General features: G+C 63.1%; 107 protein-coding genes, 1 other RNA gene and 1 pseudogene (2 of these 109 running past the window's edge). 39 read left to right on the forward strand and 70 right to left on the reverse strand.

The features are described 5' to 3' along the window. Positions 1-226, reverse strand: the 5' portion of a protein-coding gene (locus A4C63_RS14475; RefSeq protein ID WP_063913250.1) for a PilZ domain-containing protein. 134 nt of this gene lie to the left of the window's left edge; only the first 226 of its 360 coding nucleotides appear in the window; the start codon lies at positions 224-226; the stop codon falls past the left edge of the window. A 123-nt stretch (positions 227-349) separates the two neighbouring features. Further along, positions 350-736 carry a hypothetical protein gene (locus tag A4C63_RS14480; RefSeq protein WP_063913251.1) on the reverse strand — a complete coding sequence of 129 codons (387 nt, stop codon included), beginning with the start codon at positions 734-736 and terminating at the stop codon, positions 350-352. 179 nt (positions 737-915) lie between these two features. On the opposite strand from A4C63_RS14480, the gene pyk reads away from it, so the two are divergent. Then, the gene (gene pyk, locus A4C63_RS14485; protein ID WP_063913252.1) at positions 916-2,370 is read left to right on the forward strand and encodes a pyruvate kinase; all 1,455 of its coding nucleotides are present in this window, start codon (positions 916-918) and stop codon (positions 2,368-2,370) included. A gap of 138 nt (positions 2,371-2,508) precedes the next feature. On the opposite strand, the gene A4C63_RS14490 is transcribed toward pyk, so the two are convergent. Continuing rightward, positions 2,509-3,429, reverse strand: coding sequence for an iron-sulfur-binding ferredoxin reductase (locus A4C63_RS14490; protein WP_063913253.1), 921 nt, complete (start codon positions 3,427-3,429; stop codon positions 2,509-2,511). A 277-nt stretch (positions 3,430-3,706) separates the two neighbouring features. Between A4C63_RS14490 and A4C63_RS14495 the strand changes: the two genes are divergently transcribed. Beyond that, the gene (locus tag A4C63_RS14495; RefSeq protein ID WP_063913254.1) at positions 3,707-5,230 is read left to right on the forward strand and encodes a fumarate hydratase; all 1,524 of its coding nucleotides are present in this window, start codon (positions 3,707-3,709) and stop codon (positions 5,228-5,230) included. A 119-nt stretch (positions 5,231-5,349) separates the two neighbouring features. On the opposite strand, the gene A4C63_RS14500 is transcribed toward A4C63_RS14495, so the two are convergent. Both A4C63_RS14500 and A4C63_RS14505 read right to left on the reverse strand, forming a co-directional pair. Then, positions 5,350-6,222 (reverse strand): carbon-nitrogen hydrolase family protein, encoded by an 873-nt coding sequence (locus A4C63_RS14500; protein ID WP_063913255.1) that lies wholly within the window; start codon positions 6,220-6,222, stop codon positions 5,350-5,352. After that, the gene (locus tag A4C63_RS14505) at positions 6,219-6,809 is read right to left on the reverse strand and encodes a GNAT family N-acetyltransferase (RefSeq protein WP_063913256.1); all 591 of its coding nucleotides are present in this window, start codon (positions 6,807-6,809) and stop codon (positions 6,219-6,221) included. Before A4C63_RS14505 ends, A4C63_RS14500 begins: the two co-directional genes overlap by 4 nt. Positions 6,810-6,924: 115 nt before the next feature. Here A4C63_RS14505 and A4C63_RS14510 point away from each other — a divergent pair, with 115 nt between their 5' ends. Further along, positions 6,925-7,323: a nuclear transport factor 2 family protein gene (locus A4C63_RS14510; RefSeq protein WP_025340507.1), complete on the forward strand. Its 399-nt coding sequence runs from the start codon at positions 6,925-6,927 to the stop codon at positions 7,321-7,323. 118 nt (positions 7,324-7,441) lie between these two features. Here the strand turns inward: A4C63_RS14510 and A4C63_RS14515 are convergent, their stop codons facing one another. From A4C63_RS14515 to A4C63_RS14540, 6 genes are all read right to left on the reverse strand, one after another. Then, positions 7,442-8,020: a DJ-1/PfpI family protein gene (locus A4C63_RS14515; protein ID WP_063913257.1), complete on the reverse strand. Its 579-nt coding sequence runs from the start codon at positions 8,018-8,020 to the stop codon at positions 7,442-7,444. Between the two features lie 51 nt (positions 8,021-8,071). Next, a complete protein-coding gene (locus A4C63_RS14520) occupies positions 8,072-9,229 on the reverse strand; it encodes a phosphatidylserine/phosphatidylglycerophosphate/cardiolipin synthase family protein (RefSeq protein WP_063913258.1) in 1,158 nt (385 codons plus the stop codon). Position 9,230: 1 nt separating this feature from the next. Further along, entirely contained in the window at positions 9,231-9,812 is a 582-nt protein-coding gene (locus A4C63_RS14525; protein WP_063913259.1) for a YceI family protein, read from the reverse strand. 44 nt (positions 9,813-9,856) lie between these two features. Continuing rightward, complete coding sequence (locus A4C63_RS14530; RefSeq protein ID WP_063913260.1) at positions 9,857-10,153, reverse strand: hypothetical protein; 297 nt, start codon at positions 10,151-10,153, stop codon at positions 9,857-9,859. After that, positions 10,150-11,232, reverse strand: coding sequence for a serine hydrolase (locus A4C63_RS14535; protein WP_063913261.1), 1,083 nt, complete (start codon positions 11,230-11,232; stop codon positions 10,150-10,152). Before A4C63_RS14535 ends, A4C63_RS14530 begins: the two co-directional genes overlap by 4 nt. A gap of 175 nt (positions 11,233-11,407) precedes the next feature. Beyond that, entirely contained in the window at positions 11,408-12,295 is an 888-nt protein-coding gene (locus tag A4C63_RS14540; RefSeq protein WP_063913262.1) for a hypothetical protein, read from the reverse strand. Positions 12,296-12,456: 161 nt separating this feature from the next. On the opposite strand from A4C63_RS14540, the gene olsB reads away from it, so the two are divergent. Further along, entirely contained in the window at positions 12,457-13,212 is a 756-nt protein-coding gene (olsB, locus tag A4C63_RS14545; RefSeq protein ID WP_063913263.1) for an L-ornithine N(alpha)-acyltransferase, read from the forward strand. Further along, the gene (locus A4C63_RS14550; RefSeq protein ID WP_063913264.1) at positions 13,212-14,000 is read left to right on the forward strand and encodes a lysophospholipid acyltransferase family protein; all 789 of its coding nucleotides are present in this window, start codon (positions 13,212-13,214) and stop codon (positions 13,998-14,000) included. The genes olsB and A4C63_RS14550 overlap by 1 nt, the downstream gene beginning before the upstream one ends. 122 nt (positions 14,001-14,122) lie before the next feature. Here A4C63_RS14550 and A4C63_RS14555 read toward each other — a convergent pair whose 3' ends face one another. Next, positions 14,123-14,707, reverse strand: a complete 585-nt coding sequence (locus tag A4C63_RS14555) for an ACP phosphodiesterase (protein ID WP_063913265.1) — start codon at positions 14,705-14,707, stop codon at positions 14,123-14,125. Positions 14,708-14,857: 150 nt separating this feature from the next. Between A4C63_RS14555 and A4C63_RS14560 the strand changes: the two genes are divergently transcribed. Both A4C63_RS14560 and A4C63_RS14565 read left to right on the forward strand, forming a co-directional pair. After that, positions 14,858-15,160, forward strand: a complete 303-nt coding sequence (locus tag A4C63_RS14560; protein ID WP_063913266.1) for a helix-turn-helix transcriptional regulator — start codon at positions 14,858-14,860, stop codon at positions 15,158-15,160. 17 nt (positions 15,161-15,177) lie between these two features. Further along, the gene (locus A4C63_RS14565; protein WP_025753943.1) at positions 15,178-16,227 is read left to right on the forward strand and encodes an alkene reductase; all 1,050 of its coding nucleotides are present in this window, start codon (positions 15,178-15,180) and stop codon (positions 16,225-16,227) included. A gap of 109 nt (positions 16,228-16,336) precedes the next feature. On the opposite strand, the gene A4C63_RS14570 is transcribed toward A4C63_RS14565, so the two are convergent. The 3 genes from A4C63_RS14570 to A4C63_RS14580 all read right to left on the reverse strand — a co-directional run bounded on the left by A4C63_RS14570 (position 16,337) and on the right by A4C63_RS14580 (position 19,229). Beyond that, entirely contained in the window at positions 16,337-17,206 is an 870-nt protein-coding gene (locus A4C63_RS14570; protein ID WP_063913267.1) for a hypothetical protein, read from the reverse strand. A gap of 87 nt (positions 17,207-17,293) precedes the next feature. Further along, the gene (locus A4C63_RS14575) at positions 17,294-18,289 is read right to left on the reverse strand and encodes an NAD(P)-dependent oxidoreductase (RefSeq protein ID WP_063913268.1); all 996 of its coding nucleotides are present in this window, start codon (positions 18,287-18,289) and stop codon (positions 17,294-17,296) included. A gap of 49 nt (positions 18,290-18,338) precedes the next feature. After that, entirely contained in the window at positions 18,339-19,229 is an 891-nt protein-coding gene (locus A4C63_RS14580; RefSeq protein ID WP_054573319.1) for a LysR family transcriptional regulator ArgP, read from the reverse strand. A gap of 102 nt (positions 19,230-19,331) precedes the next feature. On the opposite strand from A4C63_RS14580, the gene A4C63_RS14585 reads away from it, so the two are divergent. Then, positions 19,332-19,931, forward strand: coding sequence for a LysE/ArgO family amino acid transporter (locus tag A4C63_RS14585; protein ID WP_063913269.1), 600 nt, complete (start codon positions 19,332-19,334; stop codon positions 19,929-19,931). A 284-nt stretch (positions 19,932-20,215) separates the two neighbouring features. Then, the gene (locus tag A4C63_RS14590; protein ID WP_039612983.1) at positions 20,216-20,812 is read left to right on the forward strand and encodes a superoxide dismutase; all 597 of its coding nucleotides are present in this window, start codon (positions 20,216-20,218) and stop codon (positions 20,810-20,812) included. 118 nt (positions 20,813-20,930) lie between these two features. Here A4C63_RS14590 and A4C63_RS14595 read toward each other — a convergent pair whose 3' ends face one another. Then, a complete protein-coding gene (locus A4C63_RS14595) occupies positions 20,931-21,680 on the reverse strand; it encodes a hydroxypyruvate isomerase family protein (RefSeq protein ID WP_063913270.1) in 750 nt (249 codons plus the stop codon). 93 nt (positions 21,681-21,773) lie between these two features. On the opposite strand from A4C63_RS14595, the gene A4C63_RS14600 reads away from it, so the two are divergent. The 11 genes from A4C63_RS14600 to A4C63_RS14650 all read left to right on the forward strand — a co-directional run bounded on the left by A4C63_RS14600 (position 21,774) and on the right by A4C63_RS14650 (position 39,494). Next, a complete protein-coding gene (locus tag A4C63_RS14600) occupies positions 21,774-22,676 on the forward strand; it encodes a GntR family transcriptional regulator (protein ID WP_015271681.1) in 903 nt (300 codons plus the stop codon). Between the two features lie 212 nt (positions 22,677-22,888). After that, the gene (locus tag A4C63_RS14605; RefSeq protein ID WP_063913271.1) at positions 22,889-25,345 is read left to right on the forward strand and encodes a membrane-bound PQQ-dependent dehydrogenase, glucose/quinate/shikimate family; all 2,457 of its coding nucleotides are present in this window, start codon (positions 22,889-22,891) and stop codon (positions 25,343-25,345) included. A 190-nt stretch (positions 25,346-25,535) separates the two neighbouring features. Further along, complete coding sequence (locus A4C63_RS14610; RefSeq protein ID WP_063913272.1) at positions 25,536-26,273, forward strand: TSUP family transporter; 738 nt, start codon at positions 25,536-25,538, stop codon at positions 26,271-26,273. Positions 26,274-26,302: 29 nt separating this feature from the next. Further along, positions 26,303-27,271 carry a TauD/TfdA family dioxygenase gene (locus A4C63_RS14615; protein WP_063913273.1) on the forward strand — a complete coding sequence of 323 codons (969 nt, stop codon included), beginning with the start codon at positions 26,303-26,305 and terminating at the stop codon, positions 27,269-27,271. A gap of 424 nt (positions 27,272-27,695) precedes the next feature. Further along, on the forward strand, positions 27,696-29,750 hold the full coding sequence (locus A4C63_RS14620) for a bifunctional diguanylate cyclase/phosphodiesterase (protein ID WP_063913274.1): 2,055 nt from the start codon (positions 27,696-27,698) through the stop codon (positions 29,748-29,750). Positions 29,751-29,908: 158 nt separating this feature from the next. After that, the gene (locus tag A4C63_RS14625) at positions 29,909-31,246 is read left to right on the forward strand and encodes an imelysin family protein (protein WP_063913275.1); all 1,338 of its coding nucleotides are present in this window, start codon (positions 29,909-29,911) and stop codon (positions 31,244-31,246) included. 196 nt (positions 31,247-31,442) lie between these two features. Continuing rightward, positions 31,443-32,870: a di-heme oxidoredictase family protein gene (locus A4C63_RS14630; protein WP_063913276.1), complete on the forward strand. Its 1,428-nt coding sequence runs from the start codon at positions 31,443-31,445 to the stop codon at positions 32,868-32,870. Positions 32,871-32,890: 20 nt separating this feature from the next. Then, positions 32,891-33,955 carry an imelysin family protein gene (locus tag A4C63_RS14635; RefSeq protein WP_063913277.1) on the forward strand — a complete coding sequence of 355 codons (1,065 nt, stop codon included), beginning with the start codon at positions 32,891-32,893 and terminating at the stop codon, positions 33,953-33,955. Positions 33,956-33,957: 2 nt separating this feature from the next. Then, a complete protein-coding gene (locus tag A4C63_RS14640; RefSeq protein ID WP_063913278.1) occupies positions 33,958-35,055 on the forward strand; it encodes a DUF1513 domain-containing protein in 1,098 nt (365 codons plus the stop codon). A gap of 233 nt (positions 35,056-35,288) precedes the next feature. Further along, complete coding sequence (locus A4C63_RS14645) at positions 35,289-36,437, forward strand: efflux RND transporter periplasmic adaptor subunit (protein ID WP_063913279.1); 1,149 nt, start codon at positions 35,289-35,291, stop codon at positions 36,435-36,437. Between the two features lie 12 nt (positions 36,438-36,449). Further along, on the forward strand, positions 36,450-39,494 hold the full coding sequence (locus A4C63_RS14650) for a multidrug efflux RND transporter permease subunit (protein WP_063913280.1): 3,045 nt from the start codon (positions 36,450-36,452) through the stop codon (positions 39,492-39,494). A 293-nt stretch (positions 39,495-39,787) separates the two neighbouring features. Here A4C63_RS14650 and A4C63_RS14655 read toward each other — a convergent pair whose 3' ends face one another. From A4C63_RS14655 to colR, 5 genes are all read right to left on the reverse strand, one after another. After that, positions 39,788-40,021 (reverse strand): hypothetical protein, encoded by a 234-nt coding sequence (locus tag A4C63_RS14655; RefSeq protein ID WP_063913281.1) that lies wholly within the window; start codon positions 40,019-40,021, stop codon positions 39,788-39,790. Then, positions 40,018-40,719, reverse strand: a complete 702-nt coding sequence (locus A4C63_RS14660) for a lipopolysaccharide kinase InaA family protein (RefSeq protein ID WP_063913282.1) — start codon at positions 40,717-40,719, stop codon at positions 40,018-40,020. The genes A4C63_RS14655 and A4C63_RS14660 overlap by 4 nt, the downstream gene beginning before the upstream one ends. Positions 40,720-40,725: 6 nt before the next feature. Then, complete coding sequence (locus A4C63_RS14665; RefSeq protein ID WP_063913283.1) at positions 40,726-41,409, reverse strand: class I SAM-dependent methyltransferase; 684 nt, start codon at positions 41,407-41,409, stop codon at positions 40,726-40,728. A 110-nt stretch (positions 41,410-41,519) separates the two neighbouring features. After that, positions 41,520-42,827, reverse strand: a complete 1,308-nt coding sequence (locus A4C63_RS14670; protein WP_063913284.1) for a HAMP domain-containing sensor histidine kinase — start codon at positions 42,825-42,827, stop codon at positions 41,520-41,522. Next, on the reverse strand, positions 42,817-43,500 hold the full coding sequence (gene colR, locus A4C63_RS14675) for a two-component system response regulator ColR (RefSeq protein WP_063913285.1): 684 nt from the start codon (positions 43,498-43,500) through the stop codon (positions 42,817-42,819). Before colR ends, A4C63_RS14670 begins: the two co-directional genes overlap by 11 nt. A 183-nt stretch (positions 43,501-43,683) precedes the next feature. Here colR and A4C63_RS14680 point away from each other — a divergent pair, with 183 nt between their 5' ends. Then, a complete protein-coding gene (locus A4C63_RS14680) occupies positions 43,684-44,412 on the forward strand; it encodes a phosphatase PAP2 family protein (RefSeq protein ID WP_063913286.1) in 729 nt (242 codons plus the stop codon). Between the two features lie 202 nt (positions 44,413-44,614). Here A4C63_RS14680 and groL read toward each other — a convergent pair whose 3' ends face one another. The 5 genes from groL to A4C63_RS14705 form a co-directional block, all read right to left on the reverse strand. Continuing rightward, positions 44,615-46,255 (reverse strand): chaperonin GroEL, encoded by a 1,641-nt coding sequence (gene groL, locus A4C63_RS14685; protein WP_063913287.1) that lies wholly within the window; start codon positions 46,253-46,255, stop codon positions 44,615-44,617. 48 nt (positions 46,256-46,303) lie between these two features. Then, entirely contained in the window at positions 46,304-46,597 is a 294-nt protein-coding gene (locus tag A4C63_RS14690) for a co-chaperone GroES (protein WP_003260750.1), read from the reverse strand. A 334-nt stretch (positions 46,598-46,931) separates the two neighbouring features. Further along, positions 46,932-47,393: an FxsA family protein gene (locus tag A4C63_RS14695; protein WP_063913288.1), complete on the reverse strand. Its 462-nt coding sequence runs from the start codon at positions 47,391-47,393 to the stop codon at positions 46,932-46,934. Between the two features lie 67 nt (positions 47,394-47,460). Beyond that, positions 47,461-48,192 (reverse strand): HugZ family protein, encoded by a 732-nt coding sequence (locus A4C63_RS14700; protein ID WP_063913289.1) that lies wholly within the window; start codon positions 48,190-48,192, stop codon positions 47,461-47,463. Positions 48,193-48,281: 89 nt separating this feature from the next. Further along, a complete protein-coding gene (locus A4C63_RS14705; RefSeq protein ID WP_061552434.1) occupies positions 48,282-49,292 on the reverse strand; it encodes a DUF481 domain-containing protein in 1,011 nt (336 codons plus the stop codon). A 166-nt stretch (positions 49,293-49,458) separates the two neighbouring features. Here A4C63_RS14705 and A4C63_RS14710 point away from each other — a divergent pair, with 166 nt between their 5' ends. Together A4C63_RS14710 and A4C63_RS14715 are read left to right on the forward strand one after the other, a co-directional pair. Next, entirely contained in the window at positions 49,459-49,812 is a 354-nt protein-coding gene (locus A4C63_RS14710; protein ID WP_063913290.1) for an MGMT family protein, read from the forward strand. Between the two features lie 43 nt (positions 49,813-49,855). Beyond that, positions 49,856-51,403: an AmpG family muropeptide MFS transporter gene (locus A4C63_RS14715; protein WP_063913291.1), complete on the forward strand. Its 1,548-nt coding sequence runs from the start codon at positions 49,856-49,858 to the stop codon at positions 51,401-51,403. A 133-nt stretch (positions 51,404-51,536) separates the two neighbouring features. Here A4C63_RS14715 and A4C63_RS14720 read toward each other — a convergent pair whose 3' ends face one another. The 3 genes from A4C63_RS14720 to A4C63_RS14730 all read right to left on the reverse strand — a co-directional run bounded on the left by A4C63_RS14720 (position 51,537) and on the right by A4C63_RS14730 (position 54,339). Beyond that, the gene (locus A4C63_RS14720; protein WP_063913292.1) at positions 51,537-52,781 is read right to left on the reverse strand and encodes an MFS transporter; all 1,245 of its coding nucleotides are present in this window, start codon (positions 52,779-52,781) and stop codon (positions 51,537-51,539) included. Between the two features lie 116 nt (positions 52,782-52,897). Further along, the gene (locus A4C63_RS14725) at positions 52,898-53,740 is read right to left on the reverse strand and encodes a mechanosensitive ion channel family protein (RefSeq protein WP_063913293.1); all 843 of its coding nucleotides are present in this window, start codon (positions 53,738-53,740) and stop codon (positions 52,898-52,900) included. A gap of 113 nt (positions 53,741-53,853) precedes the next feature. Next, on the reverse strand, positions 53,854-54,339 hold the full coding sequence (locus A4C63_RS14730; RefSeq protein WP_013974099.1) for a YajQ family cyclic di-GMP-binding protein: 486 nt from the start codon (positions 54,337-54,339) through the stop codon (positions 53,854-53,856). Positions 54,340-54,439: 100 nt separating this feature from the next. Between A4C63_RS14730 and A4C63_RS14735 the strand changes: the two genes are divergently transcribed. From A4C63_RS14735 to A4C63_RS14745, 3 genes are read left to right on the forward strand one after another with little or no spacing between them, the layout of a single operon-like run. Then, entirely contained in the window at positions 54,440-55,357 is a 918-nt protein-coding gene (locus A4C63_RS14735) for a putative 2-dehydropantoate 2-reductase (protein WP_063913294.1), read from the forward strand. A gap of 38 nt (positions 55,358-55,395) precedes the next feature. Beyond that, positions 55,396-57,426 carry an ATP-binding protein gene (locus A4C63_RS14740; RefSeq protein ID WP_063913295.1) on the forward strand — a complete coding sequence of 677 codons (2,031 nt, stop codon included), beginning with the start codon at positions 55,396-55,398 and terminating at the stop codon, positions 57,424-57,426. A gap of 1 nt (position 57,427) precedes the next feature. Next, on the forward strand, positions 57,428-57,994 hold the full coding sequence (locus tag A4C63_RS14745; RefSeq protein WP_063913296.1) for a cob(I)yrinic acid a,c-diamide adenosyltransferase: 567 nt from the start codon (positions 57,428-57,430) through the stop codon (positions 57,992-57,994). Positions 57,995-58,133: 139 nt separating this feature from the next. Here the strand turns inward: A4C63_RS14745 and A4C63_RS14750 are convergent, their stop codons facing one another. From A4C63_RS14750 to secA, 4 genes are all read right to left on the reverse strand, one after another. Continuing rightward, entirely contained in the window at positions 58,134-59,078 is a 945-nt protein-coding gene (locus tag A4C63_RS14750) for a Nudix family hydrolase (protein ID WP_063913297.1), read from the reverse strand. Next, the gene (locus A4C63_RS14755; protein ID WP_063913298.1) at positions 59,075-59,707 is read right to left on the reverse strand and encodes a glutathione S-transferase family protein; all 633 of its coding nucleotides are present in this window, start codon (positions 59,705-59,707) and stop codon (positions 59,075-59,077) included. The genes A4C63_RS14750 and A4C63_RS14755 overlap by 4 nt, the downstream gene beginning before the upstream one ends. 144 nt (positions 59,708-59,851) lie before the next feature. Further along, positions 59,852-61,069 (reverse strand): bifunctional glutamate N-acetyltransferase/amino-acid acetyltransferase ArgJ, encoded by a 1,218-nt coding sequence (gene argJ / locus A4C63_RS14760; protein ID WP_063913299.1) that lies wholly within the window; start codon positions 61,067-61,069, stop codon positions 59,852-59,854. A gap of 196 nt (positions 61,070-61,265) precedes the next feature. Beyond that, positions 61,266-64,001: a preprotein translocase subunit SecA gene (secA, locus tag A4C63_RS14765; RefSeq protein ID WP_063913300.1), complete on the reverse strand. Its 2,736-nt coding sequence runs from the start codon at positions 63,999-64,001 to the stop codon at positions 61,266-61,268. Between the two features lie 380 nt (positions 64,002-64,381). Here secA and A4C63_RS14770 point away from each other — a divergent pair, with 380 nt between their 5' ends. Beyond that, complete coding sequence (locus A4C63_RS14770) at positions 64,382-64,837, forward strand: DUF721 domain-containing protein (protein WP_063913301.1); 456 nt, start codon at positions 64,382-64,384, stop codon at positions 64,835-64,837. Between the two features lie 190 nt (positions 64,838-65,027). Here the strand turns inward: A4C63_RS14770 and lpxC are convergent, their stop codons facing one another. The 18 genes from lpxC to rsmI form a co-directional block, all read right to left on the reverse strand. Next, positions 65,028-65,939, reverse strand: coding sequence for a UDP-3-O-acyl-N-acetylglucosamine deacetylase (gene lpxC, locus A4C63_RS14775; protein WP_063913302.1), 912 nt, complete (start codon positions 65,937-65,939; stop codon positions 65,028-65,030). A gap of 112 nt (positions 65,940-66,051) precedes the next feature. Next, positions 66,052-67,248: a cell division protein FtsZ gene (gene ftsZ / locus A4C63_RS14780; protein ID WP_063913303.1), complete on the reverse strand. Its 1,197-nt coding sequence runs from the start codon at positions 67,246-67,248 to the stop codon at positions 66,052-66,054. A gap of 55 nt (positions 67,249-67,303) precedes the next feature. Continuing rightward, entirely contained in the window at positions 67,304-68,560 is a 1,257-nt protein-coding gene (gene ftsA / locus A4C63_RS14785; RefSeq protein WP_051098537.1) for a cell division protein FtsA, read from the reverse strand. 14 nt (positions 68,561-68,574) lie between these two features. Then, positions 68,575-69,444, reverse strand: coding sequence for a cell division protein FtsQ/DivIB (locus A4C63_RS14790; RefSeq protein WP_012274056.1), 870 nt, complete (start codon positions 69,442-69,444; stop codon positions 68,575-68,577). 5 nt (positions 69,445-69,449) lie between these two features. After that, a complete protein-coding gene (locus tag A4C63_RS14795) occupies positions 69,450-70,406 on the reverse strand; it encodes a D-alanine--D-alanine ligase (protein ID WP_063913304.1) in 957 nt (318 codons plus the stop codon). Continuing rightward, positions 70,403-71,851: a UDP-N-acetylmuramate--L-alanine ligase gene (gene murC, locus A4C63_RS14800; protein WP_063913305.1), complete on the reverse strand. Its 1,449-nt coding sequence runs from the start codon at positions 71,849-71,851 to the stop codon at positions 70,403-70,405. Before murC ends, A4C63_RS14795 begins: the two co-directional genes overlap by 4 nt. Further along, positions 71,844-72,923 (reverse strand): undecaprenyldiphospho-muramoylpentapeptide beta-N-acetylglucosaminyltransferase, encoded by a 1,080-nt coding sequence (gene murG / locus A4C63_RS14805; RefSeq protein WP_063913306.1) that lies wholly within the window; start codon positions 72,921-72,923, stop codon positions 71,844-71,846. The genes murC and murG overlap by 8 nt, the downstream gene beginning before the upstream one ends. Further along, entirely contained in the window at positions 72,913-74,127 is a 1,215-nt protein-coding gene (gene ftsW, locus A4C63_RS14810; protein ID WP_063913307.1) for a putative lipid II flippase FtsW, read from the reverse strand. Before ftsW ends, murG begins: the two co-directional genes overlap by 11 nt. Further along, complete coding sequence (gene murD, locus A4C63_RS14815; protein ID WP_063913445.1) at positions 74,124-75,470, reverse strand: UDP-N-acetylmuramoyl-L-alanine--D-glutamate ligase; 1,347 nt, start codon at positions 75,468-75,470, stop codon at positions 74,124-74,126. Before murD ends, ftsW begins: the two co-directional genes overlap by 4 nt. A 6-nt stretch (positions 75,471-75,476) precedes the next feature. Continuing rightward, positions 75,477-76,559, reverse strand: a complete 1,083-nt coding sequence (mraY, locus tag A4C63_RS14820; protein WP_063913308.1) for a phospho-N-acetylmuramoyl-pentapeptide-transferase — start codon at positions 76,557-76,559, stop codon at positions 75,477-75,479. Beyond that, positions 76,559-77,926: a UDP-N-acetylmuramoyl-tripeptide--D-alanyl-D-alanine ligase gene (gene murF, locus A4C63_RS14825; RefSeq protein WP_063913309.1), complete on the reverse strand. Its 1,368-nt coding sequence runs from the start codon at positions 77,924-77,926 to the stop codon at positions 76,559-76,561. Before murF ends, mraY begins: the two co-directional genes overlap by 1 nt. Then, positions 77,919-79,409, reverse strand: coding sequence for a UDP-N-acetylmuramoyl-L-alanyl-D-glutamate--2,6-diaminopimelate ligase (gene murE, locus A4C63_RS14830; RefSeq protein WP_172827526.1), 1,491 nt, complete (start codon positions 79,407-79,409; stop codon positions 77,919-77,921). Before murE ends, murF begins: the two co-directional genes overlap by 8 nt. Beyond that, positions 79,406-81,148 carry a penicillin-binding protein 2 gene (locus A4C63_RS14835; protein WP_172827529.1) on the reverse strand — a complete coding sequence of 581 codons (1,743 nt, stop codon included), beginning with the start codon at positions 81,146-81,148 and terminating at the stop codon, positions 79,406-79,408. Before A4C63_RS14835 ends, murE begins: the two co-directional genes overlap by 4 nt. Next, positions 81,148-81,441, reverse strand: coding sequence for a cell division protein FtsL (gene ftsL / locus A4C63_RS14840; RefSeq protein ID WP_025340552.1), 294 nt, complete (start codon positions 81,439-81,441; stop codon positions 81,148-81,150). Before ftsL ends, A4C63_RS14835 begins: the two co-directional genes overlap by 1 nt. Continuing rightward, positions 81,438-82,385 carry a 16S rRNA (cytosine(1402)-N(4))-methyltransferase RsmH gene (rsmH, locus tag A4C63_RS14845; RefSeq protein WP_063913311.1) on the reverse strand — a complete coding sequence of 316 codons (948 nt, stop codon included), beginning with the start codon at positions 82,383-82,385 and terminating at the stop codon, positions 81,438-81,440. The genes ftsL and rsmH overlap by 4 nt, the downstream gene beginning before the upstream one ends. After that, entirely contained in the window at positions 82,382-82,837 is a 456-nt protein-coding gene (mraZ, locus tag A4C63_RS14850; protein WP_004575120.1) for a division/cell wall cluster transcriptional repressor MraZ, read from the reverse strand. Before mraZ ends, rsmH begins: the two co-directional genes overlap by 4 nt. 308 nt (positions 82,838-83,145) lie before the next feature. Beyond that, positions 83,146-83,505: RNase P RNA component class A (gene rnpB / locus A4C63_RS14855), an RNA gene on the reverse strand. Between the two features lie 67 nt (positions 83,506-83,572). Beyond that, positions 83,573-84,448, reverse strand: coding sequence for a 16S rRNA (cytidine(1402)-2'-O)-methyltransferase (gene rsmI, locus A4C63_RS14860; protein WP_063913312.1), 876 nt, complete (start codon positions 84,446-84,448; stop codon positions 83,573-83,575). Between the two features lie 186 nt (positions 84,449-84,634). On the opposite strand from rsmI, the gene A4C63_RS14865 reads away from it, so the two are divergent. The 5 genes from A4C63_RS14865 (at position 84,635) to A4C63_RS14885 (ending at position 88,458) form a co-directional block, all read left to right on the forward strand. Then, complete coding sequence (locus A4C63_RS14865; protein WP_063913313.1) at positions 84,635-86,452, forward strand: penicillin-binding protein activator; 1,818 nt, start codon at positions 84,635-84,637, stop codon at positions 86,450-86,452. After that, on the forward strand, positions 86,452-86,823 hold the full coding sequence (locus A4C63_RS14870) for a YraN family protein (protein ID WP_063913314.1): 372 nt from the start codon (positions 86,452-86,454) through the stop codon (positions 86,821-86,823). Before A4C63_RS14865 ends, A4C63_RS14870 begins: the two co-directional genes overlap by 1 nt. 86 nt (positions 86,824-86,909) lie before the next feature. Next, on the forward strand, positions 86,910-87,503 hold the full coding sequence (locus A4C63_RS14875) for a phosphoheptose isomerase (protein WP_012274070.1): 594 nt from the start codon (positions 86,910-86,912) through the stop codon (positions 87,501-87,503). Further along, a complete protein-coding gene (locus A4C63_RS14880; protein WP_063913315.1) occupies positions 87,500-88,078 on the forward strand; it encodes a BON domain-containing protein in 579 nt (192 codons plus the stop codon). The genes A4C63_RS14875 and A4C63_RS14880 overlap by 4 nt, the downstream gene beginning before the upstream one ends. 161 nt (positions 88,079-88,239) lie before the next feature. Continuing rightward, positions 88,240-88,458: a YgdI/YgdR family lipoprotein gene (locus A4C63_RS14885; RefSeq protein ID WP_063913316.1), complete on the forward strand. Its 219-nt coding sequence runs from the start codon at positions 88,240-88,242 to the stop codon at positions 88,456-88,458. Between the two features lie 51 nt (positions 88,459-88,509). Here A4C63_RS14885 and A4C63_RS14890 read toward each other — a convergent pair whose 3' ends face one another. The 7 genes from A4C63_RS14890 to rplM form a co-directional block, all read right to left on the reverse strand. After that, positions 88,510-88,935 (reverse strand): ClpXP protease specificity-enhancing factor, encoded by a 426-nt coding sequence (locus A4C63_RS14890; protein WP_063913317.1) that lies wholly within the window; start codon positions 88,933-88,935, stop codon positions 88,510-88,512. 10 nt (positions 88,936-88,945) lie between these two features. After that, entirely contained in the window at positions 88,946-89,569 is a 624-nt protein-coding gene (locus A4C63_RS14895; protein ID WP_063913318.1) for a glutathione S-transferase N-terminal domain-containing protein, read from the reverse strand. 117 nt (positions 89,570-89,686) lie between these two features. Next, positions 89,687-90,466: a cytochrome c1 gene (locus A4C63_RS14900; protein ID WP_063913319.1), complete on the reverse strand. Its 780-nt coding sequence runs from the start codon at positions 90,464-90,466 to the stop codon at positions 89,687-89,689. Next, positions 90,466-91,677 carry a cytochrome bc complex cytochrome b subunit gene (locus tag A4C63_RS14905; protein WP_025340560.1) on the reverse strand — a complete coding sequence of 404 codons (1,212 nt, stop codon included), beginning with the start codon at positions 91,675-91,677 and terminating at the stop codon, positions 90,466-90,468. The genes A4C63_RS14900 and A4C63_RS14905 overlap by 1 nt, the downstream gene beginning before the upstream one ends. Next, entirely contained in the window at positions 91,677-92,270 is a 594-nt protein-coding gene (gene petA, locus A4C63_RS14910; RefSeq protein ID WP_015271723.1) for a ubiquinol-cytochrome c reductase iron-sulfur subunit, read from the reverse strand. Before petA ends, A4C63_RS14905 begins: the two co-directional genes overlap by 1 nt. A 264-nt stretch (positions 92,271-92,534) precedes the next feature. After that, positions 92,535-92,927 carry a 30S ribosomal protein S9 gene (rpsI, locus tag A4C63_RS14915; RefSeq protein WP_003260797.1) on the reverse strand — a complete coding sequence of 131 codons (393 nt, stop codon included), beginning with the start codon at positions 92,925-92,927 and terminating at the stop codon, positions 92,535-92,537. Positions 92,928-92,941: 14 nt separating this feature from the next. Then, positions 92,942-93,370, reverse strand: coding sequence for a 50S ribosomal protein L13 (gene rplM, locus A4C63_RS14920; RefSeq protein ID WP_003260798.1), 429 nt, complete (start codon positions 93,368-93,370; stop codon positions 92,942-92,944). Positions 93,371-93,626: 256 nt separating this feature from the next. On the opposite strand from rplM, the gene A4C63_RS14925 reads away from it, so the two are divergent. Both A4C63_RS14925 and A4C63_RS14930 read left to right on the forward strand, forming a co-directional pair. Beyond that, positions 93,627-94,667, forward strand: a complete 1,041-nt coding sequence (locus A4C63_RS14925) for an NADP(H)-dependent aldo-keto reductase (RefSeq protein WP_063913320.1) — start codon at positions 93,627-93,629, stop codon at positions 94,665-94,667. 212 nt (positions 94,668-94,879) lie between these two features. Then, entirely contained in the window at positions 94,880-95,800 is a 921-nt protein-coding gene (locus A4C63_RS14930; protein ID WP_172827531.1) for a GlxA family transcriptional regulator, read from the forward strand. Between the two features lie 33 nt (positions 95,801-95,833). On the opposite strand, the gene zapE is transcribed toward A4C63_RS14930, so the two are convergent. The 3 genes from zapE to A4C63_RS14945 form a co-directional block, all read right to left on the reverse strand. After that, a complete protein-coding gene (zapE, locus tag A4C63_RS14935) occupies positions 95,834-96,928 on the reverse strand; it encodes a cell division protein ZapE (RefSeq protein WP_063913321.1) in 1,095 nt (364 codons plus the stop codon). Positions 96,929-97,092: 164 nt separating this feature from the next. Beyond that, on the reverse strand, positions 97,093-98,442 hold the full coding sequence (locus A4C63_RS14940; RefSeq protein WP_063913322.1) for a tryptophan--tRNA ligase: 1,350 nt from the start codon (positions 98,440-98,442) through the stop codon (positions 97,093-97,095). A gap of 25 nt (positions 98,443-98,467) precedes the next feature. Further along, a complete protein-coding gene (locus A4C63_RS14945; protein WP_015271727.1) occupies positions 98,468-99,103 on the reverse strand; it encodes an alpha/beta hydrolase in 636 nt (211 codons plus the stop codon). 135 nt (positions 99,104-99,238) lie between these two features. Here A4C63_RS14945 and A4C63_RS14950 point away from each other — a divergent pair, with 135 nt between their 5' ends. Continuing rightward, positions 99,239-99,676: a YhcB family protein gene (locus A4C63_RS14950; RefSeq protein ID WP_063913323.1), complete on the forward strand. Its 438-nt coding sequence runs from the start codon at positions 99,239-99,241 to the stop codon at positions 99,674-99,676. Positions 99,677-99,838: 162 nt separating this feature from the next. Here the strand turns inward: A4C63_RS14950 and A4C63_RS25735 are convergent. Continuing rightward, positions 99,839-99,976, reverse strand: a pseudogene (locus A4C63_RS25735) (PLP-dependent transferase); the annotation flags it as partial. A gap of 245 nt (positions 99,977-100,221) precedes the next feature. Here A4C63_RS25735 and A4C63_RS25740 point away from each other — a divergent pair. Together A4C63_RS25740 and A4C63_RS26340 are read left to right on the forward strand one after the other, a co-directional pair. Continuing rightward, positions 100,222-101,040, forward strand: a complete 819-nt coding sequence (locus tag A4C63_RS25740; protein ID WP_082888337.1) for a lipid II-degrading bacteriocin — start codon at positions 100,222-100,224, stop codon at positions 101,038-101,040. Between the two features lie 93 nt (positions 101,041-101,133). Continuing rightward, entirely contained in the window at positions 101,134-101,559 is a 426-nt protein-coding gene (locus A4C63_RS26340; protein WP_156510879.1) for a hypothetical protein, read from the forward strand. 198 nt (positions 101,560-101,757) lie between these two features. Here the strand turns inward: A4C63_RS26340 and A4C63_RS14955 are convergent, their stop codons facing one another. After that, a complete protein-coding gene (locus A4C63_RS14955; RefSeq protein ID WP_063913324.1) occupies positions 101,758-102,954 on the reverse strand; it encodes a methionine gamma-lyase in 1,197 nt (398 codons plus the stop codon). A 127-nt stretch (positions 102,955-103,081) separates the two neighbouring features. Between A4C63_RS14955 and A4C63_RS14960 the strand changes: the two genes are divergently transcribed. Continuing rightward, positions 103,082-103,561 (forward strand): Lrp/AsnC family transcriptional regulator, encoded by a 480-nt coding sequence (locus A4C63_RS14960; protein WP_063913325.1) that lies wholly within the window; start codon positions 103,082-103,084, stop codon positions 103,559-103,561. Positions 103,562-103,805: 244 nt separating this feature from the next. On the opposite strand, the gene cysN is transcribed toward A4C63_RS14960, so the two are convergent. The 3 genes from cysN to A4C63_RS14975 all read right to left on the reverse strand — a co-directional run bounded on the left by cysN (position 103,806) and on the right by A4C63_RS14975 (position 107,637). Continuing rightward, on the reverse strand, positions 103,806-105,707 hold the full coding sequence (cysN, locus tag A4C63_RS14965; protein WP_063913326.1) for a sulfate adenylyltransferase subunit CysN: 1,902 nt from the start codon (positions 105,705-105,707) through the stop codon (positions 103,806-103,808). Between the two features lie 15 nt (positions 105,708-105,722). Beyond that, on the reverse strand, positions 105,723-106,640 hold the full coding sequence (cysD, locus tag A4C63_RS14970; protein WP_013974136.1) for a sulfate adenylyltransferase subunit CysD: 918 nt from the start codon (positions 106,638-106,640) through the stop codon (positions 105,723-105,725). A 238-nt stretch (positions 106,641-106,878) separates the two neighbouring features. Then, complete coding sequence (locus A4C63_RS14975) at positions 106,879-107,637, reverse strand: Nif3-like dinuclear metal center hexameric protein (RefSeq protein ID WP_063913327.1); 759 nt, start codon at positions 107,635-107,637, stop codon at positions 106,879-106,881. A 167-nt stretch (positions 107,638-107,804) separates the two neighbouring features. Here A4C63_RS14975 and algW point away from each other — a divergent pair, with 167 nt between their 5' ends. After that, positions 107,805-108,965 carry a Do family serine endopeptidase AlgW gene (algW, locus tag A4C63_RS14980; RefSeq protein WP_063913328.1) on the forward strand — a complete coding sequence of 387 codons (1,161 nt, stop codon included), beginning with the start codon at positions 107,805-107,807 and terminating at the stop codon, positions 108,963-108,965. A 131-nt stretch (positions 108,966-109,096) separates the two neighbouring features. Here algW and A4C63_RS14985 read toward each other — a convergent pair whose 3' ends face one another. The 4 genes from A4C63_RS14985 to A4C63_RS15000 form a co-directional block, all read right to left on the reverse strand. Further along, complete coding sequence (locus A4C63_RS14985; RefSeq protein ID WP_003251792.1) at positions 109,097-109,861, reverse strand: amino acid ABC transporter ATP-binding protein; 765 nt, start codon at positions 109,859-109,861, stop codon at positions 109,097-109,099. Positions 109,862-109,871: 10 nt separating this feature from the next. Then, a complete protein-coding gene (locus A4C63_RS14990) occupies positions 109,872-110,969 on the reverse strand; it encodes an amino acid ABC transporter permease (protein ID WP_063913329.1) in 1,098 nt (365 codons plus the stop codon). Positions 110,970-110,979: 10 nt separating this feature from the next. Then, entirely contained in the window at positions 110,980-112,158 is a 1,179-nt protein-coding gene (locus A4C63_RS14995; RefSeq protein WP_063913330.1) for an amino acid ABC transporter permease, read from the reverse strand. Positions 112,159-112,225: 67 nt separating this feature from the next. Further along, positions 112,226-112,965, reverse strand: partial view of an amino acid ABC transporter substrate-binding protein gene (locus A4C63_RS15000; protein WP_013974141.1) — the 3' portion only. The gene runs 289 nt beyond the window's last position; 740 of the gene's 1,029 nt are visible here — the last part of the coding sequence; its start codon lies off the right edge, out of view — the gene reads right to left on this strand; it ends in the stop codon at positions 112,226-112,228.

A 112,965-nucleotide genomic window follows, 5' to 3' on the forward strand; every position in this document is an offset into this window, starting at 1 on the left:
ACAGGCAGCTGGCGGTGAGGTTGACGAACTGATGCCCGCCGCCGACCAGCGGCAGGCGCAATTGCAGCTCGTAGTCGGGCCCTACCAGTACAGGCAGCTGGCTGATCAGCATCAGCCCGTCTTCGGAGGCGTTGCCCAGCTGGCCGATCGACTGACCGGTAAAGCGGTTGAACACCTTGAGAACACAAGGCAGCTGATGGCGTTCGATGTGGCGCTTGTTGAACATGATCGCAAGTGCAGTCCGTATCCGATGCCAGGAATACGAGGAACTGGCGGTTGTTGTAACAGCTGAGTTACAGATTAGCGCAGCGCGCGCGGCAAATCCCGTGAAATAAATCACACCTTGGTGTTAACGCCAAGGTGCGGCAGTCACCGGGTGGGCCACGGCGGCTTCGGCGCCGCGCAAATGGCCGAGTTTCTCCAGGGTCTGCAGGCGTGCCTGGGCGCGATAGGCATACTCATTGCCCGGGTACTGCTGGATCAGGTACTGGTAGGTTTGCGCGGCATCCACGTACAACGCCTGGCGCTCCAGGCACTGGCCGCGCAGCAGTGACACTTCGGGGTGGATGAACGGGCGCGCACGGCTGGTGCGGTCGACCTGCGACAGCTCGAGCATGACCCGTGCGCAATCGCCACGGTCGTAGGCGCGGTAGGCGTTGTTCAGGTGGTGGTCCATGGACCAGCGGGTGCAGCCGACGGCGCTGGCCGCCAAGACTAAAACGATCAGGGCTCGCATGGGGGTCTCCTTTGATGCCAGTGTATCGGCCTTTGCCGGCAAATCTTCACACCCTTTTGCAAGGATACCCTGCCCGTTCAAATGCCACCCTGCCTTGGTCGCAGGTAGTGCAACGGAACAATGACTACAGCGCAATTGAGGAGTAGCCTTTCGCTGCGCTTCACTATAGGAGTCTGTGCATGAGCATCCGCCGTACCAAAATCGTCGCCACCCTTGGCCCCGCCAGCAACTCGCCGGAAGTGATCGAACAGCTGATCCTCGCCGGCCTGGACGTGGCACGCCTGAACTTCTCCCACGGCACTCCGGACGAGCACAAGGCCCGCGCGCGCCTGATCCGAGACATCGCCGCCAAGAACGGCCGCCATGTTGCACTGCTGGGCGACCTGCAGGGTCCGAAGATCCGCATCGCCAAGTTCGCCAACAAGCGCATCGAACTGAAGATCGGTGACAAGTTCACCTTCTCCACCGCCCACCCGCTGACCGAAGGCAACCAGGACATCGTCGGTATCGACTACCCCGACCTGGTCAAGGACTGCGGCGTTGGTGACGAATTGCTGCTCGACGATGGCCGCGTGGTCATGCGCGTCGAGACCGCCACCGCAGACGCCCTGCACTGCGTGGTGATCATCGGTGGCCCGCTGTCGGACCACAAAGGCATCAACCGTAAAGGTGGCGGCCTGACCGCACCGGCCCTGACCGAGAAAGACAAGGCCGACATCAAGCTGGCCGCGGAAATGGACCTGGACTACCTGGCCGTGTCCTTCCCGCGTGACGCCAGCGACATGGAATACGCGCGCAAGCTGCGTGACGAAGCCGGCGGCAGCGCCTGGCTGGTGGCCAAGATCGAACGCGCCGAAGCCGTTGCCGACGACGAGACCCTCGACAAGCTGATCGCCGCTTCCGACGCCGTGATGGTTGCCCGAGGCGACCTGGGCGTGGAAATCGGCGACGCCGAGCTGATCGCCATCCAGAAGAAGATCATCCAGCACGCCCGCCGCAACAACAAGGCGGTGATCGTGGCGACCCAGATGATGGAGTCGATGATCCAGAACCCGATGCCGACCCGCGCCGAAGTGTCCGACGTGGCCAACGCCGTGCTGGACAACACCGACGCGGTGATGCTGTCGGCTGAAAGTGCCGCCGGTGCCTACCCGATCGAAGCCGTCCAGGCCATGGCCCGCATCTGCCTGGGTGCCGAAAAGCACCCGACCAGCCAGAAGTCCAGCCACCGCCTGCACACCACCTTCGAGCGCTGCGACGAGAGCATCGCCCTGGCGGCCATGTACACCGCCAACCACTTCCCGGGCGTGAAGGCGATCATCGCCCTGACCGAGAGTGGCTACACCCCGCTGATCATGTCGCGCCTGCGCTCGCACGTGCCGATCTTCGCCCTGTCGCCGCACCGCGCCACCCAGGCGCGCGCCTCGATGTTCCGCGGCGTGTACCCGATCGCCTTCGACCCGGCCTCGCTGCCGGCCGACAAGGTGAGTCAGGCAGCGGTCGACGAACTGCTCAAGCGTGGCCTGGTGGAGCAAGGTGACTGGGTGATCCTGACCAAAGGTGACAGCTACCACACCATCGGTGGCACCAATGGCATGAAGATCCTGCATGTCGGTGATCCGCTGGTCGGTTGATCCCGCCAAGGGGCCGCACCATGGCCCCGTTCGCGGGCACGCCCGCTCCCACAGGGTTAGCAACAAGCCTGAGGCTAGCGCTGTACCTGTGGGAGCGGGCGTGCCCGCGAATGGGCCGGCCCGCTCAACACAAATGCCTCAGGCATGCTCGACAAACACATCAGCAAACACCTGCCCCCGCGGCACCCCGGCAATGAACAGCCGTCGGGCAAACCGCTCGACACTCCCCGGCGCCCCGCACACCAGCGCCACCGTCTGCCGCGTTGAAGGCCGCAACCCGGCCAACGCTTCATCCAGCTGCTCCACCAGTACCAATTCGACATTCACATTCGCCATTTCCCGCAACGGCTCTGCCAAGTAATGCCCGGTGCTGTCCCGCGCCACATGCAGTACCCGAATCTCGCCACGGTGCCCCTGCCGCACTGCCTCGCGCAAGATGCCCCACAGCGGAGCAAGCCCCGTTCCGGCAGCCAGCAGCCAGAGCGGCCGATCCTGCCAGTCCGAGTCGTAATGCAAAGCCCCGCCCCTGAATTCACCCAGGCGCAGCACATCCCCCACCTGCAGGCCACGAACCTTGTCACAAAAAGCACCTGGGCGCTGGCAATCGATGTGAAACTCCAGAAAGTCATCTTCCCCCGGCAGGCTGGCCAGGGAATACGGCCGCGCTACCGACCCCTTCCACAACACCACATGCTGCCCCGCCTGGTAACGCACCGCACGCTCGGGCCGCAGCCGCACGCGCAACACATCGCCAAACCAGTCCAGGGCACAGACCTGAGCCGGCACACCATCCTGTTGCGGGTCGAACAACGCTACATGCAGGTCCTCGACCACACGGCACTGGCAGGCCAGACGCCAGCCCAAGGCATGCTTGTCCAGCGCCATGGCCTCAGGCAGCGCATCCAGCGGTTGCCCGGCCAGGCAGTGCACCAGGCAGGCATGGCAGCTGCCGGCGCGGCAGCTGTAAGGCACATTGAGCCCGGCCTCGTTCAAGGCATCGAGCAGGTTGCTGCCGGTCGGCACCGCCCAGCGGCGCTCGCCCACGCAAAGTTCGGGCATGTTCAGCTATCTCTTCCAGCTCTTGAGTTTCTGGGGCCGCAGGGCTGCCCCCTCCAAGCATCCTATCTCTACAGCAAGCCAGCAAGAACAATGCCTGCCCCCTGCCGACCATGGTCCAGACCACTCGCAGGTGTTTCGCACGGTGAGGCACGCTATACTGCCGCGCCCTTTTGCGTCGGCCATGCTGCCGGCGCGCCTTTGCAAGGCGTTTCGACACGCTGGTCGGCACCGTCGAGCGTCTATATGAATGTTCCCGTCTTTAAGAGGAGCGCGCTGCATGACCGTGATCAAGCAAGACGACCTGATTCAGAGCGTCGCCGACGCCCTGCAATTCATCTCGTACTACCACCCCGTCGATTTCATCCAGGCCATGCACGAGGCCTATCTGCGTGAAGAGTCGCCTGCTGCGCGCGACTCCATCGCCCAGATCCTGATCAACTCGCGCATGTGCGCCACCGGCCACCGCCCGATCTGCCAGGACACCGGTATCGTCACCGTGTTCGTGCGTGTGGGCATGGACGTGCGTTGGGACGGCGCCACCCTGAGCGTCGACGACATGATCAACGAAGGTGTGCGTCGCGCCTACAACCTGCCTGAAAACGTCCTGCGCGCTTCGATCCTGGCCGACCCGGCCGGTGCCCGCAAGAACACCAAGGACAACACCCCGGCAGTGATCCACTACTCCATCGTCCCCGGCGACAAGGTCGAGGTCGATGTCGCAGCCAAGGGCGGCGGCTCGGAGAACAAGTCGAAGATGGCCATGCTCAACCCGTCCGACTCGATCGTCGACTGGGTACTGAAGACCGTCCCGACCATGGGCGCTGGCTGGTGCCCGCCTGGCATGCTCGGCATCGGCATCGGCGGTACCGCCGAGAAGGCCGCAGTGATGGCCAAGGAAGTGTTGATGGAGTCCATCGACATCCACGAACTGAAAGCCCGTGGCCCGCAGAACCGCCTGGAAGAAATCCGCCTGGAGCTGTTCGAGAAGGTCAACCAGCTGGGCATCGGCGCCCAGGGCCTGGGCGGCCTGACCACCGTGCTCGACGTCAAGATCATGGACTACCCGACCCACGCCGCTTCGCTGCCGGTGTGCATGATCCCCAACTGCGCTGCCACCCGCCACGCCCACTTCGTGCTCGATGGCTCCGGCCCGGCCGAGCTGGAAGCGCCGTCGCTGGACGCCTACCCGGAAATCGTCTGGGAAGCCGGCCCGAGCGCCCGTCGCGTCAACCTCGACGCCATCACCCCGGAAGAAGTCGCCAGCTGGAAGCCGGGCGAAACCATCCTGCTCAACGGCAAGATGCTGACCGGCCGCGATGCCGCGCACAAGCGCATGGTCGAAATGCTCAACCGTGGCGAAGAGCTGCCGGTGGACCTGAAAGGCCGCTTCATCTACTACGTCGGCCCGGTCGACCCGGTCGGTGACGAAGTGGTAGGCCCAGCCGGCCCGACCACCGCTACCCGCATGGACAAATTCACCCGCCAGATCCTCGAACAGACCGGCCTGCTGGGCATGATCGGCAAGTCCGAGCGCGGCCCTGCCGCCATCGAAGCGATCAAGGACAACAAGGCCGTGTACCTGATGGCCGTCGGCGGCGCTGCCTACCTGGTGGCCCAGGCCATCCGCAAGTCGAAGGTCCTGGCCTTCGCCGAACTGGGCATGGAAGCGATCTACGAGTTCGAGGTCAAGGACATGCCGGTGACCGTCGCCGTGGACAGCAACGGTGAGTCGGTACACATCACTGGCCCAGCCCTTTGGCAGAACAAGATTGCCCAGAGCCTGGCAGTCGAAGTGAAGTAAGCCTGATGTAACCGTGTCGCCTTCTTCGCGGGTAAACCCGCTCCCACAGGGACAGCGCAAGCCTGGGGCTACGCGCTACCTGTGGGAGCGGGTTCACCCGCGAAGAGGCCGCCCCTGTTCTACACAATTCGTTCGAACTGCTCCGGCCAATCCCTGCGGGTAAACACCTGCCCTTCCCGCCTCACCCGCCGTACTTCCTCAAGGTCCACCTCACAGACCAGCCACTGACTAGTGGCAGGGCTCAATTCCTCACTCAAGGCCACCACCCCATCCCCCGGCATCCCGTGATCCGGCGGTACGAACAACCCTGCCCGGCCGATATTCTCGTCCAGCGCCGGCGACCAGGGCGCCAGCCCGACCGTAGGGCTCTGCAACACCGCAAGCTGGTTCTCCAACGCCCGCGCCTGCGCGCCAATGCGCACCCGGTGGTAACCCGCCTCGGTGTCGGTACAGCTCGGCGCCAGGATAAGGTCGGCACCAGCCTCGGCCAGGCGCCGGGCCAGCATCGGGAATTCGTTGTCGTAGCAGATCAGGATCCCCAGGCGCCCCAGTTCGGTTTCAAACACCTGCAGCCCCTGGCCCGCGGCTATGTCCCACTGCTCCCGCTCGAAACGGGTCATCATCAGCTTGTCCTGGTAGCCCAGTACACCCTTGGGGCCGAACAGCCAGGCACGGTTGCGGTAGCGCCCATCACTGTCCAGCACCGGTACGCTGCCCGGTTGCAGGTAGATCCCCCAGCGCCGGGCAATGCTCTCGCACAGCGCCTTCCATGGCTCGATCAGCGGCTGGATGCCGGCGATGGAAGCCTTCAGGTCACCTCGCTGCTCGACACTCAGCTGCCCGCTGAGCACCAGCCCGGCGTACTCCGGCAACAGCAGCAGGCGGGCCCCAGCTTCCACCGCCTCGGCGCACAGGCCTTGCAGGTGGTCGGCGTAGGCCTCCCAGGTTTCATGCAGCTCGATGGCATACTGGCAGGCCGCCAGGCGAATCATATCGGCAGTTCCTTGAGCCAGAACGACATCAGCTTGTCGGAGCTTTCCTGCTCGTCCAGGTCACGCCAGGCGTAGCTGGTGCGCAGCGACGGGTCGTGCAGGAAGCCGCGGTTTCGCCAGAAGCCGTGCAACGGTTTGTAGTCCACTGGCCGCCGCGGATGCACCCCTGGCCGCTCGACCGCGCAGAACGCGCAGTAATCGAACTCGGCCAGCTTGTGCGCGTAGGACTCGCGCTCGATGAAAAAGCGCACCCCCAGGCCCTGGCCACGGTATTCGGGCAGTACCACCGATTCACCGAAGTAGTACACGCTGGCCGGGTCACGCCCCTGGGCCAGGAACGGCTGCTGGAACTCGGGGGCGACATCCACCAGCGGCAGGCCGGTGGAGGCGCCGACCACCTTGCCGTCGTCCAGCGCCAGCACCACCAGGCTGCGCCCGGAGCGCGCATAGGTGGCCAGGTACTCGGCCTCGTACTCCGGGGTGCCGTCATAAAGGTAGGGAAACTCGCGGAACACGGTAAGGCGCAGGCGAGCGAGGTCATCGATGTAAGGCGCGATAGCGGCGCCGTGCAACAGGCGTATTTCCATGCTTGGCGGTCGTTTTGTCGATGTGGATGACGCGCTCGGCTAAGCCGGGCTTGAGGGGAAACCCTATCATCCGGAGCAACGACCCGCCTTTTCCCTCCACGACAGGTATTGTTCCATGACCGCTACCGAACTGGTAAATGCTTACTACGCCGCCTTCAACGCTGGAGACATGCCCGCCTTTCTCGCCCTGCTCAGCGAGGATGTGATCCACGACATCAACCAGGGCGAGCGGCAGATGGGCAAGGCCCGGTTTGCAGCGTTCATGGACAAGATGAACCGCTGCTACCGCGAGCGCCTGGCCGATATCGTGGTAATGCAGAACGCCGACGGCAGCCGCGCGGCGGCGGAGTTCACCGTGCATGGGGAATATCTGGCCGATGACGAAGGGTTGCCGGCGGCCAACGGGCAGACCTATGTGCTGCCGGCGGGGGCGTTCTTCTATATCCACTGCGGGAAGATTGCCCGGGTGACCAACTACTACAACCTCAATGACTGGGTCGAGCAGGTGGCCTGATCAGGGTGTATTGCCTGTACTGGCCTCTTCGCGGGCACGCCCGCTCCCACAGGGATCCCACACAACTTCAGAGCAGTGAGGTAAATGTGGGAGCGGGCATGCCCGCGAAGAGGCCCTGTCAGACAATACGGGTACCAAGCACCTTGAGGAAGGCAGCCAGCCACGCCGGATGCGCCGGCCATGCCGGTGCCGTCACCAGGTTGCCGTCCACATGCGCCTGGTCCACCGCGATATCGATGAATGTCCCACCCGCCAGGCGCACTTCCGGCGCACACGCCGGGTACGCACTGCATTCACGCCCTTCCAGCACACCGGCCGCTGCCAGCAACTGGGCACCATGGCATACCGCCGCGATCGGCTTGCCGGCCTGGTCGAACGCGCGCACCAGCTCCAGCACCTTTTCATCCAGACGCAGGTACTCTGGCGCACGGCCCCCCGGGATCAACAACGCGTCGTAACTCTCGGCCCGCACCCGCACAAAGTCATAATTCAAGGCAAAGTTGTGCCCCGGCTTTTCGCTGTAGGTCTGTTCGCCCTCAAAATCATGAATCGCGGTACGCACTGTCTGCCCCGCGACCTTTTCCGGGCATACCGCATGCACCGTGTGCCCGACCATGCTCAGCGCCTGGAACGGCACCATGACCTCGTAGTCTTCGACGTAGTCACCAACCAGCATGAGAATTTTCTTCGCCGTCATCGCACCCACTCCTTCGATTACCTTGAGACAGTCACTGCACGATAGCCGGTCTCAGTCGCGACGGTCGAGCAAGTTGACCACCAACCGGTCCAGCCACCCCCACAACCGCTGCTTCACCCGGCGCCACAGCGGCCGGGCATGCCAATGGCCGAGGTCGACCACCTCGCTCAAGGCGAAATCACGCTCGAAGCTGGCCTGCACGGCCGCCGTCAGCGGCGGGTCGAGTGCTTCGATATTGGCCTCGAGGTTGAAGCGCAGGTTCCAGTGATCGAAGTTGCATGAGCCGATACTGACCCAGTCGTCGATCAGCACCATTTTCAGGTGCAGGAAACACGGTTGATACTCGTAGATGCGCACCCCGGCGCGCAGCAAACGGGGGTAATAGCGGTGCCCGGCGTAACGTACCGAGGGGTGATCAGTGCGCGGACCGGTCAGCAGCAGCCGCACATCGACCCCCTTGCCGGCAGCCCGGCGCAGCGAGCGGCGCACGCTCCAGGTCGGCAGGAAGTAAGGTGTGGCCAGCCACACTCGCTGCTTGCCGCTGTTGATCGCCCGCACCAGCGAATGCAGGATGTCCTGGTGCTGGCGGGCGTCGGCATAGGCTACCCGGCCCATGCCCTGCCCCTGCGCAGGCACCTTGGGCAGGCGTGGCAGGCCAAAGCCCTCGGCGGGGCGCCAGGCGGTGCGACGGTTGTTGGCGTGCCACTGGCGGTCGAACAGCAACTGCCAGTCGTTCACCACCGGCCCCTGCATCTGCACCATCACCTCGTGCCATTCACTGGTCGCCTCGCCCGGCGTCCAGAACTCGTCGGTGACGCCCGTGCCGCCCACCACGGCCCAGCGCTCATCCACCAGCAGCAGCTTGCGGTGATCGCGGTACAGGTTGCGCAGGCCGCGCTTCCAGCGCAGGCGGTTGTACCAGCGCAGGTACACACCCGCCTCCAGCAGGCGCTGACGCAGCTTGCTGTTGAAAGCCAGCGAGCCATAGTCGTCGAACAGGCAGCGCACCCGCACGCCGCGTCGGGCGGCCTGCTCCAACGCTTCGACCACCGCATCCGCGCAGTCACCGGCCTCGACCAGGTACAGCTCCAGGTCGACCTGGATTTCGGCGCGCATGATCGCCAGGAGCATGCGCGGAAAAAACTCGGGGCCGTCGATCAAAAGTTCGAACTGGTTGCCATCCCGCCAGGGGAAGACCGGCCCCGACATGTCAGCGGGCGGTGAAGATCAGCACCGCACTAACCGGCACCGTCGGGTTGATGGACTTGAGCCCGGCGAACTTGCGCAGGCGTTGCAGCCCTGGCAGCAGGCCGAAATCCTCGGCGCGCAGCACCAGGGGCTCAAGGGTCACCACCTGGAAGCGTCGCTCGTCCAGGCGGGTGGCCAGCAGCAAGGCGTTGTAGCTGTGCGACTGGCCATGCAGGGTCACCGTCAGCGGCAGGCGCAGTTCGATCTGGGCACCGTTGGCCAGGTCGTTGATCGGCCGCAGGTCCAGTTGCGCCTGCACCTTGGCTTCGGCAAAACGCTCGACCTCGAACAGGTCCTCGCGCATGCGTTCGTCACGCAGCGGAACGCCACTGCTCACCGAGTCCATCTCGATGCTCAGCCCGGCAACGCCCTTGCGGTCCACCGTGCCATGCAGCACCAGAAAGCGGTGCACTTCGGCGGTGTTACCGTTCTTGCCGGTAATGAACGAAAGGCGCGAGGACTCGCCATCGAGGTGCCAGTTGGCGTGGGCGGGCAGGCAAAAAGCCAGCAACAAGGCGGGCAGCAGGCGGGGCAGCTTGAACATGACAGATCTCGTGAAACCAGGCCGCCAACCTTACCCGCCCGCCTTCACGGCAGCAAGCGGCAGCCCTCGCGTGGGCCTTGCCAGGCGGCCTGATTGCGTCGGCCCAGGCCTTCGGCGGTGACCTGCCGCTGTTGGCTGTTTTCCTCCAGCAGGCTCAGCGGCAGCCATTGCTTCACGTAGCCTTGGCAATATGCCGGTTCGAAACCCATGACGAAGCGGCACGAGCAGTATTCCTTGGCCGAGTAGGCCGAAAGGATACCGGGGAAGTCCGCCAGGGCCTGGCGCTCGTGCCAGGCCCAGTACACCAGCCCCAGCAATACCAGCAGCACTACCCGCTTCATGCCCCCTTCCCGGCCAGCGCCACCAGTATTAGCTTGAGCATCTCGTCGTGCTGGTAGCTGTCGTCGCGGTCATCGGCGTATCGCACGATCACCAGCTTTTGCGCGGGTAGCACGTACAGCGCCTGGCCCCAGTGGCCAAGGGCTGCGTAGGTGTCGGCAGGCGCACTCGGCCAAGGCCGTGCAGCGCCGGCCAGCGGCTGGTTGAGCCACCAGTGTCCGCCGGGGTTGGCCTCGCCGGGCACTGCTTCGGCCGCGGCGAACGGCGTGCGGTTGAAGGCCACCCAGGGCCTGGGCAGCAATTGCCGATCCTGCCAGCGCCCCTCGCGCTGCATCAGCAGGCCGATGCGTGCCAGGTCGCGAGCGCTGAGGTACAGGTAGGACGAGCCCACGTAGGTACCCGCCCTGTCACGCTCCCATACCGCGCTGTCGATCCCTAACGGGGTGAACAGCGCATGCCAGGGGTAGTCGGGGTACTGACTGGCATCGAGCATGCCGCGCAGCGCGGCGGCCAGCAGGTTGCTGTCGCCACTGGAGTAGAGAAACCGCTGGCCCGGGCTGGCCACCGTGTCCCGCGCTGCCGTATAGGCCGCCATGTCCTCGCGGCCACGGGTATACAGCATGGCCACCACCGAGGACTTGAGTGGGGCGTACTCGTAGTCCTCCTGCCAGTCCAGGCCGCTGGCCCAATGCAGCAGGTCGGCCATGCGCACGCCGGGATGGGCCTGCATGGCCGGGTAGAAGCGGGTGACCGGGTCCTGCAGCTGGAAGCGGCCTTCGCCCTGGGCTACCCCCAGCAGCGTGGCAAGCACGCTCTTGCTGATCGACCAGGTGAGGTGGGCGGTGGCGGCGCTGGTCGGGGGGGCGTAGCGTTCGTGGAGGATGCGCCCGTCGCGGATGATCAGCAGCGCGTCGGTGCGGATGCCGCTGCGTTCGGCAGTGGCGCGTGCGGGGAAGGCGTAGGCGTCGACGGCTTGCCAGTCGAGGGGGGCAGGGTCGTTGTGCCAGTCAGGGTCAGGCCAGACCTCAGCCTTGGCAGGGGCCATGGCCATACAAAAAAACAGCAGCAGACCTTTCAGCATCCCAGTACAGGCTCGCGTTATTTGGGGCTGCCTTGCAGCCCTTCGCGGGCCCGCCCGCTCCCACAGGGATCGCACCATTCATGGAGTCAGCGACATACCTGTGGGAGCGGGCAAGCCCGCGAAGGGCCGCACAGCGGCCCCAGGAATCATCGGATCACACCAACCTATCAGGCATTCATGACAATCCCGCAGCAGCCCACGCCTTGTTCAGCCGCTTCTCCCGCGCCGCCGCCGCCAGCGCCATCACCCCTTGGTCACGCTGCCAGATCTGCGCCCAATGCGCCGCCCCCGCCGCCAACGCGGCATCGATTTCCCCCCGCAGCGCCTGGAACTGCGCAAACAACCCGCCCAGCAACAAATGGCAGCCAACGCTGTCGGCACACTGCCGGCTACCCTCGGCACACCCGGCCAGCAGCCCAAGCAACTGCAGGCGCAGGGCCTGCGGCCAGGCGCACTCCTGCCCAACGCCATACAGCCAGGCCGTCAACGCCGTAAGCACATACAAGTCCTCCAGCGAACGGAACGGCTTCACATAGGCATCCCAACCATCACCGGCCAGCAACTCGCACGCAGCCTGCTCCAGCACCAGCCGCCCATGGCCCACCTCTGGCATCAGCGGCAGGGTGGGCAGCGCTTCCAGCGTCACCCCTGGCTCCCCGGGGTAGACCACCGCCAGGTTCAACTGCGGCGCCGCCCCCGTCGCCTCGCTGCGCGCCGCCACCAGCAGCCATTCCGCCTCCAGGCCCGCAGTGACGAAGTCCTTGCTGCCGGTCAGCCGCAAGCCGTCCAGGCGCGTGCGCATGTCCGCCGGCCGCACGCTGCGCCGTTCTGTGGCACACAGGGCACCGAGGCTGGGTGGGGCACTGGGCCACAGCACGCGCAAGGCGGCCTGGTAGCCGACCAGGAAAGCCAGGCCCGGGGTGGCCATTGCGCGCCCACCGAGCACCGCCAGTTCGAACGGGGCAACCGGGCCAAGGCGCTCGAGCAGCGCTGCATAGGTTTCGCCCAGGGTGCCCGCCAGCGCTTGGCGAAGCGGGTCGTTGAGTCGTTGCAACCAGGCCATCGGTCGGCTCCTTGCTGAGGGGCTTTCTGTTAAGACTCAGGGGGGTGTCACGCAAGCATCACCAAAGATTCACAGGGGTGACACCCCGTCTACCTAGGCTGACTTTGCACAACAAAGCCGACCGGCCGCAACCCTTCATGGCTGGCTTATGGAGACTCGTAATGACTCGGATCGCTCACGCTGGCGACAACAGCACCGAACGCCGTCTGCAAGCCGAACGCCTGGTTGGCGCCGCGGCCCTGCAAGAAGCCCAGGCCCTGCGCTACAAAGTGTTCAGCGCCGAATTCAAGGCCAGGCTAAATGGTGCCGAGCAAGGCCTGGACATGGACGACTACGACGTGCACTGCCGCCACATTGGCGTACGCGACCTGAGCACCGGCGAGTTGGTTGCCACCACCCGCCTGCTCGACCATCAGGCCGCCAGCAGCCTGGGCCGCTTCTATAGCGAAGAAGAATTCAGCCTGCACGGCCTGTTGCAGCTGCAGGGCCCGATCCTGGAGTTGGGCCGCACCTGCGTAGCCCCCGACTACCGCAACGGTGGCACCATCGCCGTGCTCTGGGGCGAACTGGCCGAAGTGCTCAACGAAGGCCGCTACAGCTACCTGATGGGCTGCGCCAGCATCCCCATGCAAGATGGCGGGGTACAGGCCCACGCGGTGATGCAGCGCCTGCGTGACCGCTACCTGTGCACCGAGCACCTGCGTGCCGAGCCGAAGAACCCGTTGCCCAAACTGGCCCTGCCAAACAACGTCATTGCCGAAATGCCACCGCTGCTCAAGGCGTACATGCGCCTGGGCGCGAAGATCTGCGGCGAGCCGTGCTGGGACGAAGACTTCCAGGTGGCCGACGTGTTCATCCTGCTCAAGCGCGACGAGCTGTGCCCGCGCTACGCCCGCCACTTCAAGGCAGCGGTCTGATGCCGAAGCTGCGGGTACTGGCCCGCCTGACTCGACTGCTGCTGGTACTGCTGCTGGGCATGCTGATGGCCAGCGTGATCGCCCTGGGCGAACGCCTGGGGTTCAAGGCGCCCATCGAGCGCCGCCAGCGCTGGACCTGCCTGTTCATGAAGCGCCTGGTCGCGGCCCTGCCCTTCGATGTGCGGGTGGTCGGTGAGCTGCCGCAGCGGCCGATGCTGTGGGTCAGCAACCATGTGTCCTGGACCGATATCCCCCTGCTCGGCATGCTGCTGCCGCTGTCGTTCCTGTCCAAGGCCGAGGTGCGCCACTGGCCGGTGGCCGGCTGGCTGGCGGAAAAGGCCGGCACCCTGTTCATCCGCCGTGGCGGGGGCGACAGCCAGCGCCTGCGTGAACAGATCGCCGGGCAACTGGGCCTGGCCCGGCCGCTGCTGATCTTCCCGGAAGGCACCACCACCAACGGCCGCAACCTGCGCACCTTCCATGGCCGTCTGCTGGCAGGCGCCATCGACCGCGGCGTGGCGGTGCAGCCGGTCGCCATCCAGTACCTGCGCGATGGCCAGATCGACCCGATTGCGCCGTTCATTGGTGATGATGACCTGGTGTCGCACCTGATGCGCCTGTTCGCCCAGCCGCGGGGGGAGGTTTGCATTCAGCTGCTGCAGCCGATCGGCAGTGTGGGCAAGGAGCGAGCGGTGCTGGCGTTGCAGGCGCAGCAGGCGATTCACCTGGCATTGTTCGGGGTTGAAGACGTTGAGCTGGCGCCACGGCGGCAGGCGCGGGCAGCCTGAATTCTTGCACTGCCAGTACCGGCCTCTTCGCGGGTAAACCCGCTCCCACAGGGATAGTGTGATCCCGAAGATAGCGCTGTACCTGTGGGAGCGGGTTCACCCGCGAAGAAGCTGGCACAGGACTAACAGCCAGACAACCGGCCAGCCGCGGCAAACACCTGCAACTGCGGATAAAACGCCCTGAAGTCCTCCAGCAATGGCTCATACAGCCGCTCCAGCTCCCCCATCACCCCAACCATCCCCTCCGGCCGCGACAAGCGCCGGGCAATGCCGTTGAACACCTGCTCCAGCGTGGCAAAATCCCCATACGCCCCCAGCCAGTCATCCGCCGCCATGAACGGCGCAATCCGCGCCAGCCGCCCCGGTAACTCGGGCTCCGCCAGCAACACCCGATAAAAGTCCCCGGTGAACTGCTCCAACGGTTGCTCGGCATAATCCCGCCAATGCCGCGCCAGGCAATGGTCGAAAAACACATCCAGAACAATGCCGGCAAAACGCCGCCGTTCCCGTGGGAAACGCGCCAGTGCCGCCAGCACCAACGGGTGCTGGTCGGTATAGCTGTCGATATGCCGATGCAGCCGGATGGCCGCCTCCAGCGCAGGTGGGAAGCGCCCTTCCAGCGAGCCCTTGACGAAGTCGCCATACAGGCTGCCAAGCAGTTGTTGCGGCGCCGGGCCGCCGAGGTGCAGGTGTGCGAGGTAGTTCATGAGCGCAGTCTAACACCGCCGGCCAGTATATCGTTATAACGCGATATAGCGATTCGCACTCAACTCAGAACCTCTTGGTATTTGTATATCGGGAAACCACGATTTACATTTCGCCCTATCGCGATATACCGCTACAACGAGCCTCAACCCATGCCTCTCGATCTCGACGAAATCATAAAAGCGCTGGCCCACCCGGTCAGGCGAGAAATCCTCAGCTGGCTGAAGGACCCGGCGACGCAATTTCCCGACCAGTACCACAGCACCGAGAACGGTGTGTGTGCCGGACAGATCGACCAACGCTGCGGCCTGTCGCAGTCGACCGTCTCCGCCCACCTGGCCACCCTGCAGCGCGCCGGGCTGATCAGCAGCCAGAAGATCGGCCAATGGCACTTCTTCAAACGTAACGAAACCACCATCCAGGCGTTTCTCGAACAACTGCGCCAAGCACTCTGAACAGGCAGGTAACCGTCATGACCACGCTTTTCGATCCGATCACCCTGGGCGACCTGCAACTGCCCAACCGCATCATCATGGCCCCGCTCACCCGCTGCCGGGCTGACGAAGGCCGCGTGCCCAATGCGCTGATGGCCGAGTACTACGTGCAGCGCGCCAGTGCCGGGCTGATTCTCAGCGAGGCGACTTCGGTCAGCGCCATGGGCGTCGGCTACCCGGATACCCCCGGTATCTGGAACGACGAGCAGGTGCGTGGCTGGAACAATGTGACCAAGGCCGTGCATGCCGCCGGCGGGCGCATCTTCCTGCAGCTGTGGCACGTTGGCCGCATCTCCCACCCCAGCTACCTGAACGGCGAGCTGCCGGTGGCCCCCAGCGCGATCCAGCCCAAGGGCCATGTAAGCCTGGTGCGCCCGCTCAGCGACTACCCCACCCCGCGCGCGCTGGAAACCGAAGAAATAATCGACATCGTCGAGGCCTACCGCAGCGGTGCCGAGAATGCCAAGGCTGCCGGTTTCGATGGCGTGGAGATCCACGGTGCCAACGGTTATTTGCTCGACCAGTTCCTGCAGAGCAGCACCAACCAGCGTACCGACCGCTACGGCGGCTCGCTGGAAAACCGTGCGCGCCTGCTGCTGGAAGTGACCGATGCGGCCATCGAGGTGTGGGGCGCAAACCGCGTGGGCGTGCACCTGGCGCCGCGTGCCGATGCCCATGACATGGGCGATGCCGACCGTGCCGAAACCTTTACCTACGTAGCCCGTGAGCTGGGCAAGCGGGGCATCGCCTTCATCTGCTCGCGGGAACGGGAAGCCGATGACAGCATCGGCCCGCTGATCAAAGAGGCGTTCGGTGGCCCGTACATCGTCAATGAGCGGTTTGACAAGGCCAGCGCCAATGCGGCCCTGGCCAGTGGCAAGGCCGATGCAGTGGCGTTTGGCGTGCCGTTCATCGCCAACCCTGACCTGCCGGCGCGGCTGGCGGCGGATGCGCCGCTGAACGAGGCGCGGCCGGAGACCTTCTATGGCAGGGGGCCGGTGGGGTATATCGATTATCCGCGGCTGTGATTGAGGGCCATTCGCGGGCACGCCCGCTCCCACAGGGACAGCGGCAAGCTTGAAGATTGTGCTGACCACTGTGGGAGCGGGCGTGCCCGCGAAGAAGGCTCAGTTGATCTCAGGGCCGGGCATTGATCTGCTGCTGCAGGTTCTGGATCTGGCTCTGCAAGGTATTCAGGTTGCGGGTCGTCTGCGCCCGGAACGCATCGAACTCCTGCACCGAAGCACCACCCGCCGACGACGCAGCCGGGCGGTTGTCGATCTGGCTCTTGAGCACCAGGATGTCCTGCTCCAGGTCCTGGATGGCCGCGCTCGGGTTACCCTGCTTCTTCAGCGCCGCCACTTCGCTGCCCAGGCTCTTGAGCTGCCCATCCAGCTTGGCGCCATCCACCTGCGCGGCCTTCAGCGCAGCAACCTGTTCGTTCAGGCCCTTGAACTGGGTATCCAGCTTGCCACCATCGACCTGACCAGAGCGCAACGCGGCCAGTTCGCCATTCACCAGCTTCAACTGCGCCTGCAACTGGCTTTGCAGCTCGGTCACGGCCTTCTGCTGTTCACGGGTATCGGCCAGCACCTGCTCCAGGCGCTTGCCCAGATCGCCGGTTTGCCCGGCCACCCCCTTCTGCAACTGGCGCAGCTGCAGCTTCAGCGCCTCGCTGTTGGTAGTGGCGCCGGATTCGCTGGCCGCCACCTTGCCGCTGATTGCCTGCAGGCGCCCGGCCGCCTCTTCGCTGATGCGGGCAAAGCTTTCCTGGGTCGCCACCAGCTGCTGCTCCATCAGCGAGATCTGCTGGAAGCTCCACCAGCCAAGGCCCGCCAAGGCGATGAACGAGGCCCCGAGCAATGCCCACAGCGGTGCCGTGCTGGCACCGCGAGCGGCTTTCTGACGGCTGCGCACCACGTGCGCCGGCATCAGTTCGTCATCGTCATGGGTGCCGGCCCGCAGGGTAGGCACGTCATCGTAGTCATCGTGAGCATGGTTACGCATGGATACATTCAACCGCGGTAGTCGCAAAGAGGCACGAGTATAAACCGCCAGCGCGGCGTGTTGATGTCCATTGTCGGCCCGGCGGTTTCACTGCCCCGGCGGCTGGTGCTTCCACCAGGCACAGAACTCATCCAGCGCCGTCCACAGGCTGACCTTGGGCTGGTAGTCCAGGTACTGCCGGGCGCGGCTGATATCCAGGGTGAAATCGCGGCTCATCACCTGCATCCCCAGGCGCGACAGGGTCGGTTGCGGGCGCCCTGGCCACAACATGCAGGCCGCCTCGTTCAGCGCGGCCAGGCTGTAGGCCAGGCCGTAGGAGCGGTAACGGGTAACTTGCGGCAGCTGCATCTGGCGCATCACGTAGTTGACCACGTCCCATAGCGGCAACGGCTGGCCGTTGCTGATGTTGTAGGCCTGGCCCAGCGCCCGGTCGTCGGCGAGCAGGGCGCTGAGCAGCGCTTCGTTGAGGTTGTGCACGCTGGTGAAATCGACTTTGTTCAGGCCGTTGCCGATGATCGCCACACGCCCCTTGCGCTGCATCTGCATCAGCCGCGGGAAGATACTGGCATCGCCGGCGCCGGTGACGAAGCGTGGACGCAGCGCCAGCACCTCGAGGCCGAACTCCTGGGCACCGAACACTTTCTGCTCGGCCATGTACTTGGTCTGCCCATAGTGGTCGTGGAAGCGGCGAGGCACCTGGTCTTCACGGATATCCAGGCGCGAGCGGCCATTGAAGTAGATCGACGGCGATGACAGGTGCACCAGGCGTCGTACGTGCTCCTTCAAACAACCCTCGACCACGTTTTCGGTGACCACCACATTGCCTTGGTAGAAGTCCTGGTAGCGCCCCCAGTTGCCCACCGCGCCAGCGCAGTGCACCACGGCCTCGACGCCCTGGCACAGACGGCGGGCCAGTTCGGCATCACCCAGGTCGCCGGGGATGAACTGGGCGCCGCGCTTGACCAGGTGCTCGACCCCTTCGGCTCGACGGCCGCTGACCCGCACGTCCAGGCCCTGCTCCAGGGCAACGCGCGCAAAGCGCCCGCCAATGAAGCCACTCGCGCCGGTGACCAGAATTCGCATGTAAGACTCCGTCTTGCCAGATTTCAGATGCAACTGACGCCAGCCGTGGCTACAAGGGCACCAGCCATTGCCGTGCGGTGTGCCGCAGGTGGTCGGTCAGTTGCGCGAGCAGTTGCCCGCCATTGCGCCAATGATGCCAGTACAGCGGCACATCGATGGGGGTATCGCTGCAGATTTCCACCAACTGGCCGCTGGCCAGTTGCTCGCGGGCCTGCAGTTCGGGCACCAGGCCCCAGCCCAGGCCGGCTTCGGTCATGCGCAGGAAGCCTTCGGACGACGGGCACAAGTGGTGCAGGAACCCGTCCTCGATGCCCAGCGATGCCAGGTAGCGGTGCTGCAGGAAGTCGTCCGGGCCGTACACGATCGCCGGGGTACGGGCCAGGCGGCTGGCAGCGAAGCCCTGCGGAAAATGCCGCGCCATGAACCCGGGGCTGGCCAGCGCCCGGTAGCGCATGGCGCCCAGTGGCAGGCTGCGCGCCCCGGCCACCGGCCGCTCGCTGCCACACAGGCAGGCCGCCACTTCGCCCGCACGCATGCGTTTCAGGCCCACTTCCTGGTCCTCCACCACCAGGTCGGTCAGCACGTTCTGCTGTGCGCAGAAATTGCCCACTGCGCCGGCCCACCAGGTGGCCAGGCTGTCGGCGTTGAGGGCGATGCGCAGGCGCTCCGGCATGCCCTCCTCGTCCAGCGCCGGCACCTGGCGCTGCAGGTCGCGTTCAAGCAGGCGCACCTGCTGCACATGGTTGAGCAACTGGCGGCCGACTTCGGTCGGGCTTGGCGGTGTGGCTCGCACCAGCACCGGCTGGCCGACCCGCGCCTCAAGCAGTTTGATGCGCTGGGAGATGGCCGACTGCGACAACCCAAGCACCTGCGCCGCGCGTTCGAAACCACCCTGTTCGATCACCGCGGCGAGGGCGGCCAGCAGCTTGTAGTCGAACATCGATTTTCCTAATGACTGATCAGCTCTATTTGTTTTTCTTATACAGCGTGGTTCATCACAATGGCCAGCATCTTTTAGCAATTCTTTTTTGGAGAGCACGCCATGTGGCAAAGCTATCTCAACGGTATGCTCGTGGCCTTCGGCCTGATCATGGCCATCGGTGCACAGAACGCCTTCGTCCTCGCCCAGAGCTTGCGCCGCGAGCATCACCTGCCGGTGGCGGCCCTGTGCATCGTCTGTGACGCCATCCTGGTGGCCGCCGGAGTGTTCGGCCTGGCCACCGTGCTGGCGCACAACCCGACCTTGCTGGCGATCGCCCGCTGGGGCGGCGCGGTGTTCCTGCTCTGGTACGGCGCCAAGGCTTTGCGCAGCGCCTGCTCCAAGCAGAGCCTGCAGCACCAGCAAGGCCAGGGTGCGCGCTCACGCCGCGCGGTATTGCTCAGTGCCCTGGCGGTGACCCTGCTGAACCCGCACGTGTACCTCGACACGGTGTTGCTGATCGGCTCGCTGGGCGCCCAGCAGGCTGCGCCTGGTGCCTACGTGGCCGGCGCCGCCAGTGCCTCGCTGCTGTGGTTCTCGACCCTGGCAATCGGCGCGGCCTGGCTGGCACCGTGGCTGGCCCGGCCAGCGACCTGGCGCATGCTCGACCTGATGGTGGCTGTGATGATGTTCGCGGTGGCGGCGCAGTTGATCGTCAATTGAATTCTGCGCCTGTCATAACATTTTCATCGCCTGGCAGATCGAGCGCCGCGCGGGCGGCGCTCGATCTGCCAGGCGCCACAAGGGGTAAGCCGAACACCACCGGTCGGCACGTACCAACCGCTCTGGAACCTCTATTCCCTATCTTTGTTGCGTGGTTATGCGCCGGGCCCGGTGCTATGATCCAGCCCTTGCGTCGCAAAGAGTACAAACTCGCCGACGCTCATCGGGCCGCCCGTGATCGGCCTTGCGCAAACCGCAAACAGACCTGAATCAGGAGATCCACCATGGCTTTTGAATTGCCGCCGCTGCCGTACGCCCACGATGCCCTGCAGCCGCACATCTCCAAGGAAACCCTGGAGTATCACCACGACAAGCACCACAACACCTATGTCGTGAACCTGAACAACCTGGTCCCAGGCACCGAATTCGAAGGCAAGACCCTGGAAGAGATCGTCAAGACCTCTTCGGGCGGCATCTTCAACAACGCCGCTCAAGTCTGGAACCACACCTTCTACTGGAACTGCCTGGCACCAAACGCCGGTGGCCAGCCGACCGGTGCCCTGGCTGACGCCATCAACGCCGCTTTCGGTTCCTTCGACAAGTTCAAGGAAGAGTTCACCAAGACTTCGGTTGGCACCTTCGGTTCCGGCTGGGGCTGGCTGGTGAAGAAGGCTGACGGTTCCCTGGCCCTGGCCAGCACCATCGGCGCCGGCTGCCCGCTGACCAGCGGCGACACCCCGCTGCTGACCTGCGACGTCTGGGAACACGCCTACTACATCGACTACCGCAACCTGCGTCCCAAGTACGTCGAGGCGTTCTGGAACCTGGTCAACTGGGCCTTCGTTGCCGAACAGTTCGAAGGCAAGACCTTCAAGGCCTGAGTCATTCAGTCTTGAGACAGAACCCCGGCGCCACGCCGGGGCTCTTCGAAAATCCGATGCCAGTCCTCTGGTATCGGATTTTTTTTCGGGGCATGCGAGCGGCCAGAACGCCGTATTTTCAGGAAACGTACCGATCAAGCCAGCCAAGGCTATCTACAGTGGCACCCGTAGGCCGATACTCACATCCAACCCACCCCGCATACCCGCGCTGCTCCAGCGCCGCCAACAACCCTGCAACATCCATCTGCCCCGTCCCCGGCTGATGCCGCCCCGGGCAGTCGGCCACCTGCACATGCACCGTCCGTTCAAAGAACTGCGCCAGCACATCGGCAGCATTTCCGGTCAGCAACTGTGCATGATAAAGATCAAGGATCAGCCCCATACCGGGATGCGCCTCCAGTACCTGCTGCGCCTTGCCGAAGTCGGACATGTAATACCCCGGCATTGCCTGCGTGCAGATCACCTCGATCAATGGCCGCAGCCCCTGGTCTTCAAAGTACTTCACGGCATAGTCCAGGTTGCTCGCATACACCTTGTCGGCGCCATCCTCGTGGGTTACCCCGGACATCAGGTGCACATCCGCACACGCCAGTGCGCGGGCATAGCTGACGGCCTGGCGTAACCCGTCACGGAACTCGGGCTCCTTGCCCGCCACCGCGGCAATGCCCTTGGAAACGCCAGCCGGCGCAGCGAACTGGACCAATGTCACCCCATATTGCGCCAGTTGATCAGCCAACAAACTCGCATCGAATTCATAGGGCGACGGAAATTCCACCGCACGAAATCCGGCGGCGGCAGCGGCTTCGATACGCTGCAGAAAAGGCAGTTCATTGAACTGGAAGCCGAGATGAGCATTGAATTTGAGCATGCGTATAGATCCATCCGTGTGTGGTATTTTCCTGCCCCCAGTCCGACCCGAATCTGCTGGATCGACTGAAGATAACCATTCGGAATACAGCCTGTGATAAAGAAAGATCTCGCCCTGCAGTTGGCCCCTCGCGTCATCGAGATGATCCGCGCCCGGTCGATGAAGGCCGGCGAGCCATTGCGCGAGCAGACCTTCGCCCAAGCCTTCGATGTCTCCCGCTCCCCCATTCGCAGGGTATTTGCCCTGCTCGCCGAGTGGAACATCGCGGTGCAGGAGCCCAATCGCGGCTACTTTCTGAAACAGGACGCCGGGCAGATCCAGGAAACCACTGTACCGCCCACCTGCGACCCATTCGAAGACTTCTACCTGCGCGTGGTGGACGACATCCTCAGCGGGGAAGTCCCCGCCGAATTCTTTGAGGCCCAATTACTGCGACGCTACTCCGTGCCCCGCGGGCAACTGCTCAAGGTCCTCAACCGGCTGGCCAGCGAAGCCATGGTAGAGCGCAAGCCCGGGCAAGGCTGGAGCCTTAACGAATTCGTACACAACGCCCAGACCCACATCCAGAGCTACCGCTTCCGCATGGCCATCGAGCCGGCCGCACTGCGCGAGCCAGGCTACAAGGTCAACCAGGCCGCATTTGCCAAAGCCCGGGAGCAACAGCAGGCCATGCTCGACGGCGAAATTCACCAGCTGTCACGTGCCCAACTGTTCGAAATTGGCGCCCAGTTTCACGAAATGATCGTGCAATGCTCGGGCAATCTCTTCTTCATAGATGCCATACGCCGGCAAAACCAGCTCAGACGCTTCATGAGCTACAAAGCCAACGTCGACCGCAGTCGCCTGATGACGCAATGCCTGGAGCACCTGCACCTGCTCGACTTGATCGAGTCCGGTCGGCGTGAAGAAGCCGCTCAGTTTCTCTGGAAACATCTGGACGAAGTCGGCCGGCTCAAGACCCGTCAGGATGCCTTGCTGGAAAGCCAGCAGGCGTAACCCCTTCCCCCGCCTACCTTTCATTACCCGCGCGTTCCGATCAGGGAAGGCAGCTTAGACATTGCCTCCTTTTCACGCAAGATACAAAACCACCCTGAGATTCAGCAGCAGGAGTAATTTTCGCGCCACTTATTGTATTTCATTGCAAGAATAAGCAATTATGCGCGCCGCTCGGACGCACTGTGGCACCGAATCACACAGGGATGATTGCAATGAAACAAGGAACGTTGGCTAACGGGACGGGGGTCTCCAGCCTGCTGTTCGGGGTGTACACGATTCTGCTGGCTCTGCTTGGCCTTACGCTGGCCTGTCAGGGAAGCACGCTGGTCAGTGCCGGCGGCTCGCCTTACTACGCAATGATGGGTACCGCATTGCTGCTATCAGCCGCACTCATGGGCCTGAAGAAGTCGCTCGGCATCTATCTCTACGGTGCAGCATCCCTGGCCACCTACGGCTGGGCAATCTGGGAATCCGGCTACAACGGCTGGGCCTATATCCCACGTCTGGCATGGCTGGCACTTCTCAGTGTGATCTTTCTGGCCTTCTGGCCTCTTGTCCGGCGCGACTTTGCCAAAGTCAACAAGGCACTGTATTTCAGCATCATGGGGGGGCTGCCGCTGCTGATGGCGGCCACCATCCTTACACCGCTGTTCTTCCCCAACACCGTTCACCTGGCCGACTCGCCCGCTATCACCGCGCATACACAGCAACCCTTCAGCCGCAGTACGGTGACCTCACCGGACGCCAATGTCGCCGCGTCCCACGACAAGACCAACTGGACCGCCTATGCCGGCTCCAACCTCGGCAACCACTATTCCGCTGCGACGCAGATTACCCCAAGCAACGTTTCCGGCCTGGTCAAGGCCTGGGAGTATCATCATGGCGATGTGAAACAGCCTGGCGAAAAAACCAAGTATCTGAACGAGGCCACGCCAATCAAGGTCGGCGACTCGCTGTATACCTGCACGCCCAAGCAAATCATCATTTCGTTGAGCGCCACTACCGGCAAAGAGAACTGGCGCTACGACTCGAAAGTCGACCCGGACTATTTCGCCAACGGTGGTGCCTATTGCCGTGGTGTCTCGTACTACGAAGTACCCAATGCCAGTGGCCTATGCGCCAAACGCATCATCTGGGGCACCAACGACATCCGCCTGGGTGCAGTTGATGCGCTCACCGGGCAGGCCTGCCCAGATTTCGGCACGGCAGGCTTTGCCGACCTCAAGGATGGCCTGGGCACGTTCCGCAAAGGCTCCACCGGCATCACTTCTGCACCATTGGTAATCCGCGGTGTGGTCATTACCGGTGGCCGGGTGCTTGACTCGGATGTGCGCCCGGCGCCGTCAGGTGTGGTTCGTGCCTACGACGCAGTCAGCGGCAAACAGAAGTGGGCCTGGGACCTCGGTCGCCCCGACAGCACTGCCCCTGCCGACGCCGATGAAACCTATACGCTCAGCACGCCCAACTCATGGGCGCCGATTTCCGCCGACGACGAACTGGGGCTGGTCTACATCACCACCGGCAATGCTGCAGGCGACTTCTATGGCGGTACCCGTACCGAACAGGAAGACAAGTTCAGCTCTTCACTGGTGGCCCTGGATGCGCTCACCGGCAAGGTCAAATGGCATTTCCAGACCGTCCATCACGACCTCTGGGACTACGACCTGAGCCCACAACCGGCGCTGATCGATTTCCCCACGGCCAGCGGCCCACGCCCGGCGGTCATCCAAGCCACCAAATCAGGCCAGTTGTTCGTCCTCGACCGCGCCACCGGTGAACCGCTGGTCGATGTCGTGCAGGCTGCCGTCCCGCAAGGCACAGCCCCTGGGGACTACACCGCGGCCACGCAGCCGCTGTCACCGGGCATGCCGAGCACCATGGGCCGCCCATCGAAAACCCCGGAAGTGCTGAACGAAGCCAATGCCTGGGGCCTGACGCCGTTCGATCAGTTGCAATGCCGCATCGAGTTTCGCCAGGCGCGTTACGAAGGGATCTTTACGCCACCGGTGGTCGGCCAGCAAAGCCTGATCTTCCCCGGCCATCACGGCGGCCTGAACTGGGGCGGGGTGATGGTGGACCTGCAACGAGGCCTGCTGATCATCAACAACCAGCGGCTGCCGTACATGCAGGGGCTGGTTCCACGGGAGCAGCTCGATGCGATCAATGCCAAGTCGTTCCAGGAGTCGCCGGGCAATAACCAGGGGTTCCGCGTCCAGGCCGGTCTGCCGTTCGGGGCAATCAAGGACCCATGGATGTCAGCGCTCGAACAGCCGTGCATCGCGCCACCCTGGGGGTTCATCTCCGCTATCGACCTGCGCACACGTGAAGTGCGCTGGAGCCGCCCGTTCGGCACCGGCTATGACAGTGGGCCCTTGGGCATCGCCTCGAAACTGCGCTTCGAAATCGGCACACCGAGCGACGCCACTGGCGTGGCTACAGCAGGAGGCGTGACGTTCATTGGCGCTGCCATCGACCGTTTCATGCGCGCCTACAACAGCGAAAGTGGTGAATTGCTGTGGGAGGAGCGCCTACCGGCCGGCAACCAGGCTTCGCCCCTGACCTACATGAGCGAAGGGCGGCAGTACGTTGTTGCCGTGGTCGGCGGGCATGACCGGATTCCGACCAAGCTGGGTGACAGCATCATTGCCTGGGCGCTACCGGAAAAATAGCGCGCCCGCTGCATAAAGGCGCTGCTCGGCACTGAAAGCCAGGCGCTGACATACCCGCTATCAACCAATCATCGACAGCCGATGGCGCGCCGTGCGCCGTCGGGTGGCTGCGTGCGCGCCACAAACAGCAACGAGCAACTGCGGTACAGAAGTGCCCGCTTGAATTCATGTCAATCAGACAGGAGTGACAATGTTTGAACTATCCGCTGGCCTATATGTTTTGGTGGGCGTCAGCTTTCTAACTTCTTTGATGACTGCCGCTATCGGCGTAGGCGGCGGAATTGGCCTATTGGCAGTCATGCCGCAGTTCCTGCCCATTTCTGCCGTTGTGCCGGTGCATGGCCTGATTCAGATGGTCAGCAACGGCAGCCGCTTCGCCTTCGATTACAAGCACGCAAAAATCGAGATTCTCCCGCGTTATCTCATCGGCTGCCTTTCAGGGGCAGCCATCGGTTACTTCTTCATTGGGCATTTCCCGGAAAAGTACCTGTCGTTGATTCTCGGCATCTTCATCCTGGCGATTACCTGGACCAAGCTGGTCGCCTCGCTAGGCTTTGTCCTGAAAAACTTTGCCATCGTTGGCTTCCTGCAAACGTTTCTATCACTGTTCGTTGCCGTCACCGGGCTTATTTCCCAGCCGATCCTGATGAGGATGAACATCAACAAGGATCAGGTCATCGTCACCCACGCCATGCAGATGAGTGTATTGCACGGCCTGAAAGTAGCTGCCTTTGTCTTTGCCGGCTTTGCCTTCATGGACTATGCCCAGTTGATCATCATCATGATCACCGCCTCCACCGCCGGTTCCTACCTGGGCGGCTTTCTTCGAAATCGAATATCGCAACCTGTTGGCGCCATCCTGCTTAAAGCCGGGGTGACGTTCTTCGGTTTGAAAATGATTGTGGACCACTTTATTCAAAACGTCTGAGCTTCATCCATTCAAACAAGGAGTTTGAAATGATCGCGCGTAAAAAGTTTGATTCCAAGGACACCCAGGGGATCTCGACTTTTCTTCATGAACATGGATATTGCGTAATCAAGCCCGAGGACGATTCGCTCGAGGCCTTTCGCGCGGTGGCAGGCCGGTTCGGCCTGATCCAGTTCCATACCAAATCCGACAAGACTGGCGTGGTCGGCGGCGGCGATCCGATCAACAAGGACTGGCAAGCGTTCAGGGACGACTACCACGGCGAACTGTCGAGCGACTTCTATCCCCATACGGATGGCTCGTTCCTCAATGGCATGGCGTATATCGATGGGGTTGCCAAGAAGATTACCCCGCCCAAATATGTCATTCTGCAGTGCGTTTCCAAACCGCAGTTTGGCGGCGACAACTTCCTGGTGGATGGGCAGCGCATTTATAATGACCTGCTGGTGAATCACCCCGACATCCTGAAGATCCTGATGACCAGTGGCAGTGTCACCTACTGCCGTGATGACCTGCTGTCGATCGATTGTTCTGTCTTCGAAAAGGTCAACGAGAACAAACTTCGTATTCGCTACCGCTATGACAGCACTGCATTCAGTCCGGAATGGGCCAGCTCCGCCTTCCAGTATATCCAGGATAAATATTCAACCAACCCGGACTACATCACCAACATTAGCCTGGAACCCGGCGAAATTCTGGTCATGGACAACTTGCGAGTACTGCATGCACGCCACCAGTTCACTGACGGCAACATGAAAAGAAAAGTCCGTCGTCTATGGATTGCCGATGACACCAGCATGGTATTCAAGAATATCCTCAACCAGTCGCCGGTGCGCCGGGCCATGTTGCCGTTCCAGAAATACAATATTGCCGCCGCCGAGAATGCGCCTGCATTCATTGATTACAGTTGCGGGATTCGGTTTCAGTCGGACCTATTCCTGACCCCACCCTGTGCCGAACTTGAACAAAGGCTGGCCAGCAGTGCCAATCGCCAATAACCCTCCCCCCGCAACACTGTAACTGCACAATATGCTTTCATTCACAGTGCCTGCCTGATGGCGGATGCTGTGCTCGTCTGCATGCGTACACAGGTGGTTGCCTTTCATCGCAGGGAACCGTCCGCTTCTCCAGCGGCGAGCAAATCCCGGTTCGCTCCCACAGGCTTTACTCTGTTCGAGGAATGTGCCATGCCTGTGGGGGCCGGCTTGCCCGCGAAGTGGCCTGCACATTTTTCACCTGCGCCCCACCTGCAAAGTGCTTGCTCAACCCGCATACCACGCTAACATCAAACCTTTGGAAGGTTGATACAGCGCATTCAAGTTGCGGGGTCAGGCAACCGATACACTGCTCATGCTCGGCCGGTAGTGTATCGTCATCGTTGATGGCAAAATGATGCCATGCGCATGGATTAAGGAAACCCCATTGAAGCTGGAATTGCGGAACAGCTTGTCGGTCAAGTTGCTCAGGGTCGTGCTGCTGTCGGCGCTGGCGGTCGGTGTCGTGCTCAGCTGTGCGCAAATCGTCTACGACACCTACAAGACCCGCCAGGCCGTGAACAACGATGCCCAGCGCATTCTCGACATGTTCCGCGACCCCTCGACCCAGGCGGTATACAGCCTCGACCGCGAAATGGGCATGCAGGTGATGGAAGGCCTGTTCCAGGACGAATCGGTACGAATGGCGTCCATCGGCCACCCCAACGAAACCATGTTGGCCGAAAAGTCCCGCCCGCTGCAGGATATGTCCATGCGCTGGCTGACCGACCTGATCCTCGGCCAGGAACGTACCTACACCACACAACTGGTCGGCCGCGGCCCCTACAGCGAATACTACGGCGACCTGAGCATCACCCTCGACACCTCGTCCTACGGCGAAGACTTTCTGATCAACGCCGTGATCATCTTCATTTCCGGCGTGCTGCGGGCCCTGGCCATGGGCCTAGTGCTGTATCTGGTCTACCACTGGCTGTTGACCAAACCGCTGTCGAAGATCATCGAGCACCTCACCCAGATCAACCCCGACCGCCCCAGCCAGCACCAGCTGCCGCTGCTCAAGGGCCACGAGAAGAACGAGCTGGGCCTGTGGGTGAACACCGCCAACCAGTTGCTGGCCTCGATCGAGCGCAACACCCACCTGCGCCACGAGGCAGAAAACAGCCTGCAGCGCATGGCTCAGTACGACTTCCTCACTGGCCTGCCCAACCGCCAGCAGCTGCAGCAGCAACTGGACAAGATCCTCGTCGACGGCGGCCGCCTGCAACACCGTGTGGCGGTGCTATGCGTAGGCCTGGACGACTTCAAGGGTATCAACGAGCAGTTCAGCTACCAGGTCGGCGACCAGCTGCTGCTGGCCCTGGCCGACCGCCTGCGCGCCCACAGCGGCCGCCTGGGCGCCCTGGCACGGCTGGGCGGTGACCAGTTCGCCCTGGTGCAGGCCAATATCGAGCAGCCCTACGAGGCGGCCGAACTGGCGCAGAGCATCCTCGACGACCTGGAAGTGCCGTTCGACCTCGACCACCACCAGCAGATCCGCCTGCGCGCCACCATCGGCATCACCCTGTTCCCGGAAGACGGCGACAGCACCGAGAAGCTGCTGCAGAAAGCCGAACAGACCATGACCCTGGCCAAGGCCCGTTCGCGCAACCGCTACCAGTTCTACATCGCCAGCGTCGACAGCGAGATGCGCCGCCGTCGCGAGCTGGAAAAGGACCTGCGCGAAGCCCAGGCGCGCAACCAGCTGTACCTGGTGTACCAGCCACAGATCAGCTACCGCGACCACAGCGTGGTCGGTGTCGAGGCACTGCTGCGCTGGCAGCACCCGGAGCTGGGCATGGTGCCGCCGGACCAGTTCATCCCCCTTGCCGAACAGAACGGCAGCATCATCAGCATCGGCGAATGGGTGCTCGACCAGGCCTGCCGGCAGCTGCGCGAATGGCACGACATGGGCTTCAGCGACCTGCGCATGGCAGTCAACCTGTCCACCGTGCAGCTGCACCACAACGAACTGCCACGGGTGGTCAACAACCTGCTGCAGGCCTACCGCCTGCCACCACGCAGCCTGGAGCTGGAAGTCACCGAGACCGGCCTGATGGAAGACATCAGCACCGCCGCCCAGCACCTGCTGAGCCTGCGCCGCTCCGGAGCACTGATTGCCATCGACGACTTCGGCACCGGCTACTCGTCGCTCAGTTACCTGAAATCGCTGCCGCTGGACAAGATCAAGATCGACAAGAGCTTCGTCCAGGACCTGCTGGACGACGATGACGACGCCACCATCGTTCGCGCCATCATCCAGCTGGGCAAGAGCCTGGGCATGCAGGTAATCGCTGAAGGCGTGGAAACCGCCGAACAGGAAACCTACATCGTCGCCCAAGGCTGCCACGAAGGCCAGGGCTACCACTACAGCAAGCCGCTGTCGGCCCGTGAGCTGACCAACTTCCTCAAGCAGGCGCAGCGCAACCAGGTTTCGATGTTCTGAGCCGCCTGCCCGGTTACAGGCCGTGACTGGCATTTACACGAATTGCACGCCCGCCCCCTTTACAGCAAATGCAAATCTTTCGCATGATGTTGTAGTTTCGCGTGCCACGGCGCACGGTCCACCCCTTGGTCCAACCACACGATGCAGGAAAACCAATAATGATTCGAATGCCTCTGGCCTCCGCCAGTCTGCTGGCCATTGCCATCGCTCTCGCCGGTTGCGGTGAAGGCAAGGACGACAAGGCCGCTGCGCCGCAAGCCCAGGCACCTGCTGCCGCCAGCAGCACCGCTGCAGCGCCCGGGGCTGTCGACGAAGCTGCCGGCAAAGCCGTGGTCAAGCATTACGCCGAGATGGTCTACACCGTCTACAGCGACTCGCTGAGCACCGCCAAGGCCCTGCAGACCGCGGTCGACGCGTTCCTGGCCAAGCCCAACGACGAAACCCTGAAGGCCGCCAAGGAAGCCTGGTTCGCCTCGCGCGTTCCGTACCTGCAGACCGAAGCCTTCCGCTTTGGCAACACCATCATCGACGACTGGGAAGGCCAAGTGAACGCCTGGCCGCTGGACGAAGGCCTGATCGACTACGTCGACAAGAGCTACGAGCACGCCCTGGGCAACCCGGCGGCCAGCGCCAACATCATCGCCAACACCGAGATCCAGGTGGGCGAAGAGAAGGTCGACGTCAAGGACATCACCCCCGAGAAGCTGGCCAGCCTGAACGAGCTGGGCGGCTCCGAAGCCAACGTTGCCACCGGCTACCACGCCATCGAGTTCCTGCTCTGGGGCCAGGACCTGAACGGCACCGGCCCAGGCGCTGGCAACCGCCCTGCGTCGGACTACCTGGAAGGCAAGGGTGCCACCGGCGGCCACAACGACCGCCGCCGCGCCTACCTGAAAGCAGCCACCGACCTGCTGGTCAAGGACCTCGAAGAGATGGTCGGCAACTGGGCACCGAACGTCGCCGACAACTACCGTGCCAAGCTGGAAGCCGAGCCGGTCAACGACGGCCTGCGCAAAATGCTGTTCGGCATGGGCAGCCTGTCGCTGGGCGAACTGGCTGGCGAGCGTATGAAGGTTTCGCTGGAAGCCAACTCGCCGGAAGACGAACAGGACTGCTTCAGCGACAACACCCACTACTCGCACTTCTACGACGCCAAAGGCATCCGCAACGTCTACCTGGGCGAGTACACCCGCCCAGACGGCACCAAGGTGACCGGCCCGAGCCTGTCGTCGCTGGTGGCCAAGGTCGACCCGGCCGCCGACGCCACCCTCAAGGCTGACCTGGAAGCCACCGAAGCCAAGATCCAGGTAATCGTCGACCACGCCCTCAAGGGCGAGCACTACGATCAGCTGATCGCGGCCGACAACACTGCCGGCAACCAGATCGTACGCGACGCCATTGCCGCCCTGGTCAAGCAGACCGGTGCGATCGAGCAGGCCGCGGGCAAGCTGGGCATTGCCAACCTGAACCCGGATACCGCGGATCACGAGTTCTGATCCTGCTGTAGCGGTTCTGAAAAAGGCGGCCTTCGGGTCGCCTTTTTTGCTTACCGGCGATAGGGCCCGACCAGGCAACCACAATCCATGGCCAACTGACAGCGATTTCATTCAGCAATTGCAAATTGCTCTTATTCAAACTCCCCCACCCTGCTAAGCTTGCACGCCGGTTTTTCGCTCACGCCCAGGATTTTCGATGTCCTTGTCGCCGTCCCGACTCTCCCCCCTGCTGCTGGCCTTTGCCCTCGCCGCCTGTGACGACGCCCCGCGTTTCACCCAGGCCGAGCCCGGCGAAGCGCTGTCGGGCGGCAACGCCACCGTGCAGCGCACTGACCGTAATGCCTATTCCCTGCCCTCGGCCAACCTCTCGCCCGAGCGGCGCCTGGACTTCGCCGTCGGCAACAGTTTCTTCCGCAACCCCTGGGTGATCGCCCCGTCCACCACCACCGCACGTGACGGCCTGGGCCCGCTGTTCAACACCAATGCCTGCCAGAACTGCCACGTACGTGACGGCCGCGGCCACCCGCCAGAGCCGGGCGACAGCAATGCCGTATCGATGCTGGTACGCCTGTCGATCCCCGACCAACCCTACCTGGCCAAAGTGGTCGAGCGCCTCGGCGTGGTGCCGGAGCCGGTCTATGGCACCCAGCTGCAGGACATGGCCATTCCCGGCGTGACGCCGGAAGGCAAGGTGCGGGTGAGCTACACCAGCGAAACGGTGTCGTTCAAGGACGGCCACCAGGTCGAGCTGCGCAAGCCGGCCCTGCAGATCACCCAGCTTGGCTATGGCGTGATGCACCCCGACACGCGCTTTTCGGCGCGGGTGGCGCCGCCAATGATCGGCCTGGGCCTGCTCGAAGCCATCCCCGAAGCCGACCTGCTGGCCAACGAAGACCCCGACGACCGCAACCGCGACGGCATCCGCGGCCGAGCCAACCGGGTGTGGGACGACGCCCAGGGCAAGACCGTGGTCGGCCGCTTCGGCTGGAAGGCCGGGCAGCCCAACGTCAACCAGCAGAATGTGCACGCCTTTGCCGGCGACATGGGCCTGACCACCACCCTGCAGCCCAACGACGACTGCACCCCGGCGCAGGCTGACTGCCTGGCCGCGCCCAACGGCAACGGTGCCGATGGCGAGAAGGAAGTCAGCGACAACATCCTGCGCCTGGTCACCTTCTACACCCGCAACCTGGCCGTACCAGCCCGCCGCGACGTGGGCTCGCCGCAGGTGCTGGCGGGCAAGAACCTGTTCTACCAGGCCGGCTGCCAGGGCTGCCATACGCCGCAGTTCACCACTGCCGCCAATGCCGCCGAGCCGGAGCTGGCCAACCAGCTGATCCGCCCCTACAGCGACCTGCTGCTGCATGATATGGGCCCAGGCCTGGCCGACGAGCGCACTGAATTCGCCGCCAACGGCCAGGACTGGCGTACCCCGCCACTGTGGGGCGTCGGCCTGAGCGAAACGGTCAGTGGGCACAGCCAGTTCCTGCACGACGGCCGCGCCCGCAACCTGCTCGAAGCCGTGCTCTGGCACGGTGGCGAGGCCGAGGCGGCACGCAATTTCGTACTCACTTTCAATGCCGAGCAGCGTGCCGCGTTGCTGGCGTTCCTGAACTCACTTTAAAAAGCGCATAGGAGCCGGGCATGTTCCGACCCAAACTGTTGTTCACCAGCCTCGCCGCACTCGCCCTCGGCGCCTGCTCGCCGCAGGACCCGCAAGCCGTGACCTCCGCTGCCATCGCCAAGCAGGTGATCCTGCCTACCTACAGCCGTTGGGTCGAAGCCGACCGCACGCTGGCCGCCAGTGCCCTGGCCTACTGCGAAGGCAAGGAAACCCTGGACAAGGCCCGTGCCGCCTTCCTCAACGCGCAAAAGGCCTGGGCCGAGCTGCAACCGCTGCTGGTCGGCCCGCTGGCCGAAGGCAACCGTGCCTGGCAGGTGCAGTTCTGGCCCGACAAGAAGAACCTGGTCGGCCGCCAGGTCGAGCAGCTGGTCAACGCCGACCAGCCGGTCGATGCCGCGGCCCTGGGCAAGGCCAGCGTGGTGGTACGTGGCCTGTCGGCCTACGAGTACATCCTGTTCGACAGCAAGCCGGACATCGCCACTGCCGAGCAGAAAGCCCGCTACTGTCCGCTGCTGGTGGCCATCGGTGAACACCAGAAGGCCCTGGCCGAAGAGATCCTCAAGGGCTGGAACAGCACCGACGGCATGCTCTCGCAGATGACCAAGTTCCCCAACCAACGCTACGCCGATTCCCACGAGGCCATCGCCGACCTGCTGCGCGCCCAGGTCACCGCCCTGGACAGCCTGAAGAAAAAGCTCGGTGCACCGATGGGCCGCCAGAGCAAGGGTATCCCGCAGCCACTGCAGGCCGAAGCCTGGCGCAGCCACAGCTCGCTCAAGAGCCTGGAGGCCAGCCTCAAGGCCGCCGAAGCGGTCTGGGTCGGGGTCGACAACCAGGGCCTGCGCGGCTTGCTGTCCAGCGATCAGAAAGCCCTGGCGGACAAGATCGACGCCGCCTACGCTGCCTCACTCAAACTGCTGGCCGACAACCAGAAGACCCTGGGCGAGCTGCTGGCCGACGACGCCGGCCAGCAAACCCTGAACCAGATCTACGACAGCCTCAATGCCGTCCACCGTCTGCACGAAGGCGACCTGGCCAAGGCGTTGAACATCCAGCTGGGCTTCAATGCCAACGACGGTGACTGATCATGCTGCGACGCCAGGCCCTCAAACTCGGTAGCGTATTGCTCAGCGCCCTCACCCTGGGCGGCTGGAGCCTGTTCCGCAACAAAGGCAGCGAGCCCCTGCTGCTGTCGGCGCGTGACGACGGCGACGGCAAGCACTATGCGGTCGGGTTCCGCCTGGATGGCACCCAGGTGTTCAGCACCCAGGTCGCCCAACGTTGCCATGCCATCATCCATCACCCGGACCTGCCGATCGCCCTGTTCGTCGCCCGCCGTCCCGGCACCGAAAGCTACCTGGTCGACCTGCGCGACGGGCGCCTGCTGCAGACCGTCACCTCGCAGCCGAACCGGCACTTCTACGGCCACGCGGTCATCCATAAAAGTGGCGAATGGCTGTATGCCACCGAGAACGACACCACCGACCCGGGGCGTGGCGTACTCGGTGTGTACCGCTTCGAAGGCGAGCGCCTGGTGCACAGCGGCGAGATTCCGACCCACGGCATCGGCCCACACGAAGTGGCCTGGCTGCCGGACGGCGAAACGCTGATCGTGGCCAACGGCGGTATCCGCACCGAAGCCGAAAGCCGGGTGGAGATGAACCTCGACGCCATGGAACCGAGCCTGGTGCTGATGCAGCGCGACGGTACCCTGCTGAGCAAGGAAACCCTGGCCCAGCAGATGAACAGCGTGCGCCACCTGGCGGTGGGCAGCGATGGCACCATCGCCGCCTGCCAACAGTTCATGGGCGATGCCGATGAAACCGCCGAACTGTTGGCAATCAAGCGCCCGGGCGAGCCGTTCAAGGCCTTCCCGGTGCCGGAGCGGCAGTTGCAGGCCATGGCCCAGTACACCGCCAGCGTGGCTATCCACAGCGAGCTGCGGCTGGTAGCGCTGACCGCGCCACGGGCCAACCGCCTGTTCATCTGGGACCTGGACAGCGGCGCGGTACGGCTGGATGCGCCAATGCCCGATTGTGCGGGGGTGGGCGCGGTGCAGGACGGTTTTGTCGTCACCTCCGGGCAGGGCCGTTGCCGGTTCTATGATTGCCGCAAGGCCGAGCTGGTCGGGCAGCCGATGAACCTGCCGTCCGGTTTCTGGGACAACCACCTGCATCTCGTCTGATTTTTCTGCTGCCTTCACCGGCCTCTTCGCGGGCACGCCCGCTCCCACAGGGACCGCGCAACCCACTGACTGCGCGGTTCCTGTGGGAGCGGGCGAGCCCGCGAAGGGGCCGGCCCAGGCATTCCACTCCCCTTCCCCCCAAAAACAGTCAATACTTCCCCCATTCACACGTGGGCAGGATCGCCCGTTGTCGTGTCCAAGCGAATAACAACCGCATCCAAGGAACCGGACCTATGCTGCGCCGCCGCATGCTCATCATGTTGGCCGTGGTTCTGTTGATCGTGCTGGCCCTGGGGGGCTACAAAGCCTTTTCGATCTACCAGCAGATCCAGATGTTCACTGCCCCCAAGCCGCCCATCACCGTGGCGGCCGCCTTGGCCGAACAGCGCCCGTGGCAAGAGCGCCTGCCCGCCGTCGGCAGCCTCAAGGCGCTACAGGGCGTGGAGCTGAGCCTGGAGGTGGAAGGCATCGTCAAAGCCCTGCACTTCGACTCGGGCCAGCAGGTAAAGGCCGGGCAGCTGCTCCTGCAGCTCAATGACGACCAGGAAACCGCCCTGCTCGGCACTGCCCAGGCCGACCTGGGCCTGGCCAAGGTCGATTTCGGCCGTGGCAGCCAGCTGGTCGGCGACTCGGCCATCTCCCGCGGCGAGTTCGACCGCCTCACCGCCCAGTACCGGCGCAACCAGGCGGTGGTCGACCAGCTCAAGGCATCGAAGACCAAGAAGAGCATCAGCGCCCCGTTCAGCGGCACCATCGGCATTCGCCAGGTGGACGTCGGCGACTACCTGGCCGCCGGCACGGTGATCGCCACCCTGCAAGACACATCAAGCCTCTACGTCGACTTCAACGTACCGGAACAGGCCTTGCCACACCTGAGCCTGGGCCAGCAGGTGCTGGTGCAGGTGGCCGCCTACCCGGGCCAGACCTTCTCCGCCAGCCTCAGTGCCATCAACCCCAAGGTCGAGGAAACCACGCGCAACCTGCTGGTGCGCGCAACCATGGCCAACCCGGACGGCAAACTGCTGCCGGGCATGTTCGCCAGCCTGCTGATCCTGCTGCCCAACCCGCAGCCACAAGTGGTAGTGCCGGAAAGCGCCATCACCTACACCCTGTATGGCAACTCGGTGTACGTCGCCACGCCGAAGAAGGACAAGGACGGCAAGCCGGAAAACGACGACAAGGGTCAGCCGCAGCTCACCGCCGAGCAGCGCACGGTGCAGACCGGCGAACGCCGTGACGGCGTGGTGGTGGTCAGCAAGGGCCTGCAGGCCGGGGAACAGGTGGTCACCGCTGGCCAACTGAAGCTCACCCCCGGCGCCGCAATCCGCATTGGCCAGGACAAAGCCCTCAAGCCCGCACAGGGCGCGCCGGGCAAGGACTGACAGGAGGCTGGCATGGCGTTCACCGACCCGTTCATCCGCCGCCCGGTGCTGGCCAGCGTGGTCAGCCTGTTGATCCTGCTACTGGGCTTCCAGGCCTGGAACAAGCTGCAGATCCGCCAGTACCCGCAAATGGAAAACGCCCTGATCACGGTGACCACCGCCTACCCCGGTGCCAACGCCGAGACCATCCAGGGCTATATCACCCAGCCGCTGCAGCAAAGCCTGGCCAGCGCCGAAGGCATCGACTACATGACCTCGGTGAGCCGGCAGAACTTCTCGATCATTTCCATCTACGCACGCATCGGCGCTGACAGTGACCGGTTGTTCACCGAGCTGCTGGCCAAGGCCAACGAAGTGCGCAACAAGCTGCCCCAGGACTCGGAAGACCCGGTACTGAGCAAGGAAGCCGCCGATGCCTCGGCGCTGATGTACATCAGTTTCTACAGCAAGGAGATGAGCAACCCGCAAATCACCGACTACCTGTCGCGGGTGATCCAGCCCAAGCTGGCCACCCTGCCGGGCATGGCCGAAGCGGAGATCCTCGGCAACCAGGTGTTCGCCATGCGCATCTGGATCGACCCGGTGAAACTGGCAGGCTTCGGCCTGTCGGCCACCGACGTGACCAATGCCGTACGCCGCTACAACTTCCTCTCCGCGGCCGGTGAGGTAAAGGGCGAATACGTGGTCACCAGCATCAACGCCAGCACCGAATTGAAGTCGGCCGAGGCGTTCGCCGCGCTACCGGTCAAGACCAGTGGCGATAGCCGCGTGTTGCTGGGCGATGTGGCGCGGGTCGAGATGGGTGCAGAAAACTACGACACGGTCAGCTCATTCGATGGTACCCCATCGGTGTACATCGGCATCAAGGCCACACCAGCCGCCAACCCGCTGGACGTCATCAAGGAAGTGCGGCGCATCATGCCCGAGCTGGAAAGCCAGCTGCCCTCGGCGCTGAAGGTATCGATCGCCTACGACGCCACGCTGTTCATCCAGGCCTCCATCGACGAAGTGATCAAGACCCTCGGCGAAGCGGTACTGATCGTCATCGTGGTGGTGTTCCTGTTCCTCGGTGCCCTGCGCTCGGTGCTGATCCCGGTGGTGACCATCCCGCTGTCGATGATCGGCGTACTGTTCTTCATGCAGATGATGGGCTACTCGCTAAACCTGCTGACCCTGCTGGCCATGGTGCTGGCCATCGGCCTGGTGGTGGACGATGCGATTGTCGTGGTGGAGAACATCCACCGGCACATGGAAGAAGGCAAGTCGCCGTTCGACGCCGCCCTCGAGGGTGCCCGCGAAATCGCCATGCCGGTGGTGTCGATGACCATCACCCTGGCGGCGGTGTATGCACCGATCGGCTTCCTTACCGGGCTCACCGGCGCCCTGTTCAAGGAGTTTGCCCTGACCTTGGCCGGTGCGGTGATCATCTCCGGTATCGTTGCCCTTACCCTGTCGCCGATGATGTGTGCCCTGCTGCTGCGCCAGGAGCAGAACCCCAGCGGCCTGGCCCACCGCCTGGATGTGCTGTTCGAACGCCTGAAGGTGCGCTACCAGCGCCTGCTGCACGCTACCCTCGACAGCCGGCCGGTGGTGCTGGTGTTCGCCGTGATCATCCTGTGCCTGATCCCCGTGCTGTTGAAGTTCACCCAGAATGAACTGGCGCCCAACGAGGACCAGGGGGTGATCTTCATGATGAGCAGCTCGCCACAGCCGGCCAACCTTGATTACCTCAACGCCTACACTGACGAATTCACCCCGCTGTTCAAGGCTTTCCCGGAGTATTACTCGTCGTTCCAGATCAACGGTTTCAATGGCGTGCAGACCGGTATCGGCGGCTTCCTGCTCAAGCCCTGGAACGAGCGCGAGCGCACGCAGATGGAGCTACTGCCGCTGGTGCAGAGCAAGCTTGAGGAAATCAGCGGCCTGCAGATCTTCGGCTTCAACCTGCCGTCGCTGCCCGGCACCGGCGAGGGCCTGCCATTCCAGTTCGTGATCAACAGCGCTGGCGACTACCCGGCACTGCTGGATGTGGCTCAGCGCATCAAGGCCCGCGCCCAGGAATCCGGCAAGTTTGCCTTCCTCGACATCGACCTGGCCTTCGACAAACCTGAGGTGGTGGTGGACATCGACCGGGCCAAGGCGGCGCAGATGGGGGTGTCGATGGACACCTTGGGCGGCACCCTGGCGACCTTGCTGGGCGAGGCGGAAATCAACCGCTTCACCCTCGAAGGCCGCAGCTACAAGGTGATTGCCCAGGTCGAGCGGCCGTACCGCGATAACCCCGGCTGGCTGAACAACTACTACGTGAAGAACGACCAGGGCCAGCTGCTGCCGCTATCCACCCTGATCACCCTCACCGACCGCGCCCGCCCGCGCCAGCTCAACCAGTTCCAGCAGCTGAACTCGGCGATCATCCAGGGCGTGCCCACCGTCAGCCTGGGCGAGGCGCTGCAGACCGTGCAGGGCATCGCCCGCGAAGAGGCTCCGGAAGGTTTCGCCTTCGACTATGCCGGCGTGGCCCGCCAGTACGTGCAGGAAGGCAGCGCACTGTGGGTGACCTTCGGCCTGGCGCTGGCGATCATCTTCCTGGTGCTGGCGGCGCAGTTCGAAAGCTTCCGTGACCCGCTGGTGATTCTGGTGACGGTGCCGTTGTCGATCTGTGGCGCGCTGCTGCCGCTGTTTCTCGGCGTATCAAGCATGAACATCTACACCCAGGTCGGGCTGGTGACGCTGATCGGGCTGATCAGCAAACACGGCATCCTCATTGTCGAGTTTGCCAACCAGTTGCGAGAGGAACGCGGCCTGAGCGTGCGCGAAGCGATCGAGGAAGCCGCGGCGATTCGCCTGCGACCAGTGCTGATGACCACGGCGGCGATGGTGTTCGGCATGGTGCCGCTGATCCTGGCGACCGGGGCGGGGGCGGTCAGCCGCTTTGACATCGGCACGGTGATTGCCACCGGTATGTCGATTGGCACGCTGTTTACCCTGTTTGTGTTGCCTTGTATCTACACCTTGCTGGCGCACAAGGCGAAAGCCAGGGAACCCGCTGTAGCCTGATCCGGCCTCTTCGCGGGCTCGCCCGCTCCCACCTGGCCAGCATCGACCTTCAGGTTTGCGCAGGACCGGTAGGAGCAGCCTTGTGCTGCGAAGGGGCCATTACTACCGAAGAAGCTCTGGTGTCTTGCTGGCCTCTTCGCAGCACAAGGCTGCTCCTACAAATACTGCACAGGGCTTGAACCTTGCGCGTTCCCTGTGGGAGCGGGCAAGCCCGCGAAGAGGCCGGCAAGGCAGATGCAAAAATGCCAGAGGCCCCGCAATCGCGGGGCCTCTGGCATCCATCTACACCGGGTTCAACCGAACGGCCGCAACCCCTGGCGCATGCCGAACAGGAATAGCAGCAGGTCCTGATCCGGCGCGACCTCGGCCTGTTGCTGCGGTTTCACTTCCCGCGGCAACGCGCACTGGTCAGCCGTCTCGGCCTTGCTGAACACTGTCGGCCTCGGCTCTTCCCAGGCGGCCACCGCCACGGTGGTCACCGCCAGGCCAGCTACCAGGAACAAAGCTCGAGCTATTTCTAGTTTCATTGCCCTAACCCTTTGACAGCGCTGCCAAACGCCATCTGGTAAAAGTAGAGCAGGGTTTGCCATTCTGCGTCATTGATCGACGAATGGCGGCGCAGCTGGCGCAGGTCATTGCCCGCCGCACGCTGGCAGCTGATACGTCGCCGACACTTTTCCAGGTCCAGCAGCGCGACTTCGACCCGGGCCTGCTCACCCTCGCCAATTACCTTGATGAACACGTGCTTGCCATACAGGCAGCCGTGCTGCCAGTGCCCCAGGTGCATCCGCGCCAGGTTGTCCGCCAGGTCCTTGAGCATGCGCTCATGCACCACCTGCGGGTAACGCTCGCGGGCACCTTCGGCATGCCAGGTGTCGAGCTCGACGAAACCGTCGAGTGCTTCGCTCACCAGCAGCGCACGCCACTGGTGGTCGGCATCACGCTCGGCGCCACAGAAGACGATGCGCGGTACGCGCACGCCCAGTTGCTCGAAGCTGTTCAGCGCATCGAGTTCACGCAATACGGTTGGCCGACCGAAAGGGTGCAGCAGGCTCCGGTAGATATGCCCGACCTGGCGCTTGGCATACAGCAGCTTGCCATTGCCATCGTTGAGTCGTTGCACACCACTCTCGCCACCACGGCGCTGGTTAGGCTCCTCGACCCACTCGCCCTGCTGGCGCCAGTAAAAATCGAACCGCGACTCCCCTTTCTGGGCTACAGCCATCAAACACTACCCCTTACGCAATACATAGACCCGCCACATGGCATAGAACGGCAGGAAGTCGAGGCGTTCCTGGATTCTGAAGCCGGCGGCTCGGAATTCTTCTTCGACCGTGTCGGCCGGTAACACAAAACGGTTCTGGTAATTGTCCTGGTCGCCCTTCCTGGCGCTGCGGCGCTTTTCCAGTTTTTTCCGCCGCCAGGCCTTGAAGTTACCATCCACCCACAAAGACAGGATCACACTATCACGGCTAACACGTTGAAATTCCGAAAGAATGGTCTTTCTGTGCGCCGCTTCGCCAATGTGGTGGAACAGGCGCATGCAGAAGATGCTGTCCACCGAGTTGTCCGGCAAGTCGATGGCAAACGCCGAAGTCTGCAAAGGGCGTACCCGTGCGACCACCTCTGGCGCTTGCGCGGTACAGGCTGTCTCGATCATCGCCTCGGAGTTGTCGGCGCCGATGATCACCCGGTTGGGCTTTTCTGCCAGCAACGGCCAGAAGCGGCCGGCACCGCATGGCAGGTCGAGGACCAGGCCAGGCTCACCCGCCAATGCCAAGGCGCGACGCGCCAACTGCTCATCTCGCTTGTGGGAAAGGCGACGCGCCAGGCCATCCTGGTGCTTGAGAAAGTACTCGCGCGCATGTTCTTTGTCGTACTTCTCGGAAAATTCAAGCTTGATGGGGCTACGCATTGGGCATCTCCTGACTCCATTCCGCCCACATTAGGTAAGCAAGCGTAGGAATCAGGTCATGCCGATGTGAAAAAAATGTTGAGCCCCGCATGACCTGTTACAACAGATTACTAGACCAAAGCCTCCGGGTCGCCCTTGGCCGCGGTGTTGCTCAGGTCCACCCTGAAACGGCAGCCGTGCGGCAAGGTCGATGTCAGGGTGACTTTCCAGCCCTGGTCGTCACAGATCCGCTGTACCAGCGACAGGCCCAGGCCCAGGCCCTCGCCGCGCCGCTCATCGCCGCGCACGAACGGCCGGAACATCGCCTCGCGCTGTTCTTCCGGGATACCCACGCCACTGTCCTCCACGCTGAAACCGTTGGCTTCCAGGCTCAGGCGGATGTAGCCGCTGTCGGTGTAGTGCGCGGCATTGCGTAGCAGGTTGCCCATCACCGACTGCAGGAAGGTGGCGTTGTACAGCACCGGGCTGGCACTGACGCGGCCATCGAAATACAAGGCCAGGCCCTTCTGCTCGATGGTGTCGCGCCAGACCCCGACGAGTTCGTCAGCCACTTCCCGCAGGGTGGCCCGCGACGCCACCGCGCCCTCGTCGCGCTGGGCCCGGGCCAGCATCAGAAAGGTCTTGACCAGTTCGCGCATTTCTTCCGTGGCGCGCGCCACGCGCTCCACCTGGCTGCGCGAACGGGCGTCCAGCGTCGGGTTCTCCATCAGCAGTTCGCACGAAGTGGCCAGCACCATCAAGGGCGTACGCAGTTCGTGGCTGACGTCGCTGGTGAACAACCGTTCGCGGGTCAGCGCATCGCGCAGGCGACCCAGGGTATCGTCGAAAGCTACCGCCAGCTGGCCGACTTCGTCCGCGGCATAGTCCGGCGCCAGCGGTGGTGCCAGGCCCAGCAACTGGTCGCGGTGACGTACCTGGCGCGCCAGGCGGATCACCGGCGCCATCACCCGGCGCGCCACCAGCCAGCCGAGGATGACCGCCAGCACCAGGCTGAGCACGAAGCCCACCACCACCACCGCGAACAGCACGCGCTCGCGCTCTTCGAAGTCGCTCTGGTCCTGCAGCAGCACATAGCGGCGGCCATCGACGATCTCGACCATGGCGTGGTACGACAGCTGGTCGCGGAATACTTCGTGGAAGCCGCGGTCGAGGTGGCGCAGGTCCTTGGGCAGCTCGAAGTCGTCACGCCCGCCGCTGAAATAGAATAACTGGTCGGGGCGTGGCCGGTGGCTCCAGTCGCTGACACTGTCCATGCGCAGCAGGCGCTGCAGGTCACCGCCCAGCACCGAGGAAATCAACCGTTCTTCGACCAGGTGCACCGTGCCGACGATGCCGAAGGCGAAGGCCCCGGCCACCAGCGCGCTCATCAGGGCAAAGGCGATGATGATGCGCTGGGCAAGGCTTTGCTTAAACTCCATCACGGCCCTCGGCGAGGCGATAGCCGACGCCATGGACGGTATGCAGCAACGGTTTTTCGAACGGTTTGTCGATCACCTGGCGCAGCTGGTGCACATGGCTGCGCAGGCTGTCGCTGTCGGGGCAGTCATCGCCCCACAGGGCTTCCTCCAGCACTTCGCGGCGCAATACGTGCGGGCTTTTCTGCATCAGCACCGCCAGCAGCTTGAGGCCGACCGGGTTGAGCTTGAGCAAGCGGCCCTGGCGGCTGACTTCGAGGGTGTCGAGGTCATAGCTGAGGTCGGCCACCTGCAGGGTGCGGCGCCCGCCACCCTGGGCTCGGCGCAGCACCGCTTCGATGCGGGCTGCCAGCTCCGACAGGGCGAAGGGCTTGAGCAGGTAGTCGTCGGCACCGGAGCGGAAGCCTTGCAGGCGGTCGTCCAGTTGGTCGCGGGCGGTGAGCATGATAACCGGCGTGTCACGGCGGGCGTCTTCGCGCAGGCGCTTGCACAGGGTATAGCCGTCGATGCCGGGCAGCATGATGTCGAGCACGATCAGGTCGTAGTGCTCGGTGGCAGCCAGGTGCAGGCCGGACAGGCCATCCTGGGCGCAGTCGACGGTGTAGCCTTTCATGCCCAGGTAATCGGCCAGGTTGGCCAGGATATCGCGGTTGTCTTCAACCAAAAGAATGCGCATCGGTTTCTCCTGTGCGGCGCTTCTCGCTGTGGTGCGCGGCAGGCGCAGCTTAAGGCCTATGCCTGCAGGGTGCCAGCCCCAGGGATAATTCACCGCACTTGACGGTTTTTTCACTGATCCTTCACGGACACAGGATAGCGGGCGGCCGACAATGCCCGATCTTTTTCGCGCTCTGGAGCCGTCATGCAGCAACCTACCCGCCCTCGCCCGATCAATTTCTGGCTGTACCTTGGGCTACCCTTGGCGACCGCGCTGGGCTTGATCCTGCTGGAACTGACCTCGGTCGACATGGACATTGCCAACCTGTTCTTCGACCCTGCTGCCGGGCAGTTCATCGGCCGCCACAGCTATTTGCTGGAGAACATCCTGCATGACCGGGTCAAGCAAGTGGTGATCCTGCTGGGCGTGCTGTCGCTACTGACCTTTGCCTCCAGCTTCTTCGTGAAGCGCCTGTTCGGCTGGCGCCGTGAGCTGGGCTGCCTGGTGCTGGCGCTGGGCCTGTCCACGGCGTTTGTCACGCCGCTGAAGAAGGTGACCCAGGTGCAATGCCCGTGGAGCCTGACCCAGTTTGGCGGGGAGGAAACCTACAGCAAGCTGCTGGAGCCTCGGCCGGCGACCGACAAGCCCGGGCTGTGCTGGCCGGGCGGGCATGCCGCGACCGGGTTCTGCCTGTTTGGCTTGTTCTTCATGTTGCGTGATCGCAAGCCGCGGCTGGCGCGGGTCGCGTTGGCGGTGGCCTTCGTGGCCGGGTCGGTGCTTTCACTGGGGCGGATGATGCAGGGGGCACACTTCCTTTCGCATAACGTGTGGACGGCAGTGTTCTGCTGGTTGATCGGGTTGGGGTCGTATTACCTGGTTCTGTATCGTCGGGGAATGGCTGAGGTACCTGCCGCTGAGCGTAGCGTGGCCTGACCCAGGGGCCGCATTGCGGCCCTTTCGCCGGGAGATGGGCTCAAGGCTACCAGGTGCCTGCCTTGAGTTTTGAGGTGGTGCGTAAATCGAGCGCCCCCCGCGCGGCGCTCGATCTCCCAGGCGCCACACAACCCACGACAATAAAAAAAGCCCCGGTTCTCGCGAACCGGGGCTTTTTTATGATGCAGGGGGTAAGGCTGGCTTACATCATGCCGCCCATGCCACCCATGCCGCCCATGTCAGGCATGCCAGCAGCTGGCTTGTCTTCCGGCAGGTCAGCAACCATGGCTTCGGTGGTGATCATCAGACCGCCGATCGAAGCAGCAGCTTGCAGCGCCGAACGGGTGACCTTGGCTGGGTCCAGGATGCCCATCTCGATCATGTCGCCGTATTCGCCGGTAGCAGCGTTGTAACCGAAGTTACCCGAACCTTGCTTGACCTTGTCAGCAACCACGCTTGGCTCGTCGCCGGCGTTGGCAGTGATCTGGCGCAGCGGCGCTTCAACGGCGCGACGCAGCAGGGCGATACCGACGTTCTGGTCTTCGTTGTCGCCTTTGAGGTTGGCAATGGCAGCCAGGGAGCGAACCAGGGCCACACCACCGCCAGGCACCACGCCTTCTTCAACGGCTGCACGGGTAGCGTGCAGGGCGTCTTCAACGCGGGCTTTCTTCTCTTTCATTTCAACTTCGGTGCCGGCACCAACCTTGATCACGGCAACACCGCCAGCCAGCTTGGCCAGACGCTCTTGCAGCTTCTCACGGTCGTAGTCCGAGGAAGTTTCTTCGATCTGGGCACGGATCTGCTTGACGCGTGCTTCGATCTCGCCGTCGGCGCCAGCGCCGTCGATGATGGTGGTGTTTTCCTTGGACAGGATGACGCGCTTGGCGTTACCCAGGTGCTCCAGGGTAGCGGTTTCCAGGGACAGGCCGATTTCTTCGGAGATGACCTGGCCGCCAGTCAGGACGGCGATGTCCTGCAGCATGGCCTTGCGACGGTCGCCGAAGCCCGGAGCCTTGACCGCAGCAACCTTGACGATGCCGCGCATGTTGTTGACTACCAGGGTAGCCAGGGCTTCGCCTTCAACGTCTTCGGCAACGATCAGCAGTGGGCGGCCGGCCTTGGCAACGGCTTCCAGAACTGGCAGCAGCTCACGGATGTTGGAGATCTTCTTGTCGACCAGCAGCAGCAGCGGGCCTTCCAGCTCGGCAACCATGGTGTCCGGCTTGTTGACGAAGTACGGCGACAGGTAGCCACGGTCGAACTGCATGCCTTCTACGACCGACAGTTCGTTTTCCAGGCCCGAGCCTTCTTCAACGGTGATCACGCCTTCTTTACCGACTTTTTCCATGGCTTCGGCGATGATTTCACCGATGGAGTTGTCGGAGTTGGCGGAGATGGTACCTACCTGGGCGATGGCCTTGGAGTCGGCGCATGGCTTGGACAGGTTCTTCAGCTCGGCGACAACGGCAGCGGTGGCCTTGTCGATGCCGCGCTTCAGGTCCATCGGGTTCATGCCGGCAGCGACGGCTTTCAGGCCTTCGTTGACGATGGCCTGAGCCAGAACGGTAGCGGTGGTGGTGCCGTCACCGGCAGCGTCGTTGGCCTTGGAAGCAACTTCCTTGACCAGCTGGGCGCCCATGTTTTCGAAAGCGTCTTTCAGCTCGATTTCTTTGGCGACGGAAACGCCGTCCTTGGTAATGGTCGGCGCGCCGAAGCTCTTGGCCAACACTACGTTGCGGCCTTTCGGGCCCAGGGTAGCTTTTACCGCGTCAGCCAGAACGTTGACACCAACCAGCATTTTCTTACGAGCGGAATCGCCGAATTTTACGTCTTTAGCAGCCATGATCGTTTAATCCTTGGAATTCTTTGGAGTAACGGGAAGTCGGGAAAATCAGCCTTCGATAACGGCGAGAATTTCGTTCTCGGCCATGACCAGCAGGTCTTCGCCATCGACTTTCACGGTGTTGCTGCCCGAGTAAGGGCCGAAAACCACTTTGTCACCCACTTTCACGGCCAGCGCACGCACTTCGCCGTTGTCCAGGATGCGACCGGTGCCGACGGCGACAACTTCGCCGCGGTTTGGTTTTTCAGCGGCCGAACCTGGCAGGACGATACCGCCAGCGGTTTTCGATTCTTCTTCGCTGCGACGGATGACTACGCGGTCATGCAGAGGACGAAGCTTCATTGTCGATCTCTCCCAAATAGTGGTTTTCATCGGCCGGTGTCGACACCGGCGGGTTGATGCTGTCCGGCGTTGCCGGGGGTGGCCCGCAATGGGCGAACCACCTGAGTTATGCCTGGTGTTGCCACCAGAAACCTTGCGGTGACCACTACATGAGGCCGCCATATTCAATTACAAGGCTTGTTTCAGAAAATTTTTCATTAGCGTCTTTGGCCCTGTAAAAAGCTGGGGCCGCTTCGCGCCCCTTTCGCGACACAAGGCCGCTCCCACAGGAGGTATGCGTCCCCTGCTGGAGCGGCCTTGTGTCGCGGAAGGGGCGCGAAGCGGCCCCCGGTTGTTACTTGTCGCGGCGCTCGTACTCGCCTTCGATCACGTTCGGACGGTGCCCACCATCACGCGGCTGTGCCTGGAACGGGTCGTCCTGGAAGGCGCGCTGGCGCATGGCCTGGGCCTCGGCACGCTCGCGCATCTTGCGCGCGGCCAGGTGACGGGTGAATGGCAGCAGGCACAGCAGGCCCAGCACATCGCTGATGAAACCTGGCAGCAACAGCAGGCCACCACCAACGGCCAGCATCATGCCCTGGAACATGTCCTCGGCGGGCAGTTCGCCACGCTGCAGGCTTTCACGGGCGCGCAATGCGGTGGCCAGCCCGGCCACCCGCATCACCAGCACACCCAGGGCGGAGCCGGCGATGATCAGCAGCAGCGCCGGGAAAAAACCGATGGCGGCACTGACCTTCACGAAGACGAACAGCTCCAGCACGGGAAACAGGAGAAACAACAGTAGAAAAGCACGCATCAAAGCATTCCTCGTTGGAAGAGAACCTTCCTGTAAGACCAGCAGATGGATGCGTGCGCTCGGCTTTTCAACCCTCGACTTCCGTCGCAACCGGCCACTGGTCGGCGCGAGCCAGTAAAACCAGGGCTTCGCGGACTTGTGTCGGTGTGTTGCAAGTACTGGGGAAAGGTAACCAGTGCACCGCCTGACCGATACGCAGGTGCATGCCTTCGCTGTCCACCCCGACCATTTGCGCCGGCGCATGGCGTGGCAAATCAGTCAGCTCCACATAATGGGCGATGGCATTGGCGTGGTCATTGTTCATATGCTCGACCATGCTCGCCTCGGCCTTGCCGGCGAACGGGTTGGCCAGGGTCACCTGGTCGAGCCAGTGGATCGCGCCAAAGCCGCCGATGTAACGGTGGCGCACCGGCTGCAGCACCCAGAAGTCGAAGTCGTGGGCCTTGTGGTAGTTGGCCGCGTCCGGGAAATAGCGATAGTAGCGCTCGGCGGCGGCCTCGATGGCAGCCTCCTCCACCAGCTTGTGCGCCTCGGCCATCACCGTCAGGCGCCCCACGGCCTGTACGTCCTCGGCTTCGCGCTCACCCACCAACAGCGAGCACTTGGGGTCTTTCTGCAGGTTGTGGGTGTGCTGGGCGATGCGGCTGATCAGGATCAGCGGGTTGCCCTGGGCATCCAGGCAGTACGGCACGACCGAGCCGAAGGGGTAGCCGGGCATCGACTTGGAATGGGTGGAGAGCACGCCGCGGTACTCCTTGAGCAGCAGTTCCCGGGCGGGACGGATGGCGTTGGTACTCACTTGGGGGCGGCTCCTGGCGGACTGGATGGGGACAAGATAAGCATTATCAGGTCCAGTGCCAATGGGGCTGCTGCGCAGCCCCCGGCGGTTTACCAGGTAACGCCGAAGCCTGCGGTATAGCGGGTCTTGTCCAGGTCACTCTCTCGGGTACCGGTGATGATGTCCTTCTCCGCCTTGAGATTGAGCGAGGCCCACTCGGTGACTTTGTAGCGCAGGCCAACCTCGGCATCCAGCGCGTAGTCGGCCACGCCACCCAGTGGCTTGGCGAACTCGCCGTTGGTGAACAGCTGTACGTTCTTGCCAATCAGGTAGCGGGTGTAGTCCCACTTCACCGCCGCGGAATAGAAGTTGTCCTTGGCACCATCCTGGTATTCGAAGTCGGTGCGGTTGATCAGCGAACCCAGCGAGAACGCGCCCAGTTCGTCGTCCCAGAACTGGTAACCCGGGCCGGTACCCACGGTGCGCTGGCGGGCCAGGTCTTCGATGCGGTCGCGCTTGTACTCCATGCGCCCCTGCCAGAACCACTTCTCGGTGAGGAAGCGGTCCAGGGCGTACTCGGCACTCCAGTTGTCGGTGGTGGTGACGTCGTCCTTGGTCTCGCGGTTGTATTCGCCTTCGGCATTGTGCCGCCAGCGGCCGTGGCGGGCGCTGGTCTTGAAACCGACGTCGTAGTCGTCGGTATCGTTCTCGGCGCGCTTGTAGTCCAGCGCAACATCGACGTTGCCCTTCCACACGAAGTCCTCGACCAGCGGCTTGGGCTTCATGATCTGCTCGATGCTGGCCAGCTCCACGGTCTTCGGCGCCTCGCCATTGGCCAAGGTCACCTTGCCGGGCTCGGCGGCCTTCAGCGACTTGGCTCGCTCACCGCTGTAGGCGTCCTGCTTGACCAGCATCTCCTGGTCGCTCTCCAGGGTCTGGACCTCTTTCCAGTCCAGGGCGATGGAACCGCCATAGGGGGTTTCCAGCAGCAGCTTGCCGCCATCGAAGACTTTGATCTTGCCGCTGAGCCGGTCACCGTTCTTCATCCACACGGTGTCGGCGAACACCGGGGAGGCGCACAGGGAAACAGCAAGCAGGCACAACAAGGATCTAGAATACATAAGCGGGCTATTGTTTGCGGACTACGGGTTCGATTTGACGAAAAAAGCCGGGCATTATCCAGATAACGACGACCAGAGCAAGGACAGACCGGGAGCATGCCGTTGAGTTCAACTCTCATTTGCCAGACCGCCGGTCCGGTTTCATCTGCAGCCCAGGGGTGGCCTGATGTCTGATGGATATGAGCATGCCCTCGACGCCGCCGAGGGCCGACGGACGGCGCTGTATTCGGTACTCGGCCAAATACCGGCCGGCAAGGTGGTCAGCTATGGCCAGCTGGCCGAGTTGGCGGGGCTTGGGCGGGCGGCACGCTGGGTCGGGCGCACCCTTGGGCAACTGCCCGCGGACACCCGTCTGCCGTGGCACCGGGTGCTCGGCGCAGGCGGCCGGCTGAGCCTGGCACTGGGTACCCCGTCGGGGGATGAACAACGGGCGCGGCTGCGTGCGGAGGGTGTAAATGTAACCAACAATCGTGTGGATATGACGCGCCATGGCTGGCGCCCGATGGAGCACAGCGGTTAGAGTGCGCGCTTTGTTTTCGCAAACTTGAGGCAGATGTTGGCCCATGCCCCGTAAAACCTGGCGCGCTGCGCTTGCTGCCTATGCCAGCCCGTCAACCTTGGTACTTTTGCTGCTCGGCTTCGCCGCCGGTCTGCCCTACATGCTGGTGTTCTCCACCCTTTCGGTGTGGTTGCGCGAAGCGGGCGTGGCCCGCGAGACCATTGGTTACGCCAGCCTGATCGGCCTGGCCTACGCCTTCAAGTGGGTGTGGTCGCCGCTGCTCGACCAATGGCGCCTGCCGCTGCTCGGCAGCCTGGGGCGCCGGCGTTCGTGGCTGCTGCTGTCGCAGGCGCTGGTGGTGATCGGGCTGGTCGGCATGAGCCTGTGCGACCCGCAGCAGCACCTGTCATGGCTGATCGCCCTGGCGGTGCTGGTGGCCTTCGCTTCGGCCACCCAGGACATCGCCGTCGATGCCTACCGCCTGGAAATCGCCGACGACCAGCGCCAGGCCGCACTCGCCGCCAGCTACATGGCCGGCTACCGGGTGGCGGCCCTGCTGGCCACGGCTGGCGCACTGTTCTTCGCCGAGTGGTTCGGCTCCACCGGTTTCAGCTACCTGCACAAGGCCTGGGCCGGCACCTACGTCATGTTCGCGGTAATGATGCTGCCCGCCGTATTCACCACCCTGATCATGCGCGAGCCACCCGTGCCCATGCGTACCCAGCTGTCGGCAGCGCGCTATGGGCTGGTGCACCAGCTGGCCTCGGTGTTCGTGCTGATCATCCTGCTGGTGTCGGTACCGGCCAGCTTCACCCAGATGTTCAATACCGGCTGGTCCAGCGTCATCTCTGGTGATGCCACGCCACTGGACCTGCTACTGGAAGACCGCGCCTTCCTGCGCCTGATCCTTTACGTGCTGCTGACCTGGGCGTGCCTGTCGAGCCTGGGCCGTCGCGGCCTGGCCCCGGTGCTGACCCCGGTCAACGACTTCATCGCCCGCTACCGCTGGCAGGCCTTGCTGTTGCTCGGCCTGATCGCCACCTATCGCATGTCGGACACGGTCATGGGCGTGATGGCCAACGTGTTCTACATCGACATGGGCTTCACCAAGGACCAGATCGCCAGCGTCAGCAAGATCTTCGGCCTGATCATGACCTTGGTCGGCGCCGGGGTTGGCGGCCTGCTGATCGTGCGCTTCGGCATCATGCCGATCCTGTTCATCGGTGGCGCAGCTTCGGCCGCCACCAACATCCTGTTCCTGATGCTGGCCGACATGGGCCCGAACCTGCAAATGCTGGTGGTAACCATCTCGCTGGACAACTTCAGCTCCGGCCTGGCCACCTCGGCTTTCGTCGCTTACCTGTCGAGCCTGACCAACCTGAAGTTCTCGGCTACCCAGTACGCGTTGCTCAGCTCGATCATGCTGCTGTTGCCGAGGCTGATCGGGGGGTATTCAGGAGTCATGGTGGAGAAGTTCGGTTACCACGACTTCTTCCTGATCACTGCCCTGCTGGGCGTGCCGACCCTGATCCTGATTGCCCTGCAGTGGCGCCAGGAAGCCGGGCCGGGCAAGCCGGTGGCTGAGGAAGGTTCGGCGGTCGAGCGGCCCTGACAGATTTGTATTGCCTGTACTGGCCTCTTCGCGGGCTTGCCCGCTCCCACAGGTACAGCACTGCCCTTGAGAGCTGTGCAGTCCCTGTGGGAGCGGGCAAGCCCGCGAAGAGGCCGGTACAGGTAATCAACGATTACTGAGCAACAGCCCCTTCCCCAGGCCGTCCACCCACAACAAACCACAGCGGCCAAAGCGCCAAGGCCCCCGCCACACCCGCCGCCAGGGCAAAGTGCAGCAAGCTGGCCCCGGCACCAATCATCGCCAGCACCGCCCCACCCAGCCCCAGCAGGGCAATGGTGATCATCCCCAGCATGGCCGAGACCAGGCCTTTGCTCTGCTCGCTGGCGAACAGCGTCATGCGATACAGCACCGCGTTGGCCACGCCCAACCCCAGCGCGTACAGCGACATGCCCGCCACCACGCTGGTCACGCTCGGCCAGTACCAGGTCGCCAGTACCATCAGGCACAGGCCGGCCAGGTAAGGCCACAACGCACCACGCACCAGCGCCGGCAGCGGATAGCGGTCGGCGATGCGGTTGATGATCAGGTTGCCAAGGATCAGCCCGCCAAACACCGGCAACTGCCACAAGGCGTACGCCATGGTGCTCAACCCCTCGTCGTGGATCAGCAACACCGGTGACAGGCCGATCCAGCCAATCAGCGGCAAACCGACCAGGCCAAGGGCCGCGCTACCAGCGACAAAGCGGCGGTTGGCCAGCAACTGGCCGTAACCGGCCAGCAGCGGCAGCAGGTGGATCGGCGTGAACGCCAGGCGCGAGCCGTCACGGCGCTCCACGCCCAAAGTTTCCGGCATCAGCCGGTACAGCAGCAGCCAGGCCACGACCGCGCCGATGGCAAAGGCCACGAACAGCCAGCGCCAGTCCAGCCACTGCAGCAGCAAGGTACCCACCAGCGGCCCGAGCAGTGGCGAGAGCAAGGCGATATTGGCCAGCAGGGCCATCATGCGCACGGCGTCCGCTTCACTGAAGGCTTCGTTCAGGGCCGGATAGCTGACCGTGACCACAAAGCCCAGGCCGATACCCTGCAGCAGGCGCAGCAAGTTGAACAGGCCTATGTCGTGGACCCAGAAGGTGGCCAGGCAGGCCACGCCGAAGAACGCGCAGCCGGTCAGCAACAACGGGCGCCGGCCATAGCGGTCGGCCAGCGGACCGATCAGCCATTGCAGCACCACGCCGCCCAGCAGGTACAGGTTGAGGGCGTGGGGAATGTATTCGGGGCTGGCGTTCAGGTCGCCGACCACCACCGGCATGGCCGGCATGACGGCGTCGCTGGCCAGGTAGGTGAGCAGCTCGAACAGGGCCAGGGTCAGGCCGAACAGCAAGGCGCGCAGGGGGGTGATGTACAGCAGTGGTTTCATGATGGCGTATCGGGTGTGGCAGGTGGGGTCAGGCTATATGCCAGAAATCCCGGGGTATTGCTGTGAACAAGTGTAAAAAAGCCGGGGCCGCTTTGTGCCCCGGCTTCAGCGCGGTATTACTGCGCTGCAGTCTCCTGCACCACGCGAATCACCCGCTGCGGGAACGGAATATCGATCCCTTCGGCCTTCAACCGGTCACGCGCATGCTCGTTGAGCATGAACATCACATCCCAGTAATCGGCGGTCTTGGTCCACAAGCGCAACGACACGGTGATCGAGCTGTCGCCCAGGGTCGCGACCACCGCCTGCGGCGCCGGGTCGGGCAGCACACGCGGGTCCTGCGCCAGCTCCAGCAACACGTTGCGGGCCTTCTGCAGGTCGGCCTCATAGTCCACGCCCACGTCGAACACCACCTTGCGCGTCGGCTGGCGGTTGGTGTTGGTGATGATGCCGTTGGACAGGCTGCCGTTGGGCATGATCACAGTCTTGTTGTCACCGGTACGCACAACGGTGTGGAAGATCTGGATGCTGTCGACGGTACCGGCCACGCCTTGCGCCTCGATCCAGTCACCGATGCGGAACGGGCGGAACAGCAGGATCAGCACGCCACCGGCGAAGTTTGCCAGGCTGCCCTGCAACGCCAGACCGATGGCCAGCGTGGCACCACCAATCGCGGCCACGAACGAAGTGGTCTCAATGCCGATCATCGAGGCAACGCTGATCGCCAGCATGACCTTGAGGATTATGTTGGCCAGGGTGCGGATGAAGCCCTGCAGTGCCGGGTCTTGTACGCGCAAACCCACCAGCCTGGCGAGTCGATCACTGACCACGTTGGTAAGCCACCAGCCGATCGCCAAGGTCAGCAGTGCCAGCAGCAGGCGGCTGCCGTATTCCATGATCAAGGGGACCCAGGTCTGCGATTGGCGGACCAGCTGATCGACTTCAGCGCTCAAATCCATATTCATCTCCTGATGCCGAGCGGCATGTACACGTATAGCAGGCCGCCGTCGGTTCGGCGGCCATGGCCCCCATGGACATCATTACGCCATCGGGGTTCCGGACAACCCTGCGATCAGTCGCGGAAGTTGTTGAACTGCAGCGGCATGTCGAATTCCTTGGTACGCAGCAGGGCAATGGCTTCCTGCAGGTCGTCACGCTTTTTACCGGTAACGCGTACCTGCTCGCCCTGGATGGCGGCCTGCACTTTCAGCTTGGCATCCTTGATGGTGGCGACGATCTTCTTCGCCAGGTCCTTGTCGATGCCTTCGCGGAACTTGGCTTCCTGTTTCTTTTCCTTGCCCGAGGCGTACGGGTCCTTGGTTTCCAGGCACTTCACATCGATCTTGCGCTTGACCAGCGCCAGGCGCAGGATTTCCAGCATCGCTTCGAGCTGGAACTCTTCCTCGGCGGTGAGCATCACGGTCTGCTCTTTGTCCTTGAACTCGAAGGTACCCTTGCCCTTGAGGTCGTAGCGGCGGTCCAGGTCCTTGATGGCGTTGTCGACCGCGTTCTGCACTTCGTGCTTGTCCAGTTCCGATACCACGTCGAACGAAGGCATGGTTGTTCTCCCAAAATAAAAGCGCGCTCAGGCTGAAGATGGAGCGCGCTGGGTTTGACGGTTAAAATGCGGGCTCATTATAACGGGTTGCGAAACGCATATGAGCAGCACCTGGCATATTCTCGGCGCCGGCAGCCTGGGCAGCCTATGGGCTTGCCGCCTGGCGCGCGCGGGCAAGGCAGTGCGCCTGATCCTGCGTGACGGGCAACGGCTGCAGGCCTACCAGCAAGCCGGCGGCCTGACCCTGGTCGAACAGGACCAGCCACGCCACTACGCCATCCCCGCCGAAACCGCGCAGGCACACGGCCCGATCCACCGTCTGCTGGTGGCCTGCAAGGCCTACGACGCCGCCGCGGCGGTTGCCGGCGTGGCACCGCGTCTGGCCGAGGGCGCCGAAGTGCTGCTGTTGCAGAACGGCCTGGGCAGCCAGGACGAAGTCGCCGACCTGGTGCCGCGCGCACGCTGCATCTTCGCCTCCAGTACCGAAGGGGCGTTCCGCGAGGGTGACTGGCAGGTACGCTTTGCCGGCCACGGCTTCAACTGGTTGGGTGACCCACGCAACCCGACGATCCCGGCCTGGTTCGATGACCTGCACCAGGCTGGCATCCCCGCCGAGTGGACGCTGGATATCCTCACTCGTCTGTGGCGCAAGCTGGCGCTCAACTGCGCCATCAACCCACTGACCGTACTGCACGACTGCCAGAACGGCGGGCTGCTGGGGCACCTGGGCGAAGTGGATGCCCTGTGCGGCGAGCTGGCTCAACTGCTGCGCCGCTGTGGCCAACCAGAAGCGGCAGACGGGCTGGACGAAGAAGTACAGCGGGTGATCCTCGCCACCGCGGCCAACTACTCTTCCATGTACCAGGATGTACGCGCTGGCCGGCGCACCGAGGTGCACTACCTGCTTGGCCACGCCTGCCGCGCCGCTGGCCGTCATGGCCTGCAACTGCCAGAGCTGGAACACCTGCGGCAGCGCCTGGTCGATAACCTGCGCGTGCGTGGTTTGCCCTGCGACTGACGCGGCCCTTTCAACCGGATACGGACATTGCCTAGCCCATGACCTTGCGCCAACGCCTGGAAAACCTCCCGGTCGGGCAGAAGCTGCTGGCGGCCCTGCTGGTGTTGCTGGTGACCATCCTGCTGGTGGCCAACCTCACCTTCATCAGCGCCGCCTACTGGATCACCCAGGAAAGCATGGCACCGCAGGCGCTGCACACCATCGGCCGGCTAGTGGCCAACCCGCAGCTGGCGGCCCGCGCTGGCGACACCCCGGACACCGCCAGCGCCCTGCTCAAGGAACTGGACAGCTACACGCCGCTGCGCGCCGCCGCCGTGTACGGTGGCGATGGCCGCATACTGGCGCAGTTGCAGCACGGCGAGCCGCTGGCCCTGCCCAAGCGTTTTCGCGACATCGACGGCTGGCGCCTGATGGAGTTTCGCAGCACCCAGCTGATCCGCATGCCACGTGACGCCAACCCGCCAGCGCACCTGCTGCTGGTGGCCAGCAGCGAATTGCCCACAGCCTTCTACACCGGCACCCTCAGCGCCAGCCTGGGCATCCTGGTGTTCAGCATCCTGCTGTGGATCGTCATTGCCCGGCAAATCAAACGCCTGATCACCCAGCCGATCAACCAGCTCGAAGAGCTCAGCCGCCAGGTCACCCGCGAAGAGAGCTATGCCCTGCGCGCCCAGCGCGGCAACGACGACGAAATCGGCAGCCTGGCCGAAGCGTTCAACACCATGCTCTCGCGCATCGAAGCCCGCGAACAGCAGCTCAAGCGCACCCGCGACGAGTTCCAGGAGGCCTATGACCAGGCCCAGGGCCTGGCCGAGGAAACCCGCCACACCAACCGCAAGCTGGAGCTGGAAGTCCAGGTGCGCAGCAAGATCGAGAAAAAACTCACCGGCTTCCAGAACTACCTCAACAGCATCATCGACTCGATGCCCTCGGCGCTGATCGCCCTCGACGAACAGCTCTACGTGACCCAGTGGAACCACGAAGCCACGGTGCTTTCCGGCACGCCACTGGACGAAGCGCTGAATCAGCCGATCTTCATTGCCTTCGAACCGCTCAAGCCGTTCCTGCCGCAGTTGAAGGAAACCGTGGAGAAACACCGCGTTGCGAAGATCGAGCGGGTCACCTGGCCCAAGGGCGACGACCTGCGCCACTACGCCCTGACCTTCTACCCGCTGACCGGTGGCGGCGGCCGTGGCGTGGTCATCCGCATCGACGACATCACCCAGCGCCTGTCGCTGGAAGAAATGATGGTGCAATCGGAAAAGATGCTTTCGGTCGGCGGCCTGGCCGCCGGCATGGCCCACGAGATCAACAACCCGCTAGGCGCGATTCTGCATAACGTGCAGAACATCCGCCGGCGCCTTTCACCAGAGCTGCCGCGCAACCAGGAGCAGGCCGAGGAACTGGGCATCGACCTGCCCACGGTCAACCGCTACCTGGAGAGCCGCGAAGTGCCGCAATTGCTCGACGGCATCCAGCAGGCCGGAGCCCGGGCGGCGAAGATCGTCACCCACATGCTCAGTTTCAGCCGACGCAGCAATCGCCAGCTGGCGCCGTGCGACCTGCCGGCGCTGATCGACCAGGCGGTGGAGATTGCCAGCAACGACTTCGACCTGGCCATCGGCTTCGACTTCAAGGGCCAGGCCATCGTGCGCCAGTTCGACCCCGAACTGGGGCCCGTGCCGTGCACCGCCAACGAATTGGAGCAGGTGCTGCTCAACCTTCTGAAAAACGCCGCCCAGGCCATCCACCAGCGGCCGCAGCCGAGCGAGCCCGGGCGCATCATCCTGCGTACCCGCTTGAACCCGCCATGGGCGGAAATCCAGGTCGAGGACAACGGCGTCGGCATGCCCGAGGGGGTGCGCAAGCGCACTTTCGAGCCGTTCTTCACCACCAAGGAAATCGGCCAGGGCACCGGCCTGGGCCTGTCGGTCTCTTACTTCATCATCACCAACAACCACAAGGGGCAGATGGAAGTGCAGTCCACGCCCGGCCAGGGCACCTGCTTCACCCTGCGCCTGCCCCTCGGCCAGCCGGCAACGGCGGCGCCGGCCAAAACGGAGAAGTGAAATGGGCTACCGCCTGTCGAAGATCTACACCCGCACTGGCGACAAAGGCGAAACAGGCCTGGGCGACGGACGCCGGGTGCCCAAGGACCACCCACGGATCGAGGCCATTGGCGAGGTGGACAGCCTGAACAGCCAGTTGGGTTTGCTACTGGCGGGGCTGGCCGAACAAGGGCTGGATGAAGTGAGCGCGGTGTTGGCGCCGTGTCAGCACCGCTTGTTCGACCTGGGTGGTGAGCTGGCGATGCCCAGTTATCAGGCGTTGGACCTGGCGGAGGTGGAACGGCTGGAGGCGGCCATCGATGTGTGGAACGAAGAGCTGGGGCCGTTGAAGAACTTCATTTTGCCCAGTGGTTCGGCGCTGGTGGCACAGGCACATGTGTGCCGGAGCCTGGCGCGCAGTGCGGAGCGGCGGTGTCAACAGTTGAATGCGCTGGAGCCGTTGGCGGGGGTTGGGCTGGCGTATATCAACCGGCTTTCGGACCTGCTGTTTGTGGCGGCGCGGATCATTGGGCGGCGGCAGGGGGTGGCAGAGGTTTTGTGGCAGCCTGCACCAAAGCCGGAGGTTTGAGATTGCCGGGGCTGCTGTGCAGCCCTTCGCGGGCTTGCCCGCTCCCACAGGTACGGCACAGGTTTCAGGGCTTGTGAGTTCCCTGTGGGAGCGGGCGAGCCCGCGAATGGGCCGCAAAGCGGCCCGAATTACAGGCGACTCAGATCTCGGGCCAGAACGCCCGGATCCCGGCAACACCCTGCGCCCCCGCTTCCCAGGCCTGCTCGCGCTCGCCCGGCCCAACCCCACCCAGCAGGTAGACCGGCTTGTTGAAGCCGGCGATCAACCGCTGCGCCTCATCCCACCCCAACGGCACCGCCTCGGGGTGAGTCTGAGTCGCCTGGACAGGCGACAGGGTGACAAAGTCCACGCCCATCTGCTCCGCCAACGCCAGCTCTTCGGCACTGTGACAGGACGCCGCCAGCCAGCGATCCTTGGGGAACGGCCGGCCGTTGGCGGCATACTTGCGCAGTTGTGCAGCCGTCAGGTGCCAACCCGCGGCAGGAAAGTCACCCAGCCACTCCAGCGGCCCCTTGAGCATCAGCTGCGCCTTGCCCGCGCACAGGCCGACCGCATCCACCGCCACATCGCGGTACTTGGGGTCGTACATGTCCGGGGCACGCAACTGGATCAGGCGAATGCCGCTGGCCACCGCCTTCTGGATGCCCTTGAGCATCTGCGGCACTTCCAGGCCATCGGGGGTGATCAGGTACTGGTCCGGCAGGCGCGCGGCCGCAACGATCGGTTTATTGGCCTCGGGGAATTCGTACTGAGGCAAATCGCGTGGGGCAACCCATTCCAGTGGCTGGCCCTCGGCGCCATGCGGCTCGCCAGTGAACGCCTCGACTTCGCGCACGTCCAGCAGCACCTGCTTGTCCGGGTAGTCGTGGCTGACCTTGATCAGCGCGCGCGAACGGCTCACCTCGATGCCCAGCTCCTCGCGCAGCTCGCGGGCCAACGCCGCCTCGACACCTTCACCCTCTTCCACCTTGCCGCCCGGGAATTCCCACAGGCCGCCCTGGTGCTGGGTATCGGCACGGCGTGCGATCAGAATGCGGCCGTCAGTACCGCGAATGACGGCGGCTACAACATGAATCCGTTTCACCCTTCACGCTCCGCCAGGCCAGCCTGCTGCCAGGCCTGGAAGGCCGGCCACTGGTAAATGGTTTCGATATAGGCAGCCGCCTGCGCAGGCACTTCCACGCGGTAGGTGCGCAGGCGCACCGCCACCGGGGCGAAGAAGGCATCGGCCAGGCTCGGCTTGCCAAACAGGAACGGGCCACTGTCCTTGGCTACCAGCCGGCATTCGGACCACAGTGCAACGATACGGTCGATATCGATTTGTACATCCAGCGGTACGCTGTCCAGCGCCTGGTCGCGCGACAGGTCGAACGGCATGGCGCCGCGCAGGGCGAAGAAGCCGCTGTGCATCTGCGCGCAGGCCGAACGGGCCTGGGCACGGGCCGCCACGTCTGCAGGCCACAGCTGGGCGTCGGGGTGGCGTTCGTTGAGGTATTCGGCAATGGCCAGCGAGTCGGCGATCACACCGTGCTCGGTCTTGAGCAGCGGTACCTTGCCGGTGGCAGAGAAGGCGAGGATGCGCTGACGGGTGTCAGGCTGGTTGAGTTTGATCAGGGTTTCTTCGTAAGGCACACCAGCCAGCTCGAGAGCCAGGGCGCCACGCAGCGACCAGGAGGAATACAGCTTGTCGCCGATGATCAGGTGATAGCTCATGGTTCGGCTCCATCGTTTGGGAATTTTGGGGCTGCTCTGCAGCCCTTTCGCGACCCAAGGCCGCTCCCACATGGGGCGGTGTACGCAGATCCTTGTGGGAGCGGCCTTGTGTCGCGAAAGGGCCGCAACGCGGCCCCAATTGCATCAGGTCCGGTACTCGGCGTTGATCTTCACGTACTCGTGGGACAGGTCGGTGGTCCAGATGGTTTCGCTGCACTGGCCACGGCCCAACTCGATACGGATGGTGATCTCTTCCTGGGCCATTACCTTGGCACCCTGGTCTTCGGTGTAGCTCGGGCTGCGGCCGCCTTTGCTGGCAATGCACACGCTGTCCAGGTACACATCGATCAGGCTCACATCCAGCTCTGGTACGCCGGCACGGCCAACGGCAGCGAGGATGCGGCCCCAGTTCGGGTCGGAAGCGAACAGCGCGGTCTTGATCAGTGGCGAGTGGGCCACGGCATAGCCGACGTCCAGGCACTCCTGGTGGTTGCCACCGCCGTTGACCTGCACGGTCACGAACTTGGTAGCGCCTTCGCCGTCACGGACGATGGCCTGGGCCACTTCCATGCACACTTCGAACACCGCCTTCTTCAGCGCTTCGAACAGTGCGCCGCTGGCTTCGGTGACTTCCGGCAGGTTGGCCTTGCCGGTGGCGATCAACATGCAGCAATCGTTGGTCGAGGTGTCGCCATCGATGGTGATACGGTTGAACGACTTGTTGGCGCCGTCCAGCATCAGGTCCTTGAGCACCTTTGGTGCTACCTTGGCGTCGGTGGCGATGTAGCCGAGCATGGTGGCCATGTTCGGGCGGATCATGCCTGCACCCTTACTGATGCCGGTGACGGTAACGGTCACGCCATCGTGCTGGAACTGGCGGCTGGCCCCCTTGGGCAGGGTGTCGGTGGTCATGATGCCGGTGGCAGCTTCGGCCCAATGGTTTTCCGACAGGTTGTCGAGGGCGGCCTGCAGCGCGCCTTCGATCTTCTCGACCGGCAGCGGCTCGCCGATTACGCCGGTGGAGAACGGCAGTACCGACTCGGCCGGTACACCGGCCAGTTCGGCCAGCTTGGCGCACGTACGTTCGGCGGCGGCCAGGCCTGGCGCGCCGGTGCCGGCGTTGGCGTTACCGGTGTTGGTCAGCAGGTAGCGCACAGTGCCCTGTACACGCTGCTTGGACAGGATCACCGGCGCCGCGCAGAAGGCGTTGAGGGTGAACACGCCAGCCACGCTGGAGCCTTCGGCACAGCGCATGACCACCACATCCTTGCGCCCCGGGCGCTTGATGCCGGCAGAAGCGATGCCGAGTTCAAAACCCGGAACCGGGTGCAGGGTGGGCAAAGGACCAAGACCAACAGCCATTAGAGCGCTCCTAGAAAATACGGTGAACAGGTGATGGAAGAGCGGGGCCGCTTCGCGCCCCATTCGCGGCACAAGGCCGCTCCTACAAGGACATCGCAACCATTGGGGCGGGCGCGGTCCCTGTAGGAGCGGCCTTGTGCCGCGAATGGGCCGCAAAGCGGCCCCGGATGTTTCAGGTTACAACAGCCTGGTCAGATCACTCGATCTGCCCGTGGCAATGCTTGAACTTCTTGCCCGAGCCACACCAGCACGGCTCGTTGCGGCCCAGCTTTTGTTCGTTGCGCACCGGTGCCGAGGCGACGGCCACTTCGGCGCCCTCCTCGCTCAGTTGCTCGCTTTCCAGGCCCGGAGCGGCGGCATGCTGGAACTGCATGCGGCTGGCCAGTTCCTCGGCCTCGCGGCGCAGGCGGGCTTCCTCTTCGACCGGGTCTTCGCGGCGTACCTGAACGTGCGACAGCACACGGATGGTGTCGCGCTTGATCGACTCGAGCAGCTCCTGGAACAGGCTGAAGGATTCGCGCTTGTACTCCTGCTTCGGGTTCTTCTGCGCATAACCACGCAGGTGAATACCGTGACGCAGGTGGTCCATGGTCGACAGGTGGTCTTTCCACAGGTCGTCCAGCACGCGCAGCAGGATCTGCTTCTCGAAGGTACGCAGGGCTTCGATACCGGCCTGGTCTTCCTTCTCGGTGTACGCGCTGGTGATTTCGTTCAGCAGCTTCTCGCGCAGGGTCTCTTCGTAGAGGTGATCGTCCTCGTCGAGCCACTGCTGGATCGGCAGCTTCATGGCGAAATCGCTGGCCAGCGAAGCTTCCAGGCCGGCCACATCCCACTGCTCGGGCAGCGACTGCGGCGGAATGTGCTGGCTGATGGTAGCGTCCAGTACTTCCTTGCGGAATTCGACGATGGTGTCGCCGATGTTCTCGGCGGCGAGCAGGCTGTTGCGCATGTGATAGATCACCTTGCGCTGCTCGTTGGCCACGTCGTCGTATTCCAGCAACTGCTTGCGGATGTCGAAGTTGCGGCCTTCGACCTTGCGCTGGGCCTTCTCGATGGCGTTGGTGACCATGCGATGCTCGATGGCCTCGCCCGACTGCATGCCCAGCGCCTTCATGAAGTTCTTCACCCGATCAGAGGCGAAGATACGCATCAGGCTGTCTTCCAGCGACAGGTAGAAGCGGCTGGAACCCGGGTCGCCCTGACGGCCGGAACGGCCACGCAGCTGGTTGTCGATACGGCGCGATTCGTGGCGCTCGGAAGCGATCACGTGCAGGCCACCCGACTCGATCACTTGCTGGTGGCGTTTCTGCCAGTCGGCCTTGATCTGGGCAATCTGCTCGGCGGTGGGGTTTTCCAGGGCGGCCACTTCGGCTTCCCAGTTACCGCCCAGCAGGATGTCGGTACCACGACCGGCCATGTTGGTGGCGATGGTCAGGGCACCTGGCGCACCGGCTTGCGCGATGATCTCGGCTTCCTTCTCGTGGTACTTGGCGTTGAGCACCTTGTGGTCGATACCTTCCTTCTTCAGGAGGTTGGACATGTGCTCGGAGGTTTCGATGGTCGCAGTACCCACCAGCACCGGGCGACCCTGAGTCATGCTTTCCTTGATGTCGGCGATGATCGCGGCGTATTTCTCGTCGGCGGTCAGATACACCAGGTCGTTGAAGTCCTTACGCGCCAGCGGCTTGTTCGGCGGAATGACCATCACGTTGAGGGCGTAGATCTGGGCGAACTCGAACGCTTCGGTATCGGCGGTACCGGTCATGCCGGACAGCTTGGTGTACAGGCGGAAGTAGTTCTGGAAGGTGGTCGAAGCCAGGGTCTGGCTCTCGGCCTGGATGTTCAGGTTTTCTTTCGCTTCGATGGCCTGGTGCAGGCCTTCGGACAGGCGACGGCCGGGCATGGTACGGCCGGTGTGTTCGTCGATCAGCAGTACCTGGCCGTCCTGGACAATGTACTCGACGTTACGGTGGAACAGCTTGTGCGCGCGCAGGCCGGCGTAGACGTGGGTCAGCAGGCTCAGGTTGTGCGCCGAGTACAGGCTCTCGCCCTCGGCCAGCAGGCCCGACTGGGTGAGCATTTCCTCGATGTACTGGTGACCGGCTTCGTTCAGCTCGACCTGGCGGCTCTTCTCGTCGATGGTGAAGTGGCCTTCCTGGGTGACCTGGCCTTCCACTTCCTCGATGTGCTGCTTCAGGCGCGGGATCAGGCGGTTGATCTCGATGTACAGCTTGGAGCTGTCCTCGGCCTGGCCGGAGATGATCAGCGGGGTACGCGCTTCGTCGATGAGGATGGAGTCGACTTCGTCGATCACGGCGAAGTTCAGTTCACGCTGGAACTTCTCCTCCTGGCTGAACGCCATGTTGTCGCGCAGGTAGTCGAACCCGAATTCGTTGTTGGTGCCGTAGGTGATGTCGGACGCGTAGGCGGCGCGTTTTTCTTCCGGCGGCTGGAAGGCCGAGACGATGCCGACCGACAGGCCGAGGAACTCGTACAGCGGGCGCATCCAGTTGGCGTCGCGGCGGGCCAGGTAGTCGTTGACGGTGACCACGTGCACGCCCTTGCCGGACAGTGCGTTGAGGTACACGGCCAGGGTACCGACCAAGGTCTTGCCTTCACCGGTACGCATTTCTGCGATCATGCCCTCGTGCAGGGTCATGCCACCGATCAGCTGCACGTCGAAGTGGCGCATGCCCATCACGCGCTTGCCGGCCTCACGGGCCACGGCGAAGGCTTCAGGCAGCAACTGGTCCAGTGTCTCGCCTTTGGCCAGGCGTTCCTTGAACTCTGCGGTCTTGCCCCGCAGTTGCTCGTCGGAGAGGGCCACCATCTTCTCTTCGAGAGCATTGACGATGTTCACCGTCTTGAGCATGCGTTTGACTTCACGCTCGTTCTTGCTTCCAAAAAGTTTCTTTAACAAAGGCGCAAACATATCGGCAGGATCTTCCACACGTAGGGATGGAGGGCGGCCCCATGAGTCGCCCGTGCAGCCCTGAGGCCGCATGCGAACGAGCATTCTACCCGGAAACGATGGTGAGGAAAGTGGTGGATTGCCACGATGCTTGTACAGCGTTTTGGCGGGGGCTTGTTTTAGATAGGGGCATTTTCCCTGAGTTCAAGGTTCGGGAAGATGAAACGTATCGAGAATGAGTCTTGTCCTTGGTTGCCTGTGCCGGCCTCTTCGCGGGCTTGCCCGCTCCCACAGGTCACAAGTGTTGCGTAATAACGGTGGGAGCGGGCAAGCCCGCGAAGAGGCCGGTACAGGCTATAGAGGTGTTAAACTGCTGATCTTGTAACCTCATGCACATACCCATGGCCTACAAACCCTCCCCCGCCCAGCCGCCCTCCGCCCTGCTCCGCCAGGTGCGCCCGCTGCGCCTGCTGCTGAACCAGGCCGAACGCCTGGAACACTTGCAGCGCCTGCTGGAAAGCCAGCTGCAACCGGCCGCCCGCGAGCACTGCCATGTGGCGTCGTGGCGCGATGGCACATTGTTGCTGGTGGTAACCGACGGCCACTGGGCAACCCGCCTGCGCTATCAGCAGAAACGCTTGCTGGCGGCATTACAGGCCATGGAAGCATTCGGCAACCTCAGGCGCATCCTGTACAAGGTCCAGCCCCCGCTGGTGCCAGCCAAACGTGGCGGCCATGCCGCAGAGCTGTCGAACAACGCGGCCGAGAGCCTGCGCGATACCGCCGAGGGCATCAACGACCCCAAGCTGCGCGCGGCACTGGAAAGGCTGGCAGCTCACGCCCAGGACAAGCGCTGACACCTTCGGGACTGCTGTGCAGTCCATTCGCGGGCACGCCCGCTCCCGCAGCTCCTGCGCCGCTCCAGAGGCAGTGAGCACCCTGTGGGAGCGGGCGTACCCGCGAATGGCCGGACCTGCCGGGCAAAATGCGTCAGCCATAAAAAAGGCCACCCGAAGGTGGCCTTAATGAACTAGAGAGTGTTCGAACTTACACGGCCGCAACAGGGCGCATGTACGAGATCGGTGCCGTGCTGGCATCTTCGAAAGTGACCACTTCCCAGGCGTCTTTTTCGGCAATCAGCTTACGCAGCAGCTGGTTGTTCAACGCGTGTCCGGACTTGTAGCCCTTGAACTCGCCGATCAGGCTGTTGCCCAGCAGGTAAAGGTCGCCGATGGCGTCGAGGATCTTGTGCTTGACGAATTCGTCTTCGTAACGAAGGCCGTCTTCGTTGAGCACGCCGTCCTCATCGACCACGATGGCGTTCTCGACACTGCCACCCAGCGCAAGGTTGTGCTTGCGCAGGTACTCGATGTCACGCATGAAACCGAAGGTACGCGCGCGACTGACTTCCTTCACGAACGAGGTGCTGGAAAAGTCGACGCTGGCGCTCTGGGTCCGGTTGCGAAGCACCGGATGATCGAAGTCGATCTCGAAGCTCACCTTGAAGCCGTCGAAAGGCAGGAAAGTGGCGCGCTTGTCGCCCTCTTCCACGGTTACCTCACGCAGGATGCGGATGAACTTCTTGGCTGCGTCCTGTTCTTCCAGGCCGGCAGACTGAATCAGGAATACAAAGGGTCCGGCGCTGCCATCCATGATCGGCACTTCCGAGGCGGAGAGCTCGACGTAGGCGTTATCGATGCCCAGGCCCGCCATGGCGGAGAGCAGGTGCTCGACCGTATCGACCTTGACGTCACCGTTGACCAGCGTCGTCGACATGGTTGTCTCGCCGACGTTGGCCGCGCGCGCCGGGATTTCGACCACAGGGTCGAGGTCGGCGCGGCGGAAGACGATGCCGGTGTCAACAGGTGCAGGCTTGAGGGTCAGGTAAACCTTCTCCCCGGAGTGCAGACCGACACCTGTGGCACGGATGGTATTCTTCAGGGTGCGTTGTTTAATCATGGCATTGGCCGCTTCAGCGCAAATTGCGAACAGGTATCAACAAAGGCTGGGGATGATAACAGACCCAACCTTTGATGAATACCAATCACCTTTATACCCCTGATAAATTCCATTAATCAGCCTGACGACGCAGGAATGCCGGGATATCAAGGTAGTCCAGGTCATCCTGAGGGTTCAGTTTAGCGGCTGCAGCAGCACCTGCATGGGCCTGGTTGCGCATTACGGTCGGGCGCTCCAGGTCACGGTAGTTGACCGCAGGCTGCTCCTGGCGAACCGGCGCCGGGTTGGAAGCCTCATACACCTGCTGGGCAGTCTGCAGGGTGTTGTCGACCACCTTCACAGGCTTCTCGATGCGCGCGCCCAGGCCGGTGGCCACTACGGTCACGTGCAGCTCGTCACGCATGTCCGGGTCGATCACGGTGCCGACCTTGACCATGGCGTGGTCGGAGGCGAAGGCTTCGATGATGCTACCCACGTCGGAGTACTCACCCAGCGACAGGTCCGGGCCTGCGGTGATGTTCACCAGGATGCCGCGGGCACCCTGCAGGTTGACGTCTTCCAGCAGCGGGTTGCGGATCGCTGCCTCGGTGGCTTCACGCGCGCGGTTCGGGCCGCTGGCGCAGCCAGTACCCATCATGGCCATGCCCATTTCACCCATCACGGTACGCACGTCGGCGAAGTCGACGTTGATCATGCCTGGGCGCTTGATGATATCGGAGATACCGCGCACGGCACCGGCCAGTACGTCGTCAGCCTTGGCGAAGGCGGACAGCAGGCTGGCATCCTTGCCCAGGATGGTCAGCAGCTTCTCGTTGGGGATGGTGATCAACGAGTCGACGCTTTCGGCCAGCATGCGGATGCCTTCATCGGCGATCTGCATGCGCTTGCGGCCTTCGAACGGGAACGGACGGGTCACCACGGCAACGGTGAGAATGCCCATTTCCTTGGCCACTTCGGCGATGATCGGCGCTGCACCGGTACCGGTACCGCCGCCCATGCCAGTGGTGATGAACACCATGTTGGTGCCCTGCAGCACTTCGGCGATGCGCTCACGGTCTTCCAGCGCGGCCTGGCGGCCGACTTCCGGATTGGCACCGGCACCCAGGCCCTTGGTCACGCCAGTGCCCAATTGCAGGATGGTGCGCGCGCCGATGTTCTTCAGCGCCTGGGCATCGGTGTTGGCGCATATGAATTCCACGCCTTCGATGCTGCTCTTGACCATGTGGTTGACGGCGTTGCCGCCACCACCGCCAACACCGATCACCTTGATGACCGGGCTTTGCGGGATGTTGTCTACGAGCTCGAACATTTTCCCTCTCCTTACAGTTCTCTAGTTGTCGCGCCTACCACTACTGCTTTGAAACTTAGAAGTTGCCCTGGACCCAGCGCTTGAAGCGTTCAAGCACTGGAGCCTTCGGTTCATCGCCATAGCTGTTGCTGCTGCTGTTACCGGTCAGGGGCAGGTCTTCGGTCTGCTTCTGCAGGCCGTAGGTGAGCAAGCCCACGCCGGTGGAATAGATCGGGTTGCGAACCACGTCGCTAAGCCCACGAACGCTGTGCGGCACGCCCAGGCGTACCGGCATGTGAAAAATTTCCTCGGCCAGTTCCACCGCGCCTTCCATCTTCGCGGTGCCGCCGGTGAGGACGATGCCGGCTGGCACCAGGTCCTCGTAGCCGCTGCGACGCAGTTCGGCCTGGATCAGGGTGAAGAGCTCGTCGTAACGTGGCTCCACCACCTCGGCCAGGGCCTGGCGCGACAGCTCGCGCGGTGGGCGATCCCCCACGCTCGGCACCTTGATGGTCTCGCCGGCGCCAGCCAGTTTGGCCAGGGCGCAGGCGTAGCGGATCTTGATTTCTTCGGCGTACTGGGTAGGGGTACGCAGGGCCATGGCGATGTCGTTGGTCACCTGGTCGCCGGCAATCGGGATGACCGCGGTGTGACGAATCGCGCCTTCGGTGAAGATGGCGATGTCGGTGGTGCCACCACCGATGTCCACCAGGCACACGCCCAGCTCTTTTTCATCGTCGGTCAGCACCGAGTAGGCCGAGGCCAGCTGCTCGAGGATGATGTCGTCGATTTCCAGGCCGCAGCGGCGTACGCATTTCTCGATGTTCTGCGCCGCGTTGACCGCGCAGGTGACCACGTGGACCTTGGCTTCCAGACGTACGCCAGACATGCCCAGCGGCTCGCGCACGCCTTCCTGGTTGTCGATCACGTAGTCCTGCGGCAGGGTGTGCAGCACGCGCTGGTCGGCCGGGATGGCCACGGCCTGGGCGGCGTCGAGTACGCGCTCCAGGTCGGCCAGGCTGACCTCGCGGTCGCGGATGGCGACGATGCCATGGGAGTTCAGGCTGCGGATGTGGTTGCCGGCCACGCCGACGAAGGCCGAGTGGATGCGGCAGCCGGCCATCAGCTGCGCTTCTTCCACGGCGCGCTGGATCGACTGCACGGTGGACTCGATGTTCACCACCACGCCTTTTTTCAGGCCACGAGACGGATGGGTACCGATCCCGACGATTTCCAGGGTGCCGTCCTCGCCCACTTCGCCCACCAGCGCCACCACCTTGGAGGTGCCGATGTCCAGCCCGACGATCATTTTGCCGCTATGCGCGTTTGCCATGGTCCTGCCTCTCTCTAATTCTTCGCAACGGCGGGTTGGGCCGTCGTCGGTGCAATCGGTTCCCGCCAACCAACGGCAAGTCCGTTGGAATAACGCAGATCAATGCGGGCGATAGTGGTGATCTGGTCTTTGAGTGTCTTGTCGTATATGGCAATGAAACGGCGCATTTTCTCCACCAGATGGTCGCGCCCCAGCAGCAGCTCGATGCCCGGCCCGGCGCTGCTCGCGCCGGTAGTCAGGAACCAGCTGCCTCGCTCGCGCAGCTCCAGGCGAGCGATGGAAAAGCCCAGGGGGCGCAGCATCTGGCTCAATACCTGATACTGCTGCATTACTTGTTGCTGAGCACGCTGCGGCCCGGCCAACTGCGGCAGATGCTCGTAGTTGGCCAGCTCGCGCGGGGTGAAGGCCTGGCCCTGGTTGTTGAGCAAGGCTTCGTCCCCCCAGCGTGCTACCGGCAACTGTTCTTCCAGGCGGATCACCACCTCGTCGGGCCACACCCGACGCACTTCGGCATGGGCGATCCACGGCATCTGTTCGAGCTCCGCGCGCATCGCTGGCAGGTCGACGCTGAAGAAGCTCGCCGCCACGTAGGGCGCAATACGCTGCTGCACCGACTGCTGGCTGATGTAGCTGAGGTCGCCCTGCACGTCGATCTTGGTGATCGGCCGGTCGGCGTACGGCATCAGGCGAATGGCGCCCTCGTAGGCGCCAAACCCGGCGGCTACCAGCAGCACCGGCCACAGCAGGCGCTTGAGGCCACCCAGGCTTGGCCGCGGCAGGCGCGCCGATACGGGCTCGTCGGCCACCAGCCGACTGGCACCACGCGGCACCGGCTTGCTACGGCCGGTAACGGGTTGCTGCTGACGTATCATCGCGCCTTGCATGGTTGTTAACCTCGCGTCGCCACGCTTTCGGCCAGGATCGCCAGCACCAGTTGCTGGAAGTCCAGGCCGGCAGCGCGGGCCGCCATGGGCACCAGGCTATGATCGGTCATGCCGGGTGCGGTGTTGACTTCGAGCAGCCAGAACCGGCCCTGCTCGTCCTGCATCACGTCCAGCCGCCCCCAGCCTTCGATGCCGATGGCATCGCAGGCGCGCGCGGTCAGGTCGATCAGTTCCTGTTCCTTGACGCTGTCCAGGCCGCACGGAATGCGGTACTGGGTATCGTTGGCGATGTACTTGGCGTCGTAGTCGTAGAACACGTGCGGCGTACCCAAGGCGATCGGTGGCAGCACCTGGCCGCGCAATACCGCGACGGTGAACTCCGGGCCGTGGATCCACTGCTCCACCAGTACCTGGGAATCGTATCTGGCAGCATCCTGCCAGGCGGCGACCAGTTCCTGGGCGCTGTTCACCTTGGCCATGCCGATGCTGGAACCTTCATGGGCGGGTTTGACGATAAGCGGGAAGCCCAGTTCCGTAGCGGCCTGCAAACAATCGCTTTCGCTCGCCAGCACGGCGTGGCGCGGGGTCGGAATGCCCAGGCTCTGCCACACCTGCTTGGTGCGCAGCTTGTCCATGGCCAGTGCCGAGGCAAGGATGCCACTGCCGGTATACGGGATCCCCAGGCACTCGAGCAGGCCTTGCATGCTGCCGTCCTCACCGCCACGGCCGTGGAGGATGATGAAGGCGCGGTCGATCTTCTCGCTTTGCAGGCGGTCGAGCAGGTCGTCACCCACGTCGATGGCGACCACGTCGACACCGGCGGTAGTCAGCGCGTCAATCACCGCAGCGCCGGATTTGAGCGACACTTCACGCTCGGCACTCTTGCCGCCGTACAGCACGGCAACACGGCCGAACGCCTTGACGTCCAGGGCCGAGTGCAGCTTTTCGTAGGCGCTGGTCATTTCGACTTCTCCTGCTTGGCGCCAGCGAACAGCGGGCTTTTCATCAATTGCGGGGCCAGGCCGCCGACATCACCGGCACCCTGGCAGATCAGGATGTCGCCAGCACGCAGCAGTGGCTTGACCAGTGGCGCCAGGTCGACGCCACGTTCGATGTAGATCGGGTCCAGCTTGCCGCGCTGGCGGATGCTGTGGCACAGCTGGCGGCTGTCGGCACCAGGGATCGGCTCTTCGCCAGCCGGGTAGACTTCCATCAGCAGCAGCACGTTGGCATCGCCCAGCACCTGGACGAAATCGTCGTACAGGTCGCGGGTACGGCTGTAGCGGTGCGGCTGGTAGACGATCACCAGACGGCGGCTTGGCCAGCCACCGCGCACGGCCTTGATCACCGCAGCCACTTCGGTCGGGTGGTGGCCATAGTCGTCGACCAGCATCACGCTGCCGCCTTCGACCGGCAGTTCGCCGTACACCTGGAAGCGGCGGCCGACGCCCTGGAAGCCGGACAGGCCCTGGACGATGGCCTCGTCAGTGATGCCTTCGTCGGTGGCGATGGCGATGGTGGCCAAGGCGTTGAGCACGTTGTGGTTGCCGGGCATGTTCACCGACACCTCCAGCGGCTCGCGGTCACGGCGCAGCACGGTGAAGTGGGTCTGCATGCCCTTCTGGCGCACGTTGATGGCGCGGATGTCAGCCTCGTCGCTGAAGCCATAGGTCACGGTCGGGCGTTTGACCTGTGGCAGGATCTCGCGCACTACCGGGTCGTCCAGGCACATCACGGCCAGGCCGTAGAACGGCAGGTTGTGCAGGAACTCGACGAAGGTTTTCTTCAGTTTGTTGAAGTCACCTTCGTAGGTCGCCATGTGGTCGGCGTCGATGTTGGTGACCACGGCCACCATCGGCTGCAGGTGCAGGAAGCTGGCATCGCTTTCGTCCGCTTCGGCAATCAGGTAGCGGCTGGTGCCGAGCTGGGCATTGGTGCCGGCAGCGGTCAGGCGGCCGCCGATGACGAAGGTCGGGTCCAGGCCGCCGGCAGCGAACACCGAAGCCAGCAGGCTGGTGGTGGTGGTCTTGCCGTGGGTACCGGCAACGGCCACGCCATGGCGGTAGCGCATCAGCTCGGCGAGCATCTCGGCACGCGGCACCACCGGAATGCGCCGCTCCAGGGCGGTGGCGACTTCCGGGTTGGCCGGGTTGATGGCGCTGGACACCACCAGCACATCGGCGGTGGCGGCGTTCTCGGCGCGGTGGCCGACGAAGATCTCGGCACCGAACGATTCCAGGCGCTCGGTGACCGGCGAGGCCTTCAGGTCGGAACCGGACACTTCATAGCCCAGGTTCAGCAACACTTCGGCAATGCCGCACATGCCCACGCCGCCGATACCGACGAAGTGAATACGGCGGATACGGCCCATCTTCGGCTGGGGCATGGCTTTCTGGCTCTCAACCATGGGCCACCTCCAGGCAGATATCGACCACGGTGCTGGTTGCGGCAGGTTTGGCCAGGCGCCGTGCGGTGCCTGCCATGACGTTGAGTTTCTCGGGTTGCATCAGCACCTCGTTCAGGCGTTCAGCGAGCTGCGCTGCGCCAGTTGTCGCTTGTGGCATCAGGAAGGCAGCACCTTCCCGGGCCAGATATTGGGCGTTGTGGGTCTGGTGGTCGTCGATCGCGTGGGGCAATGGCACCAGCACCGAAGGCAGGCCTGCTGCCGCAAGCTCGCTGACGGTCAGGGCACCGGCCCGGCACACCACCATGTCGGCCCAGCCATAGGCTTGGGCCATGTCCTTGATAAAGGGCTCTACCTGCGCCTCGACACCCGCCTCGTGATAACGCTCGGCGGTGATCGGCGCGTGTTGCTTGCCAGCCTGGTGGAACACCTCTGGCCGCAGCGCGGCGGGCACCTCGGACAGGGCCTTAGGCAACAATTTGTTCAATGGTTCCGCGCCCAGGCTGCCACCGAGCACCAACAGGCGTGCACGGCGCTCGGTCAGGGGCGCACGATGCGCGTCCATGAACAGCTCCGGGCGCACCGGGTTGCCGGTGGTGCGACGTTTGTCGCTGGCCTCGAAGGTGTTCGGGAAAGCTTCGCAAACCCGTGCCGAGAGTGGCACCAGCAACCGGTTGGCAGTGCCGGCGCGGGCGTTCTGTTCATGGATCACCAGCGGTACGCCGCACAGGCGTGCGGCGACGCCGCCCGGGCCGGTCACATAGCCACCGAAGCCGACCACGCATACCGGCTTGAGCTCACGCACGATACGCCGCGCCTGCAGCACGGCCTTGACCAGGGTGAACGGCGCCTTGAGCAACGACAGCTTGCTCTTGCCGCGCAGGCCACTGACCTGGATCAGGTGCAACGGCAGGCCAGCCTGGGGCACCAGTTCATTCTCGATGCCACGCGGGGTGCCCAGCCAGTGCACGCTGTAACCACGTGCCTGGAACTCACGGGCGCAGGCCAGGGCCGGGAACACGTGGCCCCCGGTGCCGCCCGCCATGATCAGTACATTCTTGCCGTCAGCGGCCATGATTGGTCTCCTCGGCAAAATCGCTTTCGCTGAACTCGTGTTCCTCACTGCCCAGGTGCGTGCGGCTTTCCCACTCGATACGCAGCAACAGGCCCACGCAGGCACAGCAGATCACCAGCGAGCTGCCCCCGTAGCTGAGGAACGGCAGGGTCAGGCCCTTGGTCGGCAGCAGGCCGACGTTCACACCAATGTTGATCAGGAACTGGCCGATCCACAGGAACGCCAGCCCGAAGGCGACATAAGCGGCAAAGAACTGCTTGGCTTTTTCAGCCCACAGGCCGATGTACAGAGCCCGCACGGTCACGAACACGAAGAGCGCGATGGTCAGCAGCGAGCCGACCACGCCGAGTTCTTCGGCCAGTACCGAGAACACGAAGTCGGTGTGCGCTTCAGGCAGGTAGAACTGCTTTTGCACACTGTTGCCCAGGCCAACGCCCAGCCACTCGCCACGGCCGAAGGCAATCAGCGCCTGGGTCAGCTGGTAGCCCGAGCCGAACTGGTCGGACCACGGGTCGGTAAAGGTAATCAGGCGCGCCATGCGATAAGGCTGCGCCTGTACCAGAACGAACACCGCGACCACCGCCAGCACCACCATCAGGCTGAAGCGGAACAGCCCCACACCGCCCAGGAACAGCATGGCCGCCGCCGCGCCCATCATCACCACGGTGGCACCGAAGTCCGGCTCCATCAGCAACAGGGCCGCCATGGGTAGCAGCACGATGAACGGTTTGAAGAAGCCCATCCAGGTTTCGCGTACCTCGGTCTGCCGGCGTACCAGGTAGCCGGCCAGGTAGATGACCACGAACACCTTGGCAATTTCCGAGGGCTGCACGTTGAAGAAGCTGAAGCCGATCCAGCGCATGGAGCCGTTCACTTCGCGGCCGATTCCGGGCACCAGCACCAGCACCAGCAGGCCGAAGGCCCCCAGTAGCATCATGAACCCCATGCGCTGCCAGGTGGCGATCGGCACCAGCATGGTGGCGCCACAGGCGACCAGGCCGAGGAACACGTACACCAGGTGGCGGAACATGTGGTAAAGCGGGTTGCCCGACTGCACCGCAGCCACTTCCGAGGACGCCGAGGTGATCATCACCAGGCCCAGGCCCAGCAATGCCAGGCAGCCAGCGAGCATCGCGAAGTCCAGGTCGATGCCACGGCCGCTGATCAGCGGCGACGGATAGGGCTTGAGGATGCCGAAGATCATGCAAGGCCTCCCGCTGCCTGGGCGAACAGGCGCCCGCGTTCTTCGAAGTTCCTGAACATGTCGAGGCTGGCGCACGCCGGCGACAGCAGCACGGCATCACCCGCCTGGGCCAGTTCGGCGCATTGCTGCACGGCATCGTCGAGGGTTTTCACGCGGACCAGTTGCACACCATCGCCAAGGGCTTCGGCCAGGCGCTCGGCATCACGGCCAAGCAGTACCACAGCACGGCAGAAGCGCTGGACCGGCTCGCGCAGCGCAGCGAAGTCGGCGCCCTTGCCATCGCCACCGGCGATCAGCACCAGCTTGCCTTCGATATCGGCACCCAGGCCCTCGATGGCGGCCAGGGCAGCACCGACGTTGGTGGCCTTGGAATCGTCGTACCAGTTCACGCCGTTGCGCTCGCGCACCCACTGGCAGCGATGGGCCAGGCCACCGAACTCGCGCAGGGCTTCGAGCATCGGCTCGAACGGCAGGCCGGCAGCATGCCCCAGGGCCAACGCCGCCAAGGCATTGCTCTGGTTGTGGGCACCACGAATCTTCAGTTCGCGCACCGGCATCAGCGCCTGGAACTCGAATGCCAGGTATTTCTCACCGTCCACTTCGCGCAGGCCAAAGGCCTTGAAGTCTGGCTGGTTGAGGCCGAAGGTCCAGCATGGGCGGCCTTCGACCGGCAGTGGGCGGCTCAGGGCGTCCTGACGATTGACGACAACCTGTTTGGCGCCACGGAAGATCCGGTGCTTGGCCAGGTGGTAGGCCGGCAGGCCGCTGTAGCGGTCCATGTGGTCTTCGCTGATGTTCAGCACCGTGGCCACTTCGGCGTTGAGCTGGTCAGTGGTTTCCAACTGGAAGCTGGACAGTTCCAGCACGTACAGCTCGACATCATCGGCCAGCAAGTCCAGCGCCGGGGTACCGAGGTTGCCGCCCACCGCCACGCGCTTGCCGGCCTTGGCGGCCATTTCGCCAACCAGGGTGGTGACGGTGCTCTTGGCGTTGGAGCCGCTGATGGCAATGATCGGGGCCTTGGCGTAGCGGGCGAACAGTTCGATGTCACCGGACAGCTTCACGCCACGCGCGGCCGCCTGCTGCAGGGCCGGGGTGGCCAGGGCCAGGCCGGGGCTTACGTACAGCTCGTTAGCGCGGCACAGGAAGTCCACGTCCAGTTCACCACAGCGCACTTCCACCTGCGGGTAATCACGGCGCAGGGTGTCCAGTTCCGGCGGTTGCTCGCGGGTGTCGGCGACCGCAAAGGCAACGCCCCGGCTCGCCAGGAAGCGAACCAGGGACATGCCGCTCTTGCCGAGGCCGACAACGATGCGGAATTGGTCGGAAGCGATCAAAGACACGCTCATCTACCTCAGTTTCAGGGTTGCAAGGCCGATCAGCACCAGGATCACGGTGATGATCCAGAAACGGACGATCACCCGTGGCTCTGGCCAGCCCTTGAGTTCAAAGTGGTGGTGGATCGGCGCCATGCGGAACACGCGCTTGCCGGTCAGCTTGAAGGAGGCAACCTGGATCACCACCGACAGGGTTTCCATGACGAACACGCCGCCCATGATGAACAGCACGATTTCCTGGCGAACGATCACGGCGATGGTGCCCAGCGCGGCGCCCAACGCCAGTGCGCCAACGTCACCCATGAACACCTGCGCCGGGTAGGTGTTGAACCACAGGAAGCCCAGGCCGGCACCGATCAGCGCGCCGCAGAACACGATCAGCTCGCCCGAGCCCGGCACATAGGGGATCAGCAGGTATTCGGCGAACTTCACGTTGCCCGACAGGTAGCAGAAGATGCCCAGGGCACCACCGACCATCACCGTCGGCATGATCGCCAGGCCGTCGAGGCCGTCGGTAAGGTTGACCGCGTTGCTCGAGCCGACAATGACGAAGTAGGTCAGCACGACGAAGCCGATGCCCAGCGGAATGGTGACATCCTTGACGAACGGCAGGATCAGCGTGGTTTCGACGCTGGTCGGTGCGGTCTTGTACAGGAAGATGGCGGCTGCCAGGCCGAACACCGACTGCCAGAAGTACTTCCAGCGGCTTGGCAGGCCGCGCGAGTTCTTTTCGATCACCTTGCGGTAGTCGTCGACCCAGCCGATGGCACCGAATGCCAGGGTAACGATCAGCACCACCCACACGTAGCGGTTGGTCAGGTCGGCCCACAGCAGGGTGCTGACGGCGATGGCTGACAGGATCAGCGCCCCGCCCATGGTCGGGGTGCCGGACTTGGACAGGTGCGATTGCGGGCCGTCGTTACGCACGGCCTGGCCGATCTGGCGGATTTGCAGGGTACGGATCATCCACGGCCCCAGCCACAGCGCCAGGGACAACGCGGTCAGCACACCCAGAATCCCGCGCAGGGACAGGTACTGGAAGACCGCGAAGCCTTTGTGGAACTGTTGCAGATACTCGGCCAACAGCAGCAGCATTAATGTTTCTCCCCGCTGGCACCGCACAATGCCGCCACGACGTTTTCCATCGCAGCGCTGCGCGAGCCCTTGATCAAGATAGTGGTGTCGCTGGCATTCTCGGCGCCAACCGCGTCGATCAGTTCAGCTTGAGTAGCGAAATGGTGGCCATTGGCGCCGAACGCCTTGACCGCGTGTGTCATGTTGGTGCCCACCGCGTACAGGGCGTCTACCTTGCCACGCGCGTAGTCACCCACCTGACGGTGGCCTTCCTCCGCCCATTGCCCCAGTTCGCCGATATCCCCAAGCACCAGAACGGTGCGTCCGGAAAAGCCGGCGAGTATATCAATGGCCGCGCACATGGAGGTGGGATTTGCATTGTAACTGTCATCGATTACCCGCAGGCCGTTCGGCGCGATCTGCGCCACGGTACGGCCCTTGACCGGTTGCACGGCAGCCAGGCCGGCGGCGATGCCGCTCAGGCTCAGACCAACGGCATGGGCAGCGGCGGCGGCGGCCAGGGCGTTGCTGACGTTATGCGTACCCAGCAGGTTCAACTGCACCGGCACCTTGCCATCAGGCCCATGCAGGTTGAACGACGGGCAGCCACGGGCATCACGGCCGATGTCACTGGCATGGAAGTCGGCCTGCGGGTTGTCCAGGGCAAAGCTGAGGATGCGGTGGTTGCCGGCACGTTTGCGCCAGATATCGAAGGCCTTGTCGGCCAGGTTGAGGATGGCAGTGCCGCCCTCGCCCAAGCCTTCGAGAATCTCGCCCTTGGCTTCGACGATCTTTTCCGGGCCGCCGAACTCGCCAACGTGGGCGGTACCGGCGTTGTTGATGATGACCACCTGAGGCCGGGTCAGGCCGACGGTGTAGCGGATCTCGCCAATGCGCGAGGCGCCCAGCTCGATCACCGCGGCGCTGTGCTCTGGGGCGATCTCCAGCAGGGTCAGTGGCGCGCCGAGGTCGTTGTTCAGGTTGCCGCGGGTGGCGTGCACCGGGCCACGGGTACGCAGGATGCTGGCGAGCATCTCCTTGACCGTGGTCTTGCCGCTGGAACCGGTGATGGCCACCACCGGCTTGTCGAAGGCAGCACGGTTCAGCGCGCCAAGCTGGCCGAGGGCCAGGCGGCAATCGGCCACCAACAGCTGCGGCAGGTCGACATCGGCCACTTCACGCTCGACCAGGGCCGCGACAGCGCCCTTGGCCTTTACATCGGCCAGGTAGTCGTGGCCATCGAAGCGCGGGCCGGCCAGGGCAACGAACAGCTGCCCGGCGCCAACGCTGCGGCTGTCGATGCTGACGCCGGTAAACGTGGCGTCGGCACCGACTTGTTGACCACTCAGTGCTGTGGTCAGCTGGCTGAGTGACATCGGCTTAAGCATGTGGAGCCTCCCAGGCTGCAAGTGCCTTTTCGGCCTCGGTCAGATCGGAGAAGTCATGGCGCTCGCCATTGATCTCCTGGTAATCCTCGTGCCCCTTGCCGGCCAGCACGATCACATCGTTGGCAGCGGCGGTAGCGATCAGATGCGCGATGGCTTCGCCACGACCGGCAACGAACTCGACTTTGGCAGGCTTGGTGAAGCCCGGGCGGATGTCGTCAAAGATGCGCAGCGGGTCTTCAGTACGCGGGTTGTCGTCGGTGACCAGCACGCGGTCAGCCAGGCGCTCGGCCACTTCGGCCATCAGCGGGCGCTTGCCGCGGTCACGGTCGCCGCCGCAGCCGAACAGGCACAGCAACTTGCCGTGGGCGTGCGGGCGCAGGGCTTCGAGTACTTTTTCCAGGGCGTCCGGTGTGTGTGCGTAGTCGACCACCACCAGCGGCTTGTCACCGCCTCCCAGGCGCTGCATGCGGCCGACCGGCCCCTGCAGCTGTGGGGTGACCTTGAGGATTTCATCCAGCGCATAGTCCAGCGCCAGCAGGGTCGCCACGGCGGCGAGCATGTTGCTCAGGTTGAAGCGGCCCAGCAACTGGCTGCGCAGGGTACGTTCACCCTGGGCAGTGACCAGGGTGGCGCGCACGCCATCGTCATTGAACACGGCCTCACGGCAGAACAGCGAGGCCTCCGGGTTCTCCAGGCTATAGCTGAGCAACCGGGTCTCGATATGGTCGGAAGTTGGGCGGCGGGCAAAGTCGGCAGCCAGGCGACGGCCGAAGTCGTCATCCAGGTTGACCACCTGGCAACGCAGGCTCGGCCAGGTGAACAGCTTGGCCTTGGCGGCCTCGTAGGCCTCCATGCTGCCGTGGTAGTCCAGATGGTCGCGGGACAGGTTGGTCATGACCGCGATGTCGAACTCCAGCGCGGCGACACGCCCCTGCTCCAGGGCATGTGAGGAAACCTCCATGGCCACGGCCTTGGCGCCGCCTTTCCTGAGGTCGTTGAGGGTCGACTGCACGGCGATCGGGTCGGGCGTGGTCAGGCGGCCACTCTGCAACTCACCATAGAAGCCGGTACCCAGGGTGCCGATCAGGCCACAACGCTGGCCAAGCAAGTCCAGCGCCTGGGCCACCAGCTGGGTGACGCTGGTCTTGCCGTTGGTGCCGGTCACGCCCACCAGGTTCAGTTGGCGGCTCGGTTCGCCATAGAAGCGACCTGCGATATCCGAAAGCTGGGCGATCAGGCCCTTGACCGGGATGAGCGGCACATCGGTGATTGGCAACACGCTCGCGCCCTGTTCTTCATAGGCCACGGCGGCGGCACCACGGGCCAGGGCATCGGCGATATGCTCGCGGCCATCGACCTTGGCGCCCGGCACGGCCAGGAACAGGTCGCCCGGGCGCACGTTGCGGCTGTCCAGGGTCAGTTCACGAATCAGCGGGTCACGGCTGGCGTGAGCGAAAAGCTTGCTCAATGGCATTGTCATCATCCACGCCCTCCCTTGGCGGTTGCTGCTGCATTGACTTGCGATTGTTCAACGGGTGCTGGTGGCGGCAGGTTGTCTGGCGGCACATTCATCAGGCGCAGGGTGCCGGACATGACCTTGCTGAACACCGGCGCCGAAACCAGGCCACCGAAGTAGCCGCCCTTGCCTGGTTCGTCGATGACCACGACGATGGCGTAGCGCGGGTCGCTCATCGGCCCGAAGCCGGCGAACAGCGAGCGGTAGGCGTTTTCGGTGTAGCCCTTGGACCCCACGGTGGCCTTACGCGCGGTACCGGACTTGCCGGCCACGTGGTAGAACGGCACCTGGGCGCGGAACACGCCACGCGGTGCTTCGATCACCTGCTGCAGCATGCCCTGGACGGTTTCGGCGGTTTCCTTCGGAATGGCCTGCACGGCTTCCGGGGCCTTGTCGACCTTGAGGATCGACAGCGGCACCATCTTGCCGTCGTTGGCCAGCGCCGCGTAGGCATGCACCAGCTGCAGGGCGGTCACCGACACGCCATAGCCATAGGACAGGGTCGCGGTCTCGGCCTTGCGCCACTCGCGGTGGTTTGGCAGGTTGCCGACGCGCTCGCCGGGGAAGCCAAGGCCGGTGTACTGGCCCAGGCCGACCTGGGACATGACCCGGTAGATGGCCTCACCACCGATGTCGAAGGCGATCTTGCTCATGCCGACGTTACTGGAGTTGATCAGGATGCCGGTCAGGTCGAGGATCGGGCCCTCGCTCTTGGACACGTCCTTGATGGTGTAGCGGCCGATCTGCAGGCTGCCGGGGTACACCTCGACCTTGTCGGTCGGCTTCCAGCGGCCACTCTGCAGCGCCGCGCTCATGGAGATCGGCTTGACCGTGGAGCCTGGCTCGAACACGTCGATGATCGCGCGGTTGCGCATGGCGGCCGGGAACATGCTGCGGCGGTTGTTGGGGTTGTAGGTCGGCTGGTTGACCATGGCCAGAACCTCACCGGTCTTGACGTCCATGATCACCAGGCTGCCGGCCTTGGCGTCCTGTTCGGCAATGGCGTTGCGCAGTTCGCGGGTGGCCAGGTACTGCAGGCGCAGGTCTATCGACAACGCCAAGGTCTTCCCTGCCTTGGCGTTCTTGGTTACCTGAATGTCCTTGATCAGCCGGCCGCGCCGGTCCTTGATCACCTGCCGCTTGCCGGGTACACCGGCAAGCCACTCGTCATAGGCCAGTTCCACCCCTTCGCGACCGTGGTCATCGAGGTCGGTAAAGCCGACCATGTGCGCGGTGACATCACCGGCCGGGTAGAAGCGGCGGAATTCTTCCAGGCCGTATACACCCGGCACTTTCAGGTCGAGCACATGCTGGCCCTGCTCCGGGGTCAGGCCGCGGACCAGGTAGATGAACTCTTTGCTGGCCTGCTGGGTCAGGCGCTCGGTCAGTTGCTGCGGGTTCTGCCCCAGCGCGGCGGCCAGTTGTGGCCAGCGGTCTTTGGAGGCCTGCATTTCCTTGGGGTTGGCCCACAGGGTGGTGACCGGGGTGCTGACCGCCAGCGGTTCGCCGTTACGGTCGGTGATCAGGCCGCGGTGCGCAGGGATAGGGATGTGACGCAGGCTGCGCGCATCGCCCTGGCCCTTGAGGAAGTCACGGTCGACCACCTGCAGGTCGATGATACGCCAGCAGATGGCACCAACCATCAACGCCAGCAAGCCGATCACCACGCGGAAGCGCCACGGGTAGAGTGCGCCTTCGAGCTTCATCATGGCGCCACCATCCGTACTTCGTCAGCCGAAGGTACGCGCATCTTCAATTGCTCGGAGGCCAGGTTTTCGATGCGGCTGGCGGCGGTCCAGGTGCTTTGTTCGAGGATCAGCCGGCCCCACTCGGCCTGGGCCTTGTCGCGCTCGTTCAACTCGCCGTACAGGGTATTGAGCAACTGACGGTTCCAGTGCGCGCTGTAGGACACGGCGATGGCCGAAATCAGCACGGCAACGAACAGCAGAAGCATCAGGAAGCTTCCGCCTGGCAAGGGTTTGGCAAACAGCCTGCTCACCGCAGTTTCTCCGCCACGCGCATCACGGCGCTACGCGACCGTGGGTTGGCCTTGAGCTCGGCTTCGGAGGCGAACTGGGCCTTGCCGATGAGTTTGATTTTCGGCTCGAAGACCTTGTGCTGAACCGGCAGGTTGCGCGGCAGGTTGTCAGCCTCTCCCTTGGCCAGCTTGCGCATGAACAGTTTGACGATGCGGTCTTCCAGCGAGTGGAAGCTGATCACCGCCAGGCGGCCGCCCACTTCCAGTGCATCGATCGCGGCTTCGAGGCCCGCCTCGAGGTCACCCAGTTCGTTGTTGACGTGAATGCGCAGGCCCTGGAAGGCGCGGGTCGCCGGGTTCTTGCCCTTCTCCCAGGCCGGGTTGGCCACCTTCAGCACCTCGGCGAGGTCGCCGGTGCGGGTGAACGGTTGCTGTTCGCGGCGCTGCACCACGGCGCGGGCCATGCGCTTGGCGAAACGCTCTTCGCCGTACTCCTTGAACACGCGGGCGATTTCCTCTTCAGGCGCAGTGGCGATGAACTCGGCGGCGCTGATGCCCTGGTCCGGGTTCATGCGCATGTCCAGCGGGCCATCATTGAGGAAGCTGAAGCCCCGCTCAGGGTCATCCAGTTGCGGCGAGGACACGCCCAGGTCCAGCAGTACGCCGCTGACCTTGCCATCCAGGCCGCGCTCGGCCACTTCCGCGCCCAGCTCGGCAAAGCTGCGCTGCACAATGACAAAGCGGCCGTCTTCGGCCGCCAGCGCTTGCCCCGTGGCAATCGCCTGTGGATCTTTGTCGAAGCCCAGCAGCCGCCCTTGCGGCCCAAGCTTGCTGAGAATCAGCCGGCTGTGCCCGCCACGGCCGAAGGTGCCGTCCAGATAGCAACCGTCGGCGCGCAGGGCCAATGCCTCGACAGCTTCGTCGAGCAGGACGGTAATGTGGTTGAAGCCGCTATCTATGGTCACAGGATCAGGTCACGCAATTCGTCGGGCATGGCGCCCGGTTGTTGAATAGCTGCAAGGTCGGCTGCCGAAACCGCGTTCCAGGCATCCTCATCCCACAGCTGGAATTTGTTCAGCTGCCCCACCAGCATCGCCTTCTTGTCGAGCTTGGCGTACTCACGCAGACGGGGCGGCACCAGGAAACGCCCACTGCCATCGAGCTCCAGGTCAACCGCATTACCGATCAGCAAACGCTGCAGGCGGCGGTTTTCCTCACGCAACGATGGCAAGGCACGCAACTTGGCTTCTATCTGTTCCCACTCATCGAGGGGATAAACACACAAGCAGGGGTCAACGGCGTCGATGGTCACGATCAGCTGACCATTGCAACGCGAATCGAGCTCGTCACGGTACCGGCTCGGCATGGCGAGACGGCCCTTGGCATCGAGGCTGACGGCGTTGGCTCCGCGGAACACGGCTGCGATTCCCCACAATGTTAGCTTTTTTGTGCCAGAAAACCCACTTCATCCCACTTTCTGCCACTTGCGCACACTATAGGAATCCGCCCGCAGCACCGTCAAGGCACGTTCGGAAGGAAAAGCCTTACAGGACCGAGATTTAGCGTAATAAGGGAATGCGGAAGGATTACCAAGGAGAAAAAAACACGAGAAAAATCAAACCCACGCAAGCAGGTGGAGTTCGAAGTTAAAGTGATTTATCAAGAGTAAGATTTTTTCGGTATTACCAACGGGCATCTGCTATCGAATCAAGCAGGGAAGGAAAGGTGGAGAGTCGATCTGTAAGCCGGGTTTTGTCGAGGACAGTCATTCCTCTACGACGGCCATCGCTGGACGCCTCTAGCAACCTACCCGGTTCCGACGCGGGCCACGCCTGATGGAACCCTATTTGGTCTTGCTCCGAGTGGGGTTTACCTAGCCACGAACTGTTGCCAGCCGTGCGGTGCGCTCTTACCGCACCTTTTCACCCTTACCGGCACCGAAGCGCTTAGGCGGTTATTTTCTGTGGCACTTTCCGTAGGCTCGCGCCTCCCAGGCGTTACCTGGCACTCTGCCCTATGGAGCCCGGACTTTCCTCCCCCTGCTATTGCGGAACAAAAGCAGGCAGCGACTGTCCGATCGACTCTCCACCGCCAAGATTAACGGCACGCGCGCCCAAGAACAAGCAATACCGGCATTTATATCAATTAGCCACTACTCGGTTTTCTGCTTTTCCAGGGCAAGTTGATACAGCAGGTTCTTGCGCACCCCGGTAATTTCCGCGGCCAGCGCCGCCGCCCGCTTGAGCGGGAGCTCGGCCAGCAGCAGGTCGAGCACCCGCTGCGCCTCGGCACTGATCGCCTGCTCGCCCTCCGGCGCACTCCAGCCACCGACCAGCACCACGCACTCACCGCGCTGCTGGTTGCTGTCGCCAGCAACGAACGCGCGCAGTTCGGCCAGGGGCAGGCCCTTGAGGGTCTCGAAGGTCTTGGTCAGCTCGCGCGCCAACAGCGCCGGGCGCTCGCCACCGAATACCGCCTCCATGTCTTCAAGACACTCCAGGATACGGTGCGGGGCCTCATAGAATATCAGCGTGCGCGGTTCCTCCTTTACCTGCTCCAGGCGCGCCCGACGCCCCGCCGCCTTGGCCGGCAGGAAGCCCTCGAAGATGAAGCGGTCCGACGGCAGGCCGGCCGCCGACAGTGCGGCGATCAGAGCGCAGGCGCCCGGCACCGGCACCACGTTCACCCCCGCAGCCCGCGCCTGACGCACCAGGTGGTAGCCCGGATCGGAAATCAGCGGCGTGCCCGCATCGGAAACCAACGCCACATTCTCACCCGCCAGCAGCTTGGTGAGAAAACGTCCGCCCTCGTCACGCTCGTTATGCTCATGGCAGGCCGCCAGCGGCGTGTCGATGCCGAAGTGCTGCAGCAGGCGGATCGAATGACGGGTATCTTCCGCCGCGATCAGGGCCACGTCCGCCAGCACCTTCAGCGCCCGGGCGCTCATGTCGTCGAGGTTGCCGATGGGGGTTGCGACCACATACAGCGTCCCCACGGTGGATTTCGAAGCCCCTGCCACATCAGTCACTGCGCACACCTGTCGTTCGGATCAAAGGCGCCATTGTAGCCCGAGCGCCTGCAACAGGGCGCAAAGAACTTCGCCGACGACCGATGGCAGGCCACCTATAGTGAAGGATCGACACGGCGACATCGCGCCCCGGCCAGCGCTTGGGTACAATTGCCGGCCACCTTGATCGAGTAACAGGACCTTTACATGATCGCTTGCCTGCGGCTGTTCACAGCCCTCTGCCTTGCCGCCCTGCTGGCAGCCTGCGCCAGCTCGCCCTCATCCAGCCTGGGCGAACTGCCACGCACCCCGGACGCCAGCATCGAGCAACTGCTCGAAAAGGCTGCTTCCAGCAAGTCCGCGGAAGACGCCGCCCTGCTGCGCCTGAGCGCAGCCGACCTGGCCTACAAGCAGAAGGACTTCCCACGCGCCGCACGCATCCTCGAGCAGGTGCCGCTGGACACGCTCAAGCCGGCCCAACAAGTGTTCGCCAGCACCCTCGGTGCCGAGCTGGCCATGAGCCGCAACCAGCCCAAGGCTGCCCTGACCGCCCTGGCTCACCCCAGCCTGCAACGCGTCTCCGAACTGCCAGAACAACAACAGGCGCGCACCTACAGCGTGCACGCAGCCGCCCTCGAAGCCGATGGCCAGGCCCTGGCCGCCGCGCAACAGCGCGTACTGCTGGCCCCGCTGCTCAGCGGCCAGGCCGCCAGCGCCAACAATGACGCCATTTGGGCCCTGGTCGCCTCGCTGCCGGCAGAGCAACTGCAGCAGCCAGGCAACGACCAGACCCTGGCCGGCTGGACCAGCCTGGCCTTCGCGGTAAAAAGCGCCGGCACCCTGGAGCAACAGCAAGCGGCTATCGAAGCCTGGGTCAAGCAGCACCCGGACCACCCGGCCGCCCAGCAACTGCCGCTGGCGCTGACCAAGCTCAAGGAGCTGGCCAGCCAGCCGCTGACCAAGATTGCCCTGCTGCTGCCCCAGGAAGGCCCGCTGGCCGGTGTTGCCCGCGCCTTGCGTGACGGCTTCATGGCTGCGCACTTCCAGGCCCAGCAAGCCGGCCAGCAGGCGCCAGCCGTGCAGGTATTCGACAGCTCGCGCATCGGCTCGCTCGACGACTTCTATCGCCAGGCCCAGGCCGCTGGCGTACAGCTGGTCATTGGCCCGCTGGAAAAACCGCTGGTCAAGCAACTGGCTGCCAAGCCACAACTGCCGATCACTACCCTGGCCCTGAACTACGCCGACGCCGGCCAGAAGGCTCCGCCGCAGCTGTTCCAGTTCGGTCTGGCTGCCGAAGACGAAGCCCGGGAAGTGGCCCGCCGCGCCCGCGCCGATGGCATGGTGCGCGCCGTAGCCCTGGTGCCGAGCGGCGAATGGGGCGACCGCGTGCTTGCCGCCTTCCGCCAGGACTGGGAAGGCAACGGTGGCACCCTGCTCGCCGCCGAGCGCATCGCCCAGCCGGTCGCCCTGGCCCAGCAGATTGCCGACCTGTTCCAGCTGCGCCAAAGCGAAGGCCGCGCCAAGAGCCTGCAGAGCACGGTAGGCGGCAGCATCGCCGCGCAGCCGTCGCGCCGCCAGGACATCGACTTCATCTTCCTCGCCTCGACCCCGCAACAGGCCCAGCAGATCAAGCCGACCCTGAACTTCCAGTACGCCGGTGACGTACCGGTCTACGCCACCTCGAACCTGTACAGCGCCAGTGGTGACGTCAACCAGTACAACGACATGAACGGCATCCGCTTCTGCGAAACGCCGTGGCTGCTCGACACCAGCAACAGCCTGCGCCAGCAGGTAGTGCAGCAGTGGCCGCAAGCCGCCGGCAGCCTGGGCCGCCTGTATGCCATGGGCATTGATGCCTACAGCCTGGCGCCACGCCTGGGCCAGCTGAAAGCGCTGCCGGACAACCGCGTCCTGGGCCTTTCGGGTAGCCTGAGCATGAACGCCAACCAGCGCATCGAACGCCAGCTGCCCTGGGCCGAGTTCGCCGGTGGCCAGGTCCAACGCCTGCCTGACACACCTCGCTGATGGCAGCAGCGTCGCCCACCCGCGCCGGGCAGGCAGCAGAAACCCAGGCCCTTGAGTACCTTCAAGGGCAGGGTCTGCAACTGCTGGCGCGCAACTGGCGATGCAAAGGCGGTGAGCTTGATCTGGTCATGCTCGACGCCGATACAGTAGTATTCGTCGAAGTCCGCTACCGGTTGCACGCGGGCTTCGGTGGCGCCCTCGGCAGTATCGACGGACGCAAGCAGAAACGGTTGGTGCTCGCCGCCAGCCTGTTCCTGCAGAAGGAGCCCCACTGGTGCGACCACCCCTGCCGCTTCGACGTAGTCGCCCTGCAGGGCAGCCACCATGCAGGCAGACCGCTTCAATGGCTGAAAAATGCCTTCGAATGCTGAACCCACTCCGATTTTTTTGCTCTATGTTTCGCGGGCTGGTCGTTGTTGCGCGTAGCAAAGGCCACCGCCCCATTTAAGGTCACCAGATGGACATGCAATCCCGAATTCGCCGGCTGTTCCAGGCCAGCATCGATACCAAGCAACAGGCAATGGACATCCTGGCACCGCACATCGAGCAGGCCAGCCTGGTCATGGTCAACGCGCTGCTCAACGAGGGCAAGATGCTCGCCTGCGGCAACGGCGGCTCGGCCGGCGATGCCCAGCATTTTTCCTCGGAGCTGCTCAACCGCTTCGAGCGCGAACGCCCGAGCCTGCCGGCCATCGCGCTGACCACCGACAGCTCGACCCTGACCTCGATCGCCAACGACTACAGCTACAACGAAGTCTTTTCCAAGCAGATCCGCGCCCTGGGCCAGCCCGGCGACGTTCTGCTGGCGATTTCCACCAGCGGCAACTCGGCCAACGTCATCCAGGCGATCCAGGCCGCACATGACCGCGAAATGATTGTCGTAGCATTGACTGGCCGTGACGGCGGCGGCATGGCTTCGCTGTTGCTGCCCGAAGACGTGGAAATCCGCGTACCTTCGACGGTCACCGCACGCATCCAGGAAGTCCACCTGCTGGCGATCCACTGCCTGTGTGATCTGATCGACAGCCAACTGTTCGGGAGTGAAGAATGACCCCTATGCGCCTCGGCCTGATGGCCCTGACCCTGTGCCTGAGCGTCACCGGTTGCAGCTCGGTACTGACCTCTACCCGCAATTCGCCGATCGAAGATGATCGCGGCACGCGCACCATCGGCAGCAAGATCGACGATTCGCTGATCGAAACCAAGGCCTCGGTCAATATCGCCAAGGCCAGCCCTGACCTGGACAAAGGTTCGCACATCGTTGTCAGCAGCTACAACGGCATCGTCCTGCTGGCCGGCCAGACCCCGCGCGCCGACCTCAAGAGCCTCGCCGAGCAGACCGCCAGCCAGGTGCAGCGGGTCAAGAAAGTGCACAACGAACTGCAGGTGATGCAGCCCTCTTCCATCCTGGCGCGCAACAACGACGCCTGGTTGACCACCAAGATCAAGGCCCAGATGCTGACCGACAATGCCGTCCCCAGCTCGCGCATCAAGGTGATTACCGAGAACGGCATCGTCTACCTGCTCGGCCTGGTGACCCAGCAGGAGGCCAACTCGGCCACTGCCGTGGTACAGGGTGTGTCGGGCGTGCAGAAGATCGTCAAGCTGTTCGAGTACATCGACTGATTCGTTAGCCTGTACCGGCCTCTTCGCGGGCTTGCCCGCTCCCACAGGGATCTCACAGCTTTCGAGGCTTGTTGTATTCCTGTGGGAGCGGGTTTACCCGCGAAGAGGCCAGTACAGACAACAAAGATGCTCCATTCTTCCAGATACCCAGGAAACACCGCATGAAAAAGCTTCTGCTGCCCGCCCTGCTGTTCGGCACTTTCGCCACCCTGGCCGGCTGCTCCACCCCAAGCCTGATCACCCTCAACGATGGCCGTGAATTCCAGGCCGTCGACGCACCGAAGTTCGACCGCGACGCCGGCTTCTACGAGTTCCAGCAACTCGACGGCAAGCGCACCCGCATCAACAAGGACCAGGTACGCACCATCAGCGACCTGTAACCCAAAGTTGGCGGCAAAGAAAAAGGCGATCCGGTTGGATCGCCTTTTTTGTCACTTGACCACTTTCAGGCTTGGTCGACCAGTCGGACGCGGCGGCTGGCCACCCCCTTCTGGCGGGCCATCGCCATCCGGCTGTACATCATCGTCCTCAAGGTCGTCGCCATCCGGCGACTCCAGTTCGAAGACCATACCCTGGCCATTTTCGCGGGCGTAGATGCCCAGGATGGCGCCAACCGGCACGAACAGCGAGTGAGCCACGCCGCCGAAACGGCCCTCGAAGCTGACCGCATCGTTGTCCATGTGCAGGCTGCGCACGGCGCTTGGCGAGATATTCAAGACGATCTGGCCATCACTGGCGAAACCGTCCGGCACCTGGACTTTCGGGAACTCGGCATTGACCAGCATATGGGGTGTGCAATCGTTGTCGACGATCCACTCGTACAGTGCTCGAACCAGATAGGGGCGACTGGAGTTCATCAACGGCTCCTTAAAGCTTGCGCATTTCACGTTCTACGGAGGACAGGCTCGCCTGGAAAGGCTCGCGGGCGAACTGCCGCTCCATGTAATCCAGCAGCGGCTTGGCTTGCCGCGGCAACTCGATTCCCAACACCGGCAAACGCCAGAGTATGGGCAGTAGACAACAATCGACCAGGCTTTGCTCCTCGCTCATGAAACAGGCGAACTCGCCGAACAATGGCGAGACCCCGGTCAGGCTTTCGCGCAACGCCTTGCGCGCCTCGGCACGAGCAGCCTCGCTGCTACGCGGGTCGAGCACGGTATCGGCCAGGGCACACCAGTCGCGCTGGATACGGTGCATCAGCAAACGGCTGTTGCCGCGCGCAACGGGGTACACCGGCATCAACGGCGGATGCGGGTAACGCTCCTCGAGGTATTCCATCACCACGGTCGATTCATACAACGCCAGGTCACGATCGACCAGGGTCGGCACGCTGCCGTAAGGGTTCACCTCGACCAGCTTGGGTGGCAGGCGACCAGGGTCGACATCGATGACCTGCACGCTGATGCCCTTCTCGGCGAGCACAAGGCGTACCCGATGAGAATAGTGATCAGCGGGGTCGGAATAGCAGGCTAACCTGTTGGTTGCGCCCATGTAGCGGCTCCTCGCACGGGATGCTTGTGAAACTGTAAATGAAAACGCGCCCGTGGTGACCTGGCAGATCTGCCAAGCCACCACGGGCGCGTTCAACAACCAGAAACTACTGCGTGATCAGTGCACGTCCTTCCAGTATTCACGCTTGAGCAAGTAGGCGAATACGAAGAAGAAAGCCAGGTACAGCAACACGTAGGTACCGATGCGCTGGCTTTCCAGTTTGACCGGGTTGGCCGAATAGGCCAGGAAGGTCACCAGGTTCTTGACCTTCTCGTCGAACTGCTCGGTCGTCAGGGTACCGGAATTCGGCGTAATGGTCAGCTGGTCGCAGGCTTCATGGGTTATCGGGGTGCCGGTCAACGGGTCGAATTGCTTCTTGCCATCGGTCACGGTCTGCACCTGTTTGCAACCAATATGCTGGTTGCCCTGCAGGCCAACCAGTACGTTGGGCATGCCGACGTTCGGGAACACCTTGTTGTTCACCCCATAAGGCCGCGACGGGTCCTCGTAGAAGCTGCGCAGGTAGGTGTACAGCCAGTCGGTGCCACGCACCCGGGCAACCAGGGTCAGGTCGGGTGGTGCCGCACCGAACCAGGTCTTGGCGTCACTGGGCTTCATGCCGATCTGCATGTGGTCACCGATCTTGGCACCCGTGAACACCAGCTTCTCCAGCATCAGCTCATGGGGAATACCCAGGTCATCGGCCACCCGCTCGTAACGCTGGAACTTGGCACTGTGGCAACCCATGCAATAGTTGGCAAAGGTACGCGCACCGTCCTGCATGGCGGCCTTGTCACTCAGGTCGATGTCGACCTTGTCCAGCTCCAGGCCGGGTTCGGCCGCGAAGGAAAAGGCAGGCATCACTGCCAGCAAAAATACTGCAATCAACTTTTTCATCAGCCAGTCACCCTTTCCGGAACCGGTTTGGTCTTCTCGAGCCTTGTGTAGAACGGCATCAGCAGGAAGTAGGCGAAGTACAGCACCGTGCACACCTGCGACAGCAAGGTACGCCCAGGTGTCGGCGCCAGTACGCCCAGCACGCCGAGGATGACGAAGGCCACGCAGAACACCAGCAGGAAGAGCTTGCTGATCCAGCCCTTGTAGCGCATGGAACGCACCGGGCTACGGTCGAGCCAGGGCAGCACGAACAGCACGGCAATGGCCGCACCCATGGCGATGACGCCCATCAGCTTGTCAGGCACCGCACGCAGGATCGCGTAGAACGGTGTGAAGTACCACACAGGCGCAATGTGCTCTGGGGTCTTGAAGGCGTTGGCCTGCTCGAAGTTCGGTTTTTCCAGGAAGTAACCGCCCATTTCCGGGAAGAAGAACACCACGGCGCAGAACACGAACAGGAACACCACCACGCCGACAATGTCCTTGACGGTGTAGTACGGGTGGAACGGGATACCGTCCAGCGGGATACCGTTTTCGTCCTTTTTCTTCTTGATGTCGACGCCATCGGGGTTGTTCGAACCCACTTCGTGAAGGGCAAGGATGTGCAGCACCACCAGGCCGAGAATCACGATTGGCAGGGCGACCACGTGCAGGGCGAAGAAGCGGTTCAGGGTGATGCCCGAGATCAGGTAGTCACCACGGATCCATTGGGTAAGGTCACCACCGATCACCGGGATGGCACCGAACAGCGAGATGATCACCTGGGCACCCCAGTACGACATCTGGCCCCACGGCAGCAGGTAGCCCATGAACGCTTCGGCCATCAGCGCCAGATAGATCAGCATGCCGAACAGCCACACCAGTTCACGTGGCTTCTGGTAGGAGCCGTAGAGCAGGCCACGGAACATGTGCAGGTAGACCACGATGAAGAACGCCGATGCACCGGTGGAGTGCAGGTAGCGCAGGATCCAGCCGTATTCCACGTCACGCATGATGTACTCGACCGAGGCGAACGCCTCTTCCGCCGAGGGCGTGAAGCTCATGGTCAGCCACACACCGGTGACGATCTGGTTGACCAGCACCAGCAGCGCCAGAGAGCCGAAGAAGTACAGGAAGTTGAAGTTCTTGGGCGCGTAATACTTGCTCAGGTGGTCTTCCCACATCTTGGTGGCAGGGAAGCGAGCATCAATCCAGTCCATGAACTTGCTCATCATGCGTTCTCCTGGTCAACGCCGATGACGACGATCTCGTCCGACTCGTAAGAGTGCGGTGGCACGGGCAGGTTGAGAGGCGCCGGCTGCGACTTGTAGACACGGCCAGCCAGGTCGTAGTGGGAGCCGTGGCACGGGCAGAAATAGCCACCGACCCATTTCGGGCCGAGGTCGGCGGGTGCGACTTCCGGGCGGAAGGTTGGCGAGCAGCCCAGGTGCGTGCACAGGCCGACGAGGATGAGAATTTCCGGCTTGATCGAACGAACCTGCGGATCGACGTAGGTCGGCTGCACCGAGGCCTTGGACTCGGGGTCAGCCAGATCACCGACGACTTTTTTCAGGTTGCCGAGAATCTCGTCCGTTCGCCGCACGATGAACACAGGCTGGCCACGCCACTCGGCCACCATCTGCTGCCCGGCCTCGACCTTGGCGATATTGACCTTCACCGGTGCACCCGCGGCTTTCGCCTTGGCACTGGGAAACCATGACCCCACGAACGGTACCGCAGCCCCCACTGCCCCCGCCGCCCCGACTACAGATGTCGCGGCTACGAGGAAGCGGCGCCGGCCTGCGTTGACGCCGTCATTGCTCATTCAGTCCTCTCCCATCAGCTTGCTTGGCCTGTTGAACCAGACCCTGTACTTAGGTTGTGTCAATGGCGCTAAAAATTGGCCGCCATGGTAAGAAACAAATCCACACACTGACAAGGTGATTACCCCAACCAGGGGCGACTACCCGTGCTTTGCTTGATCTGCGTCTATGCGACAAGTGGTCACTGACATGCTGACAGGTTAGTTCAAGACATAAAAAAAGCCCGGTTCCAAGGAACCGGGCTTTTTTCGACTGCCGAAGCGGTATTAACGCTTGGAGTACTGAGGACGCTTACGCGCTTTACGCAGACCCACTTTCTTACGCTCGACTTCACGAGCGTCGCGGGTGACGTAGCCAGCACGACGCAGAGCGCCACGCAGGGTTTCGTCGTATTCCATCAGAGCGCGGGTGATACCGTGACGGATCGCACCGGCCTGACCGCTGACACCACCACCGGAAACGGTGACGTAGATGTCGAACTTCTCAACGGTTTCGGTCAGCTCGAGCGGCTGACGAACAACCATGCGAGCGGTTTCGCGACCGAAGAACACGTCCAGAGAACGGTTGTTGATGGAAATGTTACCAGTACCCGGACGCAGGAATACGCGAGCGGTTGCGGTCTTGCGACGGCCAGTGCCGTAGTTTTGAGTCGCCGACATAATGAACTATCCCGTTAGATCTTCAGTTCTTGAGGCTGCTGAGCAGTGTGTGGGTGAGCAGCACCCGCGTACACTTTCAGCTTGCGGTACATGTCGCGACCCAGCGGGTTCTTCGGCAGCATGCCTTTGACCGCAGTTTCGATAACACGCTCAGGGGCCTTGGCGATCAACTTCTCGAAGTTGATTTCCTTGATACCGCCCGGGAAACCGGAGTGGGAGTAGTACATCTTGTCGGAAGACTTGGCACCAGTCACACGAACCTGTTCAGCGTTGATAACGACGATGTAGTCGCCGGTGTCAACGTGAGGGGTGTATTCTGGTTTGTGTTTGCCACGCAGACGGCTAGCGATTTCGGTAGCCAGACGACCCAGGGTCTGGCCAGCGGCGTCGACTACGAACCACTCGCGCTTTACTGTTTCCGGTTTAGCAGTAAAAGTTTTCATTCTCTAAAGCCTCAGAGGCCGCCCAGCGAAAAATAGACGGCGAATCTTACTGGATAGTGCACAGCTTGCCAAGGGCAAGCGCGCAGCCGAACGCTGACGCTTTGGGGGCTCGGGTCAGGCACGCCAATGTTCGACGGGGTTCTTCCTGCGTGGTGGTGCATCACTTCCGCCACACGGAGAGGTGCCGAATTATCCAGATTGCGCGAAAAATTTCAACCTGCTTTGATGGGCTTCTTTGCCAAGGAGTGTCTACCCGATGGAATACCGCCAGCTCGGCCGTACCGACCTCACCGTCAGCGCCCTGTGCCTGGGCACCATGACCTGGGGCGAACAGAACGTCCAGGCCGAGGCCTTCGAGCAGATTGCCCGGGCCAAGGCCGCGGGGATCAACTTCATCGACACCGCCGAGATGTACCCGGTGCCGCCCCGCCCCGAAACCTATGCCGCCACCGAGCGCATCATCGGCAACTGGTTCCGTGACAATGGCGATCGCGACGACTGGGTGCTGGCCAGCAAGGTCGCCGGCCCCGGCAACGGCATCAGCCACATCCGCGACGGCCAGCTCAAGCACAACCGCCAGCACATCGTCGCGGCGCTGGACGAGAGCCTCAAGCGCCTGCAGACCGACCGCATCGACCTGTACCAGCTGCACTGGCCCGAGCGCAGCACCAACTTCTTCGGCAAGCTGGGCTACCAGCACCTGCCACAGGACCACTTCACCCCGCTGGAAGAAACCCTCGAAGTGCTCGACGATCAGGTGCGCGCGGGCAAGATCCGCCACATCGGCCTGTCCAACGAAACGCCGTGGGGCACCATGAAGTTCCTGCAACTGGCCGAAAGCCGCGGCTGGCCACGGGCGGTGTCGATCCAGAACCCGTACAACCTGCTCAACCGCAGCTTCGAAGTGGGCCTGGCGGAAGTGGCCATCCGCGAGCAGTGCGGCCTGCTGGCCTATTCGCCGCTGGCGTTCGGCATGCTTTCCGGCAAATACGAGAACGGCGCACGCCCGGAAAACGCACGCCTGACCCTGTTCAGCCGCTTTGCCCGCTACTCCAACCCACAGACCGTGGCGGCCTGCAGCCGCTATGTGCAACTGGCCCGCGAGCACGGCCTGGACCCGGCGCAGATGGCCCTGGCGTTTGTCACCCGGCAGCCGTTCGTGACCAGCAACATCATTGGTGCGACCAGCCTCGAGCAGTTGGACAGCAACCTGGCCAGCCTCGAGCTGAGCCTGAGTGATGAACTGCTGGCGGCGATCGAGGCGATTCACCAGGAGCAGCCGAACCCGGCGCCTTGAGCCGACCCTGTGCCGGTTTCTTCGCGGGCTCGCCCGCGAAGAAACACGCGCGGTCCGGCAGGCTAGACACAATCGCCAAAAAATAAGACGATCCAGCCGGTGATTGACCACTCTACCCTATAAGAACAATGACAATGATGTTTACCCAACCCCCCGCGTCGCTGCGGCGCGTCAGCATCCTGGCCATTGACAAGGTGTTCGCTTCGACCTTGATGCAGGCCAAGGATTTCTTCCACCTCGCCAGCTTGCGCTACAGCAAACAGCTGGGCCTGGGCCTGAAACCCATGTTCGAGATCCGCCTGGTGAGCCCGGACGGCCAGCCCGTGGACAGCTTCAGCCATGTGCAACTGCCGGTCGACGGCGGCCTGGACGACGCCGATGTGATCATCCTCCCGGCTTTCTGGGACGACTTCGACAACCTGCTGCAACGTTATCCACAGGTGCTGCCGTGGCTGCGTGAACAGCATGCCCGGGGCGCGGTGCTGTGCGCCGAGGCCAGTGGCGTGTTCTGGCTGGCCGAGTCCGGCCTGCTCGACGGCAAGGAAGCGACCACCTACTGGCGCTTCTTCACCAGCTTTGCCGAACGCTTCCCGAAGATCCGCCTGAACCAGGACAAGCACCTGACCGACGCCGACAATATCTATTGTGCTGGCGGCGCCACTTCAGCCTGCGACCTGTACATCTACCTGATCGAACGCTTCTGCGGCGCCAACGTGGCCCGCGCCGTGTCCCGCGACATCCTCTACGAAGTACAGCGCAACTACACCCCCGGGCGCATGGGCTTTGGCGGGCAGAAGCTGCACCAGGACCTGATCATCCTGCAGATCCAGCATTGGCTGGAGGAACACTTCGCCGACAAGTTCCGCTTCGAGGACGTGGCTCGCAACCACGGCATGAGCATTCGCAACTTCATGCGCCGCTTCCAGGGCGCGACGGGGGACAAACCGCTGCACTACCTGCAACGGTTGAGGATCGAGACGGCCAAGGGGTTGCTGTCGAGCACGCGCAAGAGCATCAAGACCATCAGTTACGAGGTCGGCTATGACGATGCCAGTTTCTTTGCGCGGCTGTTCCGCCAGCACACCGAGTTGTCGCCGAACCAGTATCGGCAGCAGTTCATGCAGGAGGCTTGAGGCCTTCCGGGGCTGCTTTGCAGCCCCGGATTCTCAGGGCTTGTGCGCCCGCGCCAGGAACTCGTGCGACTGCATCTCCAGCAAGCGGCTCAGGGTGCGCTGGAACTCGAAGGCCAAGCGCCCGCCGGTATACAGGTCCTTGAGCTCCACCTCGGCCGAGATGATCAGCTTGACGTTGCGGTCGTAGAACTCGTCCACCATGTTGATGAAGCGGCGGGCGATGTCGTCGGTGGTGACGCCCATCTGCTCCACGTTGCTCAACAGCACGGCATGGAAGATCTTGCCCAGTTCGATGTAGTCGTTCTGGCTACGAGGGCCGTCGCACAGGGCGCGGAAGTCGAACCAGGCCACGTCGTCACAAGTCAGCAGGGCATTGATCGGGCGATTCTCGATCATCAGCACGTCGTTCTCGACCGCCTGGGTGCACTCAGGGGTCAACGCCTTGAAGCTGGCGCGCAGGCTCTGGTGTGCCGCGTCATCGAGCGGGTAGTGGTACAGCTCGGCCTGCTCCAGGTGACGCAGGCGGTAGTCGACCCCGCTGTCGACGTTCACCACGTCGGTGTACTGCTTGATCATGGCGATGGCCGGCAGGAAGCGCGCGCGCTGCAGGCCGTCCTTGTACAGGCCGTCGGGCACGATGTTGGAGGTAGCCACCAGCGATACGCCGTTCTTGAACAACTCTTCCATCAGGGTGCCGAGGATCATCGCGTCGGTAATGTCCGACACGAAGAATTCGTCGAAGCAGATCACCTTGGCTTCTTCGCTGAAGCGCTTGGCAATGATGGTCAGCGGGTTCTTCTCGCCCTTGAGGGTTTTCATTTCCTCGTGCACACGCTTCATGAAGCGGTGGAAGTGCGTGCGCATCTTCTGCTTGAACGGCAGCGCCTCGAAAAAGGTATCGACCAGGTAGGTCTTGCCGCGCCCTACCCCACCCCAGAAGTACAGGCCCTTGACCGGGGTCTGCTCCTTCTTGCCGAACAGCTTGCCGAACACGCCCGGCTTGTTGTTCTGCGCATGTACCAGGTCGTCGTACAGGCGCTGCAGGTGACGCACCGCAGTTTCCTGCGCCGCGTCATGGAAGAAGTCGGGACGTTTCAGATCTGCTTGATATCGTTCTAGGGGCGTCATGATTCGTTAGCGAGGCAACAAAAAACGGGCCGTCACTGTAGCGACAGGCCCGCTTAATGGCAATGCGACTTGCGTCAATATGCCTCATCCAGACCAACTAAGTGCTGGATGGCACCGGCTTTGCCGGTGTTCGCGGGTAAACCCGCTCCTACAGGCGAAATGCCTCAGTCCTGTTGTGGCTGAAGCGCTGCACGCAGGCTTTGAATGGCTGCATCACGGGCTTCGGCGCTGTCGAACTGCGGCCCGTCGGCAACCTGTTCGCCGTTCAGCCACAGGCCAAAGCCCAGGCCTTCGACGCGCACATCCGCCTCGCCACCTTGCTGCAGCTGCTTGCTCACGGCGCCGGCGCTCTTGCCGTCGGCGAAGCTGCGCGACAGCAGCAGTTGTTCTCCGTCGGCGGCCAGCAGGCGGAAGCGGAAGCTGCCGTCTTCGTCACGGAAGCTGACGAAACGCGCACTCTTGGCGGCCTTCTTCTTCACTTCGGTGCTGGCCTGCACGCTGCTGCGGAACGAACGCAGGCCAACGGCCTCGCGCAGCTGCTCGAGGAACGGCGTGGCGATCTTGCGGGCCTTGGCGGCGCCGGCCAGCAGGATGTCTTCCAGGTCCGCCGGGCGGGCGATCAGCTGGTGGTAGTACTCGCGCTTCTCGGCCAGCTGGCCATCCAGCAGCTGGAACAGGCGCTGCTTGGCCTCGCCCCAGCCCAGGCCCTGCAGCAGCTCTTCCCGGAACTCGGCGCACTGCGCCGGCGTCGAGAAGGCCTGGAACAGGGTGAACAGGTGCGCGTTGTCCGGGTCTTTCGCTTCGCCGGGCGCACGCGAGTCGGTGACGATGCGCGAGATCGCTTCCTTCATGTCCTTGGCACTGGTGAACAGCGGGATGGTGTTGTCGTAGCTCTTGGACATCTTGCGCCCGTCCAGGCCCGGCAGGGTCGCCACGCTCTCCTCGATCACCGCTTCCGGCAGGGCGAAGAAGTCCTTGCCCTGGCCGAACAGGTGATTGAAACGCTGGCCGATGTCGCGGGCCATTTCCACGTGCTGGATCTGGTCACGACCGACCGGCACCTTGTTGGCGTTGAACATCAGGATGTCCGCGGCCATCAGCACCGGGTAGCTGTACAGGCCCATGGTCACGCCGGCATCCGGGTCCTCGCCGTTTTCCAGGTTCTTGTCCACCGAAGCCTTGTAGGCATGCGCGCGGTTGAGCAGCCCCTTGGCGCTGACGCAGGTCAGCAGCCAGGTCAGCTCGGGGATTTCCGGGATGTCGGACTGGCGGTAGAAGGTCACCTTGTCCGGGTCGAGGCCACCGGCCAGCCAGGTGGCGGCGATTTCCAGGCGCGAACGCTGGATGCGCAGCGGGTCGTCGCACTTGATCAGGGCGTGATAGTCGGCCAGGAAGTAGAACGAGTCGACACCGGGCTGCTGGCTGGCACGGATCGCCGGGCGGATGGCGCCGGCGTAGTTGCCCAGGTGCGGAGTGCCGGTGGTGGTGATACCGGTAAGAATGCGCGTGGTCATGGGTGTTCGCTTATTCAGGCTTGGCTCAGTTCGAAAGGCGCGGCAGCAGCAGATCCTTCAGATCGGTCAGCTTGCCATGGAAGAAGTGTCCGCATTCTGCCACTTTCAGCAGCTCATGGGGGCGCGACAGGCTGTCGGACCAATCGTAAACCAGCTGCGGCGCGACGACTTCGTCGGCGTCCGGCTGCACCACGGTGATCGGGCAGCGCTGCGGCAGCGGGAACTCCGCCGTCAGGCGCATGACCGCCGGGGCGATCATGAACAGCTGCTGCAGCTCTACGCCGGCAGCTTCCAGGCGGCCGGCCAGGCTGGTGGCGACGAAGCCGCCGAAGGAAAAGCCCATCAGCACCAGCGGCAGGCCCAGGTGCTTTTCACGCAGCCAGGCCGCAGCGGCCTCGGCATCGGCCACCTCGCCAGCGCCCATGTCATGGCTGCCGGCGCTCTGCCCGACGCCACGGTAGTTGAAACGCAAGGTCACGTAGCCGGCGTCACGGGCGGTGCGTTGCAGGGTCGAGACCACCTTGTTGAGCATGGTGCCGCCCTGGACCGGGTTGGGGTGGCAGATCAGCACCACGCCACGGGCATTGGCCACGTCCAGGTACAAGGCTTCCAGCTGGCCACTGGGGCCATCGATGAACAAGGGGGTTTCGCGGACAAGCAAGGCACTACTCCGTGACCTCGGGAGGGGTCGATTCGTCTAGGTGAGGAATTCTGTTCTGATTTGCGATCGCTCGCGGTATACAGCGCAGGTCTGAGCCGTTAACGTAAAGCAAAGCCGTTTATAGAGGAAGGACTCGTGGAACTCTCGCTCCTTGTTTGGTTGTTGCCGACCCTGGCCCTGGTCATCGGCGTGGTAGTCGGTTTCGTCGTCGCTCGCCTGCTGCCCAATGCCGCGCCGAGCAGCACCCAGCGTCAGCTGGATGACATCCAGAAGCGTTTCGACAGCTACCAGAACGAAGTGGTCACCCACTTCAATAGCACCGCCGTGCTGGTCAAGAAACTGACCCAGAGCTACCAGGACGTCCAGGATCACCTGGCTGAAGGCGCCAACAGCCTGGCCCTTGATGACGTTACTCGCCAACGCCTGCTGGCGGCCCTGCATTCCGAGGGCGCGCAAGGCCCACGCGACCGCCTGACCCCGCCGAAGGACACCGCCGAAGTGCCACGCGACTACGCGCCGAAAGCACCGAACGCGCCGGGCATGCTCGACGAGAGCTACGGGCTCAAGCGTTGATCTGCCGAACATGACAAAGGCCTCGCAAGAGGCCTTTTTTGTGGGCTGGATGCACTGGCCTCTTCGCGGGCACGCCCGCTCCCACAGGTACGCCACAGCATTTGAAATTTGTGGGATACCTGTGGGAGCGGGCGTGCCCGCGAAGAGGACCGCCCAGGCAACCTAGCTGCAAGCCTTCAACGCCTGCTCGACATCCGCCAGCAGGTCCTCCACATCCTCCAACCCCACCGACAGGCGCACCAGCCCCTCCGATATCCCGTGATGCGCCCGCTCCTTCGCAGTATGGCTGGAGTGCGTAATGCATCGCCCAGCCTGCCTTGATGCGCCCAAGCAGCAAGATCCTACAAATCATCAGGTGTGGTCCTACACCCTGTTTGGCCGCTCTTCTGACATACAAAAAAGTCGTCATTAGGCACACTATAAAAACATTCAGAACGGCCTATGGCATAAGAATATTGAAACACCCTCTCATGTCCATTCCGTAACCAAGAGCGCTCGCAGGGCTTCCCTACTGAAATTTTCAATAACCCACTCAGAGATGACATATGAGTATTGAACTTCCGGCTTTGTATATCTATCCAAATAATTACGGCACAAGTCGTCCTAATGGCTTACAAGCACCACACCCCGCAGCCATGATAGGTCGTGCCATTGAGGAGCGTAGCGCTGGCTATGCACAAGGCCACTGGAGGGAAATGCTAAACCTGCATCTTCCTAAAATGCAGTACACCCGTCCCATCGCTTTTACGCTTGACGGTTTCCTGATTCGTGAACTCAAAGCTGGGTCTGGTGCAGACGCAATAATGCTGGCCAATTCGAGCATCAGTATTCCAGATGCTTGGAACAAAGCATTTGAGTACACCAAAGCAAATCTTGATACTGCCCCCTTAGCTCAACCTATTGAATTTTCTGGGGGGTGGTTCACTCCGTTCAGAGCAATTGCACACTGGCTTTTAGGGAAAGGGCAGCAGGCTAAAGTCAACATAAACAATATAGGCATCGCACCCGAATTGCATAAAATCCCTCAACTACAGGCAACATTCGCTAGAGCAAGCGCAGGCACTAGTCGGATTGATGTCACCTTCCCATATAACACAGGCATGGATAGTAATATATCACGCATCTACCTAGGTTCTATTACCCTACGAGTTATTGGCGACCTGAATAAGGGTAGTGACGGAAAGCTCATTTTCGTCGGTGTGGTTCGCGCCTATTCGGATAAATATGATGCAAATGCGAGCAGCCACCGCGGCGGGTTCGACGAGAAAGCCACGACACTGCTTCGTGAAGTTGGGCGCGTTGCAAATGCACAAGACTACGAAATTCTAATTGAAGGCGACCTACCGCTAAACATAGCAAATTAATGGGAGGCCGCGACAACGAAGCGCAGCACGGGCGACACCATTGATTTGGCTTTTATTCTATACTATCTTAGCCCACTGACTTCAAGGTGGATTATGAATATCTCGAAAACGCTCTGCACAGCTACGGCCTCAGCCTTGAACGTAATTGCAACAGCACTATTGTTTAGCGCTTCGGAAGCTGCGCTCGAAAACCCTGGTGACCCGCATGACACTTCAGGCATACCCGCGTTATCGATGTATATAGTACTGCTAATAATTTCTACCACATTTTCAGTATTTTTCATGCTTGGAGGAACGATAGCAAACAAGCTGCTCACTGGCAAACTACCCAAGGCCATCAGACTTTTTCTTGAATTTATCCCAACTTTCGCGACAGCAACTCTTGGTATTTTTGTTTCCTTCGCTTACACCGACAACACAATATCGATGAACATGACTGCGCTTATTTATTTCCTATCAGCCGGCTTCTCACTTGCTGCTGCGATTTTTCTTCAAAAGAAACCCAGGAAGCGGACCTGACTATCAGGTTCTCGGCTGCAACAGTGGCGGCCTGATCATCAGGAACCGTATGCTCTACGACATTGACGATACGCCGTTGTTTGCTCTCTCTTCGGGCGACCACACCATTGACATCAGCTTTGCACCACCTAACTAGCTTGATGTCAGCATCCAGTGATGCCGTAACGGTTTTTGCCGCGAAGAGAGAGCTTCGGCAATTTACCTACACGCGTCCAGCGCCTGCTCGACATCCGCCAGCAGGTCCTCCACATCCTCCAGCCCCACCGACAAGCGCACCAGCCCCTCCGATATCCCGTGATGCGCCCGCTCCTGCGGCGTATAGCTGGAATGGGTCATGCTCGCCGGGTGCTGCGCCAGCGACTCGGCATCGCCCAGGCTCACCGCCCGGGCAAACAGTTGCAGGGCATTCATGAACCTGCGCCCGGCCTCGATACCGCCCTTGAGCTCGAAGGCGATCATCCCGCCCGGCAAACGCATCTGCCGCTGCGCCAGTTCGTACTGGGCAAACGTCGGCAACCCCGGGTAGTGAATCAGCTCTACCTGCGGCTGCCGAGCCAGAAACTCCGCCACCTGCTGCGCATTGGCGCAATGCCGGTCCATGCGCAGGGCCAAGGTCTTGATCCCGCGCATCAGCAGCGCTGCGTCGTGGGGTGACAGGACCGCCCCGGTCATATCCTTCAACCCTTCCAGGCGAATACGGTCGACCAGCGCCTTGCGCCCCACCACCAGACCGGCAGTGATATCACCGTGGCCACTGAGGTACTTGGTCGCCGAATGCACCACCAGGTCCGCCCCCAGCTCCAGCGGACGTTGCAGGTAGGGCGTGCAGTAGGTGTTGTCGACCACCACATGCACGTCATGCCCGCGCACCGCCTCGGCCACCGCGGCGATATCCACCAGTTGCATGTTGGGGTTGGCCGGCGTTTCGAAGTAGATCATTCGTGTTTTGCTGTTGATCGCCGACTTCAGGGCCTTGGCATCGTTCAGGTCGACATGGCGGATTTTCACGCCGAATTCGCCAATGCCATGGTGCAGGAAGGCAAAGGTGCAGCCGTACAGCGTGCGCCCGACGATCAGCTCGTCACCGGGCCGCAGCAGGGTCCAGATCGTCGAGGTAATGGCCCCCATGCCCGACGCCAATGCCAGCCCCGCCTCGCCGCCCTCCAGCGAGGCCATGCGCTGTTCCAGCAGGGCCAGGGTCGGGTTGGAGATGCGGCTGTAGAAATGGCCGGGCTCCTCCCCTGCGAAGCACGCAGCGCCGTATTCGACGGTGGGGAAGGCATAGGTAGCGGTCTGGTACACCGGCGGCACCAGGGCGCCGCCGTGGGAAAGCGGGTCGTAGCCATGGTGAATGGCCCGTGTGGAAAAACCGGTGTTGTTATGGGAGTCGCGCATGGCAACAGCCTCTTGTGGTTTGTTATAAGCTTATGCCACCGAGCTGCCCGATTTTTTCCAAAGTTACCCACGCATCCGCGTGCTTGCTGGAACAAAAACAATAATTACCGGATCAGGAGGGCAAAACATGCCTTCAAGCCTCGACCGCACCGACCGCGCCCTGCTCGCCGCCCTGCAGGACAACGCCCGCCTCACCGTTGCCGAACTGGCCGACAAGGTGGCACTGACCACCTCGCCCTGCTGGCGACGGGTCAAGCTGTTGGAGGACAACGGCTACATCACCGGCTACCAGGCCATCCTCTCGCCCAAGTCGCTGGGATTTGGCGTGACCGCGTTCGTCAGCATCATGATGGACTCGCACACCAAGGACATGGCGTTGGCGTTCGAGCAGCGGTTGATGGAGATTCCCGAGATCGTCGCCTGCCACAACATTTCCGGGAGGTATGATTTTCTGCTGGAGATCCTGGCGCGAGATCTGGAGTCGTTTGGGGAGTTCACCCGGGAAGTGCTGCAGCGGTTGCCGGGGGTGAAGGAGATCTATTCGAGTTTTTCCTACAAGGCGGTAAAGGAACGGCGGGTGATACCGGTGTCGGAGAAACATATCTGAACGGCATGCGCGATCCAATTGGGGGCAACTGCCTTGCTCAAAATCCAGAAGCTTGCGCAGTCCCTGTGGGAGCGGCTTCAGCCGCGAACACCGGCACAGCCGGTGCCATCCACCGCGCCGCCTGCTTCGCGGGTGAACCCGCTCCCACAGGTACAGCGTGAGCCCGAAACATGCGCTGTATCTGCGGGAAAGAGGAATAAAAAACCCCGCCGAAGCGGGGTTTTTCTTTCAGGCAGCCTGGCGCTTAGATCGCGCCACGCTGACGCAGCACGTCCAGCACCTGCTTCACGCCCTCTTCCACGCTGGTGGCCTGGGTGTCGATCACCAGGTCCGCGTCCAACGGCACATCGTACGGGAAGCTTTCGCCCGGGATGTTGTCGCCACCAGCCGCGTACAGGCCTTGCGGGTCACGCTCGCGGCAGGCCAGCGGCGAGGCCTGGACGTAAACGGTCACCAGGCGCTCCTTGCCGATCAACGCCTTGGCCTGTTCGCGGCCTTCGGCATCCGGGGCCACGAACGCAGCCAGGGTCAGCAGACCGGCTTCGTTGAACTGGCGCGCCACATGGGCGGCGCGGCGCCAGTTCTCGGTACGGCCGGCGCGGTCCTGTGGCAGGCCCTTGTTCAGGTCATGGCGCAGGTTCTGGCCGTCGAGCACGTACACCGCTCGGCCCATGTCGAACAGCTTGCGCTCCACGGCGTAGGCCAGGGTGCTCTTGCCTGCGCCGGACAGGCCGCTGAACAGCACGGTGGCTGGCTGCTGGCCGAAACGCAGGGCGCGCTCTTCGGTGGCCACATGGCACAGCTTGCCATGATGGCCGGTGCTGCCGTGCGGCAGCACTGGCGGGGCGATGATCATGCCGGCGCCGACAGTGCCGTTGGTCAGGCGGTCGATGACGATGAACGCACCGGTGGTGCGGTTGCTGTCGTAACCGTCCAGGGCGATCGAGGCGTCCAGGGACACCTTGACGCGGCCGATCTCGTTCAGTTGCAGTGCGCTGGCAGCGCCCTGCTCCAGGGTGTTCACATCGACCTTATGGGTGATGCTGGCAATCGAGCCCGGCACGTAGCTGGTAGCGCGCTTGATGTCGTATTTCTTGCCCGGGAGCATCGGCTCCTCGGCCATCCACACCAACATGGCGTCAAACTGGTCGGTGACCGGCGGGACGTTGTCGGCATGCACCAGCAGGTCGCCACGGGAGATGTCGATCTCGTCTTCCATGGTCAGGGTCACGGCCTGGCCAGGGCCTGCGTTTTCCAGCTCACCTTCGTAGGTGACGATGGACTTGACGCGGCTGCTCTTGCCCGACGGCAGCACGACGATTTCGTCACCCTTGTGCACCACGCCGCTGGCAATGGTGCCGGCGAAGCCACGGAAGTTCAGGTTCGGGCGGTTGACGTACTGCACCGGGAAGCGCAGGTCGGTGAAGTTGCGGTCGGCCGACACTTCGACGGTTTCGAGGATTTCCATCAGCGTCGGGCCGGCATACCACGGCGAACGCTCGCTGGGGTTGACCACGTTGTCACCCTTGAGCGCCGACATCGGCACGAAGTGCAGGCTGCTCGGGGTCAGGTTGATGGCGTCAGCGAACTTCAGGTAGTCGGCCTTGATCGACTCGAAGACGTCCTGATCGAAGCCTTTGAGGTCCATCTTGTTGACCGCGACCACGATGTGCTTGATGCCCAGCAACGAAGCAATGTAGCTGTGGCGGCGGGTCTGGGTCTGCACGCCGTAGCGGGCGTCGACCAGGATGATCGCCAGGTCGCAGGTGGACGCGCCGGTGGCCATGTTGCGGGTGTACTGCTCATGGCCCGGGGTGTCGGCAATGATGAACTTGCGCTTGGCGGTGGAGAAGTAGCGGTAGGCGACATCAATGGTGATGCCCTGCTCGCGCTCGGCCTGCAGGCCGTCGACCAGCAGTGCCAGGTCGACTTCCTCGCCGGTGGTGCCGACTTTCTTCGAATCACGGGTGATGGCCTCGAGGTGGTCCTCGTAGATCATCTTCGAGTCGTGCAGCAGACGCCCGATCAGGGTGCTCTTGCCGTCGTCGACGTTGCCGCAGGTCAGGAAGCGCAGCAGTTCCTTGCGCTCGTGCTGGGCCAGGTAGGCGAGGATGTCCTCGCTGATCAGATCAGATTGGTGCGACATGGAGTAACCCTGAAATTAGAAGTAGCCTTGGCGTTTCTTGTCTTCCATGGAACCGGCGCCATCGTGGTCGATGACACGGCCCTGGCGTTCGGACGTACGGGTCAGGAGCATTTCCTGAATGATGTCCGTCAGGGTCTCGGCTTCCGACTCGACAGCGCCCGTCAGCGGGTAGCAGCCGAGGGTACGGAAACGCACCTTCTTCTTGACGATGCGCGCTTTCTCTTCATCGGTGAGATGTTCGAGGATGCGCTCGTCGTCGATCATGATCAGGGTGCCGTTCTTCTCGATGACCTCACGCTCGGCGGCGAAGTACAGCGGCACGATCGGGATACCTTCGAGGTAGATGTACTGCCAGATGTCCAGCTCGGTCCAGTTCGACAACGGGAAGACGCGGATCGACTCGCCCTTGTTGACCTTGCCGTTGTACACGTTCCACAGTTCCGGGCGCTGGTTCTTCGGGTCCCAGCGGTGCTTGCTGTCACGGAACGAGTACACGCGCTCCTTGGCCCGCGACTTCTCTTCGTCGCGGCGCGCGCCACCGAAGGCGGCGTCGAAACCATGCTTGTCCAGCGCCTGCTTCAGGCCCTGGGTCTTCATGATGTCGGTGTGCTTGGAGCTGCCATGGGTGAACGGGTTGATACCCTGCGCCACACCCTCGGGGTTGACGTGGGTGATCAGCTCCAGGCCCATTTCCTCGACCATCTTGTCGCGGAAGCTGTACATCTCCTGGAATTTCCACTGGGTGTCGACGTGCATCACCGGGAACGGCAGCTTGCCCGGGAAGAAGGCCTTGCGCGCCAGGTGCAGCATCACGGCGGAATCCTTGCCGATCGAGTACAGCATCACCGGGTTGTCGAACTCGGCGGCCACCTCGCGGATGATGTGGATGCTCTCCGCCTCCAGCTGTTTCAAGTGCGTCAGTTTGTCGACCATGGCTACTCACGAAAAACGATCTTATGGACGGCCTGCGGGCCGTGTTCGAGCGAGTCACTTTATCACAGCGGCTGCTTCTATTTAGGAGGCTGGCTAGATCGAAAAAGTCTAACGATATGACTGGGGGTTTGGGGTGGAATTGGGCCGCTCTGCGGCCCCTCGCGGGCGCGCCCGCTCACACAGGTGCAGCACAGTCGTTGTGGGAGCGGGCGCGCCCGCGAAGAAGGCGACGCCGATGTCAGATCGGGTTCGGGCAATCGATGAACAGGTGCTCCACGGCAAACCGCCGCGCCAGGTAATCACCCAGCGCCTGCACCCCGTAGCGCTCGGTGGCATGGTGCCCGGCGGCAATGAAGCTGACACCATTCTCGCGGGCACTGTGATAGGTCTGCTCCGACGCCTCGCCCGTCAGGTACAGGTCCACCCCGGCGGCGATCGCCGTATCGATGTAGCCCTGCCCGCCCCCGGTGCACCAGCCGACCCGACTGATCATCTGCTCGCCTTCGACCAGCAACGGCTCACGCCCCAGCACCTCCCTCACCCGCCGTGCGAAGTCGCGCGCGGTCACTGGCTCGGCCAGCGAGCCGACCAGCCCGACCACCTTGGGGTTCTCCGGGTCCAGCGGCCCTTCGACGGTGATGTCCAGCTGCCGCGCCAGTTGCACGTTGTTGCCCACATCCGGGTGCACGTCCAGCGGCAGGTGGAACGCCAGCAGGCTGATATCGTTGTTCAACAGGGTCTTCAGCCGGCGCTGCCGGATGCCGGTGACGCACGGGTTCTCACCCTTCCAGAAGTAGCCATGGTGCACCAGCACCAGGTCGGCCTGGGCCTCGACCGCCGCATCCAGCAACGCCTGGCTGGCGGTAACACCGCTGACGATGCGGCTGACCTGCGGCCGGCCTTCTACCTGCAGGCCGTTGGGGCAATAATCCTGGATCTTCGCGCTGCCCAGGTAACGCTCGGCTTCCTCGACCAGGGTGTTCAGAGCGACGGCCATGAAAATCTCCTCGAAATCTGCGTTTTTCTCGGGCACAACGCCCATGCAACGCCCGTATAATGCCGGCCATTATGAGCCGTCGCCGGCACTGGGGGAACCGGTGTATGATCGCGCGCGCTCATGCCCCACCGCGCGGCCACCGTACCCGCTCTTTCCAGGATTCATTCATGTTCAAGGCTTTGCGTTACTTTGGCTGGCCCCTGCTTACCGGCCTACTGATCGCCATGCTGATCATCCAGCGCTTCCCGGAATGGGTCGGCCTGCCCAGCCAGGACGTCAACCTGCAGCAGGCACCGCAGACCTCGCGGATCATGCAAGGCCCGGTGTCCTACGCCGATGCCGTGACCCTGGCCGCCCCGGCGGTGGTCAACCTGTACACCACCAAGGTGGTGAACAAGAGCGCCCACCCGCTGTTCGAAGACCCGCAGTTCCGCCGTTTCTTCGGTGACAACCTGCCCAAGCAGCGCCGCTGGGAATCGAGCCTGGGCTCGGCGGTGATCATGAGCCCCGAGGGCTACCTGCTGACCAACAACCACGTCACCAGTGGCGCCGACCAGATCGTCGTGGCCCTGAAGGATGGCCGCGAAACCTTGGCCCGGGTGATTGGTAGCGACCCGGAAACCGACCTGGCGGTGCTGAAGATCGACCTGAAGAGCCTGCCGGCGATCACCATCGGCCGCTCCGACAACATTCACATCGGCGACGTGTCGCTGGCCATCGGCAACCCGTTCGGCGTCGGCCAGACCGTGACCATGGGCATCATCAGCGCCACCGGCCGCAACCAACTGGGCCTGAACAACTACGAAGACTTCATCCAGACCGACGCGGCGATCAACCCGGGCAACTCCGGTGGTGCGCTGGTGGATGCCAACGGCAACCTGATCGGCATCAACACCGCGATCTTCTCCAAATCCGGCGGTTCGCAGGGCATCGGTTTTGCCATCCCGGTAAAACTGGCGCTGGAGGTGATGAAGTCGATCGTCGAGCACGGCCAGGTCATCCGTGGCTGGCTGGGCATCGAGGTACAGCCGCTGAGCCAGGAACTGGCCGAGTCGTTCGGCATGAAGGACCGCCCGGGCATCGTGGTGGCGGGTATCTTCCGCGAAGGGCCGGCGGCGAAGGCCGGGCTGCAGCTGGGTGACGTGATCCTGAGCATCAACGGCGAGCCAGCCGGTGACGGGCGCAAATCGATGAACCAGGTGGCGCGGATCAAGCCCAACGAGAAGATCACCATCGAGGTGATGCGCAATGGGCAGCAGTTGAAGCTGATCGCCGAGGTGGGGCTGCGGCCGCCACCGGCGCCGGCAGTCGCCACGGAAGAGAAGTAAGGCCGCGATCGGGTGTCTGGGGCTGCTTCGCAGCCCATTCGCAGCACAAGGCTGCTCCTACAGGAGATCGCATTTCCCTTGTAGGAGCAGCCTTGTGCTGCGAATGGGCCGCAAAGCGGCCCCCGGCTACATCAATGCAGGATCTGGCTCAGGAACAACTTGGTCCGGTCACTGCGCGGCCGGTCGAAGAAGTCATCCGGCGCCGCCTGCTCGACGATCTCGCCCTTGTCCATGAAGATCACCCGGTTCGCCACGGTCCGGGCAAAGCCCATCTCGTGGGTCACGCAAAGCATGGTCATGCCATCCTCGGCCAGCCCCACCATGGTATCGAGCACTTCCTTGACCATTTCCGGGTCCAGCGCCGAGGTCGGTTCGTCGAACAGCATGATCTTCGGCTTCATGCACAACGCACGGGCAATCGCCACACGCTGCTGCTGGCCACCGGACAACTGCCCCGGGTACTTGTGCGCCTGCTCCGGAATACGTACCCGCTCCAGGTAGTGCATGGCGATTTCCTCGGCCTTGCGCCGTGGCATCTTGCGCACCCACATCGGCGCCAGGGTGCAGTTCTCCAGGATGCTCAGGTGCGGGAACAGGTTGAAGTGCTGGAACACCATGCCCACCTCGCGGCGGATGGCCTCGATCTGCTTGAGATCGTTGGTCAGCTCCACGCCATCGACCACGATGCGCCCCTGCTGGTGCTCTTCCAGGCGGTTGAGGCAACGGATGGTGGTCGACTTGCCCGAGCCGGACGGCCCGCACAGCACGATGCGCTCGCCCTGGCGCACGTTCAGGTTGATGTCCTTGAGCACATGGAACTGGCCGTACCACTTGTTCACGCCCTGCATCTGGATGATGCCTTCGGGGCCGGCAGGCTGCTTGATCGCTTCACTCATTTCGAAACTCCTAACGCTTGTGGCCAGTGTCCAGCTTGCGCTCCAGATGCATGGAGTAGCGGGACATACCGAAACAGAAAATCCAGAACACCAGGGCGGCGAACACGTAGCCCTCGGTGGCCATGCCCAGCCAGGCTGGGTCGGCGGCGGCTTGCTTGACGCTGTTCAGCAGGTCGAACAGGCCGATGATGATCACCAGGCTGGTGTCCTTGAACAGGGCAATGAAGGTGTTGACGATGCCGGGGATCACCAGCTTGAGCGCCTGCGGCAGAATCACCAGGCCCATCGCCCGCCAGTAGCCCAGGCCCATGGCCGCAGCGGCTTCGTACTGGCCCTTGGGGATGGCCTGCAGGCCGCCCCGCACCACCTCGGCGATGTACGCCGACTGGAACAGGATCACGCCGATCATCGCCCGCAGCAGTTTGTCGAAGCTCATGCCCTCGGGCAGGAACAACGGCAGCATCACCGACGACATGAACAGCACCGTGATCAACGGCACACCGCGCCAGAACTCGATGAAGGTCACGCACACCACCTTCACCGCCGGCATCCTCGATCGCCGGCCCAGGGCCAGCAGGATGCCCAGCGGCAAGGCACCGACGATACCCACGGTGGCGATCACCAGGGTCAGCATCAGCCCGCCCCACTGGCTGGTCGCTACGTTTTCCAGGCCCAGGACGCCCCCATGCAGCAGGGTGTAGGCCAGCACCGGGTACAGCACCAGGAAGCCCAGGCCGTAGAAGGCCTTGCGCGGGAAACGCTTGATGAACAGTGGCGCGGCGCCGAGCACGGCAAGCCATACGGTCAGGTCCACGCGCCAGCGCAGCTCGGCCGGGTAGTAGCCGTACATGAACTGGCCGAAGCGCTGCTGCACGAACACCCAGCAGGCGCCCTCCTTGGTGCAGTCGGCACGGGTGGTGCCGACCCAGTTGGCGTCAAGCAACGCCCACTGCAGCAACGGCGGCACGATCAGCCACACCAGATAGATGGCGAACAGGGTCAGCAGCGTGTTGAGCCAGCTGGAGAACAGATTGGCACGCATCCATGCGAGCACGCCGACGGTTTTCACCGGTGGCGGCATATCGGGTTTGAAAACATGGGCATTCACGGGCGTATCCTCACCGCTCGATCAGCGCAATGCGCTTGTTGTACCAGTTCATCAGCAGCGAAATGCTGATGCTGATGGCGAGATAGACACTCATGGTGATGGCGATCACCTCGATGGCCTGGCCGGTCTGGTTGAGCACGGTACCGGCGAACAGCGAAACCATCTCCGGGTAGCCGATACCGGCCGCCAGCGACGAGTTCTTCGCCAGGTTCAGGTACTGGCTGGTCAGCGGCGGAATAATCACCCGCAGTGCCTGGGGGATGATCACCTTGCGCAAGGTCGGGCCCTCGCGCAGGCCCAGCGAGCGCGCGGCCTCGGTCTGGCCATGGCTGACCGAACGGATGCCGGAGCGCACGATCTCGGCGATGAACGCTGCGGTATAGATGGTCAACGCCAGGGTCAGCGCCAGCAGCTCGGGGATCAGCACCCACCCGCCGACGAAGTTGAATCCTTTCAATTGCGGCACTTCCCAGTGCACCGGGCTGCCGAACACCAGTACGCAAACGCCCGGAATGGCGATGAACAACGCCAGCCCCACCCAGAACTTGTGGAACGGTACACCAGTCTCGTCGAAGCGCTTGTTGGCAAAGCGCACCATTACCACGATGGCCAGCAGCGCCACGGCCACGGCCACGACGAACGGCCAGAAGCCATCGGCCATGGACGCGCCGGGCATGTTCAGGCCACGGTTGCTGATGAAGAAGGTGTCGTCGATATTGATACTGCCCCGCGGTCCCGGCAGGGTCAGGAACACGGCGAAGTACCAGAACAGGATCTGCAACAACGGCGGGATGTTGCGGAAGGTTTCCACATACACGGTCGCCAGCTTGTTGATCATCCAGTTCGGCGACAACCGCGCCACACCGATGATGAAGCCGAGGATGGTCGCCAGCACCACACCGATGAAAGTCACCAGCAGGGTGTTGAGCAGGCCGATGACGAACACCCGCGCATAGCTGTCGGATTCCACGTAGGGGATCAGGTGCTGGGCGATGCCGAAGCCGGCACTGCGGTCGAGAAAGTCGAAGCCCGAGGTGATACCCCGGTGTTGCAGGTTGGTTTGCGTGTTGTGGAACAGGTACCAGCCCAGGCCGACCACGAAGACGATCGTGAGGATCTGGAACAGCCACGCGCGCACACGCGGATCGTTAAGGGACAAGCCCTTGGGTGCGCCGATTTGATTTTGCATGAAGTGCCCCGGACAGTAGGGATTCGAACAGCCTGCGGCGGCGGGATGCCGCCGCAGGGTGCAGCCATCAGCGCACAGGTGGCGCGTACTGGATGCCGCCGTTGTTCCACAGGGCGTTCATGCCACGGTCGATCTTCAGGTCGGTGCTCTGGCCCAGGTTCTTCTCGAACACTTCGCCGTAGTTACCGACTTGCTTCACGATTTGCACTACCCAGTCCTTGGGCAGCTTGAGGTCCTTGCCGTACTCACCATCCGCGCCCAGCAGGCGGGCGACATCCGGGTTCTTGGTGCTTTTGGCTTCGGCCTCGACATTCTTCGAGGTGATGCCCGCCTCCTCGGCGTTGAGCATGGCGAACAGGGTCCACTTGACGATGCTGAACCATTCTTCGTCGCCTTTACGCACCACCGGGCCCAGCGGTTCCTTGGAGATGGTTTCCGGCAGTACCACGTACTCGGTCGGCGCGGCCAGTTTGGAGCGCTGGGCGAACAGCTGCGACTTGTCCGAGGTCAGCACGTCGCAACGGCCCGATTCCAGCGACTTGGCGCTTTCGTCCGAGGTGTCGAAGGTGATCGGGGTGTACTTCAGGCCATTGGCGCGGAAGTAGTCCGACACGTTCAGCTCGGTGGTGGTACCGGCCTGGATGCAGATGGTTGCGCCATCGAGTTCCTTGGCGCTGGATACACCCAGCTTCTTGTTGGCCAGGAAGCCAACGCCGTCGTAGTAGGTAACACCGGCGAATACCAGGCCCATGCCGGCATCACGCGAGCTGGTCCAGGTGGTGTTGCGCGACAGCACGTCGACTTCGC

The organism is Pseudomonas sp. p21 (assembly GCF_001642705.1).
In the GTDB taxonomy this organism is placed as follows: domain Bacteria; phylum Pseudomonadota; class Gammaproteobacteria; order Pseudomonadales; family Pseudomonadaceae; genus Aquipseudomonas.

What these genes read in the sequence shown, in the direction of transcription:
- A4C63_RS14480 (WP_063913251.1), bottom strand. Translation starts at nt 736, where the DNA reads ATGCGAGCCCTGATCGTTTTAGTCTTGGCGGCCAGCGCCGTCGGCTGC.
- pyk (WP_063913252.1), top strand. Translation starts at nt 916, where the DNA reads ATGAGCATCCGCCGTACCAAAATCGTCGCCACCCTTGGCCCCGCCAGC.
- A4C63_RS14490 (WP_063913253.1), bottom strand. Translation starts at nt 3,429, where the DNA reads ATGCCCGAACTTTGCGTGGGCGAGCGCCGCTGGGCGGTGCCGACCGGC.
- A4C63_RS14495 (WP_063913254.1), top strand. Translation starts at nt 3,707, where the DNA reads ATGACCGTGATCAAGCAAGACGACCTGATTCAGAGCGTCGCCGACGCC.
- A4C63_RS14500 (WP_063913255.1), bottom strand. Translation starts at nt 6,222, where the DNA reads ATGATTCGCCTGGCGGCCTGCCAGTATGCCATCGAGCTGCATGAAACC.
- A4C63_RS14505 (WP_063913256.1), bottom strand. Translation starts at nt 6,809, where the DNA reads ATGGAAATACGCCTGTTGCACGGCGCCGCTATCGCGCCTTACATCGAT.
- A4C63_RS14510 (WP_025340507.1), top strand. Translation starts at nt 6,925, where the DNA reads ATGACCGCTACCGAACTGGTAAATGCTTACTACGCCGCCTTCAACGCT.
- A4C63_RS14515 (WP_063913257.1), bottom strand. Translation starts at nt 8,020, where the DNA reads ATGACGGCGAAGAAAATTCTCATGCTGGTTGGTGACTACGTCGAAGAC.
- A4C63_RS14520 (WP_063913258.1), bottom strand. Translation starts at nt 9,229, where the DNA reads ATGTCGGGGCCGGTCTTCCCCTGGCGGGATGGCAACCAGTTCGAACTT.
- A4C63_RS14525 (WP_063913259.1), bottom strand. Translation starts at nt 9,812, where the DNA reads ATGTTCAAGCTGCCCCGCCTGCTGCCCGCCTTGTTGCTGGCTTTTTGC.
- A4C63_RS14530 (WP_063913260.1), bottom strand. Translation starts at nt 10,153, where the DNA reads ATGAAGCGGGTAGTGCTGCTGGTATTGCTGGGGCTGGTGTACTGGGCC.
- A4C63_RS14535 (WP_063913261.1), bottom strand. Translation starts at nt 11,232, where the DNA reads ATGCTGAAAGGTCTGCTGCTGTTTTTTTGTATGGCCATGGCCCCTGCC.
- A4C63_RS14540 (WP_063913262.1), bottom strand. Translation starts at nt 12,295, where the DNA reads ATGGCCTGGTTGCAACGACTCAACGACCCGCTTCGCCAAGCGCTGGCG.
- olsB (WP_063913263.1), top strand. Translation starts at nt 12,457, where the DNA reads ATGACTCGGATCGCTCACGCTGGCGACAACAGCACCGAACGCCGTCTG.
- A4C63_RS14550 (WP_063913264.1), top strand. Translation starts at nt 13,212, where the DNA reads ATGCCGAAGCTGCGGGTACTGGCCCGCCTGACTCGACTGCTGCTGGTA.
- A4C63_RS14555 (WP_063913265.1), bottom strand. Translation starts at nt 14,707, where the DNA reads ATGAACTACCTCGCACACCTGCACCTCGGCGGCCCGGCGCCGCAACAA.
- A4C63_RS14560 (WP_063913266.1), top strand. Translation starts at nt 14,858, where the DNA reads ATGCCTCTCGATCTCGACGAAATCATAAAAGCGCTGGCCCACCCGGTC.
- A4C63_RS14565 (WP_025753943.1), top strand. Translation starts at nt 15,178, where the DNA reads ATGACCACGCTTTTCGATCCGATCACCCTGGGCGACCTGCAACTGCCC.
- A4C63_RS14570 (WP_063913267.1), bottom strand. Translation starts at nt 17,206, where the DNA reads ATGCGTAACCATGCTCACGATGACTACGATGACGTGCCTACCCTGCGG.
- A4C63_RS14575 (WP_063913268.1), bottom strand. Translation starts at nt 18,289, where the DNA reads ATGCGAATTCTGGTCACCGGCGCGAGTGGCTTCATTGGCGGGCGCTTT.
- A4C63_RS14580 (WP_054573319.1), bottom strand. Translation starts at nt 19,229, where the DNA reads ATGTTCGACTACAAGCTGCTGGCCGCCCTCGCCGCGGTGATCGAACAG.
- A4C63_RS14585 (WP_063913269.1), top strand. Translation starts at nt 19,332, where the DNA reads ATGTGGCAAAGCTATCTCAACGGTATGCTCGTGGCCTTCGGCCTGATC.
- A4C63_RS14590 (WP_039612983.1), top strand. Translation starts at nt 20,216, where the DNA reads ATGGCTTTTGAATTGCCGCCGCTGCCGTACGCCCACGATGCCCTGCAG.
- A4C63_RS14595 (WP_063913270.1), bottom strand. Translation starts at nt 21,680, where the DNA reads ATGCTCAAATTCAATGCTCATCTCGGCTTCCAGTTCAATGAACTGCCT.
- A4C63_RS14605 (WP_063913271.1), top strand. Translation starts at nt 22,889, where the DNA reads ATGAAACAAGGAACGTTGGCTAACGGGACGGGGGTCTCCAGCCTGCTG.
- A4C63_RS14610 (WP_063913272.1), top strand. Translation starts at nt 25,536, where the DNA reads ATGTTTGAACTATCCGCTGGCCTATATGTTTTGGTGGGCGTCAGCTTT.
- A4C63_RS14615 (WP_063913273.1), top strand. Translation starts at nt 26,303, where the DNA reads ATGATCGCGCGTAAAAAGTTTGATTCCAAGGACACCCAGGGGATCTCG.
- A4C63_RS14625 (WP_063913275.1), top strand. Translation starts at nt 29,909, where the DNA reads ATGATTCGAATGCCTCTGGCCTCCGCCAGTCTGCTGGCCATTGCCATC.
- A4C63_RS14630 (WP_063913276.1), top strand. Translation starts at nt 31,443, where the DNA reads ATGTCCTTGTCGCCGTCCCGACTCTCCCCCCTGCTGCTGGCCTTTGCC.
- A4C63_RS14635 (WP_063913277.1), top strand. Translation starts at nt 32,891, where the DNA reads ATGTTCCGACCCAAACTGTTGTTCACCAGCCTCGCCGCACTCGCCCTC.
- A4C63_RS14640 (WP_063913278.1), top strand. Translation starts at nt 33,958, where the DNA reads ATGCTGCGACGCCAGGCCCTCAAACTCGGTAGCGTATTGCTCAGCGCC.
- A4C63_RS14645 (WP_063913279.1), top strand. Translation starts at nt 35,289, where the DNA reads ATGCTGCGCCGCCGCATGCTCATCATGTTGGCCGTGGTTCTGTTGATC.
- A4C63_RS14650 (WP_063913280.1), top strand. Translation starts at nt 36,450, where the DNA reads ATGGCGTTCACCGACCCGTTCATCCGCCGCCCGGTGCTGGCCAGCGTG.
- A4C63_RS14655 (WP_063913281.1), bottom strand. Translation starts at nt 40,021, where the DNA reads ATGAAACTAGAAATAGCTCGAGCTTTGTTCCTGGTAGCTGGCCTGGCG.
- A4C63_RS14660 (WP_063913282.1), bottom strand. Translation starts at nt 40,719, where the DNA reads ATGGCTGTAGCCCAGAAAGGGGAGTCGCGGTTCGATTTTTACTGGCGC.
- A4C63_RS14665 (WP_063913283.1), bottom strand. Translation starts at nt 41,409, where the DNA reads ATGCGTAGCCCCATCAAGCTTGAATTTTCCGAGAAGTACGACAAAGAA.
- A4C63_RS14670 (WP_063913284.1), bottom strand. Translation starts at nt 42,827, where the DNA reads ATGGAGTTTAAGCAAAGCCTTGCCCAGCGCATCATCATCGCCTTTGCC.
- colR (WP_063913285.1), bottom strand. Translation starts at nt 43,500, where the DNA reads ATGCGCATTCTTTTGGTTGAAGACAACCGCGATATCCTGGCCAACCTG.
- A4C63_RS14680 (WP_063913286.1), top strand. Translation starts at nt 43,684, where the DNA reads ATGCAGCAACCTACCCGCCCTCGCCCGATCAATTTCTGGCTGTACCTT.
- groL (WP_063913287.1), bottom strand. Translation starts at nt 46,255, where the DNA reads ATGGCTGCTAAAGACGTAAAATTCGGCGATTCCGCTCGTAAGAAAATG.
- A4C63_RS14690 (WP_003260750.1), bottom strand. Translation starts at nt 46,597, where the DNA reads ATGAAGCTTCGTCCTCTGCATGACCGCGTAGTCATCCGTCGCAGCGAA.
- A4C63_RS14695 (WP_063913288.1), bottom strand. Translation starts at nt 47,393, where the DNA reads ATGCGTGCTTTTCTACTGTTGTTTCTCCTGTTTCCCGTGCTGGAGCTG.
- A4C63_RS14705 (WP_061552434.1), bottom strand. Translation starts at nt 49,292, where the DNA reads ATGTATTCTAGATCCTTGTTGTGCCTGCTTGCTGTTTCCCTGTGCGCC.
- A4C63_RS14710 (WP_063913290.1), top strand. Translation starts at nt 49,459, where the DNA reads ATGTCTGATGGATATGAGCATGCCCTCGACGCCGCCGAGGGCCGACGG.
- A4C63_RS14715 (WP_063913291.1), top strand. Translation starts at nt 49,856, where the DNA reads ATGCCCCGTAAAACCTGGCGCGCTGCGCTTGCTGCCTATGCCAGCCCG.
- A4C63_RS14720 (WP_063913292.1), bottom strand. Translation starts at nt 52,781, where the DNA reads ATGAAACCACTGCTGTACATCACCCCCCTGCGCGCCTTGCTGTTCGGC.
- A4C63_RS14725 (WP_063913293.1), bottom strand. Translation starts at nt 53,740, where the DNA reads ATGGATTTGAGCGCTGAAGTCGATCAGCTGGTCCGCCAATCGCAGACC.
- A4C63_RS14730 (WP_013974099.1), bottom strand. Translation starts at nt 54,339, where the DNA reads ATGCCTTCGTTCGACGTGGTATCGGAACTGGACAAGCACGAAGTGCAG.
- A4C63_RS14735 (WP_063913294.1), top strand. Translation starts at nt 54,440, where the DNA reads ATGAGCAGCACCTGGCATATTCTCGGCGCCGGCAGCCTGGGCAGCCTA.
- A4C63_RS14740 (WP_063913295.1), top strand. Translation starts at nt 55,396, where the DNA reads ATGACCTTGCGCCAACGCCTGGAAAACCTCCCGGTCGGGCAGAAGCTG.
- A4C63_RS14745 (WP_063913296.1), top strand. Translation starts at nt 57,428, where the DNA reads ATGGGCTACCGCCTGTCGAAGATCTACACCCGCACTGGCGACAAAGGC.
- A4C63_RS14755 (WP_063913298.1), bottom strand. Translation starts at nt 59,707, where the DNA reads ATGAGCTATCACCTGATCATCGGCGACAAGCTGTATTCCTCCTGGTCG.
- argJ (WP_063913299.1), bottom strand. Translation starts at nt 61,069, where the DNA reads ATGGCTGTTGGTCTTGGTCCTTTGCCCACCCTGCACCCGGTTCCGGGT.
- secA (WP_063913300.1), bottom strand. Translation starts at nt 64,001, where the DNA reads ATGTTTGCGCCTTTGTTAAAGAAACTTTTTGGAAGCAAGAACGAGCGT.
- A4C63_RS14770 (WP_063913301.1), top strand. Translation starts at nt 64,382, where the DNA reads ATGGCCTACAAACCCTCCCCCGCCCAGCCGCCCTCCGCCCTGCTCCGC.
- lpxC (WP_063913302.1), bottom strand. Translation starts at nt 65,939, where the DNA reads ATGATTAAACAACGCACCCTGAAGAATACCATCCGTGCCACAGGTGTC.
- ftsZ (WP_063913303.1), bottom strand. Translation starts at nt 67,248, where the DNA reads ATGTTCGAGCTCGTAGACAACATCCCGCAAAGCCCGGTCATCAAGGTG.
- ftsA (WP_051098537.1), bottom strand. Translation starts at nt 68,560, where the DNA reads ATGGCAAACGCGCATAGCGGCAAAATGATCGTCGGGCTGGACATCGGC.
- A4C63_RS14790 (WP_012274056.1), bottom strand. Translation starts at nt 69,444, where the DNA reads ATGCAAGGCGCGATGATACGTCAGCAGCAACCCGTTACCGGCCGTAGC.
- A4C63_RS14795 (WP_063913304.1), bottom strand. Translation starts at nt 70,406, where the DNA reads ATGACCAGCGCCTACGAAAAGCTGCACTCGGCCCTGGACGTCAAGGCG.
- murC (WP_063913305.1), bottom strand. Translation starts at nt 71,851, where the DNA reads ATGGTTGAGAGCCAGAAAGCCATGCCCCAGCCGAAGATGGGCCGTATC.
- murG (WP_063913306.1), bottom strand. Translation starts at nt 72,923, where the DNA reads ATGGCCGCTGACGGCAAGAATGTACTGATCATGGCGGGCGGCACCGGG.
- ftsW (WP_063913307.1), bottom strand. Translation starts at nt 74,127, where the DNA reads ATGATCTTCGGCATCCTCAAGCCCTATCCGTCGCCGCTGATCAGCGGC.
- mraY (WP_063913308.1), bottom strand. Translation starts at nt 76,559, where the DNA reads ATGCTGCTGCTGTTGGCCGAGTATCTGCAACAGTTCCACAAAGGCTTC.
- murF (WP_063913309.1), bottom strand. Translation starts at nt 77,926, where the DNA reads ATGCTTAAGCCGATGTCACTCAGCCAGCTGACCACAGCACTGAGTGGT.
- murE (WP_172827526.1), bottom strand. Translation starts at nt 79,409, where the DNA reads ATGATGACAATGCCATTGAGCAAGCTTTTCGCTCACGCCAGCCGTGAC.
- A4C63_RS14835 (WP_172827529.1), bottom strand. Translation starts at nt 81,148, where the DNA reads ATGAAGCTCGAAGGCGCACTCTACCCGTGGCGCTTCCGCGTGGTGATC.
- A4C63_RS14865 (WP_063913313.1), top strand. Translation starts at nt 84,635, where the DNA reads ATGATCGCTTGCCTGCGGCTGTTCACAGCCCTCTGCCTTGCCGCCCTG.
- A4C63_RS14870 (WP_063913314.1), top strand. Translation starts at nt 86,452, where the DNA reads ATGGCAGCAGCGTCGCCCACCCGCGCCGGGCAGGCAGCAGAAACCCAG.
- A4C63_RS14875 (WP_012274070.1), top strand. Translation starts at nt 86,910, where the DNA reads ATGGACATGCAATCCCGAATTCGCCGGCTGTTCCAGGCCAGCATCGAT.
- A4C63_RS14880 (WP_063913315.1), top strand. Translation starts at nt 87,500, where the DNA reads ATGACCCCTATGCGCCTCGGCCTGATGGCCCTGACCCTGTGCCTGAGC.
- A4C63_RS14885 (WP_063913316.1), top strand. Translation starts at nt 88,240, where the DNA reads ATGAAAAAGCTTCTGCTGCCCGCCCTGCTGTTCGGCACTTTCGCCACC.
- A4C63_RS14890 (WP_063913317.1), bottom strand. Translation starts at nt 88,935, where the DNA reads ATGAACTCCAGTCGCCCCTATCTGGTTCGAGCACTGTACGAGTGGATC.
- A4C63_RS14895 (WP_063913318.1), bottom strand. Translation starts at nt 89,569, where the DNA reads ATGGGCGCAACCAACAGGTTAGCCTGCTATTCCGACCCCGCTGATCAC.
- A4C63_RS14900 (WP_063913319.1), bottom strand. Translation starts at nt 90,466, where the DNA reads ATGAAAAAGTTGATTGCAGTATTTTTGCTGGCAGTGATGCCTGCCTTT.
- A4C63_RS14905 (WP_025340560.1), bottom strand. Translation starts at nt 91,677, where the DNA reads ATGAGCAAGTTCATGGACTGGATTGATGCTCGCTTCCCTGCCACCAAG.
- petA (WP_015271723.1), bottom strand. Translation starts at nt 92,270, where the DNA reads ATGAGCAATGACGGCGTCAACGCAGGCCGGCGCCGCTTCCTCGTAGCC.
- rpsI (WP_003260797.1), bottom strand. Translation starts at nt 92,927, where the DNA reads ATGTCGGCGACTCAAAACTACGGCACTGGCCGTCGCAAGACCGCAACC.
- rplM (WP_003260798.1), bottom strand. Translation starts at nt 93,370, where the DNA reads ATGAAAACTTTTACTGCTAAACCGGAAACAGTAAAGCGCGAGTGGTTC.
- A4C63_RS14925 (WP_063913320.1), top strand. Translation starts at nt 93,627, where the DNA reads ATGGAATACCGCCAGCTCGGCCGTACCGACCTCACCGTCAGCGCCCTG.
- A4C63_RS14930 (WP_172827531.1), top strand. Translation starts at nt 94,880, where the DNA reads ATGCAGGCCAAGGATTTCTTCCACCTCGCCAGCTTGCGCTACAGCAAA.
- zapE (WP_063913321.1), bottom strand. Translation starts at nt 96,928, where the DNA reads ATGACGCCCCTAGAACGATATCAAGCAGATCTGAAACGTCCCGACTTC.
- A4C63_RS14940 (WP_063913322.1), bottom strand. Translation starts at nt 98,442, where the DNA reads ATGACCACGCGCATTCTTACCGGTATCACCACCACCGGCACTCCGCAC.
- A4C63_RS25740 (WP_082888337.1), top strand. Translation starts at nt 100,222, where the DNA reads ATGAGTATTGAACTTCCGGCTTTGTATATCTATCCAAATAATTACGGC.
- A4C63_RS26340 (WP_156510879.1), top strand. Translation starts at nt 101,134, where the DNA reads ATGAATATCTCGAAAACGCTCTGCACAGCTACGGCCTCAGCCTTGAAC.
- A4C63_RS14955 (WP_063913324.1), bottom strand. Translation starts at nt 102,954, where the DNA reads ATGCGCGACTCCCATAACAACACCGGTTTTTCCACACGGGCCATTCAC.
- A4C63_RS14960 (WP_063913325.1), top strand. Translation starts at nt 103,082, where the DNA reads ATGCCTTCAAGCCTCGACCGCACCGACCGCGCCCTGCTCGCCGCCCTG.
- cysN (WP_063913326.1), bottom strand. Translation starts at nt 105,707, where the DNA reads ATGTCGCACCAATCTGATCTGATCAGCGAGGACATCCTCGCCTACCTG.
- cysD (WP_013974136.1), bottom strand. Translation starts at nt 106,640, where the DNA reads ATGGTCGACAAACTGACGCACTTGAAACAGCTGGAGGCGGAGAGCATC.
- A4C63_RS14975 (WP_063913327.1), bottom strand. Translation starts at nt 107,637, where the DNA reads ATGGCCGTCGCTCTGAACACCCTGGTCGAGGAAGCCGAGCGTTACCTG.
- algW (WP_063913328.1), top strand. Translation starts at nt 107,805, where the DNA reads ATGTTCAAGGCTTTGCGTTACTTTGGCTGGCCCCTGCTTACCGGCCTA.
- A4C63_RS14985 (WP_003251792.1), bottom strand. Translation starts at nt 109,861, where the DNA reads ATGAGTGAAGCGATCAAGCAGCCTGCCGGCCCCGAAGGCATCATCCAG.
- A4C63_RS14995 (WP_063913330.1), bottom strand. Translation starts at nt 112,158, where the DNA reads ATGCAAAATCAAATCGGCGCACCCAAGGGCTTGTCCCTTAACGATCCG.